Source organism: Chitinophaga sp. Hz27, assembly GCF_042263525.1.
Taxonomy (GTDB): domain Bacteria; phylum Bacteroidota; class Bacteroidia; order Chitinophagales; family Chitinophagaceae; genus Chitinophaga.
The window spans coordinates 57,672-173,014 of the sequence record NZ_JBHKFJ010000009.1; the positions used below are offsets into that span (position 1 = coordinate 57,672).

Genomic DNA, 115,343 nt, shown 5'->3' on the forward strand with positions numbered 1-115,343 from the left:
AAACGGCTCCACGAACTTAATTGTTATGAAAACTGCTGCCAACTGCTGTCTGTTAAACATTCTAGCATATTCCACGCCTCCTGGGAGGCCACCTATGCCTGGTGTGCTTTCGCTTATCTTATGTAATACCTTATCTGTATTGCATTACAAGCGATAGTGTTCCATAGTTTATTCTATCCGCATTCATTTCTTGCGTTATTAACCGGTTGAATACAACCGATTTCAATTTATCAATCAAAATCTTCAAAAATGGTCCAGCACGAACCACAATGCCGCAACGGCAATTGGTGGCGCATCCAGTTCTTTACTACGCTATTACTGCTGTTATGCGCTACCATTCACACCATCCACGCACAGGCGCAGGACCGCCAGCTATCGGGCCTCGTCACCGACGATCATAACCAGCCGGTGCCCGGCGCCTCCATACAGATCAAAGGCACCAGCATCGGTGCTGTTACCTCCACTGAAGGAAAATTTGTCATCACCGTAAAGTCTACCTCCATACTGGTTATCTCCAGCATCGGCTTTGCGGAAAGAGAAATAGCCGTAGGCGCCCAGCAACAACTGAACATTCAGCTGAAGCCTGTTGCCCGCGATGTCAGTGAAGTGGTCGTAGTAGGTTATGGTACCCAGAAACGTAAAGACGTTACCGGCTCCACGGTAAGCGTTGGCGAAACAGCCCTTCGAGAAGTGCCTTCAGCCAACCTGCAGCAAGCCCTCCAGGGAAAAGCCGCCGGCCTTGAAATTCAACGCTCCGGCACCACGCCAGGATCTGGCGCCGTAATACGTATCCGCGGTACCCGCTCCATCTCCGGACAGAACGATCCGCTCTTTGTAGTAGATGGTATCCCCTTCGAAGGCTCCCTCAATGATCTCAACCCCGATGATATCGCCAGCATCGACATCTTAAAGGATGCTTCCGCAACAGCCATCTATGGCTCCCGCGGCGCTAACGGTATCGTAATGGTTACAACCAAACGCGGGAAAAATGGCGACACCAGAATATCTTATAGTGGTTACCATGGCATCGCTACCGTTGCCAACAAATATCCGGTGTTCAATGCCACCGAATACCAGGCGATGCGTAACATCTCGCCCTGGGGACAAGGCTATATGCCGGAAGAAAAGGATTACATCGCCAAAGGCAAAAGCACCGATTGGCAAGACCTGATGTATAATAATGGTTATAGAACAGATCATAATCTCACCATATCTGGCGGACATAATGGTAATACTTTCTCTCTCGGTGGTGGTTATTATAAAGAAACTGCTGTATTGCCAGGACAGGATTTCAGTCGCTATAGTGTTCGTGCAACCATCGATTCCCGTATAGGCAAGCGCGTTAAAGTGGGTATCTCCACACTCAACCAGGTAGGCATTACCAACGGCGCGCAGTTTGTTGCCAGCGGAACAATGTTTCCGATACTGGCAATGAGCCCTTTGGAAGCTCCATACGATAGTTTAGGAAAGGTGAGAGCATTACCCAATGGTAATATCGACGATAACAATTATCCTACCTATAGTCCGCTGCTACTAAAACATAATGATAATAACTGGGTAGATAAACAACGCCGCCTTACTACCAACAATAGTTTGTATGGTGAATATGAAATTATTGATGGCCTGAAATACCGTGTGAACCTGGGACTCAGTTACCGCACCGCGGAGAATGACCAATTCCAGAGTGCTGATAATCTTGCGCTTGGACGGCCAAGTTTTTTCCGTGGCGGCAAAGGCAATACCGCCTATGTTTACAATGATGAATCCTGGGGCTATACACTGGAACATCTGTTATTGTACGATAAAACGTTTGCACAAAAACATCATGTGAACTTCACCGGATTATATAGTATCCAGGAGAATCACATGCATTATACTTCTGTAAGAAAAGACTCTATCACAGAAGACTTTGTACAGTTCTATAACCTTGCACAGTCCAACGCTACACCGGCGCCGGTAGTAGCAGGGAATGAAAGCTCCTGGGCACTGCTGTCATACATGGCAAGGATCAACTATGCTTTCGATGAAAGATATATGCTGACGCTGACAGCTCGTATGGATGGATCTTCCAGGCTAGCGCCAGGAAACAAATGGCATAGCTATCCGGCTATTTCCGCCGGCTGGAATATCAGCAAAGAATCCTTCATGCAGCACATTAGCTGGATATCCAGTCTGAAGCTGCGTGCAGGATGGGGCCAGACTTCCAACCAGGCGGTATCGCCGTATTCTTCATTAGGACTTGTTACCAATAATAACTATCTCACTGCGCCAGGTGATGTTATCCGCTACAACTTTGGCCAGACCATCGTGACAGGCTATCAGGTAGTGACCTTACCTAATCCAAACCTGGAATGGGAATATACACAGACCCGCAACTTCGGGCTGGACTTCGGTTTGCTGGACAACAGGATTTCAGGATCATTGGAATATTACAATTCGAAAACGAATAATATTCTCTATGGTGTATCGCTGCCACCTACTTCTGGCGTAGCCGGTAATTATACCAGTAACGTAGGAGAGATGGAGAATAGGGGTATGGAACTTTCTGTATCATCGGTAAATGTGCGCTCCAGGAGCGGTTTTACGTGGAGCACTGATCTCAATCTATATTTCAACAGGAACAAAGTTTTGAAACTCAGTAATGGCGTAACGCAGGATATCGCCAACCAGCTATTTGTGGGCCATCCGATGTCTGCGATTTATGATTACAAAAAACTGGGTATCTGGCAAGCCAGCGAAGCAGCAGAAGCGGCGAAATATGGTGCTACGCCAGGCCAGATCAAACTGGAAGATCGCAGCGGCCCCAGTGGTAAGCCTGATGGCGTTATCAGCGAGTTATATGATCGTTATGTGATTGGTGATATGGACGCTAAGCTGCAAGGAGGCATGACCAACCGTTTTGCTTACAAGGGCTTTGATCTCAGCTTTACTGTGTACGCACGCTTTGGTGGCTTGCTGGTAAGCCAGGTACATCAGTCCAACGCCTCTTACCTGACGGTGATGGATGGTAAAAGAAATGGTATCAAAGTGGATTACTGGACACCTACTAATCCCAGCAACTGGTTCTCGATGCCGCAAACACAGATCAGTAATATCAGTACTGCGTGGACAACGCTCGGTTACTATGACGCTACCTTCCTGAAACTCCGTAGTGTTAACCTGGGCTATAGTTTCAGCAATGCAATGCTGAATCGCCTGAAGGCGCAGAAACTTCGTTTATACTTCACCGTGGATAACGTAGCCACCCTGTTCTCTCCTTACTACAAGCAGACAGGCATAGATCCTGAAGGTACTGGTATTGGCAGCCAGGGCGTAGGTAACCCCGGTAATCTCCGTAGCAATACCAATGGCAACGGCGCTATAACTATCGGCGTATCCACACCACCAGCAAGGACTTTCACCTTTGGCGCTAACGTTTCTTTCTAACCGGTAAAACTTGCATCGTATGAAATCATTACATAAAATTATCAGTCTTGTTGCCGGTGGTATCCTGCTAACTACATCCTCCTGCAATAAAAAACTGGAAGAACATCCATATACTGTTTTTTCTGTTGATTATTTTAAAACACCTGCGGGCATCAAGAACGCTGTCTATTCGCTGTATTCGGGGATGCGTTACGATTATGGTCCTGAAGGGGCTGTAGGTATTACTGTTGATGGTACAGATGAATTCACCTATGCTTCCGAACCACGTAATGGCTCTGGTGGAACCGGTGATTATCTCACCCTGGGTAACTACACGCTTGATTTTGCCAATGGCGCTATTCAAACACCCTGGAACCGCAACTACTCCAATATCAACCTGGCAAATGCCGTAGTTGAGTTTGCACCCACAGTGGCTTTATCTGATGCAGAAAAAGCAATAGTGCTAGGAGAGGCCCGTTTCCTGCGTGCGTTGTATTATATGCTGCTGGTAGAACAGTTTGGCGCGGTACCGGTGGATTTAGGAAGTGGAGAACTGAAGTTTAATCAGACGGCCTTTCAGGGATTTAATCGACTACCGGTAAAAGATATACTGGTAAAGGATTATAAAGTAATAATTGACGACCTGACATTTGCTACGCAGAACCTTCCTGATAAGCGCCCTGCCGGAGAGTTCCGACTTTGCAAAGCAGCAGCTTACCATATGTTGGCAAAAGCGTATATCCATAAAGGTTATTCCGGCGCAAAAGAGGCGACGGATTTCACCAACGGCTATACGGCTGCAATGGAGGTAATTAATAACCAGGCGAAGTATGGCGTGGCATTACAACAAAATTATGCTGATATACACAAGCCAGGTAATGATTATAACAGTGAGATATTATATGCAGTAGAACGTATTCCTGGCAATAACATCGCCAATGAAGTGGGCAATCCTACAGGAATTGGTGGTAGCAAAGGAATTGATGCCAATAATGATTTTGTGGGAGATTATACTTCTGTAAAAGCGCCACTGGCATCTTCTTCCACGCAGCCGGTAGGTACGCGTACTACGCAATATGGCAGGCCTATACGTCGTTTTTGTCCAACCCCATGGCTGTATAATGTAGCTTTTGCAGATAAGGATAATGATAGTCGATATGATGGTACGTTCCGTACTGTATACATTGCATCGCAGACAGGTGGCGGCTTTACTGCCAGTACAGATACTGCGTTTATACTTGCCAAAACCAACAGGATAGCAGATTCGCTAAATGGCGTATTACCCGTTGGGCCACGATTAAAACCTTACCGGGTGATTGCACCGAGAGAGTTTTACCTGATTGGTGGCTCTATAGATCCAGCTGTTACAGCCAACTTCTATCCAAGTTTAAGTAAATACGAAGATCCAAATAAACTGGCGGCCAATGATCAGGGCGGCAGGCCTTTTGTGGTGAGTAAATTATCGGAAGTATACCTGCTGGCTGCTGAAGCAGCCTTGCAGGATAATCATCCCGCCGATGCATTGACTCTGATTAATATTCTTAAACAACGTGCCGCTTACCGACCTGGATTATCTTCCTCAGATATAACAAATCGTTACAATGCTATTAAGGTGAATAATGTCGTGGATATTACGCTGGACTTTATCCTGGATGAAAGGACCAGAGAGCTTTGCGGCGAAAGTATGCGCTGGCCGGATCTTGCTGTGCGTGGAAAATTGGTGCAACGTGTGAAAGCCTTTAACCCGGATGCCGGTAATGTCAAAGACTTCCATGTACTGCGCCCTATACCTAAAGGACAACTCGATGCGGTGGCAGACAATAACAAAGCGCAATATCAAAATCCTGGATATTAATCTTACTAAACGATTTTTAAATAGTACTATATGCCTGGCATACCTAAATATTTTCCTATACTGCTATTAGCTGCTACTGCATGTTTTGGTAGCTGTAAAAAAAATGTAGACACAGGGATATTGTCTACCGGCAATTTCGGCGATACCACTGGTGTGCTGAAAGATGCGGCTGCATTTCCTATCGGAACTGCGGTGAATAACGGGCCACTGCAGGATCCTGCATTTCTGGCTATTACCAAAAGGGATTTCAGCTCGGTTACTTTCGGTTATGAAATGAAACATGGTGCAGTGGTGAAAGACAATGGCAGCATTGATTTCACGACGCCAGATGCCATGGTAAACCTCTTAGGTGATATGACCATCTGGGGCCACACACTTTGCTGGCATCAAAATCAGAATGCAACTTATCTTAAAAATTTTGCTGGCATTATTATTCCGGCGGCTACGGAACTCCTGACCTATGGCGGTTTTGAGTCAGGCATGACTGGATGGTCGGTGTTTAATACTGGTAACCCCAGTGGCACCGCTACCGTTACCACAACCACGGTAAGCAGTGAGATACACGGTGGTACTACTGCCATGAAAGTAGTGAACCCTACTGCTTATCCGGGTAATCAGTGGAGAGTACAGGTTTCCAGTGCGTCCTTTGCTACAACACCTGGCAAAAGCTATATTATTTCTTATTGGGTGAAAGCGGCATCTGCTGGAGGTTCTATACGTTTGTCTACCGGAACAGCCCCCACTACTTCACAGTACCAGGGCGACCAGAGCATAGGTACCAGCTGGCAGCAGGTAAGCTGGAGTATCACGGCGGCCACCGCCACCAACACGGTATTGTTTGATATGGGGCAGGCTGCCAATACATACTTCATCGATGATGTAAGTATTAAAGAAGCAGTCGTGCAGCCGGATCAAACACAGATCGCTGTGAAACTGGATACTGCACTGAAAAAGTTTATCACCGCCATGGTAGGGCATTATAAAAATAGGGTGCATGCCTGGGATGTAGTCAATGAGCCTTTTGCAGATAACCCGGTGGCTATACGAACAAATGTAAATACCAATACCGATGCGAAAGATGTATTGGTATGGTCTAATTACCTGGGCCGTGATGCAGCGTATAAAGCCTTTAAATATGCAGAAGCCGCTGATCCTACCGCTGATCTCTTTATCAATGATTATAATCTGGAATCCAATAACGCTAAGCTGGACTCTTTGCTGGCATTTGTAAAAGAGCTGAAGGCAAGAGGTTGCAAGATAGATGGTATTGGTACGCAGATGCATATCTCCCGTACTTCTAACCTTGGCGGCATCGATAACATGATGCAGAAACTGGGCGCTAGCGGATTGAAAGTGCGTATCTCTGAGCTGGACGTGAAGGCAGTGGCGGGAAGTGCCGCCGGTGGCCTTACGCCACAGTTGCTAGCTTATCAGGCAGTCGTGTATAAATATACCGTAACCAGCTACCTGAAATATATACCAGCAGCACAACGTGCGGGTATTACCATCTGGGGTGTCAATGATAAAAACAGCTGGCTCTATAATAACGGGGCCGACTATCCGCTGTTGTATGATAATAATTATAACAAAAAACCTGCCTACAGTGCTGTGTTGCAGGGGTTAAAAGGTAAATAGGCATGTACAGGAATCGCGTAATATTAATCACGTTATTGACCACTATTTCAGCAGCTGCGTTCGCGCAGCTGCCTGCTTATAAAAATAAGCAGCTGTCGCCGGAGCAGCGGGCCAAGGATTTGTTGCAGCGTATGACACTGGATGAAAAAGTGATGCAGACACAGTGTCTCTGGTCGCAGAAGTCGACCATACTGAATGATAGCGGTGACTTCGATGAGGCCAAGGCCGCCACAGCATTGAAAAATGGTATGGGCGAACTGGCACGGCTAAACGAACATGGCGGCCCTAATAGTGGTGGTCGTTATCCGAAAGATCAGGCCATCCTCTATAATAAAATCCAGCATTACTTTATTGACAAAACCCGTTTAGGCATTCCTGTTATGATACATGAAGAATCATTGCATGGACAGGAAACACAGGATGCTACTAACTTTCCAGTGCCGATGGCACTGGCCAGCAGTTGGAATGTGCAGCTGTTGGGAGAGGTCTATAGTAGCGTAGCTGCGGAGGTGCGTGCCCGTGGTGGCCAGCAGGTATTGGCGCCAGTGATCGATATCACACGAGACCCACGCTGGGGCCGCACAGAAGAGACACTGGGAGAAGATCCTTATCTCATCTCAAAATTGGCTGTAGCCGAAATTAAAGCCTACCAGGGAGACGGTGTTTATCTTGGAAAGGATAAAGTAGCCGCTACCTTGAAACACTTTGGTATACACGGACAAAGTGAAGGTGGCCTGAATGTATCACCCAGTAATATAGATGAACGAACAGCCAGGGAGGTGTTCTTCAAACCTTTTAAACTATGCGTGGAAGAAGGTAAAGCCATGAACGTAATGGCTTGTTACAATGAAGTATTTGGCCTGCCTGCACATATCAACAGCTTTTTGTTGAAAGATATACTGCGCAAAGAGTGGGGATTCAAAGGCGTGGTGGTTTCTGACTACTATGCTATCAGAGATGTGCAGACCTTACATAAAATTACGCCTTCTCTAGATGAAGCCGGGGTGCTGGCACTTAATGCCGGCGTGGATTTAGAGACCCCTGATCCGGATGGATTCAAACATCTTGCGGCGCAGGTGAAGAGCGGAAAAGTAAGTATGGCGACCTTAGATGGAGCTGTTATACGTATTCTGATCAACAAATTCAGAGTGGGTTTATTTGATGATCCTTATGTGGACCCCGCTGTAGCAGATACGCTGGTAGGTAGTGCCGCTAAACGTGCAGTAGCTTATAAAGCTGCCTGCGAAAGCATGGTACTGCTGAAGAATGAGCATCAGTTTTTGCCGTTAGATATTAATAAGATCAAGACCATCGCATTCATTGGACCTAATGCCGACAAATGCTTGCTGGGTGGTTATTCCGGTAAACCTCGCGTGTGTACGTCGCCGTTAGCAGCGTTGAAAGAACGTTATGGCAAAGACATGAAGATATTGTATGCCGAAGGCGCTACATTGACCAATATCAACGACTGGGGAGCTGATACGATTGAACTTGCTGATAAAGCAAGGGCCAGGGAAAAAATAGCTGAAGCCGTGGAAGTGGCTAAGCAGGCAGATGTAGTAGTGTTATTTGTAGGCGGTAATGAAAGCATGAGCAGAGAAGGTTGGGGGAGCAATCACCTGGGGGATCTGCCTACGTTGGAGTTGTTGAATGGACAAAATGAATTGATCAGAGCCGTGGTAGCCACCGGAAAACCTGTTTGCGCTTTTGTGAATAGTGGCCCTCCATTGAGTATCGGGAGTCTGGCAGAGCAGGTGCCTGCGCTAATGCAGTGTTGGTACTTGGGCCAGGAAGGTGGCTATGCGATGGTAGATGCCTTGTTCGGGAAAGTAAATCCCAGTGGTAAACTACCTATTTCTTTTCCACGAACAGCAGGACATATACCTGCATATTATAATTACAAGCCATCCGCCAGAAGAGGCTACAACCTTGGCTTTGATGTGAGCCCGCTGTTTGCGTTTGGCCACGGGCTCAGCTATACGACGTTTGAATATAGCACACCTGTATTGTCTAAATCGGTGATCAGGCCAGGAGAAAAAGTAAGTATTAAAGTGACTGTAAAAAATACCGGCGCCGTAAGAGGAGCGGAAACGATACAGCTTTATCTGCGTGATGATTATTCTTCTGTGACCAGGCCAGTAAAGGAATTGAAAGGATTCGAGAAGATCTGGCTGAACCCGGGAGAATCGAAAGAAGTGACCTTTATTATAGATGCAGATGCGCGATCATTTTATGATAAAGATATGAAGTGGATAGAAGAAGCAGGCACCTTTACCTGTATGGTGGGTACCTCTTCTGATAAAACAGCTAATGTAGTACTTACTGTTCAATAAGATTTTTGCAGATGAGATTAATGGAGAAAACCATGCGGTGGTTTGGGCCGCAAGACCCTGTGAGCCTGGAATACATTCGGCAGGCGGGTTGCACGGGCGTGGTGACAGCCTTGCATAGCCTAGCGCCCGGCGAAGTATGGCCCATAACGGAGATCAATAAACGAAAAGAGCTGATCCATGCCGCTGGCCTTACCTGGACGGTGGTTGAGAGTTTGCCGGTTAGTGAGGATATCAAACGCAAGAGCGGTAATTATCTGCTGCATATCGATCATTACAAGGAGAGCTTGCGCAACCTGGGGGCATGTGGTATCAAAGTAATCACTTATAACTTCATGCCAGTACTGGATTGGGTGAGAACAGATATTGCCTGGCGCTTGCCTGATGGCGCTATTGCCTTGCGCTTCAAAAGGCTTGCGTTTATTGCATTTGATATTTTCCTGTTGCAACGGCCTATGGCTGATAAGGATTATGCAGCTGAAGATGTGAAATCCGCTATGGGCTTGCTGGATGAGATGGATGAAGCGTCGAGGAATTTATTATTTGATAATTGCATGCTTGGTTTGCCTGGTACCAGCGGGCGTTTTACACGAGCGGCAATATTGGAAGCATTGGATACCTATCAGGATATTGATGCTGATAAGTTACGTGAGCATCTCATTTATTTTTTAAGAGAGATCGTTCCTGTAGCAGTAGCAGAAGGCCTGGTGATGGCGATACATCCGGACGATCCTCCGTTTCCGGTGCTAGGCTTACCGCGAATAGTGAGCACCGAATCAGACATTGTGCGGGTGCTGGCTGCAGTGCCGTCTGTAGCAAATGGGCTTTGCTTTTGCACCGGATCGTTAGGAGTGAGGCCGGATAATGATCTTACAGGAATGATTACACGTTATGGCGACAGGATTCATTTTATTCATTTGCGCAATACACTATCCGATGCAGGTGGCAACTTCCATGAGTCGTATCATTTAGAAGGCAATACCGATATGGCTGCTGTGGTGAGGTCGTTATTACAACTGATGCAACATGAAGACAGGAGCATACCTATGCGACCTGATCATGGACATCAGTTGCTGGATGATCAATATAGGCAGACTTACCCGGGATATTCTGCCATCGGGCGTTTGAAGGGACTAGCAGAGCTTCGTGGATTGGAGCTGGGTATCAGTAAAAGTATTTAACACGTTTTGAAACTAATGCTGAGCAATTCACGTTTGGGTTAATTTTTTCCCTCGTGCCGGAATTGAGCAGGGGCGCTGTTGTCCGAACAGCGCCCTTTTTTTGTTGCTATCTTTTAGCTAACTTGTATACAACGGAAACATATTCATCTACCTAAACTATTATCTTATGAATGAACTGGAAGCAAAAGCTGGTATTCAGATAGCAAAACCAATCCATGAGGTATATAACGCTATCATTGATCCGGCGCAGATGTCCAACTACTTTATTCAGGAAGGTTCTGCAAAAATGGAAGCAGGCAAGGATATTACCTGGAAGTTCCCGGAGTTTCCTGATAAGTTTACAATAAAAGTCCTGGATTTAAAAGAACCAGAAGAAGTAATCTTTCAATGGGAAGGCTCGCCTGGTTATCAGTTAAAAGTAGATATACGTTTGGAAAAACGGCCCGATAATGCTACACTAGTAAAGATTACAGAAGGCAGTATGCCTAATACCGAAGCTGGCTTAAAATGGATGCGCGGTAATACAGAAGGCTGGGCTAATTTCCTGGCTTGTCTGAAAGCCTGGCTGGAATATGGTGTGCATCTGCGTAAAGGTGCATTTGACTATATGAAAAAGGATTAAGCACCCTTATATAAATGATTACCAAGTCTATCACTATATGGCCGGAGGCCGACAGAGGAAACACAGATTCGTTACTGGGTTATAAACCAGCCCTGATAAAGGATATACAACTCTATCCAAATCCTACCAGCGGCAACTTTAAGGTATCAGTAACGCTGACTAAATCTGTTGCCGTAACTATTAAGCTGATCAACTTTAATACCGGCCAGCAAATAGATATGAAACAATCTGCCGTCGGCATGAACCATGAGGTACCTTTCAATATCACTGAAATGCCACAGGGAATATATCTTTTAGGTGTGCAGGCCGACCAGGAATACCAGGTTAAAAAGATCATGAAACTATAAACTCCAGATAGGTTTTGGTAAGCGCTGCTTAAATCAGGAATGCCCTGTTTTAAGCAGCGCTTCTTTTTCTTATCTACTTGAGCCTCACAAGAAAAGAAGCTGTGAAATAATTGCGATAAGCGTCGATTTTTTGTTGCACACACGCAACTTTGGTATGATAATTTCGTTCTACAGACCAAAGTTTTAAATAACCATGGTAAAATGGGTGCTAAGAAGAAGCGGTGGCACAGATAACCCTCATGCCACTGATTTGAACATGGGAGCAATATACGACCCGCTGGTATCATCACTGTATGCAATCGACTATGAGCTGTTTCCTGAATTCCTTACTGTAGTCAGCCAATCTGAAAACTGGGGCTTCTCAAATGCGAGCTTTCGGTTTTATGAAAACATGGACCTGCGTGAACTTGCGTTGGTACCCGGATATCCAGGTCGTAAAATGAAACCCGATGAAGTATTGATTATGGAAGAACAGGCTGGTGTTGTACTGATGGATACACATTGCTTTTTCCGGTTGATATTCGATTATGGTAGTGCTTTGCTGGTCAATAAAGCTTCCAGGGATCAGGTTTCCAACGAATGGAAAGCAGATATGCATAAGGCGCTCGTGCTGATAGCCGCCAGATTGCAGGCATAAAAAAGCCGCACAAACAATTGTCTGTGCGGCAGCGTATAGGTGTAGCTGTTAGTCGATGTATTAATACTTTCGCAGTATGGTAATATAACCCTTTGCAATATCTGTACTTCCCATCACACGGAATACATAGTAGTAAGTGCCTTCAGCAAGCTGTTGCCCGTTTATTTTTCCATCCCAGGTATTGTGATAGTTTTTCTGTTGAAATACAGTTCTGCCAGCACGGTCTACAATCGTCAGTTCATTTTCAGGATAGTCTTCAATACCGTCGATTACCCAGTAATCATTGTGCCCATCGCCATTTGGCGTGAGTACGTTGTTAGCATTGATTATAAAGTCGCCCAGTACCCTGATTTCTAATTTAGCAGTATCTGTACAGCCGGCATCGCTGATGCCCACTACCTCATACTGGGTAAGTTTCAGTGGCTTTGCAGTTATGCTGGGGGTAGTTACTTCACCTGTAACACCCGCAGTCCATTTATAAGTATCGCCGCCGCTCGCCGTCAGCGTAATGACTTCTCCTTTCTTAATAATATTTCCTTTATCACTCACTAATTTCAGGTCTGGAATTTTATTGACGCTGATAGTAAAAGTTTCGGTCTTGGTATCTTGTCCGCCATTAGCTGTGCCGCCATCGTCTTTGATCATCACTGTTACGGTACATACGCCTGCGGCCTGCCCTGGCTTCAATCTAAAGGTAAGTGTGCCATCAGTAGTAACCTGGAGGAGGTCTAGTATAGGCAGATCTGCCACAGCAACCAGCGTGTAGGTCTGGTCAGGATCACCTGCCGACATTCCCGTCAGATGCAGGGTATGCAACTCCGTTCCAGTACAGGCCATCTGGTTGGCAATAGGGTCCAGGGTTGGAGGATGATTGATACCGCTGGCCACCACATTCACCTTAATGTCGGCCACATCACTGGTAAAAGTTCCATCACTAACGGAAACGGATATCCTGATAGTGGTACCTCGTTTACTTCGCAGCATAGCAGCGTCTTTCACGGTCAGGGTACCGTTGGTAGACAGCGTGATGGCACCGTTACTGTTGTCATCAATAATGTTCCAGTCAATGATATTGCCGGTAGCCACTACCTGACCAATAATGCTTCCTGCCGGTGTGTCGTCGGTAACCGTAAAGGTCTGATCACTGATGGTTGGCGGCATTGCCGTCATGCTGATCGCGGTAGGAATGCTGGTCGCGGCACTCACTGCCTGACCTGGTAATATGCCGGCCATCAGTAACATTCCGGCAGCGAGTTGTCGGTAAAATTTATTCATAGGTAAATGGGACGCTCATCTGTTTTACGTCAGTTCTACACAGGATTATTTTTATAAAGATAACCAGCTTTTTTTGTTGTAGAAATATTTTTTTTAATATATATCTCTATAGCAGATTTTTTCTTACATTTATATTGCCACCAGGCATAAATAATTCGCAGCAAAATAACGCTTCTTTCACATTGGAAATTAACCTGATATGATGTCCCGACTGCTGTTTTTATTCTCGATTTGTCTGGTTGCTTCTCTGCAGCTATCTGGATTTCCACCACTTATCACAAAGCCAAGGCCCAATATCATCTGGATCATCGTTGATGACCTGGGATATAGTGATCTCTCTTCCTATGGAAATAAAACGATTCAGACGCCCCATATAGACGCCCTGGCAGCGCAAGGGGTGCGCTTTACACGCGCTTATGCCACTGCCCCCATTTGCGGACCGGCTAGGGAAGGCATCATTACAGGGCGCTACCAGCAAAGGTTTGGCGGTGAGTATATGCCGTATGAACAACTGCGACCTACGTATAAAAAGAAATTGGCAACCAACTATCTGCTGCATCGAAAAAAATATCCGGGTTTACAAACCCTGAAAGTGCATATGAAGGCTAACGCTAAAAATTATACGACCGGCCTTGCTCGACAGGAACTAACGATCGCGGATATACTAAAAAGAGATGGATATGTAACAGGATTGGTAGGTAAATGGAATGAAGGTTATGGAGAAAATTACTTCCCGGACCAGCGAGGTTTTGACTACAGCTATTATTTCCCGGGAGCATTAACCAGGTACGTGGAAGATCCTATAGATACCAATCGCTTTCAATCCATCCGGTTACCTTGGGCATTTTCAGATTTCCCGGCCTGGGCGCCGCGCTACGGCTCTTCCGCCATCATGGAAGGTCGTAATGCTGTCAAAGATACCGGCTACCTCACTTTTTCGCTGGCAGCAAAAGCCATTGCATTCATCGATAAAAATAAAGACAAACCTTTCTTTCTGACGCTGGCCTTTAATGCACCACATGATCCATTCCAGGCGCCAGTAGCTTATGTCAATAAGGTTAGCCACGAACCTGATCCGGTGAAACGTATCTACTACGCCATGATCCTCGCCCTGGATGATGCAGTGGGAGCGGTAGCAGCAAAACTCAAAACCGCAGGAATTGCCGATAATACGCTCATTTTCTTTATCAGCGATAATGGTGGCGCAGCATACACACGCGCTACGGATAATGCGCCATTACGGGGCGGAAAATGCACACAGTTCGAAGGTGGCCTCGTTGTACCTTGCTTCCTGAAGTATCCGGCAGCATGGAGTACCGCTCAGGTATATACGAACCCTGTCAGCGCCCTCGACCTATTTGCCACCACTGTAGGGGTAACAGGTACACCATTACCTGCCGACCGCCCTTATGATGGCGTCAACCTGATCCCTTTTATCAATGGGCAACGCAGCGATGAACCACATCCGGTGCTTTACTGGAGAAACGGTTACGCGAAAGCCATCCGCCAGCAAGACTGGAAACTCTATCTCAACGAAAAAAATAAAAAGGTCTTCCTCTTCCACCTCACAGATGATCCAGCTGAAAAAAATAATCTTGCCCAACAATATCCTGAAAAGGTAGCTGCACTTAAATCAGCGCTGCATGATTGGGAATCAAAAAATACGGTCGCACCAAAATGGCCCAGTGGTGCAGATATCCGTATTCGTGATAATAACGGATGGTTGTGGTTTCCTTCCTGACGGCCGATCTTGAATGAACCCTGCATATTTTTCCTGATCGCGTAAATCAATTTCCCAATCCGACCGACGCAGCCAGTTGACACCACCTACTTTTGCTGGCAAAAAAAATAGATGAACCAAATATACCTGCGTTTGAACTTCAAAAGGATAGCACTGCTATTTGTAATACTCTTTACAACATTTAGCCACGCTATCGCAGACGACGGAGAAATTTTATCCGCTATTAAAGGCCAGGTCCGTACCTCGGATGGATTGCCTGCGCCATATGTAACTGTTCGCCTCCAACACTCCAACCAGGGCGCCTTAACCGATGCCAACGGAAATTTCGCTATCAAAAAAGTGAAACCAGGACATTACACCTTGATCGTATCACTGGTAGGGTATAGTAATGTGTTGCAAGAGGTAGAAGTAGAACAGGACAAAATCTCACAGGTGACGCTTACGCTGGGTGCTTCCGGACAACAGATGAAAGAAGTAACCGTAGTAGGACAGAATAATAAATATACTGTACTGGAACCATCTAACTCTCTTCGTCTGAATATGCCACTGGTAGAAGTACCACAAAGCATTACAGAGGTTTCTAAAGAAGTGTTGGCAGACCAGATGATATTCAATATGCAAGAAGGTGTAACCCGCAATATCAGCGGCGCTTCCCGCTTAGGCCACTGGGATATGTATTCAAATTTGCAGATCCGTGGCAGTCGCGCTAACTCTTTCAGAAATGGAATGAATGTTTACATCAGCCCATGGAGCCCGCTCACAGAAGATATGAGCATGGTAGATAAAATTGAATTCATCAAAGGCCCTGCAGGATTCCTCGTTTCTAACGGTGAAGTTGGTGGTACCTATAACGTAGTAACCAAAAAGCCTACCGGCTATAACCAGGGAGATGTTACCTTAAGCCTGGGCAGCTACGATGAATACCGCGCCTCACTTGATCTCGATGGTAAGCTCTCTAAAAATGGCAAGCTGCTCTATCGTTTCAACCTCATGGGTGAAACAAAAAATGGCTGGCGCAATTTTGATTATACCAACCGATACAGCATCGCGCCAGTATTGAAATATCTCATCGATGATAAAAATGCGGTTACAGTTGAATATAATCTTCAATACATGCAACTGCCAGTGGTAGGTGGTAACTATTCCTTCTCAAAGCGCGGCTATGGCGATCTGCCACGAAATTTTACTACGATAGAAGGTAATATGGACCCTACCAAAATCAACGACCAGAGCGTAATGGTTTACTATGATCATACTTTTAGTCCTGATTGGAAACTGACGGCGCAAATGGGGTATTTCCACTACAATCAGGTAGGACAATCCATGTGGCCTGGTGGATTTTCTGTTGCCGGCAACGACAGTCTCCTCCAACGTAATATTAATATCTGGGATGCCTTAGGTATCAATAAAACGGCACAGGTATTTCTCAATGGTAAATTCCGTACGGGAGCTGTAACCCATACTGTGCTTGGCGGTGTGGACATGAAATACAGCAACTATTATGCGGATTGGAGCCAGGGCGGCAAGTTTGGCGACGCTAACTTTAATATCTATCATCCTACCTATGGCGGTGTTAAGCAGCTAACCTACGACAGATCCACCGATATCCGCACCAGAGGTGTGCAATATAACTATGGTTATAATGCTTTCTACGTGCAGGACCAACTGGGCTTCTTCGAAGATAAATTACGTGTAACCCTGGCTGGTAGGTACACTACTAATACCGCAGTGAGCCCTTATGATGGCACCAATAAAGACAGCAAATTCACGCCACGCTTTGGTGTCAGCTATTCGCTCGATAAAAACACCTCCCTGTATGGAGTTTATGATGTGAGCTTCACACAGAACCCTGGCCTGGACTGGCAAAAACGACCATTCGATCCGCTCACTGGCGATAATATTGAATTCGGTTTTAAACGTAACTGGTTCCATGGCCGCTTTACCTCCACAGTAGCGGTATACCAGATTACTAAAAATAATGTACTCACCACAGATCTTGATCATCCTGATCCTGTTGCCGGCTTTATCTATAGCCGCCAAAATGGCCAGCAGCGTATCAAAGGACTGGAAGCAGATTTTCAGGGAGAAGTGGTGCATGGCCTGAATGTAGTGGTAAACTATGCCTATACAGATGGCGTCGTTTCTAAAGATAACGATGCGAAACTTGTGGGCAATTATGTACCAGGCATTGCAAAGCATATACAAAATACCTGGTTGACATATACCCTGCAAAGTAGCGTCCTGAAAGGGTTAAGGGCTTCCGTAGGTTATCAGTACCAGGCAGGCCGTGTAGCAGGTCAGGTATATGATAAAAGCGAAAATTTCCTGCCTGATTATTTCAGAATGGATGCTGGCATCGGATATAACATCAATAAATTCAGCATAAATGTATTGGTAAATAATGTGCTGAATGCTTATCTGTATACCGGTGCGCCATCTGTTGACGGATACGGAAATAAAATCTATTACTGGCAAACGGAACCTGGCCGTAACCTGCGTATGAGCCTTGGTTATCACTTTTAATCTATAAACTCAAACCCTGTATATAATGAAGAAACTATTATTCTCAGCATTGTTATGCTGCTGTATGCATACCTTATTTGCGCATGCGCTCTGGATCGAAACGATTGCTACCGGCAAGAAAGGGCAGGCGCAGGAAGTGAAGATATTTTTAGGTGAATATGCAGATAACGAACGCGATTCTATCAGCAACTGGTTCAGCAATATGAAAGAATTCTCTTTATACCTGATCACGCCTGATGGTGTAAAGCAAAAGCTGGATTGCGTTCCTGCCGGCGATCATTTCCGCGCTACTTTCACACCTGCAACAGACGGCGCCTATGTTTTATATGTAGATCATACGGTGAAGGAGGTGTATGGAGAAAGTAAAATCCATTATTATGCACAAGGTATCGTACGTGTCAATACCAGCAAAGGTTTGGATAATCTGCACCAAAATGATTTTGTACTGATAGAGCAGCCTTCAAAAGCTCCTAAGATAAATGTACCGCTGCAGGTAGCATTATCACATAAAACTAAAAAAGAATTGCCGGATGCTGCATTAACCGTGCAGTCGCCACAAGGCTGGACGAAGAAAATAAAACCTTTAGTAGGGGAAAGCTACTCGTTTATACCTGCGTGGCAGGGGAGATACTTGCTGGAAGGCACTTTCACAGAAAATGAAACAGGTCTGCATGAAGGAAAGCCTTATCAGCGTATATGGCATTGCGTTACCTTTTGTAAAGATATTTAATGTGAATGCTAAAGGATGCAACCGTTGATAATCGTGGAATAAGCAAAAGGCCGTCTCTATTGATTAGAGACGGCCTTATCTTTTATTGAGACCAGCCTGTTGGCGTTCTGTCCCATCGATGTTTTTTGAGTGCTGCGAGTAATTCGGGCGACAGTCCATTGCCGTCGCTGCAGGCCATGTTAGCTTCTACGTTCCTGATTTTTCGCATACCTGGGATGGTGGTGCTGATATCAGGATTGCTGAGAATGAAGCGTAGCGCCATTTCTGGCATAGTCATTCCAGCAGGTATCAGCGGCTTCAGTGCATCTGCGTGTTCCACGCTGCTGTTCAGGTTCTCTGGTACAAAATAGCTGGCGCGCCAATCGCCGGCAGGGAAGGTGGTTTCTTTGGTGAAAGTGCCAGTGAGGGTACCTTCGTCAAAAGGAACGCGTGCGATAACACCTATATTGAGTTCACGACAAAGCGGCAGCAGGTTGTCTTCCGGCGCCTGGTCGAAAATATTATATATTACTTGTACTGCGTCAATGAGGCCAGTACGTAAGGTGTTGAGGCAATTGTCAGGTTCCCAGCGGTTCACGCTCACGCCCCAATGTTTTACTTTTCCTGCCTGTTGTAATTTGGTGATGGCCTCTTTCCATTCGTCCTGATTAGCCCAGCCATCTTCCCAAACGTGAAACTGCTGAAGGTCTATGCATTCAACACCGAGGTTCTTCAAACTTTTCTCTGTGTATTCCACGATGTAGTCAGCAGGAAAAACATCCTGTATATTGAATTCAGGCTTGGATGGCCATTTACGATTCTTTGGCGGTATTTTGGTGGCGGCATACAAACGCTTACCAGGGTGGCGTTTCATGGTTTTATTGAGGATTTCTTCGCTCAGTCCTTCACCATATCCCCAGGCAGTATCAAAGAAGTTACAGCCTAATTCTATAGATCTGTCAAGGGCTTTGTTCACCTCGTCTTCTTCTGAGCCTGTCCAGCCGGCCATGCCCCACATGCCATATCCTACCTCACTGATTTTCCAGCCTGTTCTACCAAAAACGCTATATTCCATATGTTATATTTTTCCGATTATTAATTTAGAGAGATAAATATACATCAAAACTTATTCTGCCGCCAGCTTGTGTAGGAATTCCTTGAAACCCTTGTTGGAATAGTCTTTGGCGCCGGTATACCGCTCGCGTATGTTTCCTTTTTTATCGATGATAACCGTAGTGGGTAAGGTGCCGCTATAGACTTTCGGTGCTATAGCGGAGGCGGCGGCATATAACGGTAATGTATATCCGTTTTCTTGCTGAAACTTGCTGGCTTTTGCCAGGTTACTATCTGCATCTACAATGAGGAACACTATGTCCGGATCATTTTTCAGCTCCTGGTATAGCTGGTTAAGTGCTGGCATTTCTGCACGACATGGCGGACACCAGGTGGCCCAGAAGTTGAGAAATACAACCTTTCCTTTTAAGGATGCTATGGACACCATATTGCCGGATTCATCCTGAAAGCGGGTGTCTGGCGGGATTTCATTGCCAGCCCCTTCATCATGGACACTGGGTTGAAATAAGCCAACAGCCATCAGTCCACGCATCACATAAGATTTTGCGGAAGGACTCACCAGCATCAGTATTAGAAACAATAGAAAGATGCCGTTGATGATATTACTGCGGTTAAACCAATTCTTTTTCATAATAGATTAACAATGTACATTAAATTCTGAAAAGGGGGGATTGGTATACACCAATGGCAATAACAATACGGTTGTCGGGATTGCCTCTGTGTTTGTCGGTATACTACCGCATTTAAATGGCATGGTACCTGTAAGTTTGTATCAGTAAAATTTCATTGTTATGCAGAAAATAACTCCTTTCCTCTGGTTTGATACCCAGGCAGAAGAAGCCGCTAATTTTTATACTTCGGTATTTAAAAATTCCAGGGTGGTAAGTATTACAAGGTATAGCAGCGCAGGCCCTGGCCCTGAAGGCTCGGTGATGTCGGCGATCTTTGAGCTGGAAGGCATGACCTTCTATGCCTTGAACGGCGGACCTATGTACAAGTTTAACCCGGCGATTTCATTATTTATCGATTGTAAATCCCAGGAAGAAATTGATGAACTCTGGGACAAACTGACTGCAGATGGTGGCAAACCCAACAGATGTGGTTGGCTGGTCGATAAATTTGGCGTTTCCTGGCAGGTGGTGCCTTCGCAGTTAGGGCAACTCCTGGGCGATAAAGATCCGCAGCGCGCAGGGCGCGTGGGTGCTGCGCTCATGAAAATGGATAAGCTGATCATTAAAGACCTGCAAGATGCTTATGATGGTAAATAACGTATAAGCGTTAAGGTATTTTAATCTGTAATGCACGCTGTAAGGAGGCAGACAGTAATGGTATTATTCCATGCTGTCTGCCTCTTTTTTCTGAGCGAAGCAATGTATCCACCCCGAAGTAAAAGGGAAGTGTTTTAGGAGCATTCAGATAAAAATCTAATTGCTTCTTTTTAAAAAATATTATTTACTAATCTTTCTTATGAAAAATAAATTTTCCAGTTTGCTTTGTTGCGATTTATTTATAAAATATTGTATTGCAATATATTATGATTATTTTTGTGAGATGGATTCAACTGATTTTCCAGATATCTGTAGAAAAACTTAATAAAAAAATATATTAACTATATTGTAGTTTAGTAAAAATATATATATTCACATTGCTGTAATTCGAATATCAACCAAGAATCAGGGACGTACCGCGCATCACCTTCCTGAATAAAAAACAACTATAACGCCGACGGGCCAACGCAACGACCAGCTACCTGGCCGTACAGGAATTGTCATTTCACTTTTTGAATAACACAACTACATGCTAACTATCACCAAAAAAAGAACGCATATGAAAGAACGGCTACTTATCCCGTGCCTTATGCTACTACTCCTAATCGCCACCGTGGTGAAAGGCCAGACTGCTAATATCTCCGGTAAAGTAACGGACCACGACAACGGAGATCCTATCCCTGGCGTAACTGTCCGCATCAAAGGAAAAAATACTGCCGTACAAACAGATGCCAAAGGCACCTTCTCTTTAAGCGCTACGCCGCAAGATATCCTGATCGTTTCTATCATCGGCTATAATACTATTGAACAAACAGTAGGAACATCTACCAACCTGAAAATACAACTCAGCGGACAAGCGATCGCCCTGAAAGACCTTGTGGTAGTGGGTTATGGCACACAGAAAAAAGCAAACCTCACCGGTGCCCTCACTTCTCTGAAAACAGAAGAAATCACCAAGCGGCAGGTAGCTTCCACCTCCAACCTCCTCCAAGGCTTAGCGCCAGGAGTAATGGTAACACAACAATCCGGTAAGCCCGGTACGGATGGCGCTACCATCAAAATACGCGGTGAAGGCTCTATCTACGCAGGTTCTAGTCCACTCATCCTCGTAGATGGTGTCCAAATGAACATGGACGCCGTAGATCCTAATACGATCGAAAGCATCACCGTACTGAAAGATGCGGCATCCACTGCCATCTACGGTAGCCGCGCTACCAACGGCGTAGTGCTGGTAACCACCCGCAGAGGTAAAGGCAACGGCCTCGCCATGCAATACAATGCATACCTTTCAAAGCAACAAGCCACCAACCTGCCTGAAAAAGTAAGCGCTATAGAACATATGCAATATGCAAACGTTGCCCGTCAGAACACCACCGGCAATCCAAACGCATTCGCATTTGATACTGCGCTGATCAATAAATACAAACAAAATCCTGCTGATAATTTCAACTACTTCAATACCGACTGGGAAAAGCTTGTACTTACCAACAACGGTTTAATGCAGAACCATAACCTGAACCTTAGTCTGGGTAGTGAAAATATCAAATTTTTCGCCTCAGGTACTTACCTGAAGCAGCAAGGGCTCACACCAAATACCTACTATACCAAATATGATGTACGCATGAATGCTGACATCAAAATTTCTGAAAAGGTGAGTCTGCGCGGTGACTATATCTATAATAAAGTTGCACGCAATGAACCCGCAGGTTCTACACCTGAATTCATCATCAAACAAATGCTCGGCATGCCTGCTAATGCTGCTGGTAAATTTGCAGATGGTAAATATGGAGATGCTGGCCAGAGCGCCAAAAGAAACCCGATCGGACAGGCGGAAGCCAGTGGTATCAACCTGAATGAAACGCCTTCCAATATCCTGAAAGCGACCCTCGTATATCGACCTGTCAAAGAACTGGAATTTGAAGCCTGGTTCTCCAACAATACCTACAATGCGCATAACAAAAAATTCGTGCAGAACTATGCGGTTTATCGCCCGGATTATGCAGCTAACCAACTCGTGTTCGATACCTACTATCCTGCACAGAATATGCTGAGTGAAGCCTATTCAAATAATAAACTGAATTACTATACCATTCAAGGTACTTTCAATAAAACGATCGGCGATCATGAAATCAAGTTCCTGGCAGGCTTCCAGGCTGAGGATTTCAGCGTGGCTACGCTCGGCGCCTCCAGAACGGATTTCCCATCCAATGATCCTTTCATGAACATCGGTACCAAAAATATAAACAACAGTGGCGGCGCCAGCGCCTATTTCCTGGAAAGCTTCTACGGCAGATTAAACTATGCCTATAAAGGAAAATACCTGCTTGAACTGAACGGCAGGGCGGATGGTTCTTCCCGATTCTCTCAGGAATTTAACAACCAATGGGGATACTATCCTTCTGTTTCAGCAGGCTGGATACTTAGCCAGGAGAAGTTCTTCGAAGGACTCAATAACGTTGTGAGCTTTGCTAAAATCAGGGCTTCCTATGGTTCATTAGGTAACCAATCCCTCAACGAATATTATCCTTTCGTTGCCACGCTCAACACCACTACTTCTAACTACTATTTCAACAGTAAGAACAACGCAGGTGTTGCACAAACAGATGCCGCTAACCCAATGATCTCCTGGGAAAAATCAACACAGAAAGATATCGGGGCTGACTTCCTTTTCCTGAAAGACAGACTCAGTTTGACTTTCGACTACTACAGCAAAGAAGTTTCTGCAATGCTGCTGAAAAGACCTATTCCTAATTATGTTGGTCTGGGTGCACCATACATCAATATCGGTTCCATGAAAAATACAGGTTGGGAGCTGGCTTTGGGCTGGAAAGACAAGATCGGAAAATTCCGCTATGATGTTGGATTTAACTTGAGTGATGTACGCAATAAAGTGAAAGATCTGGGTGGCGTGGACATCATTGATGGCGCATATATCACTACACCGGGTTCGGCTATACGCTCTTACTATGGCTATGTAGCCGATGGTTATTACCAGAATGCAGATGAAGTAACCAAAGGTCCGTTCTTCCAGAGTACTACTAAGCCAGGTGATATTCGTTACAAAGATTTCAGCGGCCCAGAAGGTAAACCAGATGGTAAAATTGATGCCTACGACCGTAAAGTTTTGGGCAACAGCATGCCACATTACGAGTATAGCCTTAACCTCAACGGCTATTGGAAAAACTTCGATGTAAATATTTTCCTGCAAGGTGTTGGCAAACGCGATAACTATGTAAGCGGTACAGGCGCATGGGCTTTCTATAGCGGCGATTTTATCGGTACTATGTACAGCTGGCAAAAAGATTACTGGACGCCAACTAATCCCAATGCTGCCTATCCTCGCCTGACAGAGAATCCAAGCTTCCCGACATCTACTTTCTGGATGAAGAATGGCGCTTATCTCCGCCTTAAAAACATCGCTCTCGGCTATACGTTTAACGGGCAGCAGGTGAAGTTTGTGAAAATTCAATCTCTGCGTGTATACGTAAGCGGTAGTAACCTGTTTACGCACTCCAACTATGCTCCAGGCTTTGATCCGGAAATGAATAACATCAACGGCGAATTCTATCCGGTGATGAAAACTTTCACTGCAGGCCTGAACCTGAAATTTTAATCCATAAAAAGAATCAGCGATGAAGCGCATAAGTATATTATTACTGGCAGCAGCTGCCTTTTCCTCCTGTAAGAAGGACCTGAACAAACAGCCGCTGGACAGCCCATCTTCAGGTAATTATTACACCAATGAAGCAGAGGTCGGTCTTGGTTTGACTGGCGTCTATTCCAGTACGTACTGGAATCTGAGCAACAATATTCCAGTGCAGGTATCCTTTGATCAGTATACAGATATTGGTTTGGAGCGTACACCTGGTATTGCTGCAGGTACCTACGATGCCACAACCGGTACTATTGCCACCACCTGGCAACTCATGTATAAAACGGTTTCCTACGCTAATAACCTGCTGGACGGAATGGTAAGGGCCAAAGGAAATATCCTGCCGGATAATTATAATAGAATGGAGGCGGAAGCCCGTGTATTAAGGGCCTGGGCTTATTATCATCTGATCGGACTTTATGGCGATGTGCCATTTTATACCAAACCATTATTACCTACTGAGTTTTATAACCAGGCAAGAATTGACAAAAATAAAATTGGAGATTTCCTGTTGACAGACCTCGACAGTGCCGCCACCAAGCTCCCTTGGCAACCTGCGGACCAGGGCCGTGTAAGCAGGGGAGTAGCTTTGGGATTAAAATCCAAATTAGCGTTGATGCTGCAACGTTATGATGTGGCTGCTACTGCTGCTAATGATGTTATTAAAAGTGCGCAATATGGCCTCAATCCGGTATTCGCTAACCTATTCAAAAAAACAGGTCAGGCTGCAAATGCAGGCAAGGAGATCATGTATATCCTGCCATTCCCGGACGATCTGTTAAACCCTGTGAGCTATATCGCCATTGGTCAGGGCTCCCGCGCTATCAGTGCGCAGTCTGGCCGCTTCCCAATTCAACCACTGGTGGATAGGTATGAATGCACCGATGGTAAACGTATCGATGAGTCGCCACTATATGATCCTGCAAACCCTTCTAAAAACAGGGACCCACGTCTGAAACAAACTGTTACCATGCATGGCGATACCATCTCCTTGCTGGCAAGTGGTACGTTGAGAAGATGTGTGTACAGCATCTACAACAACAGCGCCGGTAAAGCAGAAACTAACTTTTATAATTTTGCTACTGGTACCTGGGCTTCTGCTTCCAATGCAGATATGACCAATATCTACGGCCCGGTACTGAACGGCGTTGGCTATCTGTGGGCAAAGTATACCTATGATGATGCACAGGATGCTTTCAGTAGCAAAACCGGTTTTATCTATATGCGTTATGCAGAAATTCTGCTCATCTATGCGGAAGCAAAGATTGAAGGTGGTCAGCTGGATGCCTCTGTGACAGCAGCTATTAACCAGGTGCGTCAGCGTGCAGGCATGCCTGTTATAGATGCCGCAGTTGCAGGCAATCTGGCCAAAATGAAGCAATTGGTAAGAAGAGAGAAAGTAGTAGAACTTGCCAACGAAGGTATTCACCTGTTTGATATGCGCAGATGGAAAACCGGCAAAACAGCCATGAATACCTTTGTATATGGTGCTGCTGCTAAATCAAATGTTCCTGCAACGGTGCCTACCTTTGGCGGTGCAGGTTCTGAAGCTGATCTGAACGATATTCCTGACTATACCAACAGCGCAACCGTGCGTATGAAACGTGAACAACGTTTCTTCCTTGATCCACGTGATTACCTGTGGCCAATTCCACAAGGTGAGCGTGATATGAATAAGCTATTGGGCCCAAATCCCGGATGGTAATTAAGCACTATGAAAACCGGCGTCTCTCCGCAGTAGAGACGCCGGTTTTGTTTTTAGTCGTATTATTGTAGCTATGAAGCAGTATCTCTTTACATCAGATCGATTAGGCTTCCGCAAATGGCTCCCGGAAGATCTAACTCCTTTCGCGGCTATCAATGCAGATCCCATAGCCATGGAATATTTTCCAATGCTGATGTCTGAAGAAGAAACCAGCAATATGATTGCCAGGATACAACAACATTTTGCTGACCATAAATATGGATTGTATGCGGTAGACCTGCTGGAAAACGGCCAATTCATTGGCTTTATTGGCTTCAATCATCCCACCTTCGAATCCTGGTTTACACCCTGCGTAGAAATAGGCTGGCGCCTGCGTCCTGAGGTCTGGAATAATGGCTATGCAACGGAAGGGGCTATACGCTGCTTTGAGTATGCTTTCCATCAGTTAGGCTTTAAAGAAATATACGCGTTTACCACTGTCTCTAACAAAAAGTCAGAACGTATCATGCTGAAGGCAGGTATGCACCATGTCGGTTTCTTTGATCACCCTAAACTCGCCTCCGACCATCCTTTCTTACGCCATACCCTCTATAAGATCTCCCCTCCAGCGAATAACGACTATAAATAACAATTGCCATGAATAGCTGTTTAGTTTATGTAGATGAGTGAGTTATGAATTAAATTTGAACAATTGTTTAATACATTTGTTTAATTGGAAAAGCTGATCTACATTTGTTTTATAATTTTGGGAGATGGCTAAAGCGACAAATAAAAAGAAGGATCTCGACGCCTCAGCGGAAGAGAAAATAATGACCGCAGCCAGAGCGGTATTCACGCGTAACGGCTACGCCGCTACGACCGTGCGCGACATCGCCGCAGAAGCTGACCTCAACTTCTCCCTGGTGAACTATTATTTCCGCAGCAAAGAAAAACTTTTTGAGCTGATCATGCTGGAGGCCATCAAACAATTGCTATCCGGACTTATAAACCTCCTCAACGACCCGGATACCTCCGCCGTTGAAAAGATAGATGCGGTATGTCCAAAGTATATGGACATGCTACTGGAACATCCTGATCTGCCATTATTTGTGATGACAGGCATCGCCAATAACGCTGTCAGCTCCTCGGAAATCACAAAAGCACTTATAGAAAACAACATCTTCCTGCAATCTTATTTTCTCAAACAATTACAGGAATTGTTTAGCAAAAACAAACTCGCCATAGAACCATTGCATCTGCTGATGAACATGGTGAGCATGCTCACCATGCCTTTCGTGGCCAGGCCAATGCTCTTGCGCTCTGGTGCCGTGGATACGAAAATGTTCCGGCAGATGATGGAAGACCGCAAACAGAAAATACCCATCTGGCTGAAAGCTATGATGTAAGTATATCATACATAATATTTCAATACCCGCGTAAACATGGTACAGAAGCATTGTAGAAAATTGCTGTTGTTACTGCTGTTGCTGCCTTCGTATGCCGCCTGGTCACAAGCGCTTACGATAGAGCAATGCTATAGCATGGCCAGAGAAAACTACCCACTGATAAAACGCTACGATCTGATTAAAGCAACAGGAAAGTATTCGCTGTCGAATGCAGGAAAGGTATACCTACCACAGGTCAACTTCTCCGGGCAAGCCACTTATCAGTCTGATGTAGTAAATGCAGCCGATTTACTTCCTGCCAACCTGGGCGTTTCTTTTCCTTCTTTCAGTAAAGATCAGTATAAGCTGGTAGGTGAAGTGCAGCAAACCATCTTCGATGCAAACGCCAGCCATTACCAGAAAGAACTGATCAAAGCAAATACAGCTGCTGATCAGCAAAACCTGGAAGTGAGCCTGTATACTGTTCGCGAACGCATCAATCAGTTCTACTTCTCTATCCTTCTGATGGACGAACAACTAAAACAGAATGATATCCGTACCAGCGATCTCAATAGCGCCATCGCAAAAGTGGAGGCCGCCTACCGCAACGGCGCCGCTTATCGCAGTAATGTTGACGAACTAAAAGCAGAGCTCAGTAATGCACGCTCTTCTGATATTCAGTTCAGGTCTAACCGCAGCGCCTATATGAAAATGCTGGGCGTATTCATCGGCAAAGAACTGGACGACAATACCAAATTGGTAACACCCGATGAACAACCGGTTCCTACAGATATTCACCGCCCGGAGCTTACCTGGTATCAATACCGTCGTAAAACCATGGACGTGCAGGAACTGCAACTGAAATCCGATTATCTGCCCAGATTCAACGCCTTCTTCCAGGGCGCCTATGGCCGCCCCACGCTTAATTTCCTCAGCAACGATTTTGGCTGGTGGTATATGACCGGACTACGTATGAGCTGGAACCTCGGAAGTTTATACAGCCTGAAAAACAATAAACATATTATTGAAAATAACCGGAAATCCGTGGCAATAGAAGAAGAGACATTTCTTTATAACACCAATATTTCCCTTATCCAGCAAAGAGAAGAGCTGAAGAAATTTCATGCAATGATTGCAGAAGACCAGGAAGCGATTACCTACCGGTCATCTGTAAAACAATCTGCCAAGGCACAACTGGAAAACGGCGTCATCACCGTACACGATTATATAAATCAGCTGAATGCAGAAAACCAGGCCCGGCAAACCCTGATCCTGCACCAGTTACAGCTATTGCAGGCGGGTTATCAATATAAATATACTTCTGGCAACTAATAATATTTCCATGAAACAACTGATTGTTTTCACGATAGCAATATTTTGTATCACTGCCTGCGGCGATAAAAAACAAGCGCAGGACGCTTCCGGCAACTTTGAAGCGGATGAAGTAATCGTATCTGCCCAACAAAACGGTGAGCTACTCAGCTTCAATGTGCAGGAAGGCGCTCAACTTCGTGCAGGCGATAGCGTAGGACAGATAGACATCAAAATCCCGTCGCTGCAAAAAGCACAGGTGGAAGCCTCTATTGCGGCCTTGCAACAAAAAACGAGTTCACCCGCAGAGAAAAATACCCTGGTAAAAAAACAACTGGCGGTGCAAGAGTCACAACTGGAGCAGCTGATACGCGAACAAAAGAGAACAGAAAATCTCGTTAAAGAAGATGCAGCCACCCGCAAGCAACTAGACGACATGAACAGCCAGGTAGATCAGATGCGGAAACAGATCGCCGCTACCCGTCAGCAAATGAACCTCGACGACTATACGACGGGCGTACAAAATAAAACAGTACTCAGTGAAAGGGCACCATTGGAGATGTCGGCCGCTCAATACACAGAACAAATCCGTAAAGGAAAAATTATCAATCCTATTACCGGTATGGTGCTTACCAGGTATGCCTTACAAGGCGAACTCGCCACCGTTGGCAAACCATTATATAAGATAGCAAACACGGATACGTTGTATCTCCGCGCCTATATTGATGGCACGCAGCTACCGCAGGTAAAAGTAGGACAGCAGGTTACCGTTCGCATCGACCAAGGAAAGCAATCTTACAAAAACTATGCAGGCAATATCAGCTGGATATCTGATAAATCAGAGTTCACGCCGAAAACCATTCAAACAAAAAATGAAAGAGCTAATCTCGTATATGCGATCAAAATACGCGTGAAGAACGACGGATTCCTGAAGATAGGCATGTACGGAGAAGCATTATGGTCACACCAGTAAAAGGTTTCAGGTATGAGTGCTGTAATATTGGATAGCGTAACCAAAACATATGATGCCGGCCATATACTTGCGGTAGACAATGTTTCGCTGGAAATACAGAAAGGAGAATTGTTTGGCTTGATTGGCCCCGATGGCGCCGGCAAAACTTCCATCTTTCGTATCCTCACCACCTTATTGCTCGCAGATAAAGGTAAAGCCAGCGTTGAAGGACATGATGTAGTGAAAGACTATAAAGCCATCCGCAACATCGTTGGCTATATGCCCGGAAAGTTTTCGCTCTACCAGGACCTTACCGTAAAGGAAAATCTTAACTTCTTTGCTACACTGTTTGGAACTACTATCGAAGAGAATTATGATATCATAAAAGATATCTATGATCAGATAAAACCCTTTAACGACAGACGTGCCGGGAAATTATCCGGTGGTATGAAACAGAAACTGGCTTTGTGCTGTGCGCTGATACATAAGCCGGTAGTGCTTTTTCTGGATGAACCTACAACAGGTGTGGATGTAGTGTCCAGGAAAGAATTCTGGGATATCCTAGCCAGACTGAAGGCGCAGGGTATTACCATACTCGTTTCAACACCTTATATGGATGAAGCTAGTCTTTGTGAACGCATTGGTCTCATTCAGCAAGGCCGCATCATGCAGATAGACACACCAGATAATATCATTAAAAGTTATCCGGTGAAATTATACGCTGCCAAAGCAGAGAACATCTATAAGTTATTACAGGATATGCGTGACAGTGATAAAGTGGATAGCTGCTTTGCATTTGGCGAATACCTGCACCTGACAATGAAACAGGATGCCACCGGTGATTTGGAATATCTCCGCAAATATGCGGCAGACAAGCAACATGCGGGTATTGCTATTAAAGAAATAACGCCGGGAATAGAAGATACGTTCATTCGTTTAACAGAGCATAACTAAGTTGATATGGCAGAGCAGGTAATAGTTTGTAAAGATCTGACAAAGCGTTTCGGCGATTTTTATGCCGTCAATAAAATCTCATTTGAAGTAAACAAAGGAGAGATATTCGGTTTCCTCGGCGCCAATGGTGCTGGTAAAACCACGGCTATGCGCATACTCTGCGGACTTTCTTTTCCTACCTCTGGAACCGCTACTGTAGCAGGTTTTGACGTATACAAGCAACAGGAAGGCATCAAAAGAAATATCGGTTATATGAGCCAGAAGTTTTCGTTGTATGAAAACCTGACCATATTGGAGAACATAGAATTTTATGGCGGCGTATATGGATTGACAAGACCTGTCATCAAAGAAAGAAGCAATGAATTGATCCGGCAATTAGGATTGGAAAAAGAAGCAAAGAAATTAGTAGGAGAATTGCCTTTAGGCTGGAAACAGAAGCTGGCGTTTTCCGTGGCGATCTTCCATAGGCCCAGGATCGTATTCCTCGATGAGCCCACTGGTGGCGTGGACCCCGTTACCAGGCGACAGTTCTGGGATATGATCTACGCCGCAGCTGCAGACGGTATCACTGTTTTCGTTACCACCCACTACATGGATGAAGCAGAATACTGTAATCGCATTACTATTATGGTGGATGGAAAAATTGAAGCCCTCGATGCGCCACAGGCACTAAAGGCAAGGTTCAACGCCGATAATATGGAAGAGGTGTTCTATCAACTGGCAAGAGGCGCAAAACGTTCATCAGACTGACGATCATGAAGCAATTACTCGTTTTTATTCGGAAGGAATTTTACCACGTATTCCGCGACAGGCGTACGTTGCTGATCATGTTTGGGCTGCCGGTGGCGCAGATCCTGCTGTTTGGCTATGCCCTTACCAGCGAAGTCAAAAACGCTGATATTATTATCAGCGATCAGTCCAAAGACCCCAATACAGCCAAGATCATCAGCAAAATAAAATCATCTGCTTACTTTATTGTACAGGAAAAACATATAGAGGATAAGGCCATTGATGAAGAGTTTAAGAAAGGAGTAGTGAAATGTGTGTTGCTGTTTCCACCTTCATTTGGGGAAGATCTTCGACATAATGGAAAGGCAACAGTGCAGATTATTGCGGATGGCTCAGATCCCAATACAGCTAAGACTATAATTAATTATATCAGCGCTTTTATTGCAGATTATCAGCTGACGCTATTGCCTGGTGGTGCAACCCCCGTGGGCATTACACCGCAGTTAAGAATGTTATACAATGAAGAGGGGAATGGGTCGCTGAACTTTATTCCAGGCGTAATCGCCTTGATATTTATGATTGTTTGCAGCACCCTGACATCAGTATCTGTGGTGCGCGAGAAAGAGTTAGGAACGATGGAGGTCTTGCTGGTATCGCCTTTTCATCCAATCATGGTATTACTGGCGAAAGCGATTCCTTTCCTGGTGTTGTCTTTAGTCAACTTCATATTTATATTGGTATTGAGCGTCGGTTTCCTGGATATAGCCATCAAAGGCAGTATCCTCTTGCTTTTTGCAGAAAGTACTTTATTTATTATCACTTGTCTTTCTGTGGGGCTGCTGATCTCTAATGTGGCTAGTTCACAGCAGGGCGCTATGCTGATATCTATGATGGGTATGATGTTGCCGACATTGTTGTTCACTGGTTTTATGTATCCGCTGGAAAACATGCCCTGGCCTTTGCAATTGATATCTAATATCGTACCTGCGAGATGGTATTACCTGATCGTAAAGGCTGTAATGCTGAAGGGGCTTGGGTTTAGTTATGTCTGGAAAGAAACATTGGTTTTGTTGGGGATGACCACAGTGTTGCTGACAGCCGCATTGCTCAAATTTAAAACACGGTTGGAATAAATGAAAAGGCTGAGTTTTATTTTACAGAAAGAGTTCAGACAGATTTTCCGGGATAAGATGATCCTGGTGATGATGTTTGCTATGCCTACGATCCAGCTGATTATAATGCCGCTGGCAGCCAACTTCGAGGTGAAAGATGTGAAGTTGGTGATTGTAGATAATGATCATAGTACGATGGTACAGCGCCTGATTTCCAAGCTGGGAGCTTCGGGATATTTTCGTATAGTCGGCGCCGAGCATTCCTTTGGAGAGGCTTTGAAATACATAGAAGAAAACCGCGCGGATGTAGTGGTGGAGATCCCACCACATTTTGAGCGTGACTTGGTAAGGGAAGGGCGGCAGGAAGTTGCGTTGTCTATAGATGCCATCAATGGCGCCAGGGCTACTATTGGCGGGGCTTATCTGAATAGTATTATCAATGATTTTAGTAACAGTACGGAACTGGATTTTGTGCGCGACGCGCAGGGCGTAAGTAATGCCAGTGTGCCGGTAATCAATATGACGTATAGCATCTGGTACAATCCGCAAGAGGAATATAAGTTCTATATGGTGCCGGCGATCTTTGTGTTGTTATTGACATTGATAGGAGGGTTTATGTCGGCCCTGAACATTGTTAAAGAGAAGGAAATAGGCACGATAGAACAAATCAACGTAACGCCTATACGTAAATGGGAATTCATTACAGGCAAGCTGGTGCCGTTTTGGGTGGTGGGTATGATCATCTTTACGATTGGGTTGTTCGTGGCGAGAGTGATGTATGGTATTGTTCCCGTGGGTGCGTTATGGTTATTGTATTTGTTTGCTGCGGTATACCTGGTGGCGTTACTGGGCTTCGGCCTGCTGATATCTACCTATAGCTCAAACCAGGTGCAGGCTATGTTTCTGGCGTTTTTCTTTATGATGATATTTATGCTGATGAGTGGTATGTTCACGGCAACGGAGAGTATGCCTAAGTGGGCGCGGGTGATTTCATCATTAACGCCTGTCACGCATTTTGTAACGGTGGTGCGTATGATAATATTGAAGGGTAGTACCTTTGCAGATGTCAAATTGCAGTTAGGATATTTGGTGCTATTCGCTGGAGTACTGAATGGATGGGCGGTCTGGAACTATCGTAAAACATCTTAAATCAACATATTACTATAAAAAATAGGTACGCTGTAGTGATACAGCGTACTTTTTTTTGTATTAAATTGTCTGCATTACCAATGCCAACTAGGTAAGTTGATATTATTTTTACGGAAACGTTTGCCGTGTTTTTTGCATAACAATCAAAATTTAATCACATCAGCCAACATTATGAGTAGCCTGCACCTTCAGACCTGTAGAATTTTAACAATTACTGATAGATTATTTTAGAACAATTAAAATTGTAGCCAAATATTGCTTTTTTGTTAAAATAATATTTATTTCAATCGATTGCTTTTTGTATTTTTATCGCGTACTGTTTAATTAGAAGAGTATACTGATACAATAAATTCCATAATCAACAATCCACGAAACAACTAAAATCGTCCCACGTATGAAAGTCTACGGGTTAGTGACATAGTAATTGTGCCATCTTTTATGCAATCGTTTGCGGTACTGGTTATTTTATCCTAAATGCGAACTTCCAGTTCCCGCATATTGCTTTTATCGATCATGTACAAACATTCCGCTTACATACCGGGCATCCCCGGTAGGGCCTTTTTATTGCTCAAAAATTAATACCTAATGATCCACTATTTACCACGTTCTTCATCTGGTAAACGCAGTTTACATTGGATGATGCTGACACTGATACCCGCAGCAGGACTGCTCTACACATCGCCTGTTTACGCGGCTAAAAGTAATGCAGCAGCATTTTTCCAACAAGATCCATCCCAGGTACGCGTACTTACAGGGGTGGTAACTGACGACAAAAACCAACCTATTCCAGGAGTTACCGTATCTGTAAAAGGTACATCACATGGTACCGTGACAGATGCCAAAGGTACATACAACCTGCGCATCCCGGCAAACCTGCCTTCACCAGTACTCGTGTTTTCTTCTATGGGCTTCACCCCTAAAGAAGTGGCCTACTCCAATCAAAAAACACTCAACCAGCAACTGGGAACCAGCGAAAAAGCACTGGGAGAAGTGGTGGTAGTGGGTTATGGTACGCAACGTAAAGTAAACATGGTTGGCGCAGTATCTGCTATTAAAGTAGATGAGAAAATGGCCGGCCGCGCAGTGTCAAATGCTTCCTCCGCTCTCTCTGGCCTTGTACCTGGGTTATCTGCAACCCAGTCCAGTGGTATGGCAGGTAAAAACGGAGCTGATCTCGTAATCCGTGGCCTCGGTACCGTCAATAATGCTAAACCATTGGTTGTAGTAGATGGCATGCCGGATGTGGATATCAACCTGGTAAACATGAACGATATCGAAAGCATCTCCGTATTAAAAGATGCTACCTCGGCTTCTGTTTATGGCTCCCGCGCTGCTAATGGTGTCATTCTCATCACCACCAAATCAGGTAAAGGTCAGAAGAAAACACAATTCAATTTTTCTGGATTTTATGGTGTAACGGAACCTACCAAATCCTATAATTTTATGGCGGATTATGCCCGTGCACTTACGCTGGAACAACGTCTTCAGCAAGTAGGTACTGCCCGCAATCTGCTGAACTTTAAAGATGGTACTATCGACCAGTGGATGGCTATGGGTATGGTAGATCCGCTCAGCTATCCGAATACTGACTGGTGGAGTGTTATCATGCATAATGGTATTAACCAGAATTATAACCTGTCTGCCAGTGGAGGAAATGAACTATCCAACTTCTTCGCGTCAGTAGGAGTACAGGATGAAAAAGGATTGCAGATAAATAATACCTATAAACGCTATAACGCCCGCTTTAATTTCGATTATAAACTACGTCCTACCATGAATGTAGGGATGAAGTTTGCAGGTATCTGGTCTAAATATGCATATGCCATGGAAGAGGGTTTCACGGACGCCGACGGAGGTAACGTAGACCTCCAGTATGCTATCGCCGGTATAACGCCTTATGATCCTTCTACGGGGAAATTTGGTGGTGTGATGGCCTACGGAGAAGATGCACAGGCTTTCAACCCCTATATGCGTTATACGCAGGCCCTGACCAGTCAGAACAGACAACAACTGAATGCAAATGCATACTATAGTTGGGAACCTATAAAAGGATTAACTGGTAAAGTAGATTATTCGCTCGCTTACTATAACCAGTTTGCATATTCTGCTCCAATACCAACCATTGCATATAACTTTCAGACTTTGTCCAACGGAAGCCGCACCTACTACGGCACCAATTCGGGAATTTCCAATACCTCCACTTCAGGCTACAAAACACAACTGAATGGTAGTATAACTTATCATAAAGCATTCAATAAATACCATGACCTTACCATCCTGGGAGTTTATAGTGAAGAATATTGGTATGATCGCAGTCTGAACGCAAGCCGTAATGACCGTGTTTATCCTAATCTGCATGAAATAGATGGTGCACTTACCAGCATCATGAGTGCTGGTGGTAACTCCAGTACAGAAGGCCTTCGTTCCTACATTGGCCGTATTAACTATTCTGCATATGATAAATACCTGTTGGAATTAAACTTCCGTACCGATGGTTCTTCCAAATTCCTCCCTGGCCACAGATATGGTTTCTTCCCTTCTGCTGCTGTTGGTTGGCGCTTTGTGGAAGAGAATTTTGTTAAACAATATACCAGCAACTGGCTGAGTAATGGTAAGCTCCGTGCTTCCTATGGTACGCTGGGTAACAATAGTGGAGTAGGCAGGTATGAGCAGTTACAAACTTTGGCCCTGGCTACCTATTTCCTCGACAAGGATATCCAGAAAGGTTTGGTTTATCAGAAAATGGTCAACGAAGGTCTTACCTGGGAAACCACTTCTGTGTTTAATCTCGGTTTAGATCTTGGTTTTTTCCAGAGCCGGTTGAATGCAGAACTGGACTATTATGATCGTCTTACCACTAACATGAACAGACCGTCTGATATGTCTATTCTCCTTACAGGGGCTTATAATGCTCCACGCAAAAATATCGGTAACCTTCGTAACCGTGGTGTAGAGCTGAACCTCAATTGGAGCGACAAATTAAGTAACGGTATCCGTTACTCCCTCAATGGTAACGTTTCATATAACCGTACTAACCTGGAAAAATGGAATGAATATCTCGGTCGTGGCTATACCTTCCTCAACATGCCTTACCACTTTGTATACACCTACCTCGATAAAGGCATCGCACAAACCTGGCAAGACGTATACAATGGTACGCCACAAGGTGCTTCTCCTGGAGACATCATTCGCCAGGATGTCAATGGCGACGGTATAATCGACGGAAATGACAAAGTAGCGCAAACAAATTATCAGCGTGATCGTCCTACAACCAACTTCGCATTAGGTGGTAATGTTGGCTGGAAAGGATTCGACTTTAACTTCCTATTGCAGGGATCTGCCGGCAGGAAAGATTTCTGGCTGAATAACTATAACAATACCAACTTCTCTGCCCAACGTTATGCGGCTACCTGGGATCACTGGAACAACGCATGGAGCCTTGATAACAGATATGGTGGATGGCCTCGGCTTGGTGGCTACAGCGGAAACCGCGATGAATCTACTTACTGGCTGGATAATATGGCCTATCTCCGTTTGAAAAACATTCAATTGGGGTACACATTACCTCAGCACCTGATGAAATTGATGAAAATAAACAGTGTAAGAATTTATGGCTCTGCTGAAAATATCCTGACGATTACAGGGTATCGTGGTCTCGATCCTGAAGCTAGTGGTAACAAGAATACTGCTTATCCAATGCTTAAATCTTATTCTGTAGGCTTGAATGTTGGATTCTAAAATTATTATCATGAAGAAATCAATTTCTATTATACGTACTACAATGGTAGCCGCTACTGTTGCGCTACTTGCTACCGGATGTACCAAGAACCTGTTAGACCAGATGCCTACCACGGAAGTAAACGTGGCTGATTTCTGGAAGTCTGAAGATGATGCCACCTATGCGATTATGGGTGCCTATAATGCTACTCGTTCCGTATTTGATCGTGATTATTATTTCGACGGACAGGGAGAGTACACAAAAACACGCGGTACTTCTACTACCTCTTCAAATGCAGGGGCTTACAACCCTTCTAGTAGCGCTGGTTATTCTCCACAGACATACGGTGATAAATTCGATAATTACTTTGAAGGTCTCTATGGTTCTGTAAACAGAGCAAACTACGTTATCGCCAACACGCAGGACCTGATCAACCGTAATGTTGGTAATACTGCAAACCTGCAACGCATCATTGCAGAAGCAAAACTGCTGCGTGGAATGACCTATTTCCGCCTGATCTCTATGTGGGGAGATGTGCCCTACTTTACCACAGTAAATACGAATAACAGTGATGTTGCGACCTTGTCCCGCTTACCAATAGCACAGATTAAAGACTCCATTATGGCCGACTTTAACTATGCATTTGATAACCTTCCACTTAAATCTACACAGATAGGACGTGCTGCAAAACCTGCTGCGCTGGCCTTCCGTGGTAAGCTGCAATTGTATTGGGCTTGCTGGAATAAAAATGGCTGGCCTGAACTCACAGGCTTTAAGCCTGATGCAGGTGCTGCTGCCACTGCGTTTAAGGCCGCTGCAGATGACTTCAATCATGTAATAAATGATTATGGTCTTACGCTTTTCCGAGGTGGAGAACCAGGTAATATAGATACTTTAGGTGGGGCAGACGTATTGCCCAACTACTTCTATCTGTTCCAACCGATTGCTAACGGCGATGCAGAAATGATTATGGCCTTTACACATGGTGGTACTAACACCGGACAAGGGGAAGAACTGATGCGTGATTTCGGTGGTCGTACACAGGAAAGTGCACAAAATTGGGTTTATCCTCGCTATGAAATAGCAGATAGATATCAGCTGACAACTACAGGAGATTTTGCCCCGAAACTGATTCCGAAAGACCCAAGTAAAGCTGGATCCACTGCCAGAACAGATCCCAATTCGGCAGTAAATCCTGCCAGCTATGCAAATCGTGATTACCGCATGAAAGCATCAATGCTGTGGGATTATGAGAAAATTATGGGAATGGCTTCATTAAAATCTACCGGATTAGCACCATACATCTATAAAACCTGGGGAACCAAAATAACCCTTGGTGGCGTGGATTACATCACCTTTAATACCGATGGAACGAAATCAGGCTACATATTCCGTAAGTTCATTCGCAATTATGCAGGCCAGGGCCGTAGCGACGGAGATTATAACTTCCCGGTAATGCGTCTGGCAGACGTTTTCCTCATGTATGCTGAAGCAAGTAATGAAATAAATGGTCCACAGGCGGATGCTATCAACCTGGTAAATAAAGTACGTCACCGCGGAAACCTGCCTCCTTTAGCTGCTGCTAAATATGCGAGTAAAGATGCTTTCTTCTCTGCAATTGAACAGGAAAGAATCGTAGAATTGGTAGCGGAAGGACAAAGGGCATTTGATTTAAGACGCTGGAGAACATTAGAAAAAATCTGGGGAGGCGTAGGCGCCACCGGACGCTATCTGCTGGATACTCAGGGCTCCCAGAATGACCGCTATTACAATAATGCGATTGATAGAGATTATACAAGGGCATATATCTTCAAAATACCACAGAGTGAAAGAGATCGTAATCCTAACCTGACACAGAATACTCCTTGGTTATAATCGATAGGTCCTACTAAAAAGAATTTTTATGAAAAAATATATCATCATCAGTGCTTTATTAATGGCTTGTATCAGCATTATTACTAGCTGTAAAAAGAATGATCTCCCGGTGGATGAGGATGGTCTGTTGATCACTACGCGCACCGATTGCTATGTTTCTAACTTTGAACTCCTCGGGCCGGATTTTCAAACCGTAAGGTCTAAAGCTCCGGTAATTGATACTGCTGCTGGCACTATCAACCAGGAAGTACTTTATGGTACTGACCTGAGAAATGTATGGCCGCAGTTTTCACTGGCCCAGGATTGTAAACTGGATCCAAAGATTACTGGCAAAACTGATTTCTCTGATCTTGCCAATCCCCGTCAGTATACAGTCGTTTCAGGCAACAGGAAAATCAGAAAAACCTATAAAGTAATCATCACTGTTCAAACAAGGTAAACGCTGAACCATGACCAAATTCAAATCATATATATCATTCTTCGCCGGAGCTGTGCTGCTATTGTCCGCATGTTCCAAAAATGATGATTATGCAGTGCCATCTCCTAAAGATCAGCTGCAGAACGATTGCATCAAAAGATCACTGGGCCCCAACCTGGTGAATGGTAATATCGAATTCGCCTATGCAATGGCATTGCCTAAAACTAAAGGGAAACTTGTCTCTGCACAGGTAGAAGCCACTATACCTGGCGCTGCTGGCACCTACCTGGAAAATAGGTCCTTCTATACAAACAGTAGTGGAACTGACATTCCTGTGAAAATTGGTGACCCTTCCATAAATAATGGAAATAATACCACCACCAATTTCACAGTAGATACTAATGCTGCCACTCTGCGTTACTTTTATCAGGTACCCGAAGAGGCACGCGGTAAAAAGGTCTCCTTTACCTTCACCGCAAAAAGCAGTGATGGGGAAACGGTAACATATAAAATGGGGCCATACAATGTATCAAAAATGGATATGGCCCTGGACCTGGGTGTCAATGATGGTGATTCAACCTATATCTCTATTGCAGACATGAAAGTTTATAAGAAAAGCCAAACAGTAGATCCGGCTAAAATAGACTTGATCTACATGTTTCGTACTTTCCCTAATGTTACTTTCAAACATGCCCTGGTAGCACCTGCAGCTCCTAAGGAGTATCTGACGGATTTTGTGGTGCCTGCCGGCGCTACAAATGATGTACGCCTGGTGAAAGCTTATAACCTGCGTGATCAACAACTGGCACGCATGCAGTATGGCGTCTTCATAGATGACCCAGACTTCCAGGCACAGGATTTTTCCAATATGCCAGACTTCTTCCTGAACATCAAACAGGAAGCCGGAACCTGGGTAGAAACTGCAGATGGCAAGTACCGCGCATATATCTACTTCAATGTAGTAGATGATACTAAAAAGAGAATGACCATCAGTATCAAGCGCTACGCAATGAAATAACTGAAACAACTATACGTAACGGGGATTATGAAAATGGTCCCCGTTATTTTTTTGATTTTTTTAGGCAGATGCCTGCCGCGGACAACCAATCGCTTACAGCTCACAACTGCAAAACGTTATGAAAAAGAAACTGCTGATATTCCTATGCTGCTGCCTGGGCGCCAGTGTAGCTTCTGCTCAGAACCTCCTGAGCGGCCACTATACGCCTGCCGAGCTGGCAACTAAAATTATTCCCCGCGATAAGTGGGAGCCCTTTCCGCCAAGAAGCAACCGTAAAGTATGGACGACTATTGATACTGCGCTTGCCGCCAATACTATTCGTGCAGCAGAAACTTACCTGCATTACGAATGGCCGGGTATTCCCGCCACCACTTCTTTACTGATTGTAAGAACTGGTAATAGAAGAGATTACCAGGAAATAGCCAATAAAAAACGTGATGTGCTGGCAACATTGATGATGGCGGAAGTATATGAAGATAAAGGCCGGTTTACCGATGATATCGTCAACGGCATCTGGTCTATCTGCGAAGAAACTTTCTGGGGAGCTTCCGCACATCTTCCTAAAGCGAAAGAATTCAGTGGACTGGCAGACGCGTCAAATCCTTTTGTGGAGCTATTTTCGGCAGAAACAGCGGAACTGCTTGGCTGGGTGGATTATTTTATGGGAGATAAACTGGACGAGGTTTCTCCGCAAATACGTAAACGCATATACGACGAAACCAACCGCCGTATTTTTGTACCGCTCATGACCAGATACCATGGCTGGATGGGCGACAATAAAAACGGCCGCCGTCCTAATAACTGGAACCCATGGATCTCTTCCAACTGGCTATGCGCCACATTGTTGCTGGAACACGATGACGCCAAACGCACTGCCGCCGTATCAAAAATCCTGCATACACTGGACCAGTTCCTCAATCCATATCCACAAGATGGTGGCTGCGACGAAGGTCCTGGCTACTGGAGCGGCGCAGCGGCTTCACTTTATGATAACATTTGCTTCCTGAACCTGGCTACTAACAATGCTTTCGCCTATGTCCTGAAAGATGAGAAAGTAAAACACATGGCACAGTTCATTTATAAGGCTCAGATCAGCGAAGACTATTTCCTTGACTTCGCAGACGCGGACCCAAGGCCAGGAATGGGCGGGGCATTAATTTATCGCTTTGGAAAAGATGTTGGAGATGCGGATATGATGCGCTTTGGGGCTGCCTATATCCGCGATAACCATAGTATCTGGAGAGGTACGTATATGTATTACCGTAACCTGTTCTCCTTGTTCATGCAAGATGAATTCAGACATGCAGCCAAAGGGTTACCATTGCTGCAAAACGTCTGGTGGCCTGATCTTCAGGTAATGGCTACCCGCGACAAAGCCGGCGCTACGCAAGGTTTTTATGTAGCTGCAAAAGGTGGCAACAATGATGAAAGCCATAACCACAACGATATCGGCAATTTCATCGTTTACTATGATGGCCTGCCTGTATTGGTGGATGTAGGGCGCGGTACCTACACTGCCCGCACGTTCTCGGCTAAACGTTATGATATATGGTTCAATCGTTCCGACTACCACAACGTACCTACCGTAAACGGATATACGCAAAATCCCGGTCCGGAATATAAGGCCACCGCAGTAAGTTGCAATTTAACCAGCAGCACTGGTATCATGCAGCAAGACATCGCAAAAGCATATCCGCCAGAAGCCGGCATCGGCAGCTGGAACCGCAGCGTGACACTCAAACGTGGCAGTAGGGTAGTCGTGGAAGATGATATACGCCTGCTGAAGCATGATAGCCTTACGCAGCACCTGATGACCTGCTTCCCTTCAGAAGTAACGACGCCAGGCATCATCACCATTCATGGCGAGGGCCGCGACTACAAACTATCTTATCCTGCAAATAAACTGACCGCTTCCATAGAAAAAGTAACACTTACCAAAATGGAAGATGAAGGTATCAAACAGAAATGGGGCGATAATATCTATCGCATCAACCTGAAAGCGATGCATCCGGATACAAAGGAAAAATATACTTATGTAGTCACGCCAGGTGCCAAAACCATTGCTGGTACTACTTCTAAGGATGCGCCTTCCACATCGCATGATTAATTTTATTTGTCTGGAGAGATGCCTGAATTGTTTTTTGAGGAAGATAATAAGGCCGGCAATCGCTTTGCGAGGAAATACAGCAAGGATGCACAACATAGTAGGATAAGCCCCCAACGCAGGTATTTCGCTGTTGTAATCGATACACCAAGGCCTGTACCCAGGGCTATATATCCTGCCAGGCATACAGGACATTTGGGTATGAGCGCAAGTACCACACCTGGAGTGGCCCATCTGATAAATTGAAAGAAACGCCGGAATAGCCGCCGGCGTTCTTTCTTTTCCTTATTACAATGACATGTAGAAGTCATGGACATACATTTTAATGGCAACAGCTGCTTTTGCCCGTGTTTGCAGGCTGTGGTGCATATTTATCGTGATGGCGTATCCAATCCATAGGATGAGGCCCGTCCTGACGCTCATTCCTACCTAATGGTGCGATATCCAGATAATTGTATGTATTGACCATTATTTCTGTGCCTCTTGCATAAGCGGAGTAGGTATGATAAATCTGGCCATTTTCATCTTTATAAAAAGAACTCATACCTGGTAATTCAGGCGCAGCACCTTCTCCCTTTACATAATTGTAGTAGGTGTTGCCGGCTGCTATTTGCTCAGGTGTAAACGATACATTGAAATCGTAGTTGAAGTCACTGGTAAAAGAAGATACCCATTTGAACTTCCAGCCCATACGCTGCTGGAATTGCCTGATTTTCTCATAAGGCGCTCTTGAAACCACTACCAGCGACACGTCATGGTTGTTGAGATGTGGCAGCGTACCATCAATGCTATCTGCATTAAACGAACATCCCGGACAACCTTCTTCCCAATCAGGGCCAAACATAAAATGAACGATGATTAACTGACTGCGTCCGTCAAATAAGTCGGAGAGGTTTTCTTTTCCATCAGGACCTTCAAAGGTGTATGACTTATCGAGTTTCACCCATGGCATTGCTTCCCTGTCAGCGGCGATCTGATCGCGGTGGCGAGTGAGTTCCTTTTCTTTCACTAGCAGCGCTTTGCGGGCCAGTTCCCATTCTGCAGCTGATACTACTTTGTTTTTCGTTTGCATAGTAAATGGATTTTCCTTTTTCCAAAGATCCAATTGCTATCAAACTTTTATAGTGTGCGATAACGTCAAAGAAAGGGGTGATTGCGACAAAATGCCCACTTGGGGGTGTTTGCGACAAGTGGCCATATCCCGTTGCTGGGACATGGCTATTTATATATTGCAGCAATAAGTGGCTTAAAAATTATCGACCAGCTTGAGCATAAAGCTATGCGCAGAGATAAAGAAACCATGGTTCATATATAATCGATGTGCTGGCGCCAGATTGTGCCCAGAAGTCAATCTTACACTATTTAAACCCTGTTGCTCGGCAAGTGTGCGTATATGGTTCAATAAATCAGAAGCATAACCTTTTTTCTGATGCCGGGGCAAACAGGAAAGATCATCGATGTATATATGTTTTCCTCCCAGCAGTTTATTCAAACGTCTGAATCCTGCAATAGCAGCTACTTCATCTGGTTTATCATCTGCACAAACATATATCAGCATATAACCATCTTCTTGCTGCATTTCTTTAATCTGTGGCAGTATAGACACCTCTTTCAAGTGAGGGCGCAATGCTGTTATCGCCTCTGTACAGGCTAATATTGCCTCGTCTGTATCTGCATAGTAAATGGTACGTGCCATCTGATATCTTTTAGAGAATTGGTTGATATTGCAGTGTAATCGCCAGGCGATTCCAGCTGTTGATCATAATAATATTAAGCAGTATCTGGGCCGTGCCTTCGATACCAAAAAATTTAACTACTTCGTTGTAGGTGGTGTCAGATACGCCATGATTGCTAATTTGCGTTACCTCTTCTGTCATGGCAAGCAATGCGCGCTCTTCAGAAGTATACAGCGAGGTTTCTTTCCATGCATTCAGTAAGTAAATCCGCTCCTCTGTCTCTCCATATTTACGGGCATCTTTAGTATGCATCGCCAAACAAAAAGCACACTGATTTATTTGGGAAGCCCGGATTTTGATCAGCTCTTTTTGAATGGGTGTAAGAATAGTAGTCGCATTGAATACTTCCAGTGTACGTAACGCTTTATACCCCTCTGGCAATACTTCCATTAAATTAAATCTGGATTCCATGGTCTTTATTTTTTGTCGTTAGATGTAGACAAAAGTATAATTCATCTGGACTATCTTTGTAGTCCACCTGTTAATTGTTAAATAGTCCAGATGCTCCCGTTTAAAACATTAATTATTGTAGATAAAGATGCGCAACAAGCAGTATACCTGCAGATAGCCAACCGCATTATAAGTCTTATCCAGGAAGGGATTCTGCAGCCCGGCACCTACCTGCCAGGTAGCAGGATCCTGGCCGATCTTTTACAGTTGCATCGAAAAACGGTAGTGGCAGCATATGATGAGCTCGTGAGTCAGGACTGGATCATGGCTATCCCGAGGAAAGGGATGATGGTAGCCACAAATCTACCCGAAATAAAACCCCGCAGCTTTCAACAACCACAGGAGGCCTATCAAGAAGAACCTGGCTTCAGCTATAACAATATCTCCACACAATTTCAAGTCAAAACAAAACCCGGTCCCAAACGCCTGATCATCAACGATGGCTTCCCGGATATCCGGCTGGCGCCCATGGACGAATGGATAAAAGAATGCAGGTCTATTATCCGACAACCCTATAACCGCAGGATATTGGTTACCTCACCCGCATTCGGAAACCTGCATCTCCGCAATGAAATGGTGAACTATCTCGCAGGTACGCGCGGACTCAATATCAAAGCAGATAATGTAATGGTGACCAGAGGGGCGCAAATGAGCATCTACCTGGCCGCAGCCATGATAATTAAGCAAGGTGATAATGTGATTGTTGGTAATCCAAATTATTTTTTCGCCAACCTAACCTTTCAGCAATTAGGCGCAAACCTACTACAGGTACCGGTAGACGAAAATGGCCTCGATATCGGTGCGGTAGAAAAACTCTGTGCCACAAAGAAAATACGCATGCTGTATATCATCTCTCATCATCATCACCCAACAACGGTAACACTGAGTGCTGAACGAAGAATGAAGCTGCTGGAGATTATCCGTAAATATAACCTGGCAGTCATTGAAGATGATTATGACTACGACTTCCATTATTCGTCTTCGCCAATTCTGCCACTGGCTAGCGCCGACCATGGCGGCAACGTAATTTATGTGGGCTCCTTTACCAAATCACTAGGCCTTTCTATACGCATAGGTTTCATGATCGCGCCATCAAAGTTCATTGATAAAACCGCCGCCTTACGTCGTCTGATGGACCTTGGTGGTGATAACCTCATAGAAGAAGCATTGGCAAATATGTTATCGAATGGAACGATCAACCGTCATATTAAAAAGGCTAATAAATCCTACTGGGAGCGCCGCGACCTGGCAGGGGAGCTGCTGGAAAAAAAACTGGACAAATATGCACAGTTCAAACTTCCATTAGGAGGAATGGCTATCTGGCTGCAATTCAATAAAAAATACCCACTAACAAAAGTTGCTGTAAAGGCTCAGGAATACGGTCTTTACATGGCTAACGGAGAGCGCTATTCGTATATGAGTACTCCAATCAATGCCATGCGTTTTGGCTTCGCTTCTCTGAATGAAAAGGAACTCCATACGGCAACGGATATACTGGCTAAAGTATTAAAAGATAGACTATGATTGCTTTACTTTCAGTCGCCAGGTTTCTCTTGTAGTACTGCGCTGCTTCAGCTTTTCCAGCTGTTCGGGTTGGAGTGTTTTTAATAAATAGGGCAGGGTACTGAGTTTGGAATTATCCCTTACGGCCACCTTGTCTATTTCAAAACCTTGTGCAGCAAAGAATGTTTTTGCAGCGTCAAAAGAATCGAATTTCTTTTCTTCTATCTGGTGTTTATCAAAAAACTCCATCAGGGCATCCGAGCGAATGATTTTTTTTCTGAAATCCTGATCTTCTTTTATATAGATGTCTGCCGTGATCCAGTACCCACCGCGTTTTTCAAGGATAGTGCGGATGATCTGGCAGAGTTGTTTTTTCTCTTCCAGGTCGAGGTACATCAATAATCCTTCGTTGACAATGGCCAAAGGCCCTGCAGGAAATTTATTAACGGTTGCCTCAAAGGAAGCAGCATCCAAAGCATTCAATGGAAGTATTTCCAGGCTGCTGTTTTCCGCAACTGGCGTGGCTTGTAATGCCTTTACAAAACCTTGTTTGGTAGCAATAAGGTCGGGGAGGTCCGTGTCAATGTAATGATATCCTGGCTGATTAGCAGTGGCGAGGCCCCGGAATGAGAAGCCGGAAGAGAGTTCCAGTATATTGTGGATGCCGGTATCTTCCAGTAATTGGTTGATACTCCAATATCGGTCTTCAAAATGTAATACCCTTGCCCAGAAGAAAGGTTCCTTGGCGTCAAAGTCGGGTGTATAAGGTTCCGGTGCATGCATCAGCGTGGCGGCTTTCAATGCAAAAGGAATGTTGGTAAGACTCTTGAGAAAAAGTAAACCTTTGGCAGAGGGACTGATGCTATTAAAATCTCTTGAGGTTGTCATAGAATAAGCTATTAAATCGCGGGAAAATTATTGAAAAATGTGGTAATAAAAAGCCATTCGTCTGTAAAAGAAGAATGGCTTCGCAGATGGATATCATCTTTTTAGTTTCCGTCATTAGTTAATTGACTGAAGAATACGGCGCCATCGGATACCGTCACTATCATAACTCATCCAGGTGATCCAGGCTTTCCCTACTACGTGGTCTTCAGGAACAAAGCCCCAGTAGCGCGAATCGAGGGAGTTATGCCTATTGTCGCCCATCATCCAGTAATAATTCATTTTGAAAGTATAACTATCTGTTGGCTGGTTGTTGATGAAGATCTTTCCATCTTTAACCTGCAACTCATTTCCTTCATATATCCTGATCACACGGTCGTATAACTCAATATTGGTGGTATTCAGCTTTACTGTTTGGCCTTTTGCCGGTATTACTATCGGCCCGAAATTATCCTGATTCCAGTGGTAGCTGGCGGTGTCATGTGGGAATATTTCCGGGTTAGGGTCTGTATCCGTTTTTAGCGTAATACTTTTAATAACCGACCAGCTACGCATGGTAGCAACATCTGCCGCAGTGAGATTGCAGATGTATTGTCCTGGTAGTTCGCTTGCAATCGGTTCATCGATGATGCCCATTTCTTTTAAGCGCAGACTGTTGAGCGATTCGCCATTGGTTTGCACCAGGTAAGGCATTTCACTTTCAGGGGCGGAGAAGGGCGTCAGCTGGTTGATATGTACCTGGCCATTGATGATCTGGAGGGTGTCTCCGGCGATGGCCACACACCGTTTAATGATATTTTCGCGTTTGTCAAGCGGGCGTGGGATGATATGGAACTGGTTCCATACTTCTTCGCGGCCTTCACGGCGTACCAGCTCATAGTAGTTCATGTTTTCCTCTACTTCCAGGGCTACGGTGTCGCCGGAAGGAAGGTTAAAAACTACGATATCATTGCGTTGGATATCAGAAAAGCCTGGAAGACGGTGATAGCCCCATTTTACAGCAGTACTGTAGGATGGAGTATAGCGGGTAAAAGGCATTTTATTATGTACCAGCGGGATCGCCAGTGGCGTTACCGGCATTCTGGGGCCATAGCTTATCTTGCTGACAAAAAGGTAGTCATTTACCAGGAGTGTGCGTTCCATGGAGCCAGAAGGGATACAATAGGCCTCAAAAATAAAGAGACGGATCAATGTAGCGGCTACAATGGCGAAAACAGCGGCATTCAACCATTCACGTATTGCTGACTTCTTCTGGGGACTGGCGGATTTCTTTCTGCCAAATATTTTCATAGTACCGGATTTAGTCCTCCTAATTTCGGTTATTTCCACTGGAATAAAAAGGATATTGTACTGGCGGTTACAGCGCAGTGTATAAGGTGTTAAAATTATGTAGGTTAAGAAAAATGAAAGGATGTTTTATTTAGGAAGGAATTTCTTATATTCGTAAACACCCGGTAACCTCGCACGTCGCATCTTCACCCCGACGGGTAGTATAAAAACCGGTTTTTAATTATGTCTAAGTCACAGGAAACCTTCGGCAAAAAAGAATTTGAAAAAAAGAAACAGGAAAAGCGGCAGGCCAAAGAAGAGCGTAAAGGCGAAAGACAGGCCAAAAGTAATAAAGGAAAGAGTTTAGAAGATATGATGGCCTATCTTGATGAAAATGGTAACATTACCAGCACGCCACCTGATCCCTCTAAAAGAAGAGAAATTAATGCAGAAGATATACAGATAGGTGTAGCACGCCAACAGGAGGAAGTACCCGAAATTGAACGTACCGGTGTTATTACCTTCTTTAATGAATCAAAAGGATTTGGATTTATCAAGGATGCGAAGAGTCAAGAAAGTATTTTTGTTCATGTAAATCAATCACAGGATCCGTTACGCGAAAATGCAAAAGTCTCTTTTGAAATTGGTTCCGGCCCTAAAGGCCCTATTGCCATCAAAGTAAAATTACTGAGATAACAGCAGCCAGCCATTTCTTTATTGCTAAGCATGCCATACTGTATTTTGTATTTACATCTGGCCGTACCGGCTGGAGAATATTATTGCTAGTTCTGTCGGCCATACAGGCCGGCCCTTCCTCCCGCATTACCTGTTGATTTGATGTTCGTACCTGTTTAAATTCTGCCACGGAAAAGGAGAGGTTAAACCTATTCCATGGTTACAACGCCCACGTATGAAAAATATGCTCATCAACGAGCCGCATCAATTGACGGCCGGATTGTCTTTTGAATCGGAACTACAAGAGAATGGCGTGGACTATCGCGCATTATTGGAAGCCTTTCCCGCAGCCGCTTATATCTGCGATACAGATGGATTTATCCGCGTATGGAACAGACATGCCGTACATCTGTTCGGAAGAGTACCGTTTCCAGACCTCGACAAATGGTGCGTTTGCCGCCGCGCATTTTCTACCAGCGGTAAGCCCCTGGATGATTCCGCCTTTCCAATAGCGCATACACTGCTGCACCAACAGCCATGCATAGGCAAAGCCATCATCCTCGAAAAAAATGATGGCAGTAAACGCATGGTACAAATGAATACCAGTCTCCTTTACAATAAAGAACATCAACCCTTTGCCGCTCTATGCGTAGTAGGGCAACCTGGTGTCATGCAACCCAGTAACAACGGATCTGCTGGCGCCATCATCAACAGCACCAGCGAAGTAATTATCACCGTGAATAATGATTTGCTGATCACTTCCTGGAATAAGGCCGCTGAACAGCTTTTCGGTTATATTCCAGCAGAAATCACCGGCAAACATATCAGCGGGGTATTTCAGCAAGCAGATGTTTTTCCGATTGCCGCCAACGAGGACTCAACTGCTACAAGGCAACATAAACGTATGAATGTTCATTGCCAAACAAAAGACCTGCGTACTGTAGAAATGGATGTGAGCATGTCGCCGATTATTGTGGCAGATGAACTACAGGGATATGTGCTGGTAGCAAGGAATGCAGCTGTTACCGCAAAATTGCAACTGATGGCAAGGGAAGGAGAAGAACGCATTCGGCAGGCCGTAGCCGCTACCAATCTTGGACTCTGTGAACTGGATGTACTGACCAGCTATCTTAAATTATCGGCTATCAGCCGTAAAATATATGGCTTACCTGCCGCCATGCCTGTAAACATGCATGTCTTTTATAGCCGCATCCATCCCGCAGATGTAAACCAGGTCCGGGACCAAATGAATTTGGCCATCAAAGGCATCAACGAGGGCTGCTTGAAAGCAGAATTCCGCATCATCCGCTATGATGACGACAGCCTTCGCTGGATCAGCCTTCGTGCTAAAGTGCACTGTAATGAACTGGGACAACCGGAAAGACTGGTAGGCACTATTTCCGATATAACGGAAACGCATACACTCATGGAAGAACTGGAACAGGCAGCCTCTCGCAAAACGATAGATCTCCAGCGTTCCATGACACAACTAGAGCGCTCCAACAAAGAATTGCAGGATTTTGCCGATATGACCAGCCACGATTTGCAGGTGCCACTAAAAAATATGCTGCTATATGCAGATATTGCCAGAACCCATACCACCGCTGGCAGCGCCGCTTTACCATGGCTCAATAAAATCGTACATACCGTTTCCCGTATGAGTACTTTGGTAGATGACGTACTGGAATATTGTAGTCTGACGCGAGAAACAACACCACCAGCCACTGTAGACCTGGCCCTGATCTTACAGGAGGTACTGGACGATTATCAACCACTGATCAACGCCAGAGAAGCCATCATTGAACGTGATGTTCTGCCTTGTATAAAAGGCGTAAGGGTACAGTTGTACCGGCTCTTTCACAACATAATAGGCAATGCCTTGAAGTTTGCAGGCCAGCCGCCACTAGTACGCGTGCATTGCAACGCATTGTCACGCACCGAACAGCAACTGCTCCCTGAACTACAACCAGAACATAAATACCTGCGCATCCGCATCAATGATAATGGTCCTGGTATCGATAAGCACCTCAGCGAAAGAATATTCGACATCTTCTATAATGGTAGTCATGCAGGATACAGCGCCGGAACTGGCATAGGACTGGCCATCTGCCGTAAAGTAGTGCAAGCCCATGGAGGCCTGATCACCGCATGCACCGGCCCCGAAGGCGGTATGCAGATTGATGTCTATCTGCCAGCCACCTGATTATTTCCTGCAAAAAAATATTAATGCTGCAAAAACTACTGTATCTTTCCAATCTATACTTTTCGTTATTATGATTATTGATACATTAGAGAATGCAGCACGTTACGATAGCCTTGGCGCTAAGTTTGTAAAGGCTTTCGAATACCTCCAGCAAACGGATTTTAATGCCGTTGCCAAAGGCAAATATGAAATTGACGGTGATAATATCTTCGCCATCGTCAATGAATACGATAGCATCGAAGAAGCAGGTGAGCAGATGGAATCACATCGTAAATACATCGATGTACAATATGTTGCTGCAGGAGAAGAACGTATAGGCCATGATTTTCTGGGAGATAAAACCCCGTCACGCGCCTACAGCGAAACAGAGGATTATATGTTATTTGCAGAGAAACCTGCGTTCTATACCATCCTTAAACAAGGTCAGTTTGCCATCTTTTTTCCTACTGATCTGCATATGCCAAACCTTCGTGTAAACGGTCCTGTACCCGTTAAAAAAGTAGTTATAAAAATCAGTGTACAATAATGAGTGTAATTTTCAGGGATATTGTGCCAGCAGATAACCCGGTAATGGCGGCAATTATCCGACGTTCCATAGAGGAATTTGATGTGCCCACAGAAGGTACAGCCCACACCGATCCCACAACAGATAACCTTTACCAGTTATTCCAGACGCCAGGCTCCAGGTATGCCATCGCTGAAGATGCAGGCGTAATATTAGGTGGCTGTGGTATATTCCCAACCAACGGCCTACCTGCAGGTTGCGCCGAACTGGTTCGTTTTTTTCTGTCTCCTGCGGCCAGAGGAAAGGGACTTGGTGTTAAATTGCTGGAGAAATCATATGAGTTTGCCAAGGAAGAAGGATATACCAGTCTTTACCTGGAATCATTTTCTGAGATGACTCGCGCTATTGCGCTCTATGAAAAAAATGGTTTCGATTATCTACCAGCGCCATTAGGTAATTCAGGTCACGATGCCTGCACCATTTGGATGCTGAAAACATTGTAACATGAACCTCATCGGTAATATAATCTGGCTAATCTTTGGAGGCTTCTTTTGTGCGATGGGTTATTTTATTGCAGGCCTATTATCCTGCTTTACCATCATCGGTATTCCTTTCGGTATCCAATTCTTTAAAATCGGATTGCTTACGCTGATGCCTTTTGGCGCTCAGGTAAGAGAAGGAAACGCACCTGTTGGTTGCCTCGCTACTATTTTCAATATCATCTGGATTTTCACAGGAGGCCTGTTGGTTGCCCTCGGGCATCTTGTCTTTGGCTTCCTGCTGGCTATTTCTATCATCGGCATACCTTTTGCTCGCCAGCATTTCAAGCTGATGACGCTGACATTTGCCCCTTTTGGTAAAGTAGTGTACTAACCCTTCTATATATACGAAGCACAGACTGCTATTGAAAAGGGCTGACCCGGAATATTTCCCGGTCAGCCCTTTCTTATGATGGATATAAAGCAATTATTGCAGGAATACCGGCATAGCAGGGAAGTACCATCCATTGTAAGTAACGGTTTTCTTCAGCTCACCAGTGCTGGCATCATAGAAGAGTACCCGGTTGATATTACCTGTAATAGAACCGTTGATGGTAAGTGCAATAATCTCATTGGTAGATTTATTATAACCAATAGCAGAACCATAGAAATACTGACCAGTAGGCAGGGTAATAAATGGTTGTGCAAGAGATGTAGGATCACCGATCATATAACGGTATACTTTGGTACCGCCAGAAAAACCAGCACCTGGACTAATAAAGATCACATTCTCTTTAGTGCTTGCAGAGATGCTTGCATGGCGCCATGCACCCCATGGAGAAGATACAGTAAAGCCAGATTTAAAGCCAGTTCTTTCCAGTGTAGCAGGGTTGATGGAAATCAGTGAATCGCTGGTGGCTGCCCATACCGTACCATCTTTAGAGATGGCAAAGCCCTGGTTAGCTTTTCCAAAACGTTTCGCAAATTTATAATCTGCGGTGTTGATGGCTACGATACCATCTGTTTGTGATAAAGCAAAAGCATATTTACCAGCAACGATCATATCACCTACATAACCACTGATGCTATCCACTTTTTTATCAATAGATAAAGTTGTCAGACTAACAGGATATACGCCATCGCCGGTACTGAGTAAGCCTCTGTACTGGTCGATGCCTACGAAGGCATGACCATCGTTTTTAGGCAGGGAAGCAGCACGGCCAGTCTCTTTCATGGTGCGTACATCTGTTGCTACCAATGGGCCACCAGCTTTTACTACGATATACATTTTGTTGTTGAAAACAGTCGCGAATTCCAATGAGTTGGAAGGTTTTCCTAAACTATCGGCAGGGTTCTCTTTCTTGTAAACGCTGGTCTGCAGAGAATCTCCAGCATAGGTGTAAAAATGAAGGTCTCCATTTTCATGACCAAACCAACCTTCATTGGCAATGAAGAAACCACCTTCGTATTTGGCAGGAGTGCTGCCAATGTTGTTGTCATCTTTATGACATGCTCCCAGAGAGATTGCTGTAGCAAGGAAAATAGCGCCGTATAGGCGTTTACGTAAGAGGCTGCCGGAATTGATATGACGCAGCTTTTGCATCAGTTGTACAGTTTTTTTCATTTCTTGATTTTTACGAAACATATAATGCCAAGGCAATCATGCAACTCGCGATATTGCAGTAATTGACAGGAATTCATGAGTTCAGGTAGCACCGTTAATCAGGTACTGGTCTTATATGTTCTTCTCCCGAAAACGCCAAGACGGATGCAAGCTGGCAGGTCTTCTGGCTCTCCTTTTTTCCGGCGGGCCTTCCCGTTTCTAAGTAGTAGAAACAGTGGCAGAAGTTGTCCGAAAAATGGTTTTCTTGTGAGATGAAAACCAGGATTACAGCTACGGGGATAGCTCCGGTATTGCACCGGATTCCCTTTTAATGTTACAGTCAGTGCGACTTTAACAACCAGTTGCGAGGCGCAAACCTACGTCAACTATTCATAAAAAACAAACTGCTGATTGTGATGTCTGCTTATCCAGGCAAATTTTGTTTTGAAAAATTTAAGGAAATAGAGGGTTACCTGAAAGGTGTTTCAGGTATAAAGGGGAAACGACCTAATCATGCGTTACTCCATACCACTGTGGGTTTTACCCGCCCTGACCCTTGCTGCCTGTTCGGCAGGACCATCCGCTCGTTATCATAGCGCTGATGCTACAGCAGAAAGTAAAGTGAACGCAAATGCTATTACGGAAGCTGCTGATTCTGTGGCTTTCGAAAATGATATCGCGTCGTTGAACTCCGCTTCCCGTAAGCGTATTCGTAGCGCTGATATTCAATGCCGCGTCAATAGTGTATTCGATGCCGTTAATACCATTGAGCATGTAACCCACGCTGTAAATGGCGTAATCGTTAACAGTAATCAATACACGCAATCCAGGAATGAAAAGTATTTACCGTATACAACTGATTCACTCCGGCAAGTAAAAATTTATACGACCGCGGCAGATATACAATTGAAAGTTCCTGTGTCCAGCCTGGATTCTGTGGTACGTGTGATCACCGGTATGGCTACGTATATCGATCACCGTACCTTAAAGGATGAAGATAAAACACTGAACTATCTGTCTAATGCCCTTCGTAATAATAGCACGCCATCAACTGTTGTCGCTGATAAGAAAACTTCTTCTGCCGATGCAGCCAGTTATAATGACGCTAAGAAAAATGAGAAGATTGATCGCCAGCTCAGCAATCTGGCTATCATCGATGATGTCAACAATGCCTCGATTACCGTTGCCCTCGTACAACCAGATAAGGCAGATGTGCAGATGGTCGTAAACCCGGATGCCATCAACAAAGCAGGATTTGGTACAGAACTAAAAATGGCAATGATTGATGGGGCAGACTTACTAAGAAATATCATTATTTTCCTGATCAGCATCTGGCCATTTGTGATCCTTGGTGTATTAGGTTACCTGACCTTCAAAAAGCTAAAGAAGGCCTGATAACCGCTACTGTAAAAGGTTGGAAATCTCTCAATTATTTATTTAAATTGTGATCTTCATAACCTTTTGCATGAATACATCAACCAAAACACGACTATTGTCGCTGGACGTATTCCGGGGCATCACTGTAGCAGCCATGATAATGGTTAATAACCCGGGAAATTGGAGCTTTGTATACGCTCCACTGGAACACAGTAAATGGAACGGCTGTACGCCAACAGACCTGATATTTCCTTTCTTTCTCTTTATAGTAGGGGTTTCCGTACCCTATGCCATGGGCACAAAGAAAGAAGATCCTGCCAATCATACATCACTTATCCTGCATGCCCTGCGCCGTGGATTGATCTTGATCCTGATAGGCATGGCCTTGCGGATGATGTCCAACTGGCACTTTGATACACTGCGCTTTCCTGGCGTATTACAGCGTATTGGTCTGGTGTTCGCCATCATTGCAGTATTGTTTATTAAAGGCAGCAGAAAGGCCATCATCTGGACTTTCGGTGGATTATTACTACTGTATTTTGTATTGATGACCTTCGTGCCAGTACCAGGAGTAGGGTATCCTAACCTGGAACCAGAAAACAACCTGGGCGCCTGGTTAGATAGATTAATATTTACCACAAATCATCTCTGGGCACAAAGCAAAACCTGGGACCCGGAAGGATTGCTGAGTACTATGCCTGCTGTAAGCACAGGCTTATTCGGAATATTGGTAGGAACCTGGCTGCGTAGAAAGGATAGGGAAGATGCAGTGAAAGTAAGCTGGATGTTTGTTTATGGATTCATTTCCGTAATACTGGCGCTGATATGGGACCAGTTTTTCCCTATCAACAAATCACTCTGGACAAGCTCCTTTGTGCTCTATACAGGCGGCTTAGCCACTATGGCCCTCGCCACCAGTTACTGGCTCATAGACGTTCAGCAACGTACCAGGTACCTGGAACCATTCGTCGCCTTCGGACGAAATGCCATCACCGCGTATGTACTCTCCGCGTTAGTGCCAAAATTATTAAGCTCCATTCCAGTCGGAAGTGGAAAGTCTTTACAGGCCTGGCTAAACAATGATGTATTCGGGAATATTTTTTCTCCATACAATGCATCACTGGCCTCCGCCTTGTTCCTCGTATTCCTTATCTGGATACCAATTCAGATAATGTATAAGCGGAACATAATTGTTAAAATATAATATGACCGAACAACAAAAGAAAACGAAAAGTAAATTTCTAAGTTATATTCTCCGGCATGATCCAGCTTCCATTGGTTTGGAGCTGGACAGCCAGGGATGGGCAGATGTAAATGTGTTATTGCAAAAAGCAGGAAAGAAGATAACCTTTGATGAGATGCAGGAAATTGTAGCCACCTGCGAAAAACAACGCTTCTCTCTGGATACCACGAACAACAGGATCAGGGCCAATCAAGGCCACAGTATTAGCGTTGAACTAGGCCTGCAACCGCAGGAACCGCCTGAATTCCTTTACCATGGCACCGCCTCCCGCACTATTCAGCTGATAAAAACGGATGGGCTAAAAAAGATGAGCAGGCATCATGTGCATTTAAGTCTTGATAAGGAAATGGCGACCAAAGTAGGGGCCAGACATGGTTTTCCTGCTATACTGACAATAAGGAGCGGGCAAATGCACAGAGATGGATACCTGTTTTATTGCTCTGATAACAACGTTTGGCTGACAGATGCTGTACCGGTTAAGTACATTGAGTGGGCTTAATTATTGATGAGAGATCATGTAGTTTGGAAAGAATTGCGGATATTCGTAATTGTTGAAAAACCATACAGGATTAGCCCATTTCAAAATTAATAAAACACCTGAGTTATGTCAATTACATCCGAGAATGAATTAAACGGAATGAAGCGGATCAGTGAGATTGTTGCCAAAACACTGAAAGAGATGCGGGACTATACTAAGCCAGGTATGACTGCACAACAGATAGATGATTTCGGCGGGCAACTGCTCAATAAACAAGGCGCTAAGTCGGCTCCTAAACTGACTTACGGCTTTCCAGGCTGGACCTGCATCAGCGTTAATCATGAAGTAGCACATGGTATTCCCAGTGCCAATAAAATCATTCAGGAAGGAGATCTGGTAAATATAGATGTTTCCGCAGAGTATAACGGTTTCTGGGCAGATAATGGCGGAAGCTTTGTTGTTGGAAAAGATATCCATGGCTATCAGCCATTGGTAGAGGCTTCCCGCAACATCCTCTATAAAGCCATCCATGCTATTCATGGAGGTGTAAAGATTTGCGATATCGGTAGACTGATAGAAACAGAAGCCCGTAAATCTGGTTACCGTGTTATACGTAACCTCGCCGGACATGGTGTAGGCAGAAGTTTACACGAATCTCCGGAAGATATTCTCAATTGCTACGATCGTGCAAATAAGAGTAAGTTTAAACGTTTTTCGGTGGTAGCTATTGAAACTTTTATTTCCACTTCTTCCGATTATGCTAACCAGGAAAGCGACGGCTGGACACTGGTTGGAAACAAAGGCGGTCATGTGGCACAACATGAACATACTATCATTGTAACAGATAAGGCGCCTATCATTCTGACATCCGCCAACGAAATCTGGAATTAATTGTAATTTGCGCCCATTATGTCTTTATATACTACAAAGGGCGCAATTATTATTACCTGTAATAAACGCCTAACACCTTACCTGGAACAGGAAGTTCGTGAACTGGGCTTTGAGCCGGAAGAAACTTTCGTTACCGGGGTTCGCATTCAGGGCACCATTAACGACTGTATACGGCTCAATTTAAATCTGCGCTGTGGTAGTCAGGTGCTTTATAGTCTCAAACAATTTGAGGCCAGAGATGCCGACGAAATCTACAATGAGCTGAAAACATACCCTTGGGAAAAGATCCTGAAGCCAGATGGCTATTTCTCCATCACCAGTAACGTACTCAACGAAACGATTAATAACAGCATGTTTGCGAACCTGCGTGTGAAAGATGCGATCGTGGACCGTATGCGCGAGAAAACCGGCAAACGCCCATCTACAGGGGCAGAGCTGACAGGCGCTGTGGTGAACCTCTTCTGGAAAAATGAACGTGCTGAAATATTTATCGATACTTCCGGCGATTCACTGGCTCGCCATGGTTACCGTAAAATCCCTGGCCGTGCCCCTATGCTGGAAGCCTTGGCAGCAGCCACTATCTTGGCTAGCCGATGGGATAGGAAAGCACCATTCATTAATCCAATGTGTGGTTCCGGAACGCTGGCCATTGAAGCAGCGTTGATAGCAACTAACTGCCGCCCAGGCCTTTTCCGTGATAATTATGGCTTCATGCACCTGATAGGCTATGATGATACCATTTATCAGGAAGAACGTGGCAAACTGGAGAAACAAATCCGTGAAGTACCCGGACTCCGTATCATTGCTACCGACCTGAGTGAACAGGCCATCAACAATGCACGTAAAAATGCCCGTGCTGCCGGCGTTGCAGATATGATAGAATTCCGGGTATGCGATTTCGCTGCTACTAACGTACCAGCAGGCGCCAACGGCGTGTTATTCATGAACCCTGAATATGGATTGCGCCTCGGTGAAATTGAAGCATTGGAAGAAACTTATGGCCGTATCGGCGATTTCATGAAACAGAAATGCGGTGGCTATTTCGGATATATCTTTACCGGAAACCTTGACCTGGCAAAGAAAATTGGACTCAAAGCCAAACGCAGGATAGAGTTTTATAATGCTACGATCGATTGCCGACTACTGGAGTATGAACTCTATGCCGGTACCAGAGATCCACGCAAACAAGCAGCTGAATCCAACGCATAGCCCTTCAATGGGAATATAAAAAAGAGAGGTCTCTACGTAGTAGGGACCTCTCTTTTTTATACCTTCTAATAAATTTCTAATTGAATACTATCTGTTTTCTAATGTATATCTCTAATGAGCTATACTACATTTGCAATGTAAAAAATAAACAACATGGACCCAGATCCTGCAACAACATTTAATCATCTCCTGTAACCCGCTACTCGCTGGTGGCGCCGGTTGCAGGGCAAAACCAGTACTATGTTCAAATTTAATTTCTTCCGTAAAGGAAAAACTTTACTCGCACACGAAGATTTCGCACCTGAAACAAAACCATTTATTGCTGTAGGCAACGAAGATGGATTTACCTTTCACAATACCAGGCTGTATTTTTTCAGACCTGTAAGGTTACAACGTAAATCAAGAAATCAGATGATCAGCTGAATGGCAAGTTACAAGGCAGCACTCACATTAATAGGGCGGGAGAAGCTTTCTTCCAGTGAGATGATGGTTTCTGTCCGCTCTATTCCTTTGATATGCTGAAGGTCGTCCTGGAGAATTTTACGAAGCTCAGCACTGTCTTTACAAATGATTTCTGCAAACATGCTGTAGGCGCCGGTAGTGTAGTTAAGTCTCACAATCTGAGGGACTTTCAGGAGTTGTTTGGCAACATTCTCATACAGGGAACTTTTTTCCAGATATATACCAATAAATGCCAGCACATCATAACCAATGGCACGCAAGTTTACCTGTAAGCGGGTACCCTTAATAACGCCCATTTCATGAAGCTTCTTGATACGTACATGGATCGTGCCACCGGAAACAAACAATTTCTTGCCTAATTCAGCATAGGAGATGCTGGCATCATTAGACATTTCAGATATAATTTGTAGGTCTAATTTGTCAATATTTAACTGATGGCTCATTTTTATACTACGATTTAGATTTTATCTAAAAATAACTAATTATTTGCAAAAATATCAAAATTATATCTTATCAACAAAGAGAAATCAAGTAGATAGGAAAAAGTAAATATGTGTAACGGAGACGCTTATACGAGACAATTACATAAACATTTTACATACGACAGTGTTGTTAAAGTAGCAATCATCTGTGATTGTCAAATCTTTTAACTAAATCTACAACTATGTCTTCCCGTTATAATACCGTCTATTCCAGCGCCCAGCTTCTTCTTTCCCTGGTTTTCGTGCTGCTGATGAGTGGTTGTGGCACCACCGTACACATGACAGGCACCTGGAAAGGGAATGATGCTGCGCCAACAGGTTATCACAAGGTGCTGATAGCTAGTCTGTCATCGAACCTCGGCGCCCGGCAAACAATAGAGACTGACCTTGCCAGCGCATTGGCTAAAAAGGGTATCGTTACTGGTAAGAGCCTGGACCTTTTCCCGCCTAATTTCGATCCTAAGAATGAGGCGTCCAAGCAGGAAATGGCAGATAAGATCCGCTCAGAAGGCTACACAGCGGTACTTACTACTTCTCTTGTCAATAAGGAGTCAGAAACACGATATGTACCCGGCACCATGATGTATGCACCATATCCTGCTTATGGCTGGTATGGTAGCTTCTGGGGTTACTACGGTTACATGTATGGCGCCACGTATTCGCCAGGATATTATACCACAGATAAAATATATTTCCTGGAGAGCAATTTATATGACCTCACAAAAAACGGCCAGCTGGTATGGTCTGGACAGTCAGAAACCTATAACCCCAGTAACCTGGCATCATTTGGAACTGCGTTTGCTAAAACAGTTTCAGACGCATTGCAAAATGCAGGCATGCTGCAACGATGATCTTCATTTCATTCATCCAAATATACAGGCGCTGTTGGGCTGAAAGCCTACAGCGCTTTTTTATTTCTTTTCCTTTTCTTTGCAAAAAAAGCGAATATGGAATCAGCACAACCAAACCCGGAACTACTGAAGCAACTGGTTACTATGAAGATGCCGTTTGGAAAATATGAAAATACGGTACTGTGCGACCTTCCGGTGAGCTACTTGGAATGGTTCCAGCGCAAAGGCTTCCCTGCCGGCAAATTGGGCATGTTGCTGGAAACATTGCTGGTCATAAAAATGAATGGATTAGGCTATCTGCTGGAGCCCCTGAAACAAAAATAGGGTAGCGGACTAAAACCAGGAAGTGGGTTTATCTTCTTCATTTTCAGGTATAGTAGCAGTAGCAGAAGGCGTATGCTCCACAGAAACAGGTATAGCCGTTACAGTTATTGGAGTCTCCGTTTGCTGTATCGCCTGTACGTTCTTGCGGATAGCTCCTTCTACTACCGCTCCTTCTTCAATTTCTAATATCATTGCATTCACATCTCCCTTGACAAATGCCTTGGTAGTGACATATGCCTTGTTGCTGATATAAACGTCGCCATAAACTTTTCCATAAATAACCAGATCGCTTGCATATACATGCCCACGGATACTGGCATTTTCACTGATAATTAATTTCCCGGTAGTTTTTACATCACCACGGATATGTCCATCGATACGGCCAGAAATAGTAGCATCTATACTGCCATTAACAGATACGGACTTAGGAATCCTGAATGCGCCAGGAGAGATCAGGTTGCGGAATAAATGACTGACGTTAATCACACAAACAATTTACAGGTTTATCGGAATCGTAGCCGATGCTGCTGCCGGTGCCTCTGTAGACGCCGATGTTGCAGCCGGCTTAATATGGTCATCTTCGAAGTAGGAGATAACGGAACTTGCGTTTCCGAGATCCAGCCCTACACAACGATTAGGTTTATTATCGGATATTCTTAACGAGTTGTAAAGATAACCAACACTAATGAGTTTTTCAGGTTCTGGTGCAACTTCTACTGGAATAAAATCACGGAATTCTTCTGTAAAGGCATCTGTGAGCTCTTTATAATGCGCGCCACCACCCATCAGGTAGATTTTTTCACAAGTCTCGAAATCCAGGTCAGTAAAGTATTGGCGCATCAGTGGAGAAACCACTTCCTTGTAATATTGGGTCAGTACCCCCTTACGCATATCGCGCAGGTCTATTCGCTTACGATTAGTGAAGATCGAACCTTTCATGAAGGCATCATCCACCTGGTGTTCGTTTTTCATTTCCAGGTAATGCTTCTGGTTCAGCTCACGCGTCAGGTTATTTATCGCATATTTAATACCATGAGAACTGAAGCAGGTACGGTGAATAAGTCCGTCGCCGGTAGCCATACCACCTTCGATGGTACCAAAACCAAAGCTGATAGCGATGAAATTATCTAACTGTGGCTCGTTGATCGTTTTCTTTAAACCAATTATGCCACCCACGATCTCAGGAATAATCTCATATTTTTCAATATCAAACATGCCTTTCTTGAAAGAACCTTTGTTGTTGAAAGTCTGGGTATCATAATCCACCAGGAAATGCCTTTTGCTCAGGAATTGTTCTGCGGCAGATTTATAGATATTGTAGGTAGAGAATGGAAAGCCCATGGTCACCGCCATAGGCTGCTGTACTTTATCAACGGTATTCAGCAAAGCTGCTTTGAACAGTATCTCGTAGTCTTCCTCCTGTGGAGAAGCATTGGTAACCCTCCCCGGATTAATGCCCCCTCTCTTGGCCATGTTGCCGACCAGATACCATGTATCATCTTTCTTGATTTTTAATCCGTTCAGTAAATCTTTACTGGAGTTTTCGGTGTTCCCAAAGGCTGTCTCAAATACGCTGGGGAAGCTGGTAGTAGATACTTTCATAGTGTTGTGATAATAACTGCGATAAAATATGTACCTGGATATTAACGATACATGGCTTTCATCGGACGTTGTGAATAGGTTATGAAATTATGAATAAATAGGACAAGTGGGGATGCCATTCAATGAATTTAGGCTAAATTTAATACAGGGTATTTGAATTTCAAAATAACCCGATTATTCCTCCGAAGAATAATAAATCTTTGTAGGATTTCGTTTGTTCCATAGCGTCCTTTCCCTTTCCCATGCTCACTTTATATTGATAAAGCATGAAGTATTGGCTACTAATAATGCTGTTTGCTACAACAGCCTGCAATAACTCCCGCAAGATCTATTCGGCGCCCGCCATGGGAGCTGAATCTAAATTTGATGATGGCCTGCGTCCTGAAAGGCATCCTCAATATCTCTTCGATAAAAAGACCATGAAAGACATGAAGAAAGAAGGCCTTTCCAACGACTATGCCCGCAAACGTAACACTGCCCCCACTGCCCCCATAAAAAGAGCAAGCACGGGAGAGGTGTTGCCCGCTGACAGCTCGCATATGAACCCTTCAGATACGTTGAAACTTCCGGTAGACAGCACCCGGAATACTCCTGATACGGCACATAGTAATCCAGGTGGACAATAAGGCCCATATTTCCTACATTTGATGTCCATTACCGCGCATGCCGTAATTTTAATTATATGAAGATACAGGCAATATTATCATTCCTGCTGGCAGCTACCATCCAGCAGGCAGTGGCGCAGCAACCGCTGTACATGCCACTGAACATTAAACAGGCTTATGAGAAAGGTACCAGGAATGAATCCGGTGCTCCCGGAGCCAAATACTGGCAAAATCATGCAGACTACAATATCCAGGTTTCGTTTGCACCCGAAACTAACCGGGTAGCTGGCGCCGAAACAATTATTTACACAAATAACAGCCAGGATACATTAAGGGAAATCAACTTTAAACTATTTCCCAACCTTTACCAGAAAGGGAATATTCATGGGATGCCCATCTCTCCAGATGATCTGAGCGATGGCGTCGTAATCAAAAACTTCAGGGCCAACGGTACAGAAATATTACTGACCAAATCCTTAGGTACCAATATGCCGGTACAGGTGCCAGCGCTGGCCCCAGGTAAGCAACTGAAGCTGGAACTGGACTTTTCCTATATCCTCAATGAAAATACGCATATACGTACCGGCTCCATTGATACCGGCGCTTACTTTATCGCGTATTTCTTTCCTCGTATAGCCGTTTATGATGACATCAATGGTTGGGATAGAATTCCCTATACAGGCATTACTGAATTCTATAACGATTTCTGTGATTTCCACGTAGCCATCACCGCACCTGGCGATTACGCTGCCTGGGCTACCGGCGATCTGGTTAATGGACATGAAGTTTACCAGCCTAAAATTTTACAGAAAATAGCACAAGCAGAAAAGAATGATAAAATCATGTTTGTGATAGATAGTGTTGATGTCAAAGAGCATAAAATTACCAAAAGTCCTAGTAGCAACACCTGGCGTTTCGAAGCAAAAAACGTAATGGATTTCGCCTTCGCATTGAGCAACCACTATCTGTGGCAGGCCTCCAGCGTAGAAGTAGATGCCCGCACCAAACGCCGTACACGTGTAGATGCAGTATTCAATCCGGAACATGCAGACTATTTTGAGGTGGCCGGCTTTGCACGCGCTACAGTAAAGCATATGAGCTATACTTTTCCACGCTGGCCTTATCCCTATAGCCACGAAACAGTGTTCGATGGCCTCGACCAGATGGAGTATCCCATGATGGTCAATGATAACCCGCTAAACAACAAGGCGGCGGCAATTGAACTGACAGATCATGAAATTTTTCATACCATGTTCCCGTTCTATATGGGTGTAAACGAAACCATGTATGCCTGGATGGACGAAGGATGGGCAACCATTGGCGAATGGGTGATTTCACCAATGATAGACAGCACCATCGTGGACGATTATGGTATGCAGCCTTACAATACTATCGCTGGCAAATACCAGGACCTGCCCATCATGACGCCTTCTAATCAACTTTCAGATGCTTATATGACTAATTCCTATCCTAAGCCTGGATTGGGTTATCTCTATATAAAAGACTTGCTGGGCGATAGCCTTTTCCTGAAAGCCTTACATCATTATATCACATTGTGGAATGGAAAACACCCGCAGCCTTACGATTTCTTTAATGCGATGAATGCCGGCGCCGGCCGCAACCTGAACTGGTTCTGGCAAAGCTGGTTCTTTGATAACGGATATCCTGATCAGGCTATAGCAGCCGTGAAGCAGGACAATGAACAATGCGAAGTTATTGTGGAAGCTAAAGGCACCAAACCTGTTCCAGTAGATGTTACCGTTACCTTTGATGATGGTAGCTCCAGGAAATTTCATAGAACGGTGGCTTGCTGGGAGAGTGGCGCCAAGCAGGTAGCTGTAGCTTTTACTTCCTCCCGCAAAATAAAACAGGTAATATTGGGAGATACCTGGGATGCAGATATCAATAGAGCAGATAATATTTATAAGGCAGCTAACTGATAAATCCATCGAAATAATCAGTTGCTTATCTTACAAAAAAATGGAGACCAGGTTCCTGGTCTCCATTTTTTTATCTCGCATAATATTTTCCCTATAGCTCATCATAATACAAACTATACAATATCTGGTTACTACCACCTACGATACCAAGGCCGCCAACAAGATTGTTTCTTAACTGTATCGCCTGGATAAGACTGTTCAATCCCGGATTCCGCTTCACTTTCTCATACGTCATCAGAAAATCATAGTATTGATTTGAAACAGATTTAACGTAAACGAGTACACGACCTTTAGGTGCATTGGCTTCTTGTGGGCTCGAACTCAAAGCGGTAGCGTTGATATAAAAATTGGTGTTGATAGGTTTGTAGGTCTGGTTAAAAAGAATAGAATTATAATTTTCATTCAAACCACCAATCTGGTTGTTATCCGCATTTTCATCCTGCGTATACACTGGGATGCGGAGGTAATCGTCCAGGAAGGTGGTATCTTTTGTGATCACAACGCCAGGCTGGTTTTTCACGGATTCATATAAGTCTTCGTTCTCGGCTTTGTTATAACGTACACCATTATACGTAAAGTAAATATCTATCTGTGCAGATTGTTTCAGCGCTTCCATCACAATATACTGATGCACGCCTGGTTGTGGGGCAATGGTGAAATTAAACCTCAGCACCGGACGGCCATTCAGTATAGTTCTTAAAGTGTCATGTAATACAACGCTTGGCGCTGGTGGGATCAGGGCGGAAGCAATGGCTTCTTTCATCCCTGGCACGGACACGATTACACGATAATTAATGCCAGCACTGAGTTTTGAAGTACCGCTGTACACACTCATCAGGTTGTTGCTATCCTTGCTATAGGTGAGGGTTTCAACCAAACTACCATCCTTGGTCATCAACTGCACATTGGCATTCTTTACCAGGTCGAAACCATTATCGACACCCGGACCTACTACTTTACTTTTACCAACCCTTACTACAGGCGACTGACCGGCAGTAAGTTCGCTGTAAACTACTATCCTGGGCGTACCTGAAGCGGAAGGCAGCGGCAGCTCCTGTTCACATGCAGTGAGCAACATCATAAATAACACAACAGGCAAAAACAGCAACTTCATAATCAGAATTTAAATGTATAACTCAAATATGGTAAAGTTCGGAACAAACTATATTGGTATAACTGTATCGGATATACCTGGTCAAAATTGTAATACGAAAACTGGTCGAAACTCACTATGAATGGATTGTTTCGGTCATAGATATTGTAAACGCCCGCACTGATAATATGCTTGAATTTCGTTTTTTCTCCCAGGTAGATGTTTGTGCCGATGTCCAGATGATGCACTGGATGCAGGCGGTAATTATTCAACCCATTAAAGAATGGCAAATAATTTACCTGATAAGTAGAGAAAGGAGAGTAGCGTTCATCCAGGTAACCGTTGATATGTCGCGCCCAATCCAGGTCCGGGAATATTTGCTGCGGCAACGTAAATGGTGCGCCGGATGCAAATTTCCAGGTAGCAGATACTGTCCAGTTCTTTTTTACCTGGTACTTCATCGCCAAGGAAATGGTATGCCTGCGGTCCTCTTTGTAGGCAAACCTTTTGCCGCCATTTGCACGATCGAACTGCCGCCATGCCCAGGCAAGTGTATAGCTGAAAATACCTGTAAATCTTCCTTTAGTTTTTTCCAGCAATACTTCCGCGCCATAGTTGGTGCCAGTGCCGGAAATTACTTTCTTCTCCCAGAGATCGGAATTATCGAAGATATTCAGCACTGTATTAGTGGTGAGGATATCGCTTAATAGTTTGTAATACCCGTCTACACTGAAGCGCCATTGGTCGTCTAGCTTTTTCTCGTAAGCCAGGCTATAATTATAGGAACGTTCAGGTTTGATATTATCCGTACTTGGCACCCAGAGGTCTGTAGGCAGATTAATCACCGGCGTTGTAAGCTGATGAATAAACTGCGTCATATTCGAATAGGATGCCTCTATATATTGATTGTGCGGCAGTTTCCAGCGCGCCATCAGTCGTGGTTGAAAGCTCGTATAGGTGGAGCCACTTTGCAGTAATGCGCCAAAGTGCATTCCAGGACGAAGTATCAGCTTATCATCAAATAAAGTCACCTGATCTTCTGCATAGAGGTTTACCTCCGACATGAAATATTTAGGCGCCTGTCTTTTAATACCTTCTCCAGCGGATATGTTGGTGCTGTAAGCAGTAGGTGAGAAGTTGTGGTATGTATAGCCGCCACCGAAAGACAGCTTATGAATATTGTTGATGGTATATTCTGTTTCATTCTGTACCGCCACGTCTTTGATGCTGGAGATACCCTGTCCTTTTACGTACATGGAATCTGTTTCACTCAATGGGATAACAGAGTTTTGTCGGAAGAGATTATAAAACCGGCTATAGGTTACCGTATTATTCATGAATATACGGGGAGAAACTACGCTTGTCCATTTTAATGCAGCAGTAATATTACTCCAGTCGAAGTTATAATCATCAAACAAGAGTATAACTGGATTGTCGCTACTGATACGTAGTTTATCCTGGCCTTTGTAGAAGCTTAAGTATAATTTGTTTTTATCGTTGATCACCTGGTTCACTTTCAGGTTCACATCATAGAGGTAATATTTGCCGTAGTTTTTCAGGATATTACCACCATACAAAGCATCTACCAGTGAGCGGCGAAGGGTAAGCGCCATGGAGGTTTTGTCTTTTATGATGGGACCTTCTACCAGGGCGCTGGCCGAAACAGGGCTTGCAGTAATGCTTCCATGCCATTCTTTCATATTGCCATCGCGGGTACGGATATCTACTACAGAGGAAAGCCTGCCTGCATATTTTGCCGGGAAGGCATCTTTATAAAGCGATACATCCTTAACAGCATCACCATTAAAAATAGAGAATAGCCCGAAGAGGTGACCCGTATGGTAGATAGGGACGCCGTCCAGCAGATAAAGGTTCTGGTCTGCACCGCCGCCTCGTATCAGCAGGTTGGCACTACTTTCCAGGGAGCTGCTGGCGCCAGGATAAAATTGTAATGACTTAAGTACATCTTTTTCTCCAAGGAGTGATGGAAAACTGCTGACATACGATACAGGCATATTGATATACCCTGCATGTAATACGATGGAATCTGATGGTGACGCATTAATTACAACTGGTTGGAGGTAGTTGCGGGTAGACATGTAAACATTCAGCTGTCCTTCATCCGGAGGGGGAAGGGGCTGTATTACAGTTTCATAGCCTACATGCGAAAATACGATTTGGTGGCAGGTATCCGGCAGCTGTAGGGTAAAGAACCCATAGGCGTTGCTGATGGTACCTTTCATGGTAATGGGATCGTAAATAGAAGCGCCGATGATGGCCTCATTACTGGAGTTTTCTTTTACGAAGCCACTGACAGTATAGTATTGCGTCTGTGAGTTTTCGCGGAGCAAAAAGATTTTACCATTGAATGCTGCGGCCTGGATACCGCTGCCCTGGAGGATGGTACTGAGTACAGTACCCGTTGTTTTCTCATTCCCGTTTAGCTGTACCTTTTTATTCAGGTGAATAAAATTAGAGCTGTAGGAGATGGAGATACCGGTTTTATGTTGTATTTCCTGTATATACGACAAAATGCTTCCTTGTTGGGAAGCAGGTCTGAAGGGAACTGATAACAACGAATCACTATGTTGCTGGGCGCTGGTAGTATGCCACGGCAATAGCAGTAGTAGAAAAGTTGTAAAGGTCCAGGCGAGTTTTACGAAATTATTGGCTGATGACAATCGTGTCGCCTTCTTGTCTGTATTTAAAGCCCAGCAATAGTTGTAATTCATGCAATGCATTATCACAGGTCTGATCCCGGAAGGTGATGGTAGCTCTTTGCTGAGCGGCAGTCTTCTGGTATGATTCGTCGATCCTGATTACTTTGCTGTAAAAATCGGCTAATTGTGGCAATATATCAACAAGTGGAAGATCATTAAATTGTAATGTCCCTGTTTTCCAGGCTAAAAAGTTGAGATCATCGTTTTCTGCGGCGGTGAGAATACCATTTTTGCTGATGCCTTTTTTGCCGCTGCTAACTACGACGCCATTGTTTCCTGCTTCATTTCCCAGTCTTACCCTACCATCTGTAACAATGACGATGGTACCGGAATCGCTTGTTTCAACAGTGAATGCAGTACCCAGCACTTCTACCTGGTCGTGGTTAGGTGTTTTGATGATAAAAGGGTGGGAGGCGTCGCTAGCTACCTGGAACCATGCTTCACCTGTTAGTTCTACTACACGTTTATTTCCTTTATAGGCGTTGCTGTATTTCAGGCTGGAGCCGGGGCGAAGGCTGATGCTGGTCTGATCGTCCAGCTGAAGGTCCTTTATTTTTCCTTCATTGGCAGCAACTTCATGTACTTTATAAGAAGAAGATTCAGCCATCCACCATGCGCCTGCGGAAAGCATCGCCAGGATAGCTGCAGCTGCAGCAAACCTGGTCCAGAGTGGTCTCACTTTGGCAGTTGCAGGTAATGAAGACTGAATGTGTTGATCCACCTTTAACCATGCCGCAGGCGTATTGTACTGCCTTGCAGGTCGGGATGTAGCACTATCGTTCCAGATTTTCACTATCGTCTCGTACTCTTCCTGGTTTGCCTCAGAGGCCTCCGTCCATTGACGGAGTACCAGGTCTTCTTCAGGGCTGATCTGGCCGGACAGTCTACGTGTGATCAGTTCATATAAGGTGCTAGGTTCCATAAATTAACTACAGTGTGCTCTATCTATACAACGTCAGAAAGGAAGTTATCCCTCTATCAGTCTTTGAATAAATTAACAAGAAATATCATACATACCGGTAAGCCGTAGGCAGAGAGGTACTTTCGCAGAATTTTGAGTGCCCTACCCATATAATTTTCGACAGTTTTGGCAGAAAGCCCCAGCTCGGCGGCTGCCTGTTGGTGTGTCATGCCTTTCACCCTGCATCGGGTAAATACCTCCTTACATTGAGGCGGCAGATTTTCTATGGCTTCGTAAATCAGCTGTTCGTAATATGGCTTGCTCTGTTCTTTTTCCAGTTCATCAGGTTCTTCACTATAATCTGCTAGTAACTCAAAACCCTTGTTATGTGCCTGCTCTACATTGATCTTACGCAACGCCGAAATGGAGTTGTTACGTACCGCGCGAAACAGATAAGCTTTAATATTGGGAATACCGATCAGGTCCTGGTGCTTCTGCCACAACTTAATGAATGTCTCTTGCACTACGTCTTCCGCCGCTGCATCATCATTCAGAAAACTGTAAGCATAGTTACACAGCTCGTTGTACAGTGAATGAAAAAGCTCTTTATATGCTTGATAAGAAGGTGATGTAATCATTTAACCTTCAAAGAATTTTATTAATAATGAATGCTGCTAATGTAGTGTTTTTTTTCATTATAACTATAAGTTGATAATTACTGTTTTACATGCCTAATTTCTTTCCACGCCTCCTTTTCGCATAATAATATATTATCTTTATGACCATGATACAGGTCTTCTATGCCACTGCGCCACACCAACTATCCGATTTCGAATCGGCCCTGTCATCAATGCCAACTGCTATCAAAGATTATGTAACCCGTTACCATCATTTTAAAGACGCAGGCCTGGCATTGACCAGCAGACTACTGCTGAAACACGCCCTGGAAGCCAATCAGCTCCCAGGTAATCTATTGGAAACAATAATGGCAGACAATTATAAACGGCCCTATATTCCCGGCTGCCCGGACTTTAATCTGTCCCATACCGGTGATGTAGCTGTCTGCGCATTCTCCACCGCTGGTAAGGTGGGTATTGACATAGAAAAAATTCAACCCATAGACCTGGACGATTTTGACGGCATCTGGACACCCAATGAATTACAGTACATTCAACATGACCACTCCAGGTTTTTTTATTATTGGACGCGCAAAGAAGCCATTATCAAAGCAGATGGGAGAGGAATGCACCTGCCCTTGCAACTGATCGATGTAAGTAAAGACGAGGTACTACTGGACCATAAAACATGGCAACTGCTGGAACTCTTTCTGCTGCCAGGTTATAAATCACATATCGCCACAGATTTTCCAGCTTATCTTCCACCTGTTATCCATAAAGTAAATCTCTTCTAACCTCACAAAATTCTGCTCAAACAGATTTCTAGCCATATTTCATAAATTCTCTTGATTTTCAGATTATAATTTTATCTTGGTGACGTTTTGCAATCCATTGCAAAGAATTTTTATCCCGTTAAATAAACATTGGAAATGAAGCTTAGGATTACAGCAACGGGCTTGCTAACCATGCTGACGGTACAATATGCCACCGCTCAGAAAGGTCAGCTGCCCATTTATCGGAATGGCTGGATTGATTTCAACAAGAATGGTAAGATGGATATCTTCGAAGATCCATCCCAGACAGTAGATGCGCGCGTGAAAGACCTCCTTTCACAAATGACGCTGGACGAAAAAACTTGTCAGATGGCCACCCTGTATGGTTATGGCCGCGTGCTTAAAGATGAAATGCCAACACCGGAATGGAAAAACAAAGTATGGAAAGACGGCATCGCCAATATCGATGAAGAACTGAATAGTCTTGCCGGCAATAGCAAAGCACAATCAGCTTACTCTTTTCCTTTTAATAAACATGCGGCAGCCATCAATACCATCCAGAAATGGTTCGTGGAGCAAACAAGGCTGGGTATCCCTGTAGATTTTACAACAGAAGGTATCCATGGCCTGAACCATGATCGCGCTACGCCGCTACCAGCGCCTATCGCCATCGGTAGCACCTGGAACCGCAAACTGGTACATCAGGCGGGAGAAATTGCAGGCCGCGAAGCTAAACTACTAGGCTATACGAACGTATATGCCCCCATCCTGGACCCTGCACGCGATCCTCGCTGGGGCCGCGTGGTAGAATGCTATGGCGAAGATCCTTTCCTCATCGCTGAACTAGGCAAACAAATGACTATCGGTATTCAGTCGCAAGGCGTAGCCTCCACACTGAAACACTTTGCGGTATATAGTATTCCTAAAGGTGGCCGCGATGGAAATGCTCGCACAGACCCACATGTTGCGCCAAGGGAAATGTACCAGATATACTTGTACCCATTCCGCCGGGTTATCCAGGAAGCCAAGCCTATGGGCGTTATGAGCAGCTACAACGACTGGGACGGCGAACCTGTTACCGGTAGCTATTTCTTCCTGACAGAACTATTGCGTCAGAAATTTGGCTTCGATGGTTATGTGGTGTCGGATAGTGATGCGGTAGAATATCTTTTCAGCAAACACCATGTTGCAGATACCTATAAAGAAGCCGTGCGCCAGACAGTGGAAGCTGGACTCAACGTACGTACCAACTTCACGCCTCCTGAAGATTTCATCAACCCGCTCCGCGAGCTGGTGAAGGAAGGAAAGGTAAATATGAAAACGATTGATAGTCGTGTTGCTGATGTATTGCGTGTGAAATTCCGCCTTGGCCTCTTCGATAAGCCTTATGTAGACGAGAAAGCAGCCGATAAAGGCGTACATACTGCCGCAGATGATTCCTTCGCATTGCAACTGAATCGAGAGTCACTGGTACTCCTTAAAAACGAGAACAATACCTTACCGCTCAACAAACAAGCCATTAAGAAATTATTGGTAACGGGGCCAATGGCTACAGCTGTAAGTCACGCCAACAGCCGTTATGGCCCTTCTCATAATCCGGTAATTTCTGTGCTGGAAGGCATCCAGCAACAAGCAGGCAAATCCCTGGAAGTAACCTACGCAAAAGGTTGTGATGTGGTAAATCCGGGATGGCCAGGCACCGAAATTATTCCTACGCCATTAAGCCTGGAAGAACAGCAAGATATCAACGAGGCTGTTGCCAAAGCGAAAGATGCAGATGTTATCGTGGCAGTAGTAGGGGAAGATGACAAACGTGTTGGTGAAAGCCTTTCCCGTACCAGCCTTGATTTGCCAGGACGCCAGCTGCAACTGCTGCAGGCGTTGCATGCAACCGGCAAACCAGTGGTAGCAGTACTCATCAACGGACAACCATTGACGATCAACTGGGAAAATCAAAACCTACCAGCAATCCTGGAAGCTTGGTTCCCGGGCCCTTCTGGCGGAGTAGCCGTTGCAGAAGTACTGTTTGGTGACTATAATCCTGGTGGCCGACTGACAGTTACTTTCCCGAAAACAACCGGTCAGCTGGAACTAAACTTTCCTTATAAACCAGCATCCCATGCTGATCAGCCTTCCAGCGGTAATAACGGTTACGGTCGTACGAGTGTGAATGGTCCGCTGTATCCTTTCGGCTATGGGCTAAGCTATACAACATTTGAATACAGCAATCTGGTGGTGACACCTGAACAAGGCCACCAACAAGGCGATATCCAGGTTACTGTAGATGTAACGAACACGGGTAAACGAAAAGGTGACGACGTAGTACAACTCTATATGCATGACAAAGTAAGCAGCGTAACTACTTATGTGTGGCAGCTCCGCGGCTTTGATCGTGTAACCCTGGAACCAGGCGAAAAGAAAACACTGCACTTCACCCTGCATCCGGACGATCTGGCATTGCTTGATAAAAACATGAACTGGACAGTGGAACCAGGTGAATTTGAAATAGCCATAGGCGCTAATTCCGAAGACCTGAAACTGAAAAAGGCAATAACAATTATTGAGTAATAATCATATCCTGTAAACACCAGCCCCTGGAATTATTTCCGGGGGCTTTTATTTTTATTTCATATCTTAATTATACAATTCTACTACTACCTTTGTGTCTTGTTATACCTTACTATTATGCCTATACGTACCTATGTCGTCCTCTTATTGCTGCTATTCGCAGCCTGTAAGTCCACTCCTAAAAAGAAAGAAACCAGTAAGGTGATTTCTTTGGATAACTTTGATTCATTTGTCAATAAACTGAATGTAATACAAACGCCAACTGCTTATGTAAGAGTTTGGGATTCCTTAATGTCACAGTATATGTACAACGACAGCTCCGTTAAATTTAAGGAAATCCATGCTGCACGTTTGCAAGCTCCTGGTGATTTCATCGCAATCCTATACAATGGTACTACTGATGAAACGGAGAAAGATATCTACATACTCGCCTCCTATACCAAAGAGGGCAAACTGATTCAGAAGACCACCGTCTTTGAAACCTATGCAAGCAATAGAACAAATGGCAATGATGGAAAGATTGCCATCGAGTCAAACGATATGATTGAAGTGCGTACTTTTAAAGTAGACATGAGAGCGCCTGAGGAAGTAAAGTATGAATCCAGTGCTATCAGATATTTACAGGTACAAAAAGATGGTCATCACCAATGGCAACCAGATTATAAGGAAACCTTCGCTGCATTTGCGGCTAACTTCCCGACACTCAAACTACCACTATCTTATCCTGAAACGCCCAATGTTAAAGGCTTACAGCAGTTTCGCCGTGATAATGGCTGGTATGACCTGAAAGACTTATTAGATTATGATTTCCCCAAACTCTATAAAATTGGCAAGTACCCAATTCCAGGAAGTACTTATACGACTTACCTGATAGGAGTGACAGATGTAATAACCAATGAGGAAAATGAAGGACGCATTGATGATGCTATTTATGCCGTCGTATATGATGCCAATGGCAGGGAAATAGACAGGATATTGGCCACCGGTGGTGACGGCGGGGAAGATGGTTATTATACCACTTGGAAAGATTTCACCGTTGATGCTAACGGTGTTATGCATATGAAGCAGAAGAGTTATGCTCCTGTTTTGCAATATATGGACGGTGTTGATTCATTTGTTACACGCTTACGTACCGAAGTAACTGTTCAGAAAAATGGCCGTTTAGCTGTTAATGCAACCAACTTTGAAATGGACCTGAATGGTTTTTCTGCTGATAGCATTGCGTCCAATAGCCCCGTGGCAGATACTAACTTTCATAGTTATAGCTATCTTGCCAATTACCCTGGTGAAAATGTTTTTGCATTTCTGCATTATTGGAGATTAAAAGAAGATTACGCTTTCGAATTGCTAACAATGGACAAGGACTTTAGAATCCTGGATGCCGCAACTGTTGCCGCTAAGTTCCCGTCAGGCAAGCAGCCCGACCTGCATGTAAATGTTGATGGAAAAAATTTATACCTGCCTGCCGTTGGAAAAATGAAGGCCACCGGATCAGTGAAAATCTTGCTGAAAGATCAGGCCTACACGGTGGCCGCAGATGGTAAGCTTTCTAAAATAACTGCCGATAATTCGACGGCAGCTGCAAATGCGGTTGAATAATATTGCCGATCTTATCTTGTATACTAAAAGTTAAAGCCTCTGGTATAAATCCAGAGGCTTTGACTTTTAGTATACAAGGTTTATTTATTTCCATTCCTTCCCTTACCTTTACGCGTGTTATACCTTACCATTATGCCTATACGTAAATATGCAGCTATTATGCTGCTACTTTTTATGGCTTGTAAGCCAGCCAAAAAGAAAGAAACCGGCAATGTTGTTTCCCTGGAGAACTTCGACGGATTCGTCAATAACTTGACTTTATTACATGTGCCTACCGCTAATGTATATATCTGGGATACGATTACTGCGCAGTATATGTTCATGGATAGTTCTGTTAGCTTCAAACAGATCCACGCTGTCCGTATTCCAACTACCAACGATTTTATTCCTGTGTTATACAATGGTGAAACGGCAGAGAAAGAAGCGGATACCTATATTCTTGCCACCTATACTAAACAGGGAAAGCTGATTCAGAAGACTGATCTATTGTCAATCGTTTCAGCAAGGAATGGCATAAGCCTATATGGAAAATTAGTATTAGGCTCAGATTCTGTTATCGAAGTACGCCGATACTACGTGGGCGATGACGTGGCAAAAAATAAATCTTCCATTAGGAGATTATTAATACAGAAAGATGGCCACCATAGCTGGATAAACGAGAAAACGGAAACCTTCCAGGCTTTTACCGCTAACTTTCCAGCACTTAAATTACCTGCTTCCTTCCCGGAAACACCTAAATCTAACGCCTATCCGCAGTTTGATATGAATAATGGATGGTATGACCTGCAAAACTTGCTGGGTTTTGATTTTCCGAAACTCCGAAAAGTAGGTAAAGTTACCATTCCAGGCAACAATTATAGCATGTATCTGATTAAAGTGGCTGAACTCACCGGCGAAGATTATGAAGGGGCCATTGAAGATGGTTTGTATTTAGTGACTTTCGATGCTAATGGCAAAGAAGGTGGCAGAATGCAGGTAGCAGGCGGAGAAGGAGAGGAAGGCTATTATACTTCCTGGAAAGATTTTAAAATAGACTCTTCCGGCTCCATGCATATGATCGAAGAAGCATCTGATGGCACCGAAATTGGCTACTCATTAAGTATTGGGTCCTTTAATACTACTATGAATAAAGATATTGCACTCGAAAAGGATGGCTCCTTATCTTTCACTGTTACCGGCTTGGATATGGACCTGACACACTTTGTGGGCGACAGTGCCTATAAAACTAATGATCGTGCTGATACTATCGAAAATTCCTATTTTGAATTGGGGAATTATCCTGGTGTCAACATGCATATCATCCTTCATACCTGGACTGAGAAGTCTGATTATGTGTATGAAATCTTTACAATGGATGAGCATTATAAAATTGTAGATGCTATTACGCTCGCGTCCAAACTGGCGCCTGGTAAGCAACCAGACCTCCATGTAAAAATTGAACAGGATAAACTATACATTGCACCAGCAACCAAAATGAAAATGAATGGTCAGGTGAAAATATTATTGAAAGATGCATTCATTACAGTAGGCGCAGACGGTAAACTAACTAAGAACACCGCAGATATTGCAGCTGCGGTAGCTGAAGCAAAATAATTACATTTAGATATTTAGGAAAAGGGTATCCAGGGTTACACCAGGATGCCCTTTTATCATTTTAAAAATTAGCATTAAATTCAGATAATAGTTGTTCAAAACCGGACACTGATAGTTCGATGCCGAACAGATTTTTTGCTGACTAACCTGTTAATTTGCTGTACTACAGCCTGTTTAGGCATGGCATGAGTATTGACCACAACAGGAAAATCTGGTAATCATGGTGCGTAATTATCTCAAGATTGCTTACAGAAACCTCCTGCGTAACAAAGTATTTTCCGCAGTTAATATCCTGGGGCTAGCTATCGGTATGGCTTCTTGCCTGCTGTTGCTGTTGTGGGTACAAGATGAACGTCACATGGGCAAGCATTCTTCGCACCTCAACCGCCTGTATCGGGTAATGGAGCATAAAACCGCTGATGGCAGAATTGTTACAGATGAGAATATGCCCGGTATTCTTCCTGATGAATTAAAAAGAGAAATTCCTGAAATTGAATATGCAGCAGGCATCTTACAAAATGGTGTACATATACTCAGCGCCGGCGAAAATGTAGCACGCTTCCCAGGCTGCTACGTAGGTGCTGATTGGTTTAAAATTTACGATATCCCATTGTTGGCGGGTAACAGCTCAGTTGCACTGGCGGGTCCTGCTGATATCGCCATCTCACGCAAACTTGCAACCTTATATTTCCACGATCCTGCAGCGGCACTGGGCCAGGTTATTCGTTTGGACGATAATAAAGACCTGAAAGTAACTGCTGTATTCGAAGATCTGCCTGCCAATTCACTGGATAAATATGAGTTCCTGCGTAATTGGGATGTACTCCTGAAAAAAGAGCCCTGGTTGAATAAATGGGAAAATTCAGGCCCTGGCACCCGCATTCTGCTAAAACCTCATACAGATCCAGAGAAAGTAAATGCTAAACTCAAGGATTTCCTGGTAGGAAGAAATAAAGATTTAAGCGCTTCCTATAACATCACCTTATTTCTGCAGCCAGAAGCAGATGTTTACCTCTATTCCAATTTTGCTGATGGTAAACGTATCGGAGGGAGAATTGAATATGTTCGTTTATTCGTGATCGTTGCTGCCTTTTTATTGCTCATTGCTGCCATTAACTTCATGAACCTCTCCACTGCCAGGGCGGTGAAACGGGCCAAGGAGGTGGGTGTCAGAAAAGTTGTAGGTGCCCAACGGCATGCACTTGTCTGGCAGTTCATGAACGAAGCATTGCTAATGACAGTAATATCCGCTATCATCGCGTTGGCGCTGGTATGGTTGGTATTACCAGTATTTAATGATCTAACGGGGAAACAATTATTATTCCCTGCCACCAATCCCGCTTTCTGGGCGTTGTTTACTTGCATCGTGTTGCTGACTGCTGTTTTATCAGGTAGCTATCCTGCTTTTTTTCTGTCGGCAGTCAAACCATTGCTTGTGCTGAAAGGATTGATGAAAGCGGGCCCACAGGCGCTGGGCTTCCGGCGTATGCTGGTGGTTTTTCAGTTCGTATTATCGGTGTTGATGATCGCAGGTACCATCGTGGTATACCAGCAACTGAAGTATATCCAGACCAAAAATCTTGGCTACGACCGCACAAATCTCATCGTAATACAAGGCGAAGGCGCTGTCAGAGACAAATTCCAGGCATTCAAACAGGAGCTATTGCAATCGGGAAGTATCACTGCAGTAACGCATATGCAAAACAGCCCTCTGGAAAATGGCAACACCACGGATGCGGTCCGCTGGACGGGCCAAAACACAAATGTGGCCATACAATTTAGTAATACCGCGGTAGGCTACGACTTTGTAAAAACCATGAACCTTCAAGTGTTGGAAGGCCGCGATTTTTCGCCGGGATTCGGAGCCGATACTGCTAACTACATCATCAATGAGGCGGCTGCAAAGCGCCTTGGATATGCCAATCCTGTGGGGCAGCCACTAGCCTTTGGACAACGGACAGGTACTATCATCGGGTTGGTAAAGGATTTTCATTTTAATTCCCTGCATGAACCTATTCGTCCGTTGATCATCCGCATGAATGAAAGCTGGGGATTTGATTTTATTCTTATTAAAACCACCACCGGACAAACGAAACAGGCCCTGGCCACTGTAGCGGCACTCTGTAAAAAAATGAACCCACGTTATCCCTTCAACTATTCTTTCCTGGATACAGATTTTCAAAAGGTCTATAATAGTGAAATGATTGTAGGGAAGCTCATAACGCTCTTTGCCTGCCTCTCTATTTTTATTGCCTGTCTAGGCTTATTCGGCCTGGCAGCCTTTACTGCCGAACAACGTACCAAAGAAATTGGCGTTCGCAAGGTAATGGGCGCTTCTGTGACAAATATCGTGGCGTTGCTATCTGGTGACTTCCTGAAACTTGTGCTGGTAGCAATTTTGATAGCTATACCATTGGCTTGGTATACGATGGGGCAGTGGCTGGAAAATTTCAGCTATCGCATTTCCTTGTCCTGGGCGATTTTCGCTGTTGCTGGTATCATTGCCATTTCGATAGCTGCACTAACTATCAGCTTTCAAAGCATTAAGGCTGCGTTAGTAAATCCAATCACTAGTCTGAAAAGTGAATGATAACAACGAACGCATTATTTTAATGTTATTTTAAGGAGATGATTTTCTGGTGATGATAGCCGGATATGGTTTCCATCGTATCTTGGTTTCGCTGTACTGAGCCCCAGGATATAGGGGTAATTTTTCGCTTTATGCAGATAATTATTATCTTGCCCGTCAAATCATCCCATACGCCCATGAAAACGCTGGCGAAAACCTTATTAGTACTGATGTCTGTAACAGTACTGGCATGCCAAAATAACGGAACCAATAACTCAGATATTGATACGGCGAAAGTGACGATCAAAACCATTCCTGGGTTCACTGGTATGATAGATTCACTTCCGCTGCTGACAATGCCATTCAATGATGATCAGTTGAAAACTGTTCAGGCGAATGCTTTTATTCCATCCGCCAACGGTCATAAGTTTCAGAAGATTCAGGCAGGGGTATTATTTAACAGAGATACGATCACTGCACTTGTTTTTAAATGTTATACCGACATGAATAAAAACAGGTACCAGGTATTTCTGGCTACATTTCATAAAAATGGTAAAACAATTGCCAGCGAAGAAATTGGAGTAAACGCTGTAGAAGAGAATGGCAACGAGCATTCTAATACTTCAATGCAGCCAGTGTTTGATGGTGATTCACTCGTTCAGTTAAGAACACAATGGTATGTGTATTACACCAATCGGGAATCTTCTCCAAAAAGTAAAAGTAAACTGAAGTTGATAAAAATTGAGAAGAATGGTAACATCACACATATACCGCAGGAAACCGTCAGCTTCCAGGATTTCATGAACAGGTTCCCAACGTTGAAGCTACCACTTGCACTAACCACTGCTCCCGATAATAGTCTGCTGAAACCCGTTTCACTGCTTACGCCATACTATAACTTCGAAGGCTATATGCTGGCAGATACCTTGCAGTTTTATCACTTCGGCAAAATAATGTTACCTGGGAAAAATCCAATGCTATTATATACCACAGGTAAAATGGAACAGGGTGAAGGCATTACAGAACCTGGTTATCAGCTGGTAGTTTATTCTCCAGAAGGCAAAGAAACAGACCGACACATGTTGTTGGGCACAGAGGCAGCCGAAGCATACTATACCACCGCAGAAAACGCCACCATTGATGCTGTAGGTAATATTCATCTTACCGAAACCATTGGTGAGCCTGTTTATTATACAGTTAATCTATCAGATGATCTGCGTTATATCTGGGATCTCTCCTTGAAGCAGGATAGTGACGGCAAATTAGACCAAACGCGTAATAATCTTGAAATCGCCAGTCGTTTTTATGATCCCTCAATTTTGAAGGCCAACCTCCGTGAAATCCTTGCCGGCGAAGAGGAACATGAAGAACATTACTTCAACGGCGTTTCCTGGATTCCTTTCGAAAAGCCGGTGGCGATAGGTTTGCATATCTTCAAAAGAAATAATGAAGTGCTGGCAGAAGTTTTCCTGGGAAATGAAAATATGGATGTTACTGATCGATTTATCATCTACAATGGTCTGAAAAGAACAATCTATGCGGGTACCATGCCAGCTCAGTTTGAAGACCAGGACGATGCTATTTCTGCGCAGGGTGAAAAAATGGATTTTAATGGTACCGTAATTTTAAAAGTTGCTGGCAAAGTTTTAGAAGTCACACCACAGGGGAAATTTAAGGTGAAATAATTCGTAAATTCATCTAAAACCATGTGCTATGTCTGGAACTTTCTCAAAGCTCAGGAATGCCTACCATTTGTTTAAAAGCATTGACTTTAAAATGCTGTCAAAACTCTCCGAAAAGGTAGACCTGTCAAAAGTTATGGAATCCGTTTCCCAGATGGATGAAACCCAGCTGAACGGACTAATGAAAATGCTTAGCGCCCGTGGCTCTAAAAAGAAAGTTCCTCCTATAAACGGTGATTTCTATGATATCGGCTCCCGGCTCTCGCAGGAAGACAGAGACCTGCAACTGAAGGTCCGTGCCTTTATGGAAAAAGAAATCCAGCCACTGGTAAATGAATATTGGCTCAAAGCTGAATTCCCCTTTGAAATCATACCCAAATTCAGAGAATTAAATATTACTGGCATCACCTTCGAAGGTTATGGCTGTCCAAATCGTTCCTTCTTAATGGAAGGCATCTTAGCGATGGAAATGGCGCGTGTAGATGCCAGCATAGCTACTTTCTTCGGTGTACAAACGGGATTGGCCATGCGTTCCATCTATATGTTGGGCTCCGAAGCCCAGAAAGATGAATGGCTGCCCGGCATGCAACAGCTTAACCTCATCGGCGCCTTTGGGCTCACAGAACCTGAAGTGGGCAGTGGCACTGCCGGCGGACTCACCACTACGGCTAAACGAACAGGTGATACCTGGGTGCTCAATGGTCAGAAAAAATGGATAGGCAACGCCACCTTTGCAGACGTCATCGTTATCTGGGCCAGAGACCTGGACGACAACCAGGTAAAAGGTTTCCTCCTGCGTAAAGGCACCCCAGGCTTCTCTGTGGAGAAAATACAGGATAAGATGTCGCTGCGCATAGTGCAAAATGGCCTCATCACGCTGAAAGACTGCCACATTGCAGAAAGCGATAGACTGGCCCATGCGGATAGCTTCAAAGATACTTCGCATGTATTGCGCATGACCAGGGCCAGCGTGGCCTGGGAAGCTGTAGGATGTGCCCGAGGTGCATACGAAAATGCGCTGGCATACACCATGAAACGAGAACAGTTTGGAAAACCTATCGCCGGATTTCAACTGATACAAAGTCACCTGGTGGAAATGTTATCTAACCTCACCGCCATGCAAACCATGGCATTCCGCCTCTCTGAACTCCAGGATGAAGGCCGCCTCAAAGATGAACATGCCTCTCTGGCAAAAGTCTTCTGTACACTACGTACCCGCGATATCGTTAGTCGAGCGAGAGAAGTAATGGGGGCAATGGGATTCTCCTGGAATACAACGTGGCCCGCTTTGTAGCCGACGCAGAAGGGATTTATTCCTATGAGGGCACCAAAGAAATAAATTCTCTGATTGTTGGCCGTGCGATTACTGGACTGAGCGCATTCGTGTAATTCCTGTGTTATATAATTGCACGTTTTGGCGCAGAGATATTAGAAAAATTATCAACGGTTTTTTATAGTTTTAGCTGTTGCTAAATAAATGACCTTCGTTATGAATAACACAAACCGTCGTAATTTTTTACGTAATGTCTCTCTTGGAAGCCTTGCTGCGCTTAGTTTACCAGAAATCGTTGCCGCTGCAGCCCCCGCAGGGAAATCGCCTAAAATCCAACTGAAGAAAGATTATACTATCCTCTTTCAGGGTGATTCCATCACTGATGTAGGCCGCAAAAAAGATAATCCGGACCCTAACAACAGCAGTGCCCTCGGTGGCGGATACGCCTTCCTGGCCGCCTCAGAAATGCTGTGGCAGCATGCCGACAAAAACCTGAAAACCTTCAACAGAGGCATCAGCGGTAATAAAGTTTATCAACTGGCAGAACGCTGGGATGCGGATTGCCTGGCCCTCAAACCAGATGTGCTGAGCATCCTGATTGGCGTAAACGACTATTGGCATACCCTCAGCGGTAAATACAATGGGACTTCTAAAGTTTACCACGACGATTTTGAGAAACTCCTGGACCGTACAAAGCAGCAGCTGCCTGATGTACAGCTGATCATCGGAGAACCTTTCGCTATCAAAGGTGTGAAGGCTGTAGATGACTCCTGGTTTCCTACATTTAAAGAATACCAGGCCGCCGCTAAGGAAATAGCCACTAAATACAAAGCGATCTATATTCCTTACCAGGCCATCTTTGATAAAGCCATACAATCTGCTCCTGCAGCCTATTGGACAGGAGATGGTGTACACCCAACCGTTGCCGGAGCCCGTCTGATGGCCCAGGCTTGGCTGGATTGCGTTAAATAATACTCATTCTGACAATTATGAAAAAATTAATCCTCCTTTGCATGTTGGCGGGATATGGTTTTAATGCAATGGCACAACAAGTAAAGCAAATACCCTTATGGCCCGGCATAGCACCTGGTGAAACGGTGAAGAAGCCACTGGAAATGTCTGCTGATAGCAGCCGTAATGTGCATCGCATTGCTGCCGTCACAGATCCTTTTATTTCCGTTTATCCGGCGCCGTTAGAAGGCCGTAAAGATGCTGCAGTAATCGTTTGTCCTGGAGGTGGCTACAATATACTGGCCATAGACCTGGAAGGTATCGAAATCGCCAAGTGGCTCAATAAACTGGGCTATACCGCATTCGTATTGCATTACCGCGTTCCTCAAAAGAGAGAAGGCGCACTCCAGGATGTACAGCGTGCCATCAGAATTGTAAAATCCCGCGCAACAGAATGGCAGATAAATCCTGAAAAGGTAGGACTCATCGGTTTTTCGGCAGGTGGAAGCCTGAGCGCACGCGCATCAACGTTGTATGAAAAACAGACCTATAGCGCCATAGACGCCGCAGATAAGCTGAGCGCAAAGCCAGCATATGCAATGCTCATCTATCCGGCATACCTGGATGAAGGCGAAAACAGAACGCTGACACCGGAATTAAAGGTAAATGCAGCCACTCCACCCATGTTTTTATTTGCTACCGCAGATGATAAATACGGATACAGTGCGCTGGTCATGACAGGGGCCATGAGAGATGCTCAGGCGCCCGTAGAATTACATTTCTACAATAAAGGAGGCCATGGTTATGGACTCAGGCCGGGAAATCCCGCTGCGGATGCATGGCCGGGCCTGGCTCAAAATTGGCTGGAACAGATATTGAAGGCAACACATTAGTGTTGCCTTTTTACATACAACAATTTCAGCATCGCATTGTATAACTAATCAAAACCTATATAATGGAGCATACACACGACCATAGCATGGAACCTGAAAACAATAGTCATCAACATCAAATGCCGGAAGGAAATCATGAACATCACGCACAGCATGATCATCACATGCAGCAGCCGAACGATCATGGTATGCATGATGGAATGGACCATAGCGCGCATGGAGGTCATGATCATTCAGCTATGATCAATGATTTTAAAAAACGCTTTTACATCGTGCTGGTGCTCACATTACCTATTATGTTGTTGTCAAAAATGATCCAGCATTGGTTAGGTATACAATTGAGTTTTCCGGGAGATAAATATATTCTGTTCGGTCTTTCTACCATCGTCTACTTTTACGGCGGGTGGCCATTTCTGAAAGGCCTGGTAGAAGAATTAAAGGCAAAGAACCCTGGCATGATGACCCTCATAGGTTTTGCCATCACCGTGGCATTTGTGTATAGTGTTGCTACATTGTTCGGTCTTCAAGGGATGGACTTTTTCTGGGAACTGGCAACGCTGATACTAATTATGTTGCTGGGTCATTGGATAGAAATGAGTGCGGTGGCTGGTGCAGGGAAAGAACTGGAGTTACTGGTGAAACTGATGCCTGCGGAAGCGCATCTTTTGGAAAACGGTAATCAACGTGATGTCAAAACGGATAGTCTCCTACCCGGTAATGTAATCGTTATCAAACCTGGTGAAAAGATTGCAGCAGATGGCACTATTAAGGAAGGTAGCAGTTATATCAATGAAGCGATGCTCACAGGTGAATCCAAGCCCGTAGAAAAGAAAACAGGGGACAAGGTGATCGCTGGATCCATCAACGGACATGGCGCCTTGCAGGTAACGGTAACACATGGCAGCGCAGACTCTTACCTCTCTCAGGTAATCAAACTGGTGAATGACGCACAACAGGCGAAATCAGGAACTCAGCTACTGGCGGACAAAGCAGCGCGATGGCTGACTATACTCGCAATCGCCGCAGGTTTGATCACCTTTTTTGTATGGTGGCTGACAGGTAGCACTATTTCCTTTGCCATGGAACGTATGGTAACGGTAATCGTGATCTGTTGTCCGCATGCCCTTGGATTGGCCATCCCATTGGTAGTAGCACGATCTACCACCATTGCAGCCAAGCATGGACTACTGATAAAAAACAGAACAGCTTTTGAAAATGCACGCAAAATAGATACCCTGGTATTTGACAAAACAGGTACACTCACAGTAGGCAAATTCGAGGTTTCTAAAATGGAATCGTTTATGCCTGACCGTAGTAAGGAACAAATACTTGCATTAGCGGCTGCCGCAGAACAACAGTCAGAGCATCCTATCGCTACAGGTATTATCGCAAAAGCGCAGGAACTAAAGCTACAGATTCCTGCTGCAACCGATGTGCAGGCACTTGCCGGAAAAGGTATACAGGCAAGGGTTGGAGCTGATACTATATTAATTTCATCTCCTGCTTATGCACGCGAAAATTATAAACTACCGAAGGTCGAGACAGATGATACCGGTACTTTATCTTATGTTATCATCAACAATCAATCTGCCGGATACCTGATCCTGTCTGACGAAATTCGCCCGGAATCAGCTACTGCGGTACAACAGTTAAAAGAAGAAAAGATCACCACCGTATTACTGACAGGTGATAATCATAAAGTTGCAGATGCTGTAGGTAAACAAGTGCATATTGACAGAGTGATAGCAGAAGTATTACCGCATCAGAAACTTGATGCAATCAAACAACTACAACAAGAAGGACGCTATGTAGCGATGACCGGCGACGGCATCAATGATGCGCCAGCATTGGCCCAGGCAGACATCGGGATCGCTGTTGGCTCAGGATCTGATATCGCTGCAGAAACAGCAGGTATAGTGCTGGTAAACAGTAATCCAGCTGATATTGTGAGTCTTGTACGTTTTGGAAAAGCTACCTATCGTAAAATGATACAGAACCTGGTATGGGCTACTGGCTATAACCTGATAACTATGCCACTGGCAGCAGGCATTTTAGCACCCTGGGGGATAATTCTTAGTCCGGCCGTAGGTGCAGTGCTAATGACGGTTAGCACTGTCATTGTTGCTATCAATGCAAAATTGCTGAAATTATAACATATCATTAAAGAGATTTCAAATAAATAATTCTATAAATTTGGCAGACAATTAACAAGTATTTTAAAACCTGTCAACATGGGATTATTTGATAAACTGAGGAATGAATTTATTGACATTATCGAGTGGACAGACACGTCTGCCGATACGATTGTTTGGAAATTCCCCCGTTACCAGAACGAGATCAAACAAAACGCAAAACTTACTGTACGTGAATCGCAGGTAGCAGTGTTCATGAATGAAGGTAAGATTGCAGATGTTTTCCCTGCTGGTATGTACACCCTTAACACACAAAACCTTCCTATCCTCGCTACACTGCAAGGTTGGAAATACGGCTTCAACAGCCCATATAAAGCGGATGTATTTTTCGTAAGTATGCGCCAGTTCACCAATCAGAAATGGGGTACCAAAAACCCAATTATGCTGCGTGATGCTGAATTCGGCCCGCTACGTATCCGTGCCTTTGGTAGCTACGCTTTCCGCGTAAAAGACGCTGGCATGTTCCTGAAAGAAGTTGCTGCTACCAACCCTGAATTCACAGTGGATGGTATCAACGAACAACTGCGTAACCTTGCCGTTGCCCGCGGTATGGATGCCATTGCAGAGCAACATATTCCAGTGCTGGACCTCGCGGCTAAATATGATGAAGTTTCAGCTGTCATTACCGAAAAAATCCGTCCGGAGTTTAACGAGTTAGGTCTCGACCTTACTAAATTCCTGATCGAAAATATTTCATTGCCACCTGAAGTAGAACAGGCATTGGATAAACGCAGTAGCATGGGTATCGTAGGTAACCTCGGTGCATATGCACAATTCCAGGCAGCTAATGCAATGGAGAAATCTGCTGAAAATCCAGGTAGCGGCGGTCTCGCAGGCGCAGGCCTTGGCCTCGGCATGGGTGCGGCTATGATGGGTCAGGTAGGCAACGTTTTCCAGCCTAACCAATTTAACCCGCAAACTGGTGCTAGCGGCACCCCGGGCGCCCAAACACCAGCGGGTGCAGTCCCTCCGCCATTACCAGCTGCAGTAGCCTTCCACGTTGCCATCGATGGTAAACAGGCAGGCCCGTTTGAACTGGACCAGCTCCGTCAGATGGCAGCAGCAGGCAGTTTTAACGCAAACACACTCGTATGGAAAGCTGGTATGGCCGCATGGGCAGCAGCAGGCACCGTTCCTGAACTAGCTCCTGTACTGGCTACCGTTCCTCCACCATTACCATAAGTTATAAGGCCGTTACCCATAGGGTAGCGGCCAATTTAATTATACAATTTTCCCTATGTCATTTGAGGAAAAAACAAGCGAAACGGTCAACTCGCTCAAATGCCAGAACTGTGGTGCTATCTTGCACTACGCTCCAGGCACCAATACACTGAAATGTGAATATTGCGGTACCGTAAATACCATCACCGAGGAAGATGCGCCTCTTGAGATCCATTCTTTTGATTACGAGGATTTCCTCGCAGCAGAAGCAGCTCATACCAGCGCCACTGCAAGTGCAGTAATAGTAAAATGTACCAACTGTGGTGCATCTACAACACTACTGCCCAACGTTACAGCAGATTCCTGCCCGTTCTGCGCATCGCCACTAGTGATAGATCATGCGCAAACGACGACCATGTTGCAGCCGCATTATGTGCTGCCCTTTATCGTAAAAGACAGCGAAGCTTTACAATACTTCCGTACCTGGATGAGCAAACTTTGGTTTGCACCTTCCGACCTCGTGAAAAAAGTAAAAGATGGTTCCAGCCAGCAACTCAAAGGCGTTTATATCCCGCACTGGAGCTACGACACAGATACCGATACTGTTTACTCCGGTCAACGTGGTGAATATTACTACACTACTGAAACCTACACAGAAACGGTCAACGGCCGCGAAGAAACACGCACAAGGCAAGTACGTCATACCGCCTGGTATCACGCCTCCGGCCACGTAGATAACCAATTCCGTGATGTACTCGTTTCTGCCAGCCCTTCTCTGCCACAAAAAATGGCCGTGATCCTGGAACCCTGGAAACTGGAACTGCTGAAAGGTTATGATGGCCGCTATCTCAGCGGTTTCAGAGCTGAAATCTACCAAACCAACGCTGAAAACGGCTTGCGCGTAGCTAAAGATCGTATGGACCCAATCATCCGCGATGATATCAGAGACGATATCGGTGGTGATGAACAGATCATCGATAACTACAACGTAACCTATAATAACCTTGCAATAAAGTACCTGCTGCTGCCCGTTTGGATCAGCGCTTATAAGTACAATGACAAGGTGTATCATTTCGTCGTAAATGCCTGCACAGGCGAGGTTACTGGTGATCGCCCTTACAGTTGGGTCAAAATAGTGGGACTAATCGTCTCTATTATCCTGATCATTGTTCTTATCTGGCAAATGGCTGGTCAAAAACACTAATCTCTTTTAAAATATAAAAAAGGATGTGACACTACCTGTTGTCACATCCTTTTTTTATACGCGTTACGTAGAATATAATCTACGTAATCAACATATGCCTGTGCATGTTTTTATCTTATGAAATATGCTACAGTAAAGGGTTTATATGAAAAGTACAGATAGGGTATCTTTTTTGTCTGTCGTTATACCTGAATTAGAAGTTAAATAACTGAACAAAAAAATACCAGGCTATGAAAAGGAACCTATTCATTACAGCTACAGTATGTCTGCTATTTGGCCTTCTCCAATCATGTGGCGGAAATAACTCGAAAAAAGCAGAAACAGACAGCGCCCAGAAAATTAATGAGACCGTAAAGCCAGTGGATGAAAAGTCCTCCAAATTTGCGGTGGAAGCTGCAAACGGTGGAATGTCAGAAGTAGCCATGGGTAAGCTGGCTCAGGAAAAAGCCACTAATCCTCGCGTAAAAGCTTTTGGTACCATGATGGTAAATGACCATACCAAAATCAACGACGAGCTGAAGTCGCTGGCTGCTACATTGAATGTTACGCTGCCTGCATCAATTAATCCGGAGGAACAAAAACATCTGGATGAACTGGCAAAAAAATCAGGAAAAGATTTCGATAAGGAATATATTATGATGATGGTGGAGGATCACGATATGGACGTGAAAGCATTTGAAGAGGCTTCACAAAACCTTACCAACACTGATATTAAAGCGTTTGCTAACAATACGCTCGCTACTTTGAAAGTGCATCAGGATTCTGCCAAAGCCATCAAAGCTGCTTTGAAATAATGCCTTGCTAACGACAATGGATAAACGTTATTTTGTGTCCTGTGAATGACCCTGTTGTTTAGTGTGGAACTGCACACCATATCCTAAATAGCAAATCCCCGGAGCTTGCATGAAGGTCCGGGGATTCTTTTTTAATGCGGCAGTTTCTTTTCTAATAGGCCATAAAGCCAGGTGCCTGCAATAGCACTAAGCAATGTGATAACTACAACGGTAAACCCGCTGCCTATCTGTGCAAACAAAGGGCCTGGGCATGCGCCTGTAATAGCCCATCCCAATCCAAAGATTAGCCCGCCAAATATCTGACCCTTATCAAATTGTTTAGGGGCAATCACGATGGGATCACCTCCGAAAGTTTTGATGTTGTAGCGTTTGATGATTTGTATGGAAATGATGCCGGTAAAAATAGCGGTGCCAATAACGCCATACATATGAAAGGAAGTCAGCTGAAACATCTCCTGTATTCGAAACCAGCTGATCACTTGCGATTTCACCAATACAATCCCGAAGTATATGCCTGCAAACAGGTATTTAATATTTTTCATGTAGTTAGATAATATTTGAGAAGATCCATGGAAGAATAACATTGGAGCAGAGGAAACCACCAGCCATAAAGCACATGGTAGCTACCATGGATGGCCACTGCAAATTGGATATGCCCATTATAGAGTGCCCTGATGTACATCCTCCAGCATAGCGAGTACCAAATCCTACTAATAGTCCGCCCACAACAAAGAATACCAGACCTTTCAGGGTGAGTACATTACTCCAGTTAAATATCTCAGCAGGAAGCAGGTTGCTGTAATCATGCAAGCCATAGCCGGCCAGGCGTTGCTGTGTAGCGGCAGCTACTTCCACTGCATGCGGATCTTTCAGTAATACGCCGCCAATAAATCCGCCAATGGCTATACCAGCCACAAAAAAGAGATTCCAGGCTTGCTGTTTCCAGTCGTACCGGAAAAAAGAAATACCTGCGGGGAAGCAGGCAGCACAGATATGTCGTAAGGAAGAGGATATACCGAAAGGCTTATTGCCCAGCAACAGCAGGAGAGGGACGGTAAGCCCTATTAAAAATCCCGCGGGCAGCCAATGCCATGGTTGATTCAGAAGGTGCAGGAAAATCATTTTTTTCTTTTAAATTAATAAATTCCTGTGGCATAAATAAAAAGAGATTGCATTCTTCATGCAATCTCTTTTTATTAAAAAGTTGTAACCTGTTAGTGCAAAAGGTCGTTGTATTCCGGATGCCTTTTCATATAGGCATGCACGTAAGGACACAATGGCTTCACTCTCAGGTGATGCTCGCGCGCATAATCGAGTACATATTTCGCCAGTTGGGCGGCAATGCCTCTGCCTTCCAGTTCTGGTGGTACTTCTGTATGTACATAAGCAATAACGCCAGGAGATTCCACGTATTGGATAAATCCGATATGTCCTTCTACAGTAGTTTCAAAACGATGTTTCTCTTCGTTTTTAGTAATTGTTAGTTCCATATATAATTAGTTAGGTGGTTGCAGGTGGTTGATCGGTAAACTGGATTTTAGCATGGGTGCCATCGCAGTATGGTTTATTACTGGAGGCGCCGCATCTGCAAAATGCAGTCACTTTGTTTTTACGCGTTTCATTACCTTCGGCATCTTTCACGACAATGTTACCGTATACTAGTAGCGGCCCGTTTGGCAGTGGTTCTACTATGCTTTCAGCAGTGATCTCAGGTGCGATGCCACCTTCAGCCTGTGCGTCTGCATTCAGGTAATAGGTCAGGGCGCCTGAAGGACATCTTTTAACCTGATCAATGATACGCTGTGTAGTAGCGCCTTCTGCATTGATCCAAGGCTTGGACTGTGGGTTGAATACTTCCGGAAGCCCGTGGAAGCATACTTCAGAGTGCACACAAACGTTAGGTTTCCATACAATAGTCACCTCCCCGTTCGTGTATTTCTTGGTGATGTCTTTCATGATATTTTTCCTCCTTTTAATCTGCTTTGGTAATGATCTGAATAGGATTAGAAAGTACTTTGTGAATCGGGCATTGATCCGCTATCTGCATCAGCCTTTTGCGTTGCTCTTCATCCAGATCGCCTTTCAGGGTAATATTACGTTCTATCACAGTGGTAGTAGGATTTGGCTTCAGGTCCTTGTTGAAGTTCAATTCTACTTCAACATCTTCCAGCGGCCAACCTTTTCTGGCTGCATACATTTTTACGGTAATGGCCGTGCAAGCGCCAAGACTGCTGAGCAACAGCTCTCCAGGTTGGGGGCCGGTATCACCGCCACCTACATTTTCAGGCTCATCTGCCAGCCAGCGATGTGATCTTGCATCCACAGATACCTGGTATGGGATATTGCCAATTGATACTCTTACAATATTATCTTCCATATATATATTTTCCTGCTGCTTCCTTATCAGCATTCATATTCAGCTTTTAAATGAATCTCCCAGCCATTTGCTGGCCAGCGTAATATCTTGCTGTGTGAGATTGTGACCTGTTTCCAGTTCATGCAAACTAACGTTAAAGCCATTTGCTTCCAGCAAGGAGGCATACGCATTAGTAGCTGCAGGTACTACCGTGTTATCCTGCATGCCTGTACTCATAAATACAGGTTGGGCCTTCTCCGTTTCAAAGGGATCCTCTATACCATGCAAAGGTTGCATAGGTCGGAATAATGCAGCGCCAGCAAGCAATTCAGGGTACAGCATTAATATAGCGCCCGCAATATTTGCACCATTGGAATAACCCACTGCAATCAGTTTATCTGCATCAAATCCTTTTTCCAGCGATAATTCTTTCAGAAAATGCACCATCTCATGTGTTCTGAAATGAACGTCTTCTTCATCAAAAACACCCATGCCTAATCGTTTGAAAAATCGCGGCATGCCGTGCTCCTGAGTATTACCACGTAATCCCAGCAGGTTATACTGCTTGCCGATACGCTCGCCTAATGGCAGCAAATCTGTTTCATCGCCACCGGTGCCGTGTAATAACAGCAACGTATACCCGTTACTGTTATCAGCTGGTTGCCAGATATATTGTAATGGTTTAAAATCCATGTTTAGTCCAGCTTTATTAATCTACTTTCTATTTCGCTGCGCTGCGCTTCAAATTGCTCCGGTAACATCAGGTGAGTACCCAATTCTGCCACCGGCTCGTCTACCGTGAAACCTGGCTGGTCTGTGGCCAGTTCAAATAATACGCCTCCTGGTTCACGGAAATATACTGATCTGAAATATTTTCTGTCTAATTGTGCGGTAACGTGCAGGCCTCTGTCTTCCAGGATCTGCCTGAGTTCCAGCTGTGTGGCATCATCTTTTACACGAAATGCTACGTGATGAACACTGCCACCGGCAACATGCCCGCGTTGTTCGCCTTTGGCTTCTACCAGGTCAATATAACCTCCTTTTTCTCCGTTAGGGCCCTGAAAGCGATAACGATTCGTATGATTCTTTGCCAGCTCATATCCAAATACAGATACCAGTAAGTCTGCTGTTGGCTGAATATCTTCCAATGTAAGGGTTACATGATGAAACCCTCTGGTAGCCACATCTTCGCCGATTTCTGCGGTTACCCACGGTGTCCTTTCGTCATTTGTTTCCGGTACAGTCAATTCTATTTTCAAACCATCTCTGTCCAGAAAAGTAAGATATACATCTCCGAATTTGGAGGATGGTTTGTTGTAGATGATATTTTCTTTGTCCAGCCTTTTCAGCCAGAATTCAAGACTGCCTTCGGGAACGCTGTAACCAATTTCTGTGGCCATATGCGTGCCTCGTCTGCCAGTCATAATGTCTTCCCAGGGGAAGAATGTCAGGATGGTACCTGGTGTGCCTTTCTCATCTCCATAATAGAAATGGTAGGTATTAGGATCGTCAAAATTGACTGTTTTTTTAACAAACCTCAGTCCCATTACTCTGGTATAAAAATCGTAGTTCTTCTTCGCATTTCCTGAGATCGCCGTTACGTGATGTATTCCTTCTATTTTACCCATAGTTCCTGTTTTTAATTAAAAGGTCCCGCGTGTTGGGCGGGACCACGGTTATGCTATTGTTTTTTCAGCATCTGTACTTCGCATTGAATTTTGACTTCGTCGCCAGCAACAGCGCCACCAGCTTCTGTTAAGGCATTCCAGGTAAGTCCGAAATCCTTGCGGCTGATTTTTCCGTGAACAGTAAAACCTGCTTTGGTATTGCCCCATGGATCTTTAACGACGCCTCCGAATTCAACGGCCAGCTTAATATTTTTTGTTACGTCCCGGATAGTCAGATCTCCATAAAGATTATAAGAACCGTCATGATCTACGTTCTCATATTTAGTAGCAGTGAATTTGATATAACGATACTTGTCTACATCAAAAAAGTCAGGAGAACGTAAGTGGCCGTCACGCTGTTCATTACCTGTGCTGACAGAATCCACATCTACCGATACATTCACTTTAGCGGTCATGAAATCTTCATCTTCTGTTTCTGCATCTACGGTAAATGAATTGAATTTCCCGCTGATATTCGTGATCATCAGGTGTCTGATTTTGAAACCCAGTTCGCTGTGATCTGCATCTGATACCCAAGTTGTTTTTGCCATGAGTGAAAGTGGTTTTATGATAAATTAAATATAACTTTTTTATTACAGAGATGTATCCTTTAGCTAAACAAGCCCGGAGTTTTATTGTTCATCCGTTTATGTACCAAAGGTCTTGATTTAACTCTTGCCCGGAAATGGACTTTTTAAAGTTAATCATGCACAAAATGTACCTCTTTAAAGATAAAGAATAATATACATGTCAGATACTTATCTATCTAATCTTCAACTTTTTTCGAATAATACAAACATTATCCATGAATAATTGTTTATCTGTCGGGAGTCTATCCAACAGGCGCCGCTGTTCTGAAAAAAATACGTATGAAACAAATACCGGTCATCTTTTTCCCACTCATCTGCACTGTTGCCGCCTCTGCCCAGGAAAATGGGCGAGAACTGACGTTGAAGGACTGTTACCGGATTGCCAAACAGGGTAACGTAGTAGTGCAGCAAGCGCAACACTCTCTCAAAGCCAGACAGTATACACTCGAGGCGAATAATCGTGCATACTACCCTAAAGTTGATCTGCTGGCTGGTTACAACTATCTTGGCAAACCATTGAAAATAAACCTTCAACAGGTAAAAGATGGTGTGGTAAATGGTTCTGCAGCACAAAGCGCTAATACCGCCAATGAGGTCTATCATCAGGTAACAGGCCAGGATTTGCCACAGCCGGTCAAAGACAAAATATCTGATGCTACTAAAACCATTATCAACGCTTTTTACCCGGACTATAATCCCGAACTCACCAAGCAATCTTACTTTACGGCAGGCTTATTTCTTCGCCAACCTATATATATGGGTGGGAAGATAAGCGCAGCCCAGGACCTCGCACAAGCCAACGTTAAAGCTGGTGAGTTCAATCAGCAACTGGTAGAAAAAGAACTTAGCTTCGGTATCAGCGCACAATACCTACGCATACTTTACCTCAATACCATCATGGCTCATGAGACTGTGATAGTAGACGCATTCCGGAAAAACAGGGACTACGCCACCTCTCTGAAAGATAACCAGATATTACCGCCTTACCTGCTCAACTGGGCGCGTGTGGCTTATATCCAGGCTACTAATAGGTATGCCAACCTGGAGCTGGACAAACAAAATGCTCTGCTGGAACTGAATAAACTACTCGGGCAACCACTGGAAACCCCTATAACGATTACGGATACACTCCGTTACAACGATTATAACCTTAGCAAGGATACAACCCTGGATCTGGAAAATAACGCCACCTACCGGTTGGTAGAAAATACCCAGGCACAGGCGCAAGTGGCGGTCAAAGCCACCAGATCTCTGTCGATGCCCAATATCTTTGCCATTGGCAATGTAAACCTTTACCAGAAAGATCTCCCTGTGACAGTGCCACCATGGCTGATAGGTGTAGAAATGCAATGGAATATCTTCGATGGTTTCTCCCGTGTAAAGCGTACCCGCGCTAGTCAGCAACTGGTTGAAGAAGCCAAGCTCGCCGCCGAAAATACCAAGTCAAGCCTGGAGCTTCGCCTAGCAATAGCCAGAAATAAAATGACTGCCCTACGCAATACAGTGGCTAGCCTCGACTCCGCGCGGCAGCAATCCCGGCTTACCACTACGCTGATCACCGATCGTATGCAAAATGAATTGTCGTCTGTAAAGGATGTCAATGATGCATTGCTGCTAGAAGAGGAAATGGAGAAAACCTATTATACCGCTGTACTGGGTTATTACCTAGCTATGGCCGAGTACTGGAATGTCCTCGGAACCCCTGAGGAATTTGCTGTTTACATTGATGGAACGAAATAAACGTAATCTAATGAGTAATTTCTTTAAGAACTATTGGGCCTTGCTGGTACCTATTGTTATCATCCTGATAGCGCTGTTCTTTTTTGTGAAGAGGCCTGCAACGCCGGACAACAGCGTAATAGGGATGGTGGATGCTGATTACGTGGATGTAGCTGCAGAATTCCCAGGCAGGTTAGATAGCCTGCTGGTAAAGCAGGGCGATACTGTTAGCAGAGGTCAGCTACTTGGGGTACTGCGTTCCACCGAAATCAACGCTATCAGAAATCAGGCATTGGCAGCCATCGATGCGGCACAGAGTCAGCTCACACTACTGCAGAAAGGCGCCCGCCCCGAAGTCATCAAGGCCGCAGATAATCTCTATAAAATTACCCAGGACCAGTATGAACTCATGCAGAAAACCTACAAACGCATGGAAAACCTCTGGAGTGATGAAGTTATCTCCGGACAAGAGAAAGACCTGGTATATTTCAAACTGCAGGCTTCCAAAAAAGAAATGGAAACGGCCAAACTGAATATGGATATGCTGGAACAAGGAAGTCGCCCGGAGCTGATTACCGCCGCTGCGGCCATTCTGCGCCAGGCAAAGGAAGGGTATGAGCTCACCAAATCACTGGCAGACAAAACGTATATCCATGCGCCCAGCGATGGTATTATTAATTCTATGGTCATAGAAGAAGGAGAGATTGTATCTATTGGCTATCCATTAATAACTATTCAGAAACCAGGTACCTACCACGTACGATTTAATATACGTCAGGATCAGATGGATAAGCTGAAAACCGGCACTGTAGTACAGATGACAGTTCCCGGTTGCAACCCCGAAAAGTTCGATGCAAAATTAGAAAAGGTAGCACCTTCCCTCACTTTTGCTAACTGGGTACCTGTAAAAGCAAAAGGAGAATTTGAGCTGCGCACCTTCACCGTTGATTTCAAACCTGTAAATGAGTCGGCCATCGCTGGGTTGCGCCCTGGCATGACAGCCTCCATGGACCTGCCATGATAGCTACCTGGAAAATATTTCTTCGCGAATGGAAGCGTATACTAACGCTGCCTGTCCATTATATGGTGTTGCTGATTGTGCCTACAATCATCTGCGTCGTATATGCTTCTATTTATAATAATAAATTCGCGAAAGACTTGCCTGTGGCTATCTGGGACGAGGCACACTCCCCATTGTCCAGGCAGCTCACTTTCATGCTGGAAGAAACAGAATCAATACATATTGTCACACAAATCAATAACCAGGGGGAACTGGAGAAGCTGATGAAAGAAGGCAAGATCCAGGCTGCTGTTCATTTCCCTGCTACCCTTGATAATGATATCAAGAGCCGCCATCCTGTAACAGTAACGGTATACGCCAATGCTGCGTCTCTTGTTACCAGTAAGCTGATTTATAAAGATGCGGCGCAGGTGATTATTACCGGATCTTCCGGTGTGATCCTGCAGAAGCTGGTGAAAAAAGGTATGCCTCAAGGCCGCGCTATGGCATTGGTACTGCCGGTTAACATGCACGGCTATACGTTGTATAACCCACGCTATGATTATCAGGCCTACCTTGTACCAGGGCTGATAGCCGTGGCGCTGCAGATGATGATCATCATGGTGGCTGTGCTTACGCTAAACTATGAAGTTAATACCAATACTGTAGATGACTTGCTTCAAACCTCCGGTGGTTCTGCTTCTGCGGTCATCACAGGGAAATCATTGGCACATCTGTCTGTAGCCTGGGTAAATTATTTGCTGGTCACTTTTATAATGTTTCCCATTTTTGCAGGCGGACTAATAGGCTCCAATGGCCCGCTGTTCGTGATGTATACGTTACTCGCTGTCGCTTGTATCGGCGTAGGTATGATGGTGAGCGCAGTGGTAGATGATGTGATGGTCGCCTGTGATGTAGGACTGTTCTATACTTCGCCGGCATTTGTATTCAGTGGCTTTACTTTTCCACGTTGGGCCATGCCCTGGTATGACCAGTTTTACGCCTATCTCATGCCGTTTACGCCTTTCCTGGACTCCTTCTTCAAGGTTTATTTCATGGAACTGCCGTTGAAATATTGTTATACAGAGATCAGTCACCTGATGATTTTTATAGTAGTGACCTACCCGGTAGCCATCATTGTTTACCAGCGAAAGATGAATAAAACAGCCTTGCAACATGTCTGATTTCATTAGTAATATAGGTAAGGTTTTTCTGAGAGAAACAAAGCTGATCGCCAAAGATCATAGTCTGCTGCTAACCTTGCTGCTGGCGCCTTTGATTTATGCATTCTTCTATGGCAGCATCTACGCCTACAAAGTAGAGGAGAAGGTGAAACTAGGTGTGGTGGATGAAGACAATACCAGTCTTTCCCGCAAATTTGTGGAGCAGGTGGGTAATTTGCAGATCACCGATATCTCGCGTATGCGGAATATGCAGGACGCGCAGAAAAGCATGTACCTGGGCAATACCCAGGGTTTTTTGTTTATCCCAAGAGGTATGGAGAAGGATGTACTGGGGCTGAAGCAGGCAGATATTGTGCTGGCAGTAAATGGCGCCAGGTTCCTGCCTTCCAGTGAGCTGACGATGGGCATTACTAATATTGCCATGGCAGTGGGTGCAGGCGTGCGATTGCAATACAATGAAAAAAAAGGTAATAACTCGGAAATAGCCATGCGGGAGGCTATGCCTGTAAACCTGGACTATAGGCCTTTATATAATACCCGTAGTAGTTATGGCGGCTTTCTGTTGCCAGGGCTACTGGCATTGATACTTCAGCAAACATTGCTGATAGGCCTTGCAGAAAGTGTGGCCCTGGACAGGCAGCATAAGCAAATTCCGCAATTGTTGGGATTGTCTGGCAACAGCCTCTCTACTGCTTTGTGGGGTAAAGGCTTGTTCTATTTTATCCTCTTCTGTGGCTATGCAGCATTCTTTATGACGGTTAACTACCGGACGTTCGACATCCCGTTCCGTGGACATCCGTTTGATGTTTCCGTTGCATTTGTATTATTTATATTGACGCTGATCCCAATGGGATTTCTATTGGGAACGCTTTTCAAAGGACAGCTCCTGACGGCCCAGCTGATGGTATTCTCCACTTATCCGTTTTTCCTGCTGAGTGGCCTAGCCTGGCCGTATGATAGCCTGCCGCTGCTGATGCAGGGATTATCTTCGTTGTTGCCAACGACACCGTTCATGAAGATTTATGTGTCAATTGTGCAAACAGGGGCCAGGTTAGGGGACAATGAAGGGGCTATTATTCACTTGATGGTATTGTGGATATTTTATGTAATGCTTGCCCTGTGGCGACTCTCGGTGATTAATCGCCGTCAGCAGGCTATGGTGGCCGCTGTGTAGGTATTTGTAAGGTTAGGGTCAATGCAATATCTTTGTTGCAGGATGTATGCAATTGTTGATATAGAAACCACTGGCGGACATGCCAGTGCAAATGGAATTACGGAAATCGCCATATATGTTTATGATGGGAGAGAACTGGTGCAGCATTATGAAACACTGGTGAACCCTGGTATACCGATCCCGTATTATATAACCACGCTCACAGGTATTTCCAATGAGATGGTAGCGGATGCGCCGCCATTTTCCGCCGTGGCCCCCATGATATTTAGTCTCCTGAAAGATAACATCTTTGTTGCCCACAATGTCAATTTCGATTATTCCTTCGTCAGATATCACTTACAGGAAGCGGGTTTCGATCTGCAATCAAAGAAATTATGTACCGTAAGATTGGGTAGGAAGATTTTCCCGGGTTTGCCTTCGTATAGTCTGGGAAACATTTGCCGCCATTTCCAGATACCTATAAATGGCCGCCACCGCGCCGCTGGCGATGCAGAGGCCACTATGAAGCTATTTGGACTGATGTTACAAAATGATACATCCAACGCTATTGCCGGTGCATTGAAAGGTGGCTCCAAAGAACAATTTTTGCCGCCAAACCTGCCACCAGAGCAGGTGAAATTACTTCCTTCCATTCCAGGTGTTTATTATTTCCATGACCAGAAAGGAAAGGTAGTTTATGTAGGCAAGGCCAGAGACCTGAAGAAGCGTGTCAACAGCCACTTTACGGGCAACAACCCTGGCCGGCAGCGTCAGAACTTTTTACGCACCATTCATAGTATCACCTATCAGCCTACCGCCACGGAGCTGATGGCCTGTATCCTGGAGTCCGTAGAAATAAAGCGATTATGGCCACCCTACAATACCTCCCAGAAACATGTAGAGTTCCGTTATGGATTCTATCTCTTCGAAGATCAGTCGGGATACCTGCGCCTCGCCATTGAAAAAAGACGTAAACACAGCCATCCTGTTCATAGTTTTAATATGTTGGTAGACGGACATCGGATGTTAAGAACGCTTATACGTGAGTTTGAACTATGTCCTATCCTTTGTTTCCTGCAAAAAGAGGAAGGAACTTGTGCTGGCATTACCGCACAAACCTGCCATGGCGCCTGTAAAAGAGAAGAAGAACCTGCTGTTTATAACGCCCGTGTAATGGCAGCTATTGGTTATCTGCAACAGCAGCAGCCATCAGTAACCATTATCGACAAAGGCTTACAGCCAGGAGAAAAAAGTTGTATCCTCATGGAAAAAGGGAAGTTCTATGGTATGGGATATTTTCCAGAACACCTGGAAACAGATCATCTGGCTATCAGGGAATACCTGACACCATACCCGGAAAATGAAACGATTATTGGTCTGTTAAGACCTTATGCATCGGGAGTTTCCGCAGAATTATAAGAAAAAATCCTCGCCAGGTACAACAAGTCATGTGTTTCGTCTTTACTTTTGCACCTCGTAAAGTGTCTAAATCTTTATTATTAATAATTCTTATTCATGTTAGAGTCAAAATTCAACCTGCCAGGTCAAACTGCTTTCTATAAAGGGAAAGTACGTGATGTATACACCATTGAAGATAAACTGATGGTAATGGTGGTAAGCGATCGTATTTCTGCATTTGATGTGGTATTACCTCGTCCTATTCCGTATAAAGGTCAGGTGTTGAACCAGGTAGCCTCCATTATGCTGGAAGCTACAAAAGATATTGTTCCTAACTGGGTAAAAGCTACTCCGCTGCCTAACGTCACCATTGGTCTGAAATGTGAAACTTTCCCAGTGGAAATGGTGGTTCGTGGAAACCTCACCGGTCACGCCTGGAGAACTTACAAATCCGGCCAGCGTGTACTCTGTGGCGTTACTATGCCTGAAGGGCTGAAGGAAAATGATTTCTTCCCTTCGCCTATTATCACGCCTACTACCAAAGCACATGAAGGGCATGACGAAGATATCTCCCGCGAAGAGATCCTCGCCAAAGGCCTGATCAGCAAAGAAGATTATGAGCAGCTGGAAAAATACACACTGGCATTGTTCCAGAGAGGTAAAGAACTGGCAGCTAAACATGGTCTGATCCTGGTAGATACCAAATATGAATTCGGTAAAATAGGCGATACGATCTATGTAATTGATGAAATTCATACACCAGATTCTTCCCGTTATTTCTATGCAGAAGGTTATGAAGAGAACCAGAAAGCAGGGCAACCACAGAAACAACTTTCCAAGGAGTTCGTTCGCGAATGGCTGATGGCAAATGGTTTCCAGGGAAAAGATGGTCAGGTAGTACCTGAAATGACAGATGAATTCGTTAGCACTGTAAGCGCACGTTACATTGAGCTGTTCGAAAATATCACTGGTCAGAAATTTGTGAAAGAAGATGTTTCTTTTGAAGATGCACAAGCGAAAATCGCTGCAGAGCTGAAAAATCTCCTCTAAGAACTGCATTTATAATATAATTACGGGGCTGCATATGCGGCCCCGTTCCTGTTTGTTACCATTGGTAAAATCGCTGCTCCCCGAATCCTTTAAAGTCCTATTTTTGTTGTCAAATAGTTAGGCTTTTGAAACATTTAGGCGCACTTAATAAATACTTTCTCCAGAACAAATGGCGGTTAATCCTGGGATTGCTGTTTACAGCCATCTCCATCATTTTTAGCGTTACCCAACCTATCATGGTAAGGCAGATCTTTGACCTGCTTTCCCACAACCTGGACGAATACCGATTATTAGAAGATACAGGACTCAAATCCGCATTCAGAGGTAGTTTTAGCCAGGTGTTGGCCTTTTATGGCATCAGCATCCTCATTTTCGCTTTGCTCAGTGGCTTCTTTCTTTTCTTACAAAGACAGACATTGATCGTAATGAGCCGCCATATCGAATATGGCCTGAAAAATGAGATCTATCAACACTACCAAAAACTAGACCTTAACTTCTTCAAGATGCATCGTACCGGCGACCTCATGAGTCGTATCACAGAGGATGTTTCCCGTGTACGCATGTACGTTGGCCCTGCCATTATGTATGCTTCCCGCACACTATTCATGATTGTTATTATCATCTGGCTGATGGTAAGAGTAAATCCGCTATTAACGCTGTATACCTTATCGCCACTGCCGTTTCTGGCACTCACCATTTATTATGTCAATCGAATTATTCATAAGAAAAGTGAACGCATACAGGCGCAGTTGTCTGGTATTACGTCTATCGCACAGGAATCTTATAGTGGTATCCGTGTAATAAAATCTTATGTACAGGAAGATGCCAGTAGCAAACATTTTGAGGAAGCCAGCGAAGATTATAAGCTGAGTTCTATTAGTCTCGCCAAGACCGACGCCTTGTTTCAGCCAGTGATGGCGTTGATGATCGGGTTGAGCGTTATTATTACCATCTATGTAGGTGGGGTGCAAGTAATAGCAGGAAACATTACCGTAGGTAACCTCGCGGAATTTGTGATTTATGTAAATATGCTGATGTTCCCATTCTTTTCAATTGGGATGGTGGCTAGTATGATACAGCGTGCAGCAGCCTCACAGCAACGCATAAACGAATTTCTGAAGATTGAGCCTACAATTCAGAATCTGCCAGGCGCAGTAGCAAAGGATATCGATGGTGATATCAAATTAGAAAATGTCACTTTTACCTACCCGCATACAGGCATTACGGCAGTAAAGGATTTCAATCTGCATATCAAGGCCGGACAAAAAGTCGCTGTAATTGGCCGTACTGGCTCTGGAAAGAGTACGTTGGCCCAGCTGTTGATACGTATGTACGATCCGCAGGAAGGGAAGGTAAAACTAACGGATACGGATATCCGAACAATGCCATTGGAAAATCTCCGTAATCAGATTAGCTATGTGCCACAGGATGTGTTTTTATTCTCTGACACGGTGGCAAATAACATACGTTTTGGTGATCCATCAGCAGATATAAATGTGGTACAATCCGCGGCGCGACAAGCATCCGTAGAGAAGGATATTCTTGGTTTCAAAGAAGGTTTCGAAACAGAAATAGGAGAGCGTGGGGTGACACTAAGTGGTGGTCAGAAACAGCGTATATCCATTGCACGTGCCTTGATTAAAAACCCTCACCTGTTGATTTTTGATGATTGTCTTTCAGCAGTAGATGCCCGTACGGAGAAGGAAATCATAGGTAACCTGTATGCCTATCTGAAGGATAAGACGGCCATTATCATAACGCATAGAATCTTTGCCCTGTTTGAGTTTGATAAGATCATTGTGATGGAAGAAGGACGTATTGCGGAATCAGGAACACATGAAGAATTATTATCATTGAATGGCTATTATGCCGAGTTATACACACGTCAGCAGACCAACGAAGATGACCCTGTAAGTGAATCATAATCACTGTCTTGTATATACGTTGTAACAGCCATTGGGGGCTGCCTTTTATGATTTTTCAAAATCATTTAAAATTATTTTGATATTTGTAAAACAATAGTATATTTGTTCCTTATTGAAACAGGATTTGATTCGTTAACACTTAAATCTATCAACTGTGGCGTACGACAACAACAATCAACAGGAAAGAAACAATGATAGCATCTTTTCTAAACGATTGAAAGCGGGCAAAAGAAGGACGTACTTCTTTGATGTTAAGACCACTCGGGGAAACGATTATTTTCTTACTATCACAGAAAGTAAGAAACGTTTTAATGACAACGGTTATGACAGGCATAAAGTGTTCCTGTATAAGGAAGACTTTAACAAGTTCCTGAACGCGCTGACCGAAACCATCAACTACGTTAAAACTGAGTTGATGCCCGATTTTGATTTTGATGCCTACAACCACGATTATGTGCAGGAAGACCAGGACGACGCCGAAGGTGCTGAGATTTCAGCAGCTCCCGTAACAGTTTCTGTAGAGGCTTCAACACCTTCTTCACATGCAGCCGATGATGTAGACAAATGGTAATCTGAACTTATTTTATCATAAAATAAATTAGACCCCCGGATTTTTCCGGGGGTTTTTTTATTTCCTTATTACGCTTGATTTTCTTTTTCTCTGTGGATTGTAAAGAAAAAGAAAATCCCCTGAATTCCGCGATACAGAAGGCATCACGGAATTCAGGGGAAAGATTAAAGTACTTAATGTTATATCATTAATAACGCTTCTGTATTACTTTCTCATCTGCTTAAATGCATTGATCAACCCATTGGTACTAGCATCATGATTAAGCACCAGTTCTTCATTTTGCAACTCAGGCAGGATCTTGCTGGCAAGTTGTTTTCCCAGTTCAACACCCCACTGATCAAAGCTATAAATGTTCCAGATAACGCCTTGTACAAAGATCTTATGCTCGTATAATGCGATCAGAGAACCCAGTGTATACGGGGTAATCTTTTTTACCAGGAAGGAGTTGGTAGGGCGGCTGCCCGTGAATACTTTGTAAGGCAGTACACGTTTGATTTCATCTTCTGGTGTATTGGCTTTCTTCAACTCTGCCAGTACTTCTTCTTCAGTTTTGCCATTCATCAGCGCTTCTGTTTGTGCGAAGAAGTTAGACAGCAATTTTACATGATGATCACCAATAGGGTTGTGGCTGATCGCTGGTGCGATGAAGTCACAAGGAATGATTCTGGTGCCCTGATGGATCAGCTGATAAAACGCATGCTGACCATTGGTGCCTGGTTCGCCCCAAACAACCGGACCGGTTTCATACTTAACGTCAACGCCTGTACGATCTGTATGCTTGCCATTACTTTCCATATTGCCTTGTTGGAAGTAAGCTGCGAAGCGGTGCATGTATTGATCATATGGTAGGATAGCTTCTGTTGCAGTATCAAAGAAGTTACCATACCATAGTCCGATTAATGCCATAATCGCCGGGATGTTATTTTCCAGCGGTGTTTCTGCGAAGTGTTTATCAACAGTATGCGCGCCCGATAACAGCTGAATGAAATTGTCGTAACCAATGGTGAGTGCGATAGACAACCCAATCGCGGACCATAAGGAATAACGGCCACCTACCCAGTCCCAGAACTCGAACATATTGTTAGGGTCTATACCAAAAGCAGTAACGGCTTTTTCGTTGGTAGACAATGCCACAAAGTGTTTGGCGATATATTTTTCATCTTTCGCATGCTCCAGGAACCAGTCGCGCGCTGTATTGGCGTTGGTCATAGTTTCCTGTGTAGTGAAAGTTTTAGAAGCAATCAGGAATAAAGTTTCATCAGGGGTGATGAGCTTCAGCGTTTCCGCGATATGTGTACCATCAACGTTAGAAACAAAGTGAGGTTCGATACCTGGCTTCCAGTAAGGTTTCAGGGCTTCTGTCACCATTACCGGACCGAGGTCGGAGCCACCGATACCGATGTTCACGATATAACGTATAGGCTTACCCGTATAACCTTTCCATTCGCCGGAATGAACCTGGCGACAGATATGATCCATCTTGTTGAGCACTGCTTCTACATCAGGCATTACGTCTCTGCCTTCTAACATCACTGGTTTGCCGGAGAAGTTACGCAGTGCGGTATGCAGTACAGCGCGGTTTTCAGTCGCGTTTATTTTCTCTGCATTGAACATGGCTTTGATAGCCTCTTTAACGCCACATTCTTCGGCCAGTGATAACAGCAGGCTGCGAGTTTCTTCAGTGATCAGGTTCTTGGAATAATCAAACAGAATATCTTCCAGCTGGAGAGAAAAAAGATTGAATCTTTCTTTATCTACAGCAAACAAAGTGCGCATTTGCACTTTTTTCATTTCTTCAGCATGTTTCTGTAGCTGTTGCCAGGATTTGGTAGCAACTGGATTAATTGATGGGAACATAGTAGTGTATATTAATGCGCGCCAAAATTAATACTTTACGCGAATGATTTCTGTTTCCTTATTAAATGCCATGAAATAGTAACTGCAATAAGCCCTATTCCCATGATACAGGCATGTATGATGCTGAATTCGTCCGGGAGTCCATCCGTTTGTCTTTTAGAGATAATACCATACAATGCCCACACAGTAACAAGTGCATACATGATATTGTTGCGGTATAGTACCATCAATACCGTTGCCAGCGTAGCAATGGCTGTAAGCAATATGGTAATCCAAATTTGAGCATGGTGGCTGCCTGCCCAGTCTTCATAGGCAAGTAATGAGCCTACATTACCAAGTATGGCAACGGCCATCCAGCCAAGGTATATACTGAAAGGAAATTCAATAAATATTTTTTCTGATGTGCTGGCGGATGGATTTCTGATGCCAAAATTGCGATGTATCATTACCAGGCAGCTGGTCTGTATCAATACCAATAATAAGGAAAGGGAAATGATTTCATAATGCCAGGCAAATAACCAGCCGGCGTTGATAATACACGAGAATATAAACCAATGATCCATTCGGCGCATAAATGCACTAAGTTTATCGAACCTGCTGGTAGAAAAAGCAAGTACCTGTTGGTAAATCGTAAAAGCAGCCAGGCACAGATAAATGACAGGCCAGATCATAAAGGTGAAGTCTGCCGGTGTAAAAAGGCAAGGATAGTTATCTGATACTTCGGCTGTTGTCAGACCATTGATCGGGAGTGCTACTGCCAGAATATTTGCAGCGAGCATAATGATAAAAGCAATACTGTTAAATATCGACCGGTTCTTGTAATGTAGGGCATCATGGGCTTGCATAATGAATAGCCGCTTTTTATTATATGAAGATCTTGAGCGCCAATAATTTCCACAAATATTATGCTAAAAAGTATGTTATAAGTTGCAATATAATTGCAGCATATATATCAATTGCTATTACATTAGCAGAATTGTACATTTTTACCTACATTTGCGACCTATGACAGCAGAGCAACTTAAAGCTATGAGGGATCGTCTTCACGTCCTGGGAGGTTTTCTTTAACGTCCCTGACCGATTAGCTAAAATAGAAAACGACAAACAATTATCTCTGGCCCCAGGATTCTGGGACGATAATGCCAGAGCAACTTCCATCCTGAAAGAAATTAAGGTAAACAAATATTGGGTTGACCTTTATGACAATGTGCACACCGCAATAGAAGACAGCGCTGTGCTCAATGATTTTTTCAGAGAAGGGGAAGCAACCGAAGAAGAGGTAGATCAAGCCTACAAGGCCGCACAGCTGGCATTGGAAGACCTGGAATTTAAGTCCACCTTAAACCAGCCTGAAGATGAGATGCCTGCTGTACTTACTATCAACTCCGGCGCAGGTGGTACTGAAAGTCAGGACTGGGCAGAAATGCTCCTGCGTATGTATCGTATGTATGGCGAGAAACAGGGATGGAAAGTCTCTGAAATCGACACGCAATATGGTGATGGAGCTGGTATCAAGTCGGCAACGCTCGAGTTTGATGGTGACTTTGCTTATGGTCACCTGAAAGCAGAAAGCGGTGTACATCGCCTGGTACGTATATCTCCTTTTGATTCGAATGCGCGCAGACACACCTCATTCGCCTCCGTATATGTGTATCCGTTAGTGGATGATAATATCGAGATTGCAGTGAATCCGGCCGACCTGGAATGGGAATTCTACCGTTCTGGTGGTAAAGGCGGACAAAACGTGAACAAGGTGGAAACCGCAGTGCGCCTGAAACATATTCCTTCAGGAATCATCATCGAATGTCAGCAAGCACGTACGCAGGGTGAAAACCGTGAGAAAGCATTAACCATGCTGAAGTCACGCCTCTATGAAGAGGAACTCCGCAAACGTGAAGAGCTGAAAAATGCCGCCAACGCCAACAAACGTAAAATCGAATGGGGCTCTCAGATCAGATCATACGTATTCCATCCGTATAAAATGATCAAAGACCACCGTACCGAATACGAAGTCGGAAACGTAGGCCCGGTAATGGATGGAGAGCTGAATGGATTTATTAAGGCATATCTGATGATGCAAAAAGAAGAGGACAATAATTAATAAGTATCCACTAATAATTAATAAGCCTCAACAGGTTACAACAACTAACTTTGCAGCGTAAAACTGCACGCGCATTATTATTTATTTGAAACAACAAAATCTTACCAGATGAATACAGGATATTTTGACTACGCAGCGCCAGCTAATGAGCCTGTTTACAGTTATGCTCCAGGATCTCCGGAAAGAGCTGCCCTCAAGAAACAACTGGCAGCATTTAAAGCCGAAACTGCCGATATTCCAATGTATATCGGTGGAAAAGAAATCCGTACCGGCAAAACTGTTGATCTGCGTCCTCCTCATGAGATCAAACATAAACTGGGACATTTCCATGAAGGAGATGCCTCACACATAAATGATGCTATCAAAGCAGCCCTGGATGCTCGTGAAAAATGGGCAAACATGGACTGGGAAGCACGTGCTGGTATCTTCCTCCGCGCCGCTGACCTGATCGCAACCAAATATCGCTACCACATGAACGGTGCTACCATGCTCGGCCAAAGCAAAAATGCTTACCAGGCCGAAATTGACAGCGCTTGTGAACTGATCGATTTTCTCCGCTGGAACGTGCATTACCTCAGCGAAATTTATCGTCAGCAGCCGGTGAGCTCTCCAGGTATACATAACAGAATGGAATACCGTCCACTGGAAGGTTTCGTACTGGCTGTAACACCATTCAACTTCACCGCTATTGGTGGTAACCTGCCTACTTCGGCTGCTATGTGCGGTAACGTTGTAGTTTGGAAACCTGCCAATACACAGGTATTCGCCGCTCAGATGTTTATGAAAATACTCATCGAAGCTGGTCTGCCTGCAGGTGTGATCAACCTGGTTTATGCGAGCGGTCCACTCATCGGTGAAATCTGCTTCTCCAACCCACACTTCGCTGGTATACACTTCACCGGTTCTACAGGCGTATTCCAGACCATGTGGAAGACTATCGGCGAAAACATCCACAAATACAAAACATATCCTCGTATCGTGGGTGAAACCGGTGGTAAAGACTTCGTACTGATCCACAAATCGGCTATTCCTGCAGTGGCAGCGACTGCACTCGCTCGTGGCGCATTTGAATACCAGGGCCAGAAATGCTCTGCAGCTTCACGCGCTTACCTGCCTAGCAATATCGCTGACGAAATCAAAGGTCAACTGCTCGCTGATCTCAAAACCATGAAAATGGGTACCACAGAAGATTTCAGCAACTTCATAAACGCAGTGATCGACGAACGTTCTTTTGATAAGATCGCTAAATACATCGACAACGCTAAGAAAGACCCCGCAGCGAAAATTATCGCAGGTGGAAACTATAGTAAAACTGAAGGTTACTTTATCGAACCTACTATCATCGAGACTACAGATCCTAAGTACGTGACCATGTGCGAAGAAATCTTCGGGCCAGTACTGACCATCCATGTTTATGATGCAGAAAAGTTCGAAGAAATCATGGAAGTTGTTGACCACACATCTGAGTACGCACTCACTGGTTCTATCATCGCACAAGATCGCTATGCAGTAGAACTGGCAACCAGAAAACTGGTTAATTGTGCAGGTAACTTCTACATCAACGACAAACCAACCGGTGCAGTCGTAGGCCAGCAGCCATTTGGCGGCGCCCGCGCTTCCGGCACCAACGACAAAGCAGGTTCAATGCTAAACCTCTATCGTTGGCTCTCTGCCCGTGCAATTAAGGAAACTTTTGTACCTCCTGTAGATTACAGATATCCTTTCCTGAACGAGGCATAGTAACATGAAATGTTCATGATTAATTATACAGGCGATCTCTACTAAGTAGAGATCGCCTTTTTTTCTGCTACCATCTTAAAATTCAGGTATTTCCTTATCTTTCTCCATTATTCTATTTTACAAGAACATATTTAGAACATGTTGCAATCCCGGTATCTGATCTGGCTCCTGACCGCATTTTTAATCATTGCAGGCTGTAGTCCAGAACCCAAAAAACCTGGTATCTATTTCTGGGACCAGGTATATTTTCCGCTCACACAAAAAGCCAAATTACCTATTGATAGCTTCGGAAGTCTTTACCTGCGCTATTTTGATGTCACATGGAATGCTACATACAACGCGGCTGTGCCAATGCCGGTATACATGTACGAGTACAGTGATAGCTCCTTCTATGGCAATGCTATATTGATTCCAGTTATACATATTGAGAATGCAGTACTGGAAAAAACTCCTTTTGATTCCATACTTCCACTGGCGCTTAATATTATACAGAAAACAGAAACGATCTCCCGTAATATCTTAACAAAAACAAAAAAAGAGTGGGGGAGAGAAATACAATATGATTGCGAATGGACGCCCGATACCAAGGAAAAGTATTGGGAATTATTGAAGTATCTGACAGGTAATCAATACGGAAAACAATTGACTGTTACAGTTACTTTAGCTGCGTTCAAAGACAGAACTGCTTATGGCATACCCCCTGTAACTGGTGCAATGTTGAAGTGTTATGACTATGGGGATACTGCAAGACCAGTAACTGCTAATGCAAATCTTGAACTGGAGAAATTGAAAACCTATTTTACAGATACCAGCGTATACCCCTTACCGTTAGGTATGCAATTTCCTGTTGCAGCAAGATTTAATTTGTATAGAAATGGAGCATTTATGGGGGTTCCAAACCTGCAGTCAAACATTATGTCAAACGGCAATTTATTTATGCCAACAGATGGAGGCAGTTATATTTTAGGTGCTGATACCACCTGGGCTGGAACCATCCTGAAAAAAGGGGATCTGCTGAAGAAAGCAATAATTGATCCGGGTGTATTGGCAAATGCAGTTCGTTATTTGAAAGCGACGTTGCCACAGTATGATATGATTGCGTTTAACAATTGGAATCCACCAATTACCTATCGTTATGATACCATCATGCGGCCATTGCTACAACCCAAAAAATTGGAAGCTTCTAAGAAATAATCTGCTATAAAAAAGCAAAAGCCGTCTCTACTCAGTAGAAACGGCTTTTGTATTTCGGCTAATATTAGTTCATTTTTTTCAAAGCCTCCAGCGATTCTGTTACATGCTTTTCTCCATCTTTCATGGAATTAAATGTATGTACAACTACGCCTTTCTTATCTACGATATAAGTAACCCGGCCAGGGATCACAAAGGTTTTAGGAACACCGAATAATTTCCTTACTTTCTGATCAGGATCACTCAACAGCGTAAATGGAAGATTGTGATGCGTCGCAAAACTTTTATGACTGGCTACATTATCAGAACTGATACCAATTACCATAGCGCCATACTTTTTGAAATCTTCGTATGAATCGCGGAAAGAACATGCTTCCTTGGTGCATACACTGGTTTCATCCTTTGGGTAAAAGTATATTACCAAAGGCTGCTTGCCAACGACAGTGGCAATGTCAAAGGTATTGCCGTTCTGGTCCTGTAATTTGAATTCAGGGACTTTATCGCCCGCTTTTATCTGGGCATCCGCAGATGGGCTCCAGAACTGGAAAAATGCAGCCATAATGAATAGGAATTTTATCAATTTCATATTGCATGATTGTACTGCAATTTAACGCTGAAAGTTGGCATAAACATTACCAATTATCAGAATTTATATTGGAAACCGAAAGAGAGGCTGTTGATGCCAAAACCAGACTGAATACCAGCGGAGGTCTGTGTGGTAGTGCTACCCGTAGGACTCTTGTTTACCGAATGAGCAACCGTGAGCAGTTCTCCTAAGCTGAGTGTGATAGCACTACGTTTGGTCAGATTCACTAATAATCCTGGCCTGTAAAAGAGCATGCTCATATTGAGTGAAGACTCCTGCTGATCACTACCCTTCGTATCCACGGTGGTTTTATTGTGAAGGTACATCAGTCCTACATCATTAAAGACAGACAGTTTATCACTCCAGATAGGTTGTTCAAACCTTACAAATGGACTCACATGAAATCCATCGCTCTTAGTAGTGGCGCCTGATAACTTTTGGTCACCTGTACCATGGGAATAGCCAACAGAGAGCGCAATAGAGAACTTATTACTGATGTAGTGGCCATAGGTAGGAGCGATGGTGAAGTCGTTGCTTTTTATTTCATCGCCATTAGCTTCCTGCTTAGAGTTATTAAATCCGATAGTACCGCTGATGTAATTTTTCTTTTCCTGTGCCTGTGATTTCACGGCGCTCAATGCCACGGTGAGCATGAGTACAGGGATAACGCGTTTCAGTAACATGATATAGATTTGGTTTTATATGAATGAAGAATTTGTCACATATTATGCCAAAAAATCAAGTGATAAGTTGAGTATAAAATGGAGGAAATTTTAAAACCTCTTTTTATCTGCCTCATTAATCATTATTTTTGGCGTCTAAAACATAGTGTTTTGAAGACGATACTAAACGGGAAACAATTGTCTATCACCATAGACAGGCTTTGTCACCAGTTAATAGAGAATCACCTCCAGTTTGAAAATACAGTACTGATAGGCTTGCAGCCGAGGGGGGTATTTCTGTCGGACAGGATTTATGAGAAGTTAAAACAGCTGTTACCAGATGCACATATCAATTACGGTAAGCTGGATATCACTTTTTACAGAGATGATTTCAACAAAGGGAAGGAATTGCATGTTCCTAGTGAAACAAGCATCGACTTCTCTATTGAAAATAAAAAAGTCGTTTTAATAGACGATGTGCTTTATACCGGCCGTACTATTCGTTCGGCGCTGGATGCAATGCTTGATTTCGGAAGACCTGATGCCGTAGAGCTGTTGGCCTTGATAGACCGCCGTTTCAGCCGTCAGCTTCCTATTCAGCCTGATTATACAGGACGTACCATCGACGCGTTCATCTCCCAGAAAGTGAGAGTGTTATGGAATGAGAGAGATGGGAAAGATGAAGTAGTTTTGGTCGATTAAGAAATTCGGATTTCAGAATTCAGATTTCAACCTTTATATTTGCACATTAATGTCACTTTCTGTAAAACACTTACTCGGAATTCGCGATCTGCAGCGTCAGGATATAGAACTCATTTTTCAAACAGCCAGGGAGTTTAAGGAGGTTTTACAAAGACCGATTAAAAAAGTTCCCACGCTCCGCGACACTACCATTGTCAATTTATTCTTCGAGAATTCTACACGCACGCGCATTTCTTTTGAACTTGCTGAAAAGAGACTTGGAGCAGATACTATTAATTTCTCTGCTTCCGGTTCTTCCGTATCAAAAGGGGAAACCCTGATTGATACAGTGCATAATATCTTGTCCATGAAAGTGGACGTGATCGTTATGCGTCACAGTGCAAGCGGTGCCCCGCATTTTCTTTCCAGACACGTGGATGTGCCTATCCTGAATGCCGGCGACGGTATCAATGAACATCCCACCCAGGCCCTGTTGGATGCCTTTTCCATCAAGGAACGCCTCGGTAGCGTAGAAGGTAAAAAGATTGCTATCTGCGGCGATATCATGCACTCACGTGTAGCGCTCTCCAACATTTACTGCCTGAAAAAACTGGGCGCGGAAGTAACCGTAGTAGGCCCGCCAACACTAATTCCTAAATATCTGGAAGCAGCATTAGGTGTGAACGTTACCTACGATATCCGTGAAGCCCTCAATTGGTGCGATGTAGCCAACGTATTACGTATTCAGCTCGAAAGACAGAACACACCGTTGTTCTCTTCATTGCGCGAATATTCACTGGCTTATGGCGTCAACAGGCAATTGCTGGATAGTCTGCAAAAGGAAATCGTAATCATGCACCCAGGCCCGATCAATCGTGGTGTGGAGCTGAATTCGGATGTCGCAGACTCCAAACAATCCATTATCCTCGACCAGGTAGAAAATGGAGTCGCTGTTCGTATGGCCGCGCTCTATCTGCTGGCAGGCAACAAAAAATAAATCTAGCTAAACTCATTATAAAGGGCTTACTTGAAATTGATATCAATTTCAGGTAAGCCCTTCTTTTATTTATATAGTTACTTATTTAGAAGGAAGCATTCAGCCCCAGTGTATAAGAGCGGAAAAACGGATAGACGTTACCGTTATAACCGCCAGCTTGTTCAGGATCATAATATTTGATCTTCATATTATTGGTTTCCCATAAATCCTGGCCAGAGAAATATATTCTCACTGACTTTAGCGGAATTTTTTTCAGGAGAGATGCAGGCAAGCTATAGCCTAGCTGGAGGTTTTTAAGTCGGATATATGCACCATTCATTACCCAGTGACTACTAGGCACTGTGTTTTGTACATCGCCCTGATACAGCCTTGGAAAGAGTGCATTGGCGTGTTCCGGATCTGGAGTCCAATAGTTCTGGTTAATGCTCCAGGGCTCCTGCCAGCCGCTGGAAAAGGGAATATTATAACGAGGGTCCGGCATTACATTTCGGTTGCCTACCCCCTGGAAGAATACAGATAGTTCAATGCCTTTCCAGCTAATGCCTGCATCTATACCATAAGAATAAAGCGGGTCAGTGCTTCCCAGATAAACCAGGTCTTTTCCATCTATCACATTATCTCCATTAATATCTTTATACTTAATATCTCCAGCGCCTGTATTTGCGCTCTGGTAAGCGTGTTGAGCAACTTCCGTATTATTCTTGAAATAGCCTTCTGCCTGATAACCGAAAAGAGAAGAGTAAGGGTATCCACTAACGCCCTGGTTCCAGCCTGGCTGTGGTACTACGCCTTCGTTATGTAATACCCTGTTCTTGCTATGAAATAAGTTAGCATTTACATACCAGTTCACATTTTTAGCGTTATTTGTTTTCCAGCCAACATTTACTTCCCATCCTT

Annotated in this window: 98 protein-coding genes, 1 pseudogene and 1 riboswitch (1 of these 100 only partly in view); of the genes and pseudogenes, 69 read left to right on the top strand and 30 right to left on the bottom strand. The window is 44.3% G+C overall.

Annotation, left to right across the window (positions count from 1 at the left end; all coding sequences use genetic code 11):
• Window positions 1–249: 249 nt before the first annotated feature.
• From ACE38W_RS21375 to ACE38W_RS21410, 8 genes are all read left to right on the top strand, one after another.
• Window positions 250–3,426: a SusC/RagA family TonB-linked outer membrane protein gene (locus tag ACE38W_RS21375; RefSeq protein ID WP_375834458.1), complete on the top strand. Its 3,177-nt coding sequence runs from the start codon at window positions 250–252 to the stop codon at window positions 3,424–3,426.
• Between the two features lie 19 nt (window positions 3,427–3,445).
• Entirely contained in the window at window positions 3,446–5,260 is a 1,815-nt protein-coding gene (locus ACE38W_RS21380) for a RagB/SusD family nutrient uptake outer membrane protein (protein ID WP_375834460.1), read from the top strand.
• A gap of 30 nt (window positions 5,261–5,290) precedes the next feature.
• Entirely contained in the window at window positions 5,291–6,895 is a 1,605-nt protein-coding gene (locus ACE38W_RS21385) for an endo-1,4-beta-xylanase (protein ID WP_375834463.1), read from the top strand.
• Window positions 6,896–6,897: 2 nt separating this feature from the next.
• Window positions 6,898–9,228, top strand: coding sequence for a glycoside hydrolase family 3 N-terminal domain-containing protein (locus ACE38W_RS21390; RefSeq protein WP_375834466.1), 2,331 nt, complete (start codon window positions 6,898–6,900; stop codon window positions 9,226–9,228).
• A gap of 11 nt (window positions 9,229–9,239) precedes the next feature.
• Window positions 9,240–10,406: a mannonate dehydratase gene (gene uxuA / locus ACE38W_RS21395; protein ID WP_375834469.1), complete on the top strand. Its 1,167-nt coding sequence runs from the start codon at window positions 9,240–9,242 to the stop codon at window positions 10,404–10,406.
• A 166-nt stretch (window positions 10,407–10,572) separates the two neighbouring features.
• Window positions 10,573–11,028, top strand: a complete 456-nt coding sequence (locus ACE38W_RS21400; RefSeq protein WP_375834472.1) for an SRPBCC domain-containing protein — start codon at window positions 10,573–10,575, stop codon at window positions 11,026–11,028.
• Window positions 11,029–11,042: 14 nt separating this feature from the next.
• Window positions 11,043–11,375, top strand: a complete 333-nt coding sequence (locus tag ACE38W_RS21405; RefSeq protein WP_375834475.1) for a T9SS type A sorting domain-containing protein — start codon at window positions 11,043–11,045, stop codon at window positions 11,373–11,375.
• 193 nt (window positions 11,376–11,568) lie between these two features.
• Entirely contained in the window at window positions 11,569–12,012 is a 444-nt protein-coding gene (locus tag ACE38W_RS21410) for a hypothetical protein (RefSeq protein ID WP_375834478.1), read from the top strand.
• A 60-nt stretch (window positions 12,013–12,072) separates the two neighbouring features.
• Here the strand turns inward: ACE38W_RS21410 and ACE38W_RS21415 are convergent, their stop codons facing one another.
• Window positions 12,073–13,287 (bottom strand): gliding motility-associated C-terminal domain-containing protein, encoded by a 1,215-nt coding sequence (locus ACE38W_RS21415; RefSeq protein ID WP_375834480.1) that lies wholly within the window; start codon window positions 13,285–13,287, stop codon window positions 12,073–12,075.
• A 199-nt stretch (window positions 13,288–13,486) separates the two neighbouring features.
• On the opposite strand from ACE38W_RS21415, the gene ACE38W_RS21420 reads away from it, so the two are divergent.
• The 3 genes from ACE38W_RS21420 to ACE38W_RS21430 all read left to right on the top strand — a co-directional run bounded on the left by ACE38W_RS21420 (window position 13,487) and on the right by ACE38W_RS21430 (window position 18,281).
• A complete protein-coding gene (locus ACE38W_RS21420; protein WP_375834482.1) occupies window positions 13,487–15,028 on the top strand; it encodes a sulfatase-like hydrolase/transferase in 1,542 nt (513 codons plus the stop codon).
• 111 nt (window positions 15,029–15,139) lie between these two features.
• The gene (locus ACE38W_RS21425; protein ID WP_375834485.1) at window positions 15,140–17,551 is read left to right on the top strand and encodes a TonB-dependent siderophore receptor; all 2,412 of its coding nucleotides are present in this window, start codon (window positions 15,140–15,142) and stop codon (window positions 17,549–17,551) included.
• Between the two features lie 25 nt (window positions 17,552–17,576).
• Window positions 17,577–18,281 carry a hypothetical protein gene (locus ACE38W_RS21430; protein WP_375834488.1) on the top strand — a complete coding sequence of 235 codons (705 nt, stop codon included), beginning with the start codon at window positions 17,577–17,579 and terminating at the stop codon, window positions 18,279–18,281.
• Window positions 18,282–18,363: 82 nt separating this feature from the next.
• Here the strand turns inward: ACE38W_RS21430 and ACE38W_RS21435 are convergent, their stop codons facing one another.
• Window positions 18,364–19,335 carry an aldo/keto reductase gene (locus ACE38W_RS21435; protein ID WP_375834490.1) on the bottom strand — a complete coding sequence of 324 codons (972 nt, stop codon included), beginning with the start codon at window positions 19,333–19,335 and terminating at the stop codon, window positions 18,364–18,366.
• A 51-nt stretch (window positions 19,336–19,386) separates the two neighbouring features.
• Complete coding sequence (locus tag ACE38W_RS21440; RefSeq protein WP_375834493.1) at window positions 19,387–19,965, bottom strand: TlpA family protein disulfide reductase; 579 nt, start codon at window positions 19,963–19,965, stop codon at window positions 19,387–19,389.
• Window positions 19,966–20,125: 160 nt separating this feature from the next.
• Here ACE38W_RS21440 and ACE38W_RS21445 point away from each other — a divergent pair, with 160 nt between their 5' ends.
• From ACE38W_RS21445 to ACE38W_RS21520, 16 genes are all read left to right on the top strand, one after another.
• Window positions 20,126–20,602: a VOC family protein gene (locus ACE38W_RS21445; RefSeq protein ID WP_375834495.1), complete on the top strand. Its 477-nt coding sequence runs from the start codon at window positions 20,126–20,128 to the stop codon at window positions 20,600–20,602.
• A gap of 589 nt (window positions 20,603–21,191) precedes the next feature.
• Window positions 21,192–24,215, top strand: a complete 3,024-nt coding sequence (locus ACE38W_RS21450; protein ID WP_375834498.1) for a SusC/RagA family TonB-linked outer membrane protein — start codon at window positions 21,192–21,194, stop codon at window positions 24,213–24,215.
• 19 nt (window positions 24,216–24,234) lie between these two features.
• Entirely contained in the window at window positions 24,235–25,959 is a 1,725-nt protein-coding gene (locus ACE38W_RS21455) for a RagB/SusD family nutrient uptake outer membrane protein (protein WP_375834500.1), read from the top strand.
• Window positions 25,960–26,032: 73 nt separating this feature from the next.
• A complete protein-coding gene (locus ACE38W_RS21460; protein WP_375834502.1) occupies window positions 26,033–26,587 on the top strand; it encodes a GNAT family N-acetyltransferase in 555 nt (184 codons plus the stop codon).
• 124 nt (window positions 26,588–26,711) lie between these two features.
• Window positions 26,712–27,344 (top strand): TetR/AcrR family transcriptional regulator, encoded by a 633-nt coding sequence (locus ACE38W_RS21465; protein WP_375834505.1) that lies wholly within the window; start codon window positions 26,712–26,714, stop codon window positions 27,342–27,344.
• Window positions 27,345–27,380: 36 nt separating this feature from the next.
• On the top strand, window positions 27,381–28,655 hold the full coding sequence (locus tag ACE38W_RS21470) for a TolC family protein (RefSeq protein WP_375834507.1): 1,275 nt from the start codon (window positions 27,381–27,383) through the stop codon (window positions 28,653–28,655).
• Window positions 28,656–28,665: 10 nt separating this feature from the next.
• Window positions 28,666–29,607 (top strand): HlyD family secretion protein, encoded by a 942-nt coding sequence (locus ACE38W_RS21475; RefSeq protein ID WP_375834510.1) that lies wholly within the window; start codon window positions 28,666–28,668, stop codon window positions 29,605–29,607.
• 12 nt (window positions 29,608–29,619) lie between these two features.
• The gene (locus ACE38W_RS21480; protein ID WP_375834514.1) at window positions 29,620–30,540 is read left to right on the top strand and encodes an ABC transporter ATP-binding protein; all 921 of its coding nucleotides are present in this window, start codon (window positions 29,620–29,622) and stop codon (window positions 30,538–30,540) included.
• A 6-nt stretch (window positions 30,541–30,546) separates the two neighbouring features.
• A complete protein-coding gene (locus tag ACE38W_RS21485) occupies window positions 30,547–31,290 on the top strand; it encodes an ABC transporter ATP-binding protein (RefSeq protein WP_375834517.1) in 744 nt (247 codons plus the stop codon).
• A gap of 5 nt (window positions 31,291–31,295) precedes the next feature.
• On the top strand, window positions 31,296–32,402 hold the full coding sequence (locus ACE38W_RS21490) for an ABC transporter permease (RefSeq protein WP_375834519.1): 1,107 nt from the start codon (window positions 31,296–31,298) through the stop codon (window positions 32,400–32,402).
• Complete coding sequence (locus ACE38W_RS21495; protein WP_375834522.1) at window positions 32,403–33,530, top strand: ABC transporter permease; 1,128 nt, start codon at window positions 32,403–32,405, stop codon at window positions 33,528–33,530.
• 585 nt (window positions 33,531–34,115) lie between these two features.
• Window positions 34,116–37,268 (top strand): SusC/RagA family TonB-linked outer membrane protein, encoded by a 3,153-nt coding sequence (locus tag ACE38W_RS21500; RefSeq protein WP_375834524.1) that lies wholly within the window; start codon window positions 34,116–34,118, stop codon window positions 37,266–37,268.
• A gap of 10 nt (window positions 37,269–37,278) precedes the next feature.
• On the top strand, window positions 37,279–39,123 hold the full coding sequence (locus tag ACE38W_RS21505; RefSeq protein WP_375834527.1) for a RagB/SusD family nutrient uptake outer membrane protein: 1,845 nt from the start codon (window positions 37,279–37,281) through the stop codon (window positions 39,121–39,123).
• 28 nt (window positions 39,124–39,151) lie between these two features.
• Window positions 39,152–39,562, top strand: a complete 411-nt coding sequence (locus ACE38W_RS21510) for a hypothetical protein (protein ID WP_375834529.1) — start codon at window positions 39,152–39,154, stop codon at window positions 39,560–39,562.
• Window positions 39,563–39,572: 10 nt separating this feature from the next.
• Entirely contained in the window at window positions 39,573–40,559 is a 987-nt protein-coding gene (locus ACE38W_RS21515; protein ID WP_375834531.1) for a DUF4466 family protein, read from the top strand.
• Window positions 40,560–40,677: 118 nt separating this feature from the next.
• On the top strand, window positions 40,678–42,666 hold the full coding sequence (locus ACE38W_RS21520; protein ID WP_375834534.1) for a heparinase II/III family protein: 1,989 nt from the start codon (window positions 40,678–40,680) through the stop codon (window positions 42,664–42,666).
• Between the two features lie 2 nt (window positions 42,667–42,668).
• Here the strand turns inward: ACE38W_RS21520 and ACE38W_RS21525 are convergent, their stop codons facing one another.
• The 4 genes from ACE38W_RS21525 to ACE38W_RS21540 all read right to left on the bottom strand — a co-directional run bounded on the left by ACE38W_RS21525 (window position 42,669) and on the right by ACE38W_RS21540 (window position 44,810).
• Window positions 42,669–42,974: a hypothetical protein gene (locus ACE38W_RS21525; protein WP_375834537.1), complete on the bottom strand. Its 306-nt coding sequence runs from the start codon at window positions 42,972–42,974 to the stop codon at window positions 42,669–42,671.
• A gap of 11 nt (window positions 42,975–42,985) precedes the next feature.
• Window positions 42,986–43,735, bottom strand: a complete 750-nt coding sequence (locus tag ACE38W_RS21530; protein ID WP_375834540.1) for a DUF899 domain-containing protein — start codon at window positions 43,733–43,735, stop codon at window positions 42,986–42,988.
• 174 nt (window positions 43,736–43,909) lie between these two features.
• Entirely contained in the window at window positions 43,910–44,359 is a 450-nt protein-coding gene (locus ACE38W_RS21535; protein ID WP_375834542.1) for a GNAT family N-acetyltransferase, read from the bottom strand.
• Between the two features lie 10 nt (window positions 44,360–44,369).
• Window positions 44,370–44,810, bottom strand: a complete 441-nt coding sequence (locus tag ACE38W_RS21540; protein ID WP_375834544.1) for a carboxymuconolactone decarboxylase family protein — start codon at window positions 44,808–44,810, stop codon at window positions 44,370–44,372.
• Window positions 44,811–44,900: 90 nt separating this feature from the next.
• Here ACE38W_RS21540 and ACE38W_RS21545 point away from each other — a divergent pair, with 90 nt between their 5' ends.
• Window positions 44,901–46,373, top strand: coding sequence for a PLP-dependent aminotransferase family protein (locus ACE38W_RS21545; protein WP_375834547.1), 1,473 nt, complete (start codon window positions 44,901–44,903; stop codon window positions 46,371–46,373).
• On the opposite strand, the gene ACE38W_RS21550 is transcribed toward ACE38W_RS21545, so the two are convergent.
• Window positions 46,368–47,240, bottom strand: coding sequence for a class I SAM-dependent methyltransferase (locus tag ACE38W_RS21550; protein WP_375834550.1), 873 nt, complete (start codon window positions 47,238–47,240; stop codon window positions 46,368–46,370). The two genes, ACE38W_RS21545 and ACE38W_RS21550, sit on opposite strands and share 6 nt — an antisense overlap.
• Before the next feature lie 114 nt (window positions 47,241–47,354).
• Complete coding sequence (lepB, locus tag ACE38W_RS21555) at window positions 47,355–48,527, bottom strand: signal peptidase I (protein ID WP_375834552.1); 1,173 nt, start codon at window positions 48,525–48,527, stop codon at window positions 47,355–47,357.
• Between the two features lie 222 nt (window positions 48,528–48,749).
• Between lepB and ACE38W_RS21560 the strand changes: the two genes are divergently transcribed.
• The 5 genes from ACE38W_RS21560 (at window position 48,750) to ACE38W_RS21580 (ending at window position 52,762) form a co-directional block, all read left to right on the top strand.
• Complete coding sequence (locus ACE38W_RS21560) at window positions 48,750–49,202, top strand: cold-shock protein (protein ID WP_375834554.1); 453 nt, start codon at window positions 48,750–48,752, stop codon at window positions 49,200–49,202.
• Window positions 49,203–49,416: 214 nt separating this feature from the next.
• Window positions 49,417–51,384, top strand: a complete 1,968-nt coding sequence (locus ACE38W_RS21565; protein WP_375834557.1) for a PAS domain S-box protein — start codon at window positions 49,417–49,419, stop codon at window positions 51,382–51,384.
• Window positions 51,385–51,454: 70 nt separating this feature from the next.
• Entirely contained in the window at window positions 51,455–51,910 is a 456-nt protein-coding gene (locus tag ACE38W_RS21570) for a YhcH/YjgK/YiaL family protein (protein ID WP_375834560.1), read from the top strand.
• The gene (locus ACE38W_RS21575) at window positions 51,910–52,392 is read left to right on the top strand and encodes a GNAT family N-acetyltransferase (protein ID WP_375834563.1); all 483 of its coding nucleotides are present in this window, start codon (window positions 51,910–51,912) and stop codon (window positions 52,390–52,392) included. Before ACE38W_RS21570 ends, ACE38W_RS21575 begins: the two co-directional genes overlap by 1 nt.
• A 1-nt stretch (window position 52,393) precedes the next feature.
• Window positions 52,394–52,762 (top strand): YccF domain-containing protein, encoded by a 369-nt coding sequence (locus tag ACE38W_RS21580; protein ID WP_375834566.1) that lies wholly within the window; start codon window positions 52,394–52,396, stop codon window positions 52,760–52,762.
• 93 nt (window positions 52,763–52,855) lie between these two features.
• Here the strand turns inward: ACE38W_RS21580 and ACE38W_RS21585 are convergent, their stop codons facing one another.
• Window positions 52,856–53,992, bottom strand: coding sequence for a DUF5074 domain-containing protein (locus ACE38W_RS21585; RefSeq protein WP_375834569.1), 1,137 nt, complete (start codon window positions 53,990–53,992; stop codon window positions 52,856–52,858).
• A 135-nt stretch (window positions 53,993–54,127) separates the two neighbouring features.
• A riboswitch (cobalamin riboswitch) is annotated at window positions 54,128–54,349 on the bottom strand.
• A gap of 135 nt (window positions 54,350–54,484) precedes the next feature.
• On the opposite strand from ACE38W_RS21585, the gene ACE38W_RS21590 reads away from it, so the two are divergent.
• The 6 genes from ACE38W_RS21590 (at window position 54,485) to ACE38W_RS21615 (ending at window position 59,592) form a co-directional block, all read left to right on the top strand.
• Window positions 54,485–55,366, top strand: a complete 882-nt coding sequence (locus ACE38W_RS21590) for a hypothetical protein (protein WP_375834572.1) — start codon at window positions 54,485–54,487, stop codon at window positions 55,364–55,366.
• A gap of 70 nt (window positions 55,367–55,436) precedes the next feature.
• Window positions 55,437–56,552: an acyltransferase family protein gene (locus tag ACE38W_RS21595; protein ID WP_375834575.1), complete on the top strand. Its 1,116-nt coding sequence runs from the start codon at window positions 55,437–55,439 to the stop codon at window positions 56,550–56,552.
• 1 nt (window position 56,553) lies between these two features.
• Window positions 56,554–57,090, top strand: coding sequence for an RNA 2'-phosphotransferase (locus ACE38W_RS21600; RefSeq protein ID WP_375834577.1), 537 nt, complete (start codon window positions 56,554–56,556; stop codon window positions 57,088–57,090).
• Between the two features lie 105 nt (window positions 57,091–57,195).
• A complete protein-coding gene (gene map, locus ACE38W_RS21605; RefSeq protein WP_375834580.1) occupies window positions 57,196–57,960 on the top strand; it encodes a type I methionyl aminopeptidase in 765 nt (254 codons plus the stop codon).
• Between the two features lie 18 nt (window positions 57,961–57,978).
• Entirely contained in the window at window positions 57,979–59,169 is a 1,191-nt protein-coding gene (locus ACE38W_RS21610) for a class I SAM-dependent RNA methyltransferase (RefSeq protein WP_375834582.1), read from the top strand.
• Between the two features lie 240 nt (window positions 59,170–59,409).
• Window positions 59,410–59,592 (top strand): hypothetical protein, encoded by a 183-nt coding sequence (locus tag ACE38W_RS21615; protein WP_375834584.1) that lies wholly within the window; start codon window positions 59,410–59,412, stop codon window positions 59,590–59,592.
• Window positions 59,593–59,600: 8 nt separating this feature from the next.
• Here ACE38W_RS21615 and ACE38W_RS21620 read toward each other — a convergent pair whose 3' ends face one another.
• Window positions 59,601–60,074 carry an Lrp/AsnC ligand binding domain-containing protein gene (locus ACE38W_RS21620; protein WP_375834586.1) on the bottom strand — a complete coding sequence of 158 codons (474 nt, stop codon included), beginning with the start codon at window positions 60,072–60,074 and terminating at the stop codon, window positions 59,601–59,603.
• Between the two features lie 221 nt (window positions 60,075–60,295).
• Between ACE38W_RS21620 and ACE38W_RS21625 the strand changes: the two genes are divergently transcribed.
• Window positions 60,296–60,964: a hypothetical protein gene (locus tag ACE38W_RS21625; protein WP_375834589.1), complete on the top strand. Its 669-nt coding sequence runs from the start codon at window positions 60,296–60,298 to the stop codon at window positions 60,962–60,964.
• A 96-nt stretch (window positions 60,965–61,060) separates the two neighbouring features.
• The gene (locus ACE38W_RS21630; RefSeq protein ID WP_375834592.1) at window positions 61,061–61,288 is read left to right on the top strand and encodes a DUF3820 family protein; all 228 of its coding nucleotides are present in this window, start codon (window positions 61,061–61,063) and stop codon (window positions 61,286–61,288) included.
• A 9-nt stretch (window positions 61,289–61,297) separates the two neighbouring features.
• On the opposite strand, the gene ACE38W_RS21635 is transcribed toward ACE38W_RS21630, so the two are convergent.
• Window positions 61,298–61,774, bottom strand: coding sequence for a polymer-forming cytoskeletal protein (locus tag ACE38W_RS21635; RefSeq protein ID WP_375834595.1), 477 nt, complete (start codon window positions 61,772–61,774; stop codon window positions 61,298–61,300).
• Between the two features lie 9 nt (window positions 61,775–61,783).
• Entirely contained in the window at window positions 61,784–62,890 is a 1,107-nt protein-coding gene (locus tag ACE38W_RS21640) for a hypothetical protein (RefSeq protein ID WP_375834597.1), read from the bottom strand.
• Between the two features lie 266 nt (window positions 62,891–63,156).
• On the opposite strand from ACE38W_RS21640, the gene ACE38W_RS21645 reads away from it, so the two are divergent.
• Both ACE38W_RS21645 and ACE38W_RS21650 read left to right on the top strand, forming a co-directional pair.
• Window positions 63,157–63,516: a hypothetical protein gene (locus ACE38W_RS21645; RefSeq protein ID WP_375834600.1), complete on the top strand. Its 360-nt coding sequence runs from the start codon at window positions 63,157–63,159 to the stop codon at window positions 63,514–63,516.
• Window positions 63,517–63,572: 56 nt separating this feature from the next.
• A complete protein-coding gene (locus ACE38W_RS21650) occupies window positions 63,573–65,435 on the top strand; it encodes a M1 family metallopeptidase (protein ID WP_375834602.1) in 1,863 nt (620 codons plus the stop codon).
• Window positions 65,436–65,526: 91 nt separating this feature from the next.
• On the opposite strand, the gene ACE38W_RS21655 is transcribed toward ACE38W_RS21650, so the two are convergent.
• From ACE38W_RS21655 to ACE38W_RS21670, 4 genes are read right to left on the bottom strand one after another with little or no spacing between them, the layout of a single operon-like run.
• Entirely contained in the window at window positions 65,527–66,549 is a 1,023-nt protein-coding gene (locus tag ACE38W_RS21655; RefSeq protein WP_375834605.1) for a DUF4249 family protein, read from the bottom strand.
• Between the two features lie 2 nt (window positions 66,550–66,551).
• Window positions 66,552–69,260 (bottom strand): carboxypeptidase-like regulatory domain-containing protein, encoded by a 2,709-nt coding sequence (locus ACE38W_RS21660; protein ID WP_375834608.1) that lies wholly within the window; start codon window positions 69,258–69,260, stop codon window positions 66,552–66,554.
• On the bottom strand, window positions 69,193–70,170 hold the full coding sequence (locus tag ACE38W_RS21665) for a FecR family protein (protein ID WP_375834610.1): 978 nt from the start codon (window positions 70,168–70,170) through the stop codon (window positions 69,193–69,195). Before ACE38W_RS21665 ends, ACE38W_RS21660 begins: the two co-directional genes overlap by 68 nt.
• A gap of 56 nt (window positions 70,171–70,226) precedes the next feature.
• Entirely contained in the window at window positions 70,227–70,787 is a 561-nt protein-coding gene (locus ACE38W_RS21670; RefSeq protein WP_375834612.1) for an RNA polymerase sigma-70 factor, read from the bottom strand.
• 140 nt (window positions 70,788–70,927) lie between these two features.
• On the opposite strand from ACE38W_RS21670, the gene ACE38W_RS21675 reads away from it, so the two are divergent.
• The 13 genes and pseudogenes from ACE38W_RS21675 (at window position 70,928) to ACE38W_RS21735 (ending at window position 90,018) form a co-directional block, all read left to right on the top strand.
• Entirely contained in the window at window positions 70,928–71,560 is a 633-nt protein-coding gene (locus tag ACE38W_RS21675) for a 4'-phosphopantetheinyl transferase family protein (protein WP_375834615.1), read from the top strand.
• A 135-nt stretch (window positions 71,561–71,695) separates the two neighbouring features.
• Window positions 71,696–74,107: a glycoside hydrolase family 3 N-terminal domain-containing protein gene (locus ACE38W_RS21680; RefSeq protein ID WP_375834617.1), complete on the top strand. Its 2,412-nt coding sequence runs from the start codon at window positions 71,696–71,698 to the stop codon at window positions 74,105–74,107.
• 117 nt (window positions 74,108–74,224) lie between these two features.
• Entirely contained in the window at window positions 74,225–75,706 is a 1,482-nt protein-coding gene (locus tag ACE38W_RS21685) for a hypothetical protein (protein WP_375834619.1), read from the top strand.
• Window positions 75,707–75,838: 132 nt separating this feature from the next.
• Complete coding sequence (locus ACE38W_RS21690) at window positions 75,839–77,299, top strand: hypothetical protein (RefSeq protein ID WP_375834621.1); 1,461 nt, start codon at window positions 75,839–75,841, stop codon at window positions 77,297–77,299.
• Window positions 77,300–77,519: 220 nt separating this feature from the next.
• Window positions 77,520–79,889: an ABC transporter permease gene (locus ACE38W_RS21695; RefSeq protein WP_375834624.1), complete on the top strand. Its 2,370-nt coding sequence runs from the start codon at window positions 77,520–77,522 to the stop codon at window positions 79,887–79,889.
• 131 nt (window positions 79,890–80,020) lie between these two features.
• Window positions 80,021–81,553, top strand: a complete 1,533-nt coding sequence (locus tag ACE38W_RS21700; protein ID WP_375834627.1) for a hypothetical protein — start codon at window positions 80,021–80,023, stop codon at window positions 81,551–81,553.
• 301 nt (window positions 81,554–81,854) lie between these two features.
• Window positions 81,855–82,939 (top strand): annotated as a pseudogene (locus tag ACE38W_RS21705) (acyl-CoA dehydrogenase family protein).
• A 100-nt stretch (window positions 82,940–83,039) separates the two neighbouring features.
• Window positions 83,040–83,795 (top strand): GDSL-type esterase/lipase family protein, encoded by a 756-nt coding sequence (locus ACE38W_RS21710; RefSeq protein WP_375834630.1) that lies wholly within the window; start codon window positions 83,040–83,042, stop codon window positions 83,793–83,795.
• A 17-nt stretch (window positions 83,796–83,812) separates the two neighbouring features.
• Complete coding sequence (locus ACE38W_RS21715) at window positions 83,813–84,667, top strand: alpha/beta hydrolase (protein WP_375834633.1); 855 nt, start codon at window positions 83,813–83,815, stop codon at window positions 84,665–84,667.
• 62 nt (window positions 84,668–84,729) lie between these two features.
• The gene (locus tag ACE38W_RS21720) at window positions 84,730–86,820 is read left to right on the top strand and encodes a copper-translocating P-type ATPase (RefSeq protein ID WP_375834635.1); all 2,091 of its coding nucleotides are present in this window, start codon (window positions 84,730–84,732) and stop codon (window positions 86,818–86,820) included.
• Between the two features lie 78 nt (window positions 86,821–86,898).
• Window positions 86,899–88,041, top strand: coding sequence for an SPFH domain-containing protein (locus ACE38W_RS21725; RefSeq protein ID WP_375834638.1), 1,143 nt, complete (start codon window positions 86,899–86,901; stop codon window positions 88,039–88,041).
• 55 nt (window positions 88,042–88,096) lie between these two features.
• Window positions 88,097–89,224 carry a hypothetical protein gene (locus ACE38W_RS21730; RefSeq protein ID WP_375834640.1) on the top strand — a complete coding sequence of 376 codons (1,128 nt, stop codon included), beginning with the start codon at window positions 88,097–88,099 and terminating at the stop codon, window positions 89,222–89,224.
• A gap of 230 nt (window positions 89,225–89,454) precedes the next feature.
• Entirely contained in the window at window positions 89,455–90,018 is a 564-nt protein-coding gene (locus tag ACE38W_RS21735; RefSeq protein WP_375834643.1) for a DUF4142 domain-containing protein, read from the top strand.
• 131 nt (window positions 90,019–90,149) lie between these two features.
• On the opposite strand, the gene ACE38W_RS21740 is transcribed toward ACE38W_RS21735, so the two are convergent.
• From ACE38W_RS21740 to ACE38W_RS21775, 8 genes are all read right to left on the bottom strand, one after another.
• Window positions 90,150–90,560: a DUF6691 family protein gene (locus ACE38W_RS21740; RefSeq protein WP_375834645.1), complete on the bottom strand. Its 411-nt coding sequence runs from the start codon at window positions 90,558–90,560 to the stop codon at window positions 90,150–90,152.
• A 4-nt stretch (window positions 90,561–90,564) separates the two neighbouring features.
• The gene (locus tag ACE38W_RS21745) at window positions 90,565–91,140 is read right to left on the bottom strand and encodes a YeeE/YedE family protein (RefSeq protein ID WP_375834648.1); all 576 of its coding nucleotides are present in this window, start codon (window positions 91,138–91,140) and stop codon (window positions 90,565–90,567) included.
• A gap of 92 nt (window positions 91,141–91,232) precedes the next feature.
• Window positions 91,233–91,508 carry a GNAT family N-acetyltransferase gene (locus ACE38W_RS21750; protein ID WP_375834651.1) on the bottom strand — a complete coding sequence of 92 codons (276 nt, stop codon included), beginning with the start codon at window positions 91,506–91,508 and terminating at the stop codon, window positions 91,233–91,235.
• Between the two features lie 10 nt (window positions 91,509–91,518).
• Complete coding sequence (locus ACE38W_RS21755; RefSeq protein ID WP_375834653.1) at window positions 91,519–91,974, bottom strand: (4Fe-4S)-binding protein; 456 nt, start codon at window positions 91,972–91,974, stop codon at window positions 91,519–91,521.
• Window positions 91,975–91,990: 16 nt separating this feature from the next.
• Window positions 91,991–92,428, bottom strand: coding sequence for an OsmC family protein (locus tag ACE38W_RS21760; protein WP_375834656.1), 438 nt, complete (start codon window positions 92,426–92,428; stop codon window positions 91,991–91,993).
• Window positions 92,429–92,434: 6 nt separating this feature from the next.
• A complete protein-coding gene (locus tag ACE38W_RS21765) occupies window positions 92,435–93,067 on the bottom strand; it encodes an alpha/beta hydrolase (RefSeq protein WP_375834659.1) in 633 nt (210 codons plus the stop codon).
• Window positions 93,068–93,069: 2 nt separating this feature from the next.
• Window positions 93,070–94,002, bottom strand: a complete 933-nt coding sequence (locus tag ACE38W_RS21770; RefSeq protein WP_375834661.1) for a ring-cleaving dioxygenase — start codon at window positions 94,000–94,002, stop codon at window positions 93,070–93,072.
• Between the two features lie 53 nt (window positions 94,003–94,055).
• Window positions 94,056–94,592, bottom strand: coding sequence for a YceI family protein (locus ACE38W_RS21775; RefSeq protein WP_375834664.1), 537 nt, complete (start codon window positions 94,590–94,592; stop codon window positions 94,056–94,058).
• Between the two features lie 318 nt (window positions 94,593–94,910).
• On the opposite strand from ACE38W_RS21775, the gene ACE38W_RS21780 reads away from it, so the two are divergent.
• The 8 genes from ACE38W_RS21780 to ACE38W_RS21815 all read left to right on the top strand — a co-directional run bounded on the left by ACE38W_RS21780 (window position 94,911) and on the right by ACE38W_RS21815 (window position 104,631).
• On the top strand, window positions 94,911–96,371 hold the full coding sequence (locus ACE38W_RS21780; RefSeq protein WP_375834666.1) for a TolC family protein: 1,461 nt from the start codon (window positions 94,911–94,913) through the stop codon (window positions 96,369–96,371).
• 10 nt (window positions 96,372–96,381) lie between these two features.
• Complete coding sequence (locus tag ACE38W_RS21785) at window positions 96,382–97,371, top strand: HlyD family secretion protein (protein ID WP_375834668.1); 990 nt, start codon at window positions 96,382–96,384, stop codon at window positions 97,369–97,371.
• Window positions 97,368–98,534, top strand: a complete 1,167-nt coding sequence (locus tag ACE38W_RS21790) for an ABC transporter permease (RefSeq protein WP_375834670.1) — start codon at window positions 97,368–97,370, stop codon at window positions 98,532–98,534. Before ACE38W_RS21785 ends, ACE38W_RS21790 begins: the two co-directional genes overlap by 4 nt.
• On the top strand, window positions 98,527–99,708 hold the full coding sequence (locus ACE38W_RS21795) for an ABC transporter permease (protein ID WP_375834673.1): 1,182 nt from the start codon (window positions 98,527–98,529) through the stop codon (window positions 99,706–99,708). Before ACE38W_RS21790 ends, ACE38W_RS21795 begins: the two co-directional genes overlap by 8 nt.
• A 42-nt stretch (window positions 99,709–99,750) precedes the next feature.
• Window positions 99,751–101,106 carry an exonuclease domain-containing protein gene (locus tag ACE38W_RS21800; RefSeq protein WP_375834676.1) on the top strand — a complete coding sequence of 452 codons (1,356 nt, stop codon included), beginning with the start codon at window positions 99,751–99,753 and terminating at the stop codon, window positions 101,104–101,106.
• A gap of 96 nt (window positions 101,107–101,202) precedes the next feature.
• On the top strand, window positions 101,203–102,135 hold the full coding sequence (locus tag ACE38W_RS21805) for a phosphoribosylaminoimidazolesuccinocarboxamide synthase (RefSeq protein WP_375834679.1): 933 nt from the start codon (window positions 101,203–101,205) through the stop codon (window positions 102,133–102,135).
• Between the two features lie 125 nt (window positions 102,136–102,260).
• Window positions 102,261–104,060: an ABC transporter ATP-binding protein gene (locus ACE38W_RS21810; RefSeq protein ID WP_375834682.1), complete on the top strand. Its 1,800-nt coding sequence runs from the start codon at window positions 102,261–102,263 to the stop codon at window positions 104,058–104,060.
• Between the two features lie 154 nt (window positions 104,061–104,214).
• Entirely contained in the window at window positions 104,215–104,631 is a 417-nt protein-coding gene (locus tag ACE38W_RS21815) for a DUF3276 family protein (RefSeq protein WP_375834685.1), read from the top strand.
• A 204-nt stretch (window positions 104,632–104,835) separates the two neighbouring features.
• Here the strand turns inward: ACE38W_RS21815 and pgi are convergent, their stop codons facing one another.
• The gene (pgi, locus tag ACE38W_RS21820) at window positions 104,836–106,488 is read right to left on the bottom strand and encodes a glucose-6-phosphate isomerase (protein WP_375834688.1); all 1,653 of its coding nucleotides are present in this window, start codon (window positions 106,486–106,488) and stop codon (window positions 104,836–104,838) included.
• Window positions 106,489–106,523: 35 nt separating this feature from the next.
• Window positions 106,524–107,333, bottom strand: a complete 810-nt coding sequence (locus ACE38W_RS21825) for a hypothetical protein (RefSeq protein ID WP_375834690.1) — start codon at window positions 107,331–107,333, stop codon at window positions 106,524–106,526.
• A gap of 160 nt (window positions 107,334–107,493) precedes the next feature.
• Here ACE38W_RS21825 and prfB point away from each other — a divergent pair.
• The 3 genes from prfB (at window position 107,494) to ACE38W_RS21840 (ending at window position 111,523) form a co-directional block, all read left to right on the top strand.
• A protein-coding gene (gene prfB, locus ACE38W_RS21830; protein WP_375834693.1) for a peptide chain release factor 2 occupies window positions 107,494–108,589 on the top strand; the annotation gives its coding sequence in 2 pieces (ribosomal slippage) (window positions 107,494–107,553 and window positions 107,555–108,589; 1,095 coding nt in all).
• 108 nt (window positions 108,590–108,697) lie between these two features.
• A complete protein-coding gene (pruA, locus tag ACE38W_RS21835; RefSeq protein ID WP_375834695.1) occupies window positions 108,698–110,329 on the top strand; it encodes an L-glutamate gamma-semialdehyde dehydrogenase in 1,632 nt (543 codons plus the stop codon).
• A 138-nt stretch (window positions 110,330–110,467) separates the two neighbouring features.
• Complete coding sequence (locus ACE38W_RS21840) at window positions 110,468–111,523, top strand: hypothetical protein (RefSeq protein ID WP_375834698.1); 1,056 nt, start codon at window positions 110,468–110,470, stop codon at window positions 111,521–111,523.
• 64 nt (window positions 111,524–111,587) lie between these two features.
• Here the strand turns inward: ACE38W_RS21840 and ACE38W_RS21845 are convergent, their stop codons facing one another.
• Window positions 111,588–112,079: a peroxiredoxin gene (locus ACE38W_RS21845; protein ID WP_375834699.1), complete on the bottom strand. Its 492-nt coding sequence runs from the start codon at window positions 112,077–112,079 to the stop codon at window positions 111,588–111,590.
• 83 nt (window positions 112,080–112,162) lie between these two features.
• Window positions 112,163–112,789, bottom strand: a complete 627-nt coding sequence (locus ACE38W_RS21850; protein ID WP_375834702.1) for an outer membrane beta-barrel protein — start codon at window positions 112,787–112,789, stop codon at window positions 112,163–112,165.
• 150 nt (window positions 112,790–112,939) lie between these two features.
• Here ACE38W_RS21850 and pyrR point away from each other — a divergent pair, with 150 nt between their 5' ends.
• Together pyrR and ACE38W_RS21860 are read left to right on the top strand one after the other, a co-directional pair.
• Entirely contained in the window at window positions 112,940–113,470 is a 531-nt protein-coding gene (gene pyrR / locus ACE38W_RS21855) for a bifunctional pyr operon transcriptional regulator/uracil phosphoribosyltransferase PyrR (protein WP_375834704.1), read from the top strand.
• A 49-nt stretch (window positions 113,471–113,519) separates the two neighbouring features.
• Window positions 113,520–114,446: an aspartate carbamoyltransferase catalytic subunit gene (locus ACE38W_RS21860; protein WP_375834707.1), complete on the top strand. Its 927-nt coding sequence runs from the start codon at window positions 113,520–113,522 to the stop codon at window positions 114,444–114,446.
• A gap of 85 nt (window positions 114,447–114,531) precedes the next feature.
• On the opposite strand, the gene ACE38W_RS21865 is transcribed toward ACE38W_RS21860, so the two are convergent.
• Window positions 114,532–115,343, bottom strand: the end of a protein-coding gene (locus tag ACE38W_RS21865) for a SusC/RagA family TonB-linked outer membrane protein (RefSeq protein ID WP_375834709.1). The gene runs 2,581 nt beyond the window's last position; 812 of the gene's 3,393 nt are visible here — the last part of the coding sequence; its start codon lies off the right edge, out of view; its stop codon occupies window positions 114,532–114,534.

Excerpts from the sequence above, each read along its gene's own strand:
- ACE38W_RS21375 (WP_375834458.1), top strand. The coding sequence starts at position 250 with ATGGTCCAGCACGAACCACAATGCCGCAACGGCAATTGGTGGCGCATC.
- ACE38W_RS21380 (WP_375834460.1), top strand. The coding sequence starts at position 3,446 with ATGAAATCATTACATAAAATTATCAGTCTTGTTGCCGGTGGTATCCTG.
- ACE38W_RS21385 (WP_375834463.1), top strand. The coding sequence starts at position 5,291 with ATGCCTGGCATACCTAAATATTTTCCTATACTGCTATTAGCTGCTACT.
- ACE38W_RS21390 (WP_375834466.1), top strand. The coding sequence starts at position 6,898 with ATGTACAGGAATCGCGTAATATTAATCACGTTATTGACCACTATTTCA.
- uxuA (WP_375834469.1), top strand. The coding sequence starts at position 9,240 with ATGAGATTAATGGAGAAAACCATGCGGTGGTTTGGGCCGCAAGACCCT.
- ACE38W_RS21400 (WP_375834472.1), top strand. The coding sequence starts at position 10,573 with ATGAATGAACTGGAAGCAAAAGCTGGTATTCAGATAGCAAAACCAATC.
- ACE38W_RS21405 (WP_375834475.1), top strand. The coding sequence starts at position 11,043 with ATGATTACCAAGTCTATCACTATATGGCCGGAGGCCGACAGAGGAAAC.
- ACE38W_RS21410 (WP_375834478.1), top strand. The coding sequence starts at position 11,569 with ATGGTAAAATGGGTGCTAAGAAGAAGCGGTGGCACAGATAACCCTCAT.
- ACE38W_RS21415 (WP_375834480.1), bottom strand. The coding sequence starts at position 13,287 with ATGAATAAATTTTACCGACAACTCGCTGCCGGAATGTTACTGATGGCC.
- ACE38W_RS21420 (WP_375834482.1), top strand. The coding sequence starts at position 13,487 with ATGATGTCCCGACTGCTGTTTTTATTCTCGATTTGTCTGGTTGCTTCT.
- ACE38W_RS21425 (WP_375834485.1), top strand. The coding sequence starts at position 15,140 with ATGAACCAAATATACCTGCGTTTGAACTTCAAAAGGATAGCACTGCTA.
- ACE38W_RS21430 (WP_375834488.1), top strand. The coding sequence starts at position 17,577 with ATGAAGAAACTATTATTCTCAGCATTGTTATGCTGCTGTATGCATACC.
- ACE38W_RS21435 (WP_375834490.1), bottom strand. The coding sequence starts at position 19,335 with ATGGAATATAGCGTTTTTGGTAGAACAGGCTGGAAAATCAGTGAGGTA.
- ACE38W_RS21440 (WP_375834493.1), bottom strand. The coding sequence starts at position 19,965 with ATGAAAAAGAATTGGTTTAACCGCAGTAATATCATCAACGGCATCTTT.
- ACE38W_RS21445 (WP_375834495.1), top strand. The coding sequence starts at position 20,126 with ATGCAGAAAATAACTCCTTTCCTCTGGTTTGATACCCAGGCAGAAGAA.
- ACE38W_RS21450 (WP_375834498.1), top strand. The coding sequence starts at position 21,192 with ATGCTACTACTCCTAATCGCCACCGTGGTGAAAGGCCAGACTGCTAAT.
- ACE38W_RS21455 (WP_375834500.1), top strand. The coding sequence starts at position 24,235 with ATGAAGCGCATAAGTATATTATTACTGGCAGCAGCTGCCTTTTCCTCC.
- ACE38W_RS21460 (WP_375834502.1), top strand. The coding sequence starts at position 26,033 with ATGAAGCAGTATCTCTTTACATCAGATCGATTAGGCTTCCGCAAATGG.
- ACE38W_RS21465 (WP_375834505.1), top strand. The coding sequence starts at position 26,712 with ATGGCTAAAGCGACAAATAAAAAGAAGGATCTCGACGCCTCAGCGGAA.
- ACE38W_RS21470 (WP_375834507.1), top strand. The coding sequence starts at position 27,381 with ATGGTACAGAAGCATTGTAGAAAATTGCTGTTGTTACTGCTGTTGCTG.
- ACE38W_RS21475 (WP_375834510.1), top strand. The coding sequence starts at position 28,666 with ATGAAACAACTGATTGTTTTCACGATAGCAATATTTTGTATCACTGCC.
- ACE38W_RS21480 (WP_375834514.1), top strand. The coding sequence starts at position 29,620 with ATGAGTGCTGTAATATTGGATAGCGTAACCAAAACATATGATGCCGGC.
- ACE38W_RS21485 (WP_375834517.1), top strand. The coding sequence starts at position 30,547 with ATGGCAGAGCAGGTAATAGTTTGTAAAGATCTGACAAAGCGTTTCGGC.
- ACE38W_RS21490 (WP_375834519.1), top strand. The coding sequence starts at position 31,296 with ATGAAGCAATTACTCGTTTTTATTCGGAAGGAATTTTACCACGTATTC.
- ACE38W_RS21495 (WP_375834522.1), top strand. The coding sequence starts at position 32,403 with ATGAAAAGGCTGAGTTTTATTTTACAGAAAGAGTTCAGACAGATTTTC.
- ACE38W_RS21500 (WP_375834524.1), top strand. The coding sequence starts at position 34,116 with ATGATCCACTATTTACCACGTTCTTCATCTGGTAAACGCAGTTTACAT.
- ACE38W_RS21505 (WP_375834527.1), top strand. The coding sequence starts at position 37,279 with ATGAAGAAATCAATTTCTATTATACGTACTACAATGGTAGCCGCTACT.
- ACE38W_RS21510 (WP_375834529.1), top strand. The coding sequence starts at position 39,152 with ATGAAAAAATATATCATCATCAGTGCTTTATTAATGGCTTGTATCAGC.
- ACE38W_RS21515 (WP_375834531.1), top strand. The coding sequence starts at position 39,573 with ATGACCAAATTCAAATCATATATATCATTCTTCGCCGGAGCTGTGCTG.
- ACE38W_RS21520 (WP_375834534.1), top strand. The coding sequence starts at position 40,678 with ATGAAAAAGAAACTGCTGATATTCCTATGCTGCTGCCTGGGCGCCAGT.
- ACE38W_RS21525 (WP_375834537.1), bottom strand. The coding sequence starts at position 42,974 with ATGACTTCTACATGTCATTGTAATAAGGAAAAGAAAGAACGCCGGCGG.
- ACE38W_RS21530 (WP_375834540.1), bottom strand. The coding sequence starts at position 43,735 with ATGCAAACGAAAAACAAAGTAGTATCAGCTGCAGAATGGGAACTGGCC.
- ACE38W_RS21535 (WP_375834542.1), bottom strand. The coding sequence starts at position 44,359 with ATGGCACGTACCATTTACTATGCAGATACAGACGAGGCAATATTAGCC.
- ACE38W_RS21540 (WP_375834544.1), bottom strand. The coding sequence starts at position 44,810 with ATGGAATCCAGATTTAATTTAATGGAAGTATTGCCAGAGGGGTATAAA.
- ACE38W_RS21545 (WP_375834547.1), top strand. The coding sequence starts at position 44,901 with ATGCTCCCGTTTAAAACATTAATTATTGTAGATAAAGATGCGCAACAA.
- ACE38W_RS21550 (WP_375834550.1), bottom strand. The coding sequence starts at position 47,240 with ATGACAACCTCAAGAGATTTTAATAGCATCAGTCCCTCTGCCAAAGGT.
- lepB (WP_375834552.1), bottom strand. The coding sequence starts at position 48,527 with ATGAAAATATTTGGCAGAAAGAAATCCGCCAGTCCCCAGAAGAAGTCA.
- ACE38W_RS21560 (WP_375834554.1), top strand. The coding sequence starts at position 48,750 with ATGTCTAAGTCACAGGAAACCTTCGGCAAAAAAGAATTTGAAAAAAAG.
- ACE38W_RS21565 (WP_375834557.1), top strand. The coding sequence starts at position 49,417 with ATGAAAAATATGCTCATCAACGAGCCGCATCAATTGACGGCCGGATTG.
- ACE38W_RS21570 (WP_375834560.1), top strand. The coding sequence starts at position 51,455 with ATGATTATTGATACATTAGAGAATGCAGCACGTTACGATAGCCTTGGC.
- ACE38W_RS21575 (WP_375834563.1), top strand. The coding sequence starts at position 51,910 with ATGAGTGTAATTTTCAGGGATATTGTGCCAGCAGATAACCCGGTAATG.
- ACE38W_RS21580 (WP_375834566.1), top strand. The coding sequence starts at position 52,394 with ATGAACCTCATCGGTAATATAATCTGGCTAATCTTTGGAGGCTTCTTT.
- ACE38W_RS21585 (WP_375834569.1), bottom strand. The coding sequence starts at position 53,992 with ATGAAAAAAACTGTACAACTGATGCAAAAGCTGCGTCATATCAATTCC.
- ACE38W_RS21590 (WP_375834572.1), top strand. The coding sequence starts at position 54,485 with ATGCGTTACTCCATACCACTGTGGGTTTTACCCGCCCTGACCCTTGCT.
- ACE38W_RS21595 (WP_375834575.1), top strand. The coding sequence starts at position 55,437 with ATGAATACATCAACCAAAACACGACTATTGTCGCTGGACGTATTCCGG.
- ACE38W_RS21600 (WP_375834577.1), top strand. The coding sequence starts at position 56,554 with ATGACCGAACAACAAAAGAAAACGAAAAGTAAATTTCTAAGTTATATT.
- map (WP_375834580.1), top strand. The coding sequence starts at position 57,196 with ATGTCAATTACATCCGAGAATGAATTAAACGGAATGAAGCGGATCAGT.
- ACE38W_RS21610 (WP_375834582.1), top strand. The coding sequence starts at position 57,979 with ATGTCTTTATATACTACAAAGGGCGCAATTATTATTACCTGTAATAAA.
- ACE38W_RS21615 (WP_375834584.1), top strand. The coding sequence starts at position 59,410 with ATGTTCAAATTTAATTTCTTCCGTAAAGGAAAAACTTTACTCGCACAC.
- ACE38W_RS21620 (WP_375834586.1), bottom strand. The coding sequence starts at position 60,074 with ATGAGCCATCAGTTAAATATTGACAAATTAGACCTACAAATTATATCT.
- ACE38W_RS21625 (WP_375834589.1), top strand. The coding sequence starts at position 60,296 with ATGTCTTCCCGTTATAATACCGTCTATTCCAGCGCCCAGCTTCTTCTT.
- ACE38W_RS21630 (WP_375834592.1), top strand. The coding sequence starts at position 61,061 with ATGGAATCAGCACAACCAAACCCGGAACTACTGAAGCAACTGGTTACT.
- ACE38W_RS21640 (WP_375834597.1), bottom strand. The coding sequence starts at position 62,890 with ATGAAAGTATCTACTACCAGCTTCCCCAGCGTATTTGAGACAGCCTTT.
- ACE38W_RS21645 (WP_375834600.1), top strand. The coding sequence starts at position 63,157 with ATGAAGTATTGGCTACTAATAATGCTGTTTGCTACAACAGCCTGCAAT.
- ACE38W_RS21650 (WP_375834602.1), top strand. The coding sequence starts at position 63,573 with ATGAAGATACAGGCAATATTATCATTCCTGCTGGCAGCTACCATCCAG.
- ACE38W_RS21655 (WP_375834605.1), bottom strand. The coding sequence starts at position 66,549 with ATGAAGTTGCTGTTTTTGCCTGTTGTGTTATTTATGATGTTGCTCACT.
- ACE38W_RS21660 (WP_375834608.1), bottom strand. The coding sequence starts at position 69,260 with ATGAATTACAACTATTGCTGGGCTTTAAATACAGACAAGAAGGCGACA.
- ACE38W_RS21665 (WP_375834610.1), bottom strand. The coding sequence starts at position 70,170 with ATGGAACCTAGCACCTTATATGAACTGATCACACGTAGACTGTCCGGC.
- ACE38W_RS21670 (WP_375834612.1), bottom strand. The coding sequence starts at position 70,787 with ATGATTACATCACCTTCTTATCAAGCATATAAAGAGCTTTTTCATTCA.
- ACE38W_RS21675 (WP_375834615.1), top strand. The coding sequence starts at position 70,928 with ATGACCATGATACAGGTCTTCTATGCCACTGCGCCACACCAACTATCC.
- ACE38W_RS21680 (WP_375834617.1), top strand. The coding sequence starts at position 71,696 with ATGAAGCTTAGGATTACAGCAACGGGCTTGCTAACCATGCTGACGGTA.
- ACE38W_RS21685 (WP_375834619.1), top strand. The coding sequence starts at position 74,225 with ATGCCTATACGTACCTATGTCGTCCTCTTATTGCTGCTATTCGCAGCC.
- ACE38W_RS21690 (WP_375834621.1), top strand. The coding sequence starts at position 75,839 with ATGCCTATACGTAAATATGCAGCTATTATGCTGCTACTTTTTATGGCT.
- ACE38W_RS21695 (WP_375834624.1), top strand. The coding sequence starts at position 77,520 with ATGGTGCGTAATTATCTCAAGATTGCTTACAGAAACCTCCTGCGTAAC.
- ACE38W_RS21700 (WP_375834627.1), top strand. The coding sequence starts at position 80,021 with ATGCAGATAATTATTATCTTGCCCGTCAAATCATCCCATACGCCCATG.
- ACE38W_RS21710 (WP_375834630.1), top strand. The coding sequence starts at position 83,040 with ATGAATAACACAAACCGTCGTAATTTTTTACGTAATGTCTCTCTTGGA.
- ACE38W_RS21715 (WP_375834633.1), top strand. The coding sequence starts at position 83,813 with ATGAAAAAATTAATCCTCCTTTGCATGTTGGCGGGATATGGTTTTAAT.
- ACE38W_RS21720 (WP_375834635.1), top strand. The coding sequence starts at position 84,730 with ATGGAGCATACACACGACCATAGCATGGAACCTGAAAACAATAGTCAT.
- ACE38W_RS21725 (WP_375834638.1), top strand. The coding sequence starts at position 86,899 with ATGGGATTATTTGATAAACTGAGGAATGAATTTATTGACATTATCGAG.
- ACE38W_RS21730 (WP_375834640.1), top strand. The coding sequence starts at position 88,097 with ATGTCATTTGAGGAAAAAACAAGCGAAACGGTCAACTCGCTCAAATGC.
- ACE38W_RS21735 (WP_375834643.1), top strand. The coding sequence starts at position 89,455 with ATGAAAAGGAACCTATTCATTACAGCTACAGTATGTCTGCTATTTGGC.
- ACE38W_RS21740 (WP_375834645.1), bottom strand. The coding sequence starts at position 90,560 with ATGAAAAATATTAAATACCTGTTTGCAGGCATATACTTCGGGATTGTA.
- ACE38W_RS21745 (WP_375834648.1), bottom strand. The coding sequence starts at position 91,140 with ATGATTTTCCTGCACCTTCTGAATCAACCATGGCATTGGCTGCCCGCG.
- ACE38W_RS21750 (WP_375834651.1), bottom strand. The coding sequence starts at position 91,508 with ATGGAACTAACAATTACTAAAAACGAAGAGAAACATCGTTTTGAAACT.
- ACE38W_RS21755 (WP_375834653.1), bottom strand. The coding sequence starts at position 91,974 with ATGAAAGACATCACCAAGAAATACACGAACGGGGAGGTGACTATTGTA.
- ACE38W_RS21760 (WP_375834656.1), bottom strand. The coding sequence starts at position 92,428 with ATGCTGATAAGGAAGCAGCAGGAAAATATATATATGGAAGATAATATT.
- ACE38W_RS21765 (WP_375834659.1), bottom strand. The coding sequence starts at position 93,067 with ATGGATTTTAAACCATTACAATATATCTGGCAACCAGCTGATAACAGT.
- ACE38W_RS21770 (WP_375834661.1), bottom strand. The coding sequence starts at position 94,002 with ATGGGTAAAATAGAAGGAATACATCACGTAACGGCGATCTCAGGAAAT.
- ACE38W_RS21775 (WP_375834664.1), bottom strand. The coding sequence starts at position 94,592 with ATGGCAAAAACAACTTGGGTATCAGATGCAGATCACAGCGAACTGGGT.
- ACE38W_RS21780 (WP_375834666.1), top strand. The coding sequence starts at position 94,911 with ATGAAACAAATACCGGTCATCTTTTTCCCACTCATCTGCACTGTTGCC.
- ACE38W_RS21785 (WP_375834668.1), top strand. The coding sequence starts at position 96,382 with ATGAGTAATTTCTTTAAGAACTATTGGGCCTTGCTGGTACCTATTGTT.
- ACE38W_RS21790 (WP_375834670.1), top strand. The coding sequence starts at position 97,368 with ATGATAGCTACCTGGAAAATATTTCTTCGCGAATGGAAGCGTATACTA.
- ACE38W_RS21795 (WP_375834673.1), top strand. The coding sequence starts at position 98,527 with ATGTCTGATTTCATTAGTAATATAGGTAAGGTTTTTCTGAGAGAAACA.
- ACE38W_RS21800 (WP_375834676.1), top strand. The coding sequence starts at position 99,751 with ATGTATGCAATTGTTGATATAGAAACCACTGGCGGACATGCCAGTGCA.
- ACE38W_RS21805 (WP_375834679.1), top strand. The coding sequence starts at position 101,203 with ATGTTAGAGTCAAAATTCAACCTGCCAGGTCAAACTGCTTTCTATAAA.
- pgi (WP_375834688.1), bottom strand. The coding sequence starts at position 106,488 with ATGTTCCCATCAATTAATCCAGTTGCTACCAAATCCTGGCAACAGCTA.
- ACE38W_RS21825 (WP_375834690.1), bottom strand. The coding sequence starts at position 107,333 with ATGCAAGCCCATGATGCCCTACATTACAAGAACCGGTCGATATTTAAC.
- pruA (WP_375834695.1), top strand. The coding sequence starts at position 108,698 with ATGAATACAGGATATTTTGACTACGCAGCGCCAGCTAATGAGCCTGTT.
- ACE38W_RS21840 (WP_375834698.1), top strand. The coding sequence starts at position 110,468 with ATGTTGCAATCCCGGTATCTGATCTGGCTCCTGACCGCATTTTTAATC.
- ACE38W_RS21845 (WP_375834699.1), bottom strand. The coding sequence starts at position 112,079 with ATGGCTGCATTTTTCCAGTTCTGGAGCCCATCTGCGGATGCCCAGATA.
- ACE38W_RS21850 (WP_375834702.1), bottom strand. The coding sequence starts at position 112,789 with ATGTTACTGAAACGCGTTATCCCTGTACTCATGCTCACCGTGGCATTG.
- ACE38W_RS21860 (WP_375834707.1), top strand. The coding sequence starts at position 113,520 with ATGTCACTTTCTGTAAAACACTTACTCGGAATTCGCGATCTGCAGCGT.